General features: G+C 35.9%; 111 protein-coding genes, 1 tRNA gene, 3 pseudogenes, 2 riboswitches and 1 other annotated feature (2 of these 118 only partly in view). Of the genes and pseudogenes, 57 read left to right on the forward strand and 58 right to left on the reverse strand.

Annotated elements, in window-relative coordinates; all coding sequences use genetic code 11:
* Nucleotides 1–1,166: the 5' portion of an ABC-F family ATP-binding cassette domain-containing protein gene (locus MHI47_RS08895; RefSeq protein ID WP_093534328.1), read on the reverse strand. The gene continues 436 nt to the left of window position 1, outside the view; the window shows 1,166 of its 1,602 coding nt (coding positions 1–1,166); the start codon lies at nt 1,164–1,166; its stop codon lies beyond the left edge, outside the window.
* A gap of 472 nt (nt 1,167–1,638) precedes the next feature.
* Nucleotides 1,639–3,252 carry an MFS transporter gene (locus MHI47_RS08900; RefSeq protein ID WP_340830516.1) on the reverse strand — a complete coding sequence of 538 codons (1,614 nt, stop codon included), beginning with the start codon at nt 3,250–3,252 and terminating at the stop codon, nt 1,639–1,641.
* A gap of 394 nt (nt 3,253–3,646) precedes the next feature.
* Between MHI47_RS08900 and MHI47_RS08905 the strand changes: the two are divergent.
* The 3 genes and pseudogenes from MHI47_RS08905 to MHI47_RS08915 form a co-directional block, all read left to right on the forward strand.
* A pseudogene (locus MHI47_RS08905) lies at nt 3,647–3,958 on the forward strand (recombinase family protein); the annotation flags it as partial.
* Nucleotides 3,959–4,019: 61 nt separating this feature from the next.
* Complete coding sequence (locus tag MHI47_RS08910) at nt 4,020–4,178, forward strand: hypothetical protein (RefSeq protein WP_340830518.1); 159 nt, start codon at nt 4,020–4,022, stop codon at nt 4,176–4,178.
* A 569-nt stretch (nt 4,179–4,747) separates the two neighbouring features.
* Nucleotides 4,748–5,755 (forward strand): DUF2268 domain-containing protein, encoded by a 1,008-nt coding sequence (locus MHI47_RS08915; RefSeq protein WP_340830520.1) that lies wholly within the window; start codon nt 4,748–4,750, stop codon nt 5,753–5,755.
* A gap of 206 nt (nt 5,756–5,961) precedes the next feature.
* On the opposite strand, the gene secDF is transcribed toward MHI47_RS08915, so the two are convergent.
* The 3 genes from secDF to MHI47_RS08930 form a co-directional block, all read right to left on the reverse strand.
* Complete coding sequence (gene secDF, locus MHI47_RS08920; RefSeq protein WP_340830522.1) at nt 5,962–8,232, reverse strand: protein translocase subunit SecDF; 2,271 nt, start codon at nt 8,230–8,232, stop codon at nt 5,962–5,964.
* A gap of 432 nt (nt 8,233–8,664) precedes the next feature.
* Nucleotides 8,665–9,369 carry a response regulator transcription factor gene (locus tag MHI47_RS08925; RefSeq protein ID WP_340830524.1) on the reverse strand — a complete coding sequence of 235 codons (705 nt, stop codon included), beginning with the start codon at nt 9,367–9,369 and terminating at the stop codon, nt 8,665–8,667.
* The gene (locus tag MHI47_RS08930; RefSeq protein ID WP_340830527.1) at nt 9,362–12,067 is read right to left on the reverse strand and encodes a sensor histidine kinase KdpD; all 2,706 of its coding nucleotides are present in this window, start codon (nt 12,065–12,067) and stop codon (nt 9,362–9,364) included. Before MHI47_RS08930 ends, MHI47_RS08925 begins: the two co-directional genes overlap by 8 nt.
* A 282-nt stretch (nt 12,068–12,349) precedes the next feature.
* On the opposite strand from MHI47_RS08930, the gene MHI47_RS20200 reads away from it, so the two are divergent.
* From MHI47_RS20200 to kdpC, 4 genes are read left to right on the forward strand one after another with little or no spacing between them, the layout of a single operon-like run.
* On the forward strand, nt 12,350–12,418 hold the full coding sequence (locus MHI47_RS20200; RefSeq protein WP_445678309.1) for a potassium-transporting ATPase subunit F: 69 nt from the start codon (nt 12,350–12,352) through the stop codon (nt 12,416–12,418).
* A gap of 23 nt (nt 12,419–12,441) precedes the next feature.
* A complete protein-coding gene (kdpA, locus tag MHI47_RS08935) occupies nt 12,442–14,136 on the forward strand; it encodes a potassium-transporting ATPase subunit KdpA (protein ID WP_340830528.1) in 1,695 nt (564 codons plus the stop codon).
* 17 nt (nt 14,137–14,153) lie between these two features.
* Entirely contained in the window at nt 14,154–16,220 is a 2,067-nt protein-coding gene (gene kdpB, locus MHI47_RS08940; RefSeq protein ID WP_340830531.1) for a potassium-transporting ATPase subunit KdpB, read from the forward strand.
* 14 nt (nt 16,221–16,234) lie between these two features.
* Entirely contained in the window at nt 16,235–16,891 is a 657-nt protein-coding gene (gene kdpC / locus MHI47_RS08945) for a potassium-transporting ATPase subunit KdpC (RefSeq protein ID WP_340769136.1), read from the forward strand.
* A gap of 408 nt (nt 16,892–17,299) precedes the next feature.
* Here kdpC and msrA read toward each other — a convergent pair whose 3' ends face one another.
* Nucleotides 17,300–17,818: a peptide-methionine (S)-S-oxide reductase MsrA gene (msrA, locus tag MHI47_RS08950; protein ID WP_340769138.1), complete on the reverse strand. Its 519-nt coding sequence runs from the start codon at nt 17,816–17,818 to the stop codon at nt 17,300–17,302.
* 142 nt (nt 17,819–17,960) lie between these two features.
* Between msrA and MHI47_RS08955 the strand changes: the two genes are divergently transcribed.
* From MHI47_RS08955 to metA, 8 genes are all read left to right on the forward strand, one after another.
* Nucleotides 17,961–18,902 (forward strand): LCP family protein, encoded by a 942-nt coding sequence (locus MHI47_RS08955; RefSeq protein WP_340830533.1) that lies wholly within the window; start codon nt 17,961–17,963, stop codon nt 18,900–18,902.
* 71 nt (nt 18,903–18,973) lie between these two features.
* Nucleotides 18,974–20,167 (forward strand): AI-2E family transporter, encoded by a 1,194-nt coding sequence (locus MHI47_RS08960; protein WP_340769140.1) that lies wholly within the window; start codon nt 18,974–18,976, stop codon nt 20,165–20,167.
* A 5-nt stretch (nt 20,168–20,172) separates the two neighbouring features.
* Nucleotides 20,173–20,565: a sporulation protein gene (locus MHI47_RS08965; protein WP_245762606.1), complete on the forward strand. Its 393-nt coding sequence runs from the start codon at nt 20,173–20,175 to the stop codon at nt 20,563–20,565.
* 245 nt (nt 20,566–20,810) lie between these two features.
* Nucleotides 20,811–21,050 (forward strand): hypothetical protein, encoded by a 240-nt coding sequence (locus MHI47_RS08970; RefSeq protein ID WP_340769142.1) that lies wholly within the window; start codon nt 20,811–20,813, stop codon nt 21,048–21,050.
* Nucleotides 21,051–21,122: 72 nt separating this feature from the next.
* Nucleotides 21,123–21,245: an RAxF-45 family protein gene (locus MHI47_RS08975; RefSeq protein WP_281249738.1), complete on the forward strand. Its 123-nt coding sequence runs from the start codon at nt 21,123–21,125 to the stop codon at nt 21,243–21,245.
* Between the two features lie 122 nt (nt 21,246–21,367).
* Entirely contained in the window at nt 21,368–23,251 is a 1,884-nt protein-coding gene (gene abc-f / locus MHI47_RS08980; protein ID WP_340769143.1) for a ribosomal protection-like ABC-F family protein, read from the forward strand.
* Between the two features lie 146 nt (nt 23,252–23,397).
* A complete protein-coding gene (locus MHI47_RS08985) occupies nt 23,398–25,404 on the forward strand; it encodes a methyl-accepting chemotaxis protein (protein WP_340769146.1) in 2,007 nt (668 codons plus the stop codon).
* Between the two features lie 65 nt (nt 25,405–25,469).
* Nucleotides 25,470–25,575, forward strand: a riboswitch (SAM riboswitch).
* 75 nt (nt 25,576–25,650) lie between these two features.
* A complete protein-coding gene (gene metA / locus MHI47_RS08990) occupies nt 25,651–26,559 on the forward strand; it encodes a homoserine O-acetyltransferase MetA (RefSeq protein WP_093534290.1) in 909 nt (302 codons plus the stop codon).
* A 70-nt stretch (nt 26,560–26,629) separates the two neighbouring features.
* Here metA and MHI47_RS08995 read toward each other — a convergent pair whose 3' ends face one another.
* Complete coding sequence (locus MHI47_RS08995; protein ID WP_340830536.1) at nt 26,630–27,568, reverse strand: aldo/keto reductase; 939 nt, start codon at nt 27,566–27,568, stop codon at nt 26,630–26,632.
* 79 nt (nt 27,569–27,647) lie between these two features.
* Here MHI47_RS08995 and MHI47_RS09000 point away from each other — a divergent pair, with 79 nt between their 5' ends.
* The 4 genes and pseudogenes from MHI47_RS09000 (at nt 27,648) to MHI47_RS09015 (ending at nt 29,813) form a co-directional block, all read left to right on the forward strand.
* Nucleotides 27,648–28,160 (forward strand): DUF1572 family protein, encoded by a 513-nt coding sequence (locus MHI47_RS09000; protein WP_340830539.1) that lies wholly within the window; start codon nt 27,648–27,650, stop codon nt 28,158–28,160.
* Between the two features lie 16 nt (nt 28,161–28,176).
* Nucleotides 28,177–28,719 (forward strand): GrpB family protein, encoded by a 543-nt coding sequence (locus tag MHI47_RS09005; RefSeq protein WP_340830541.1) that lies wholly within the window; start codon nt 28,177–28,179, stop codon nt 28,717–28,719.
* A 2-nt stretch (nt 28,720–28,721) separates the two neighbouring features.
* A pseudogene (locus MHI47_RS09010) lies at nt 28,722–29,273 on the forward strand (histidine phosphatase family protein); the annotation flags it as partial.
* Between the two features lie 444 nt (nt 29,274–29,717).
* Complete coding sequence (locus MHI47_RS09015; protein ID WP_245762605.1) at nt 29,718–29,813, forward strand: putative holin-like toxin; 96 nt, start codon at nt 29,718–29,720, stop codon at nt 29,811–29,813.
* Between the two features lie 213 nt (nt 29,814–30,026).
* On the opposite strand, the gene MHI47_RS09020 is transcribed toward MHI47_RS09015, so the two are convergent.
* The gene (locus tag MHI47_RS09020) at nt 30,027–30,257 is read right to left on the reverse strand and encodes a PepSY domain-containing protein (RefSeq protein ID WP_340769152.1); all 231 of its coding nucleotides are present in this window, start codon (nt 30,255–30,257) and stop codon (nt 30,027–30,029) included.
* Nucleotides 30,258–30,446: 189 nt separating this feature from the next.
* Nucleotides 30,447–30,662, forward strand: a binding site (T-box leader).
* Nucleotides 30,663–30,743: 81 nt separating this feature from the next.
* Between MHI47_RS09020 and trpD the strand changes: the two genes are divergently transcribed.
* The 5 genes from trpD to trpA are packed head-to-tail and all read left to right on the forward strand — an operon-like array spanning nt 30,744 to nt 35,166.
* Nucleotides 30,744–31,775, forward strand: coding sequence for an anthranilate phosphoribosyltransferase (gene trpD, locus MHI47_RS09025; protein ID WP_340769154.1), 1,032 nt, complete (start codon nt 30,744–30,746; stop codon nt 31,773–31,775).
* Nucleotides 31,772–32,563 (forward strand): indole-3-glycerol phosphate synthase TrpC, encoded by a 792-nt coding sequence (gene trpC, locus MHI47_RS09030; RefSeq protein WP_340769155.1) that lies wholly within the window; start codon nt 31,772–31,774, stop codon nt 32,561–32,563. Before trpD ends, trpC begins: the two co-directional genes overlap by 4 nt.
* Nucleotides 32,560–33,180, forward strand: coding sequence for a phosphoribosylanthranilate isomerase (locus tag MHI47_RS09035; RefSeq protein ID WP_340769157.1), 621 nt, complete (start codon nt 32,560–32,562; stop codon nt 33,178–33,180). Before trpC ends, MHI47_RS09035 begins: the two co-directional genes overlap by 4 nt.
* Nucleotides 33,180–34,385 carry a tryptophan synthase subunit beta gene (gene trpB, locus MHI47_RS09040; protein ID WP_340769159.1) on the forward strand — a complete coding sequence of 402 codons (1,206 nt, stop codon included), beginning with the start codon at nt 33,180–33,182 and terminating at the stop codon, nt 34,383–34,385. The genes MHI47_RS09035 and trpB overlap by 1 nt, the downstream gene beginning before the upstream one ends.
* Nucleotides 34,378–35,166 (forward strand): tryptophan synthase subunit alpha, encoded by a 789-nt coding sequence (gene trpA / locus MHI47_RS09045; RefSeq protein WP_340769161.1) that lies wholly within the window; start codon nt 34,378–34,380, stop codon nt 35,164–35,166. Before trpB ends, trpA begins: the two co-directional genes overlap by 8 nt.
* Before the next feature lie 115 nt (nt 35,167–35,281).
* On the opposite strand, the gene MHI47_RS09050 is transcribed toward trpA, so the two are convergent.
* Nucleotides 35,282–36,703 (reverse strand): DHA2 family efflux MFS transporter permease subunit, encoded by a 1,422-nt coding sequence (locus tag MHI47_RS09050; RefSeq protein WP_340762265.1) that lies wholly within the window; start codon nt 36,701–36,703, stop codon nt 35,282–35,284.
* A gap of 58 nt (nt 36,704–36,761) precedes the next feature.
* A complete protein-coding gene (locus MHI47_RS09055; RefSeq protein WP_340762266.1) occupies nt 36,762–37,331 on the reverse strand; it encodes a TetR/AcrR family transcriptional regulator in 570 nt (189 codons plus the stop codon).
* Between the two features lie 180 nt (nt 37,332–37,511).
* Here MHI47_RS09055 and MHI47_RS09060 point away from each other — a divergent pair, with 180 nt between their 5' ends.
* On the forward strand, nt 37,512–38,381 hold the full coding sequence (locus MHI47_RS09060; RefSeq protein ID WP_340762267.1) for a GNAT family N-acetyltransferase: 870 nt from the start codon (nt 37,512–37,514) through the stop codon (nt 38,379–38,381).
* Nucleotides 38,382–38,388: 7 nt separating this feature from the next.
* Here the strand turns inward: MHI47_RS09060 and MHI47_RS09065 are convergent, their stop codons facing one another.
* On the reverse strand, nt 38,389–38,607 hold the full coding sequence (locus MHI47_RS09065) for a hypothetical protein (RefSeq protein ID WP_340762268.1): 219 nt from the start codon (nt 38,605–38,607) through the stop codon (nt 38,389–38,391).
* 353 nt (nt 38,608–38,960) lie between these two features.
* On the opposite strand from MHI47_RS09065, the gene MHI47_RS09070 reads away from it, so the two are divergent.
* The 8 genes from MHI47_RS09070 (at nt 38,961) to abc-f (MHI47_RS09105) (ending at nt 48,153) form a co-directional block, all read left to right on the forward strand.
* Nucleotides 38,961–39,755, forward strand: coding sequence for a DUF4097 family beta strand repeat-containing protein (locus MHI47_RS09070; protein WP_340830543.1), 795 nt, complete (start codon nt 38,961–38,963; stop codon nt 39,753–39,755).
* Between the two features lie 142 nt (nt 39,756–39,897).
* Entirely contained in the window at nt 39,898–40,713 is an 816-nt protein-coding gene (locus tag MHI47_RS09075) for a YitT family protein (RefSeq protein ID WP_322788049.1), read from the forward strand.
* Between the two features lie 212 nt (nt 40,714–40,925).
* On the forward strand, nt 40,926–42,542 hold the full coding sequence (locus MHI47_RS09080; protein WP_340762270.1) for a spore germination protein: 1,617 nt from the start codon (nt 40,926–40,928) through the stop codon (nt 42,540–42,542).
* The gene (locus tag MHI47_RS09085) at nt 42,535–43,728 is read left to right on the forward strand and encodes a Ger(x)C family spore germination protein (RefSeq protein WP_340830545.1); all 1,194 of its coding nucleotides are present in this window, start codon (nt 42,535–42,537) and stop codon (nt 43,726–43,728) included. The genes MHI47_RS09080 and MHI47_RS09085 overlap by 8 nt, the downstream gene beginning before the upstream one ends.
* A 10-nt stretch (nt 43,729–43,738) precedes the next feature.
* Nucleotides 43,739–43,960, forward strand: coding sequence for a hypothetical protein (locus MHI47_RS09090; RefSeq protein ID WP_340762273.1), 222 nt, complete (start codon nt 43,739–43,741; stop codon nt 43,958–43,960).
* A 28-nt stretch (nt 43,961–43,988) separates the two neighbouring features.
* On the forward strand, nt 43,989–45,110 hold the full coding sequence (locus MHI47_RS09095; RefSeq protein WP_340762274.1) for a GerAB/ArcD/ProY family transporter: 1,122 nt from the start codon (nt 43,989–43,991) through the stop codon (nt 45,108–45,110).
* Between the two features lie 199 nt (nt 45,111–45,309).
* A complete protein-coding gene (locus tag MHI47_RS09100; protein ID WP_340769175.1) occupies nt 45,310–46,266 on the forward strand; it encodes a tyrosine-type recombinase/integrase in 957 nt (318 codons plus the stop codon).
* A 426-nt stretch (nt 46,267–46,692) separates the two neighbouring features.
* A complete protein-coding gene (gene abc-f, locus MHI47_RS09105) occupies nt 46,693–48,153 on the forward strand; it encodes a ribosomal protection-like ABC-F family protein (protein ID WP_340830547.1) in 1,461 nt (486 codons plus the stop codon).
* Nucleotides 48,154–48,336: 183 nt separating this feature from the next.
* Here abc-f (MHI47_RS09105) and MHI47_RS09110 read toward each other — a convergent pair whose 3' ends face one another.
* Both MHI47_RS09110 and MHI47_RS09115 read right to left on the reverse strand, forming a co-directional pair.
* Nucleotides 48,337–48,780: a GNAT family N-acetyltransferase gene (locus MHI47_RS09110; protein WP_340830550.1), complete on the reverse strand. Its 444-nt coding sequence runs from the start codon at nt 48,778–48,780 to the stop codon at nt 48,337–48,339.
* Nucleotides 48,781–48,936: 156 nt separating this feature from the next.
* On the reverse strand, nt 48,937–50,682 hold the full coding sequence (locus MHI47_RS09115) for a glycoside hydrolase family 13 protein (protein ID WP_340830551.1): 1,746 nt from the start codon (nt 50,680–50,682) through the stop codon (nt 48,937–48,939).
* Between the two features lie 346 nt (nt 50,683–51,028).
* Between MHI47_RS09115 and MHI47_RS09120 the strand changes: the two genes are divergently transcribed.
* The 7 genes from MHI47_RS09120 to MHI47_RS09150 all read left to right on the forward strand — a co-directional run bounded on the left by MHI47_RS09120 (nt 51,029) and on the right by MHI47_RS09150 (nt 59,397).
* The gene (locus MHI47_RS09120) at nt 51,029–52,327 is read left to right on the forward strand and encodes an extracellular solute-binding protein (RefSeq protein ID WP_340830552.1); all 1,299 of its coding nucleotides are present in this window, start codon (nt 51,029–51,031) and stop codon (nt 52,325–52,327) included.
* 203 nt (nt 52,328–52,530) lie between these two features.
* Nucleotides 52,531–53,811, forward strand: coding sequence for a carbohydrate ABC transporter permease (locus MHI47_RS09125; protein WP_093534248.1), 1,281 nt, complete (start codon nt 52,531–52,533; stop codon nt 53,809–53,811).
* Nucleotides 53,811–54,653, forward strand: coding sequence for a sugar ABC transporter permease (locus MHI47_RS09130; protein WP_093534246.1), 843 nt, complete (start codon nt 53,811–53,813; stop codon nt 54,651–54,653). Before MHI47_RS09125 ends, MHI47_RS09130 begins: the two co-directional genes overlap by 1 nt.
* A 34-nt stretch (nt 54,654–54,687) precedes the next feature.
* Nucleotides 54,688–56,217 (forward strand): alpha-amylase family glycosyl hydrolase, encoded by a 1,530-nt coding sequence (locus MHI47_RS09135; RefSeq protein WP_340832021.1) that lies wholly within the window; start codon nt 54,688–54,690, stop codon nt 56,215–56,217.
* A 74-nt stretch (nt 56,218–56,291) separates the two neighbouring features.
* Nucleotides 56,292–57,956 carry a glycoside hydrolase family 13 protein gene (locus MHI47_RS09140; RefSeq protein WP_340830553.1) on the forward strand — a complete coding sequence of 555 codons (1,665 nt, stop codon included), beginning with the start codon at nt 56,292–56,294 and terminating at the stop codon, nt 57,954–57,956.
* 45 nt (nt 57,957–58,001) lie between these two features.
* A complete protein-coding gene (locus tag MHI47_RS09145) occupies nt 58,002–59,033 on the forward strand; it encodes a LacI family DNA-binding transcriptional regulator (RefSeq protein WP_340830554.1) in 1,032 nt (343 codons plus the stop codon).
* Nucleotides 59,034–59,211: 178 nt separating this feature from the next.
* Entirely contained in the window at nt 59,212–59,397 is a 186-nt protein-coding gene (locus MHI47_RS09150; RefSeq protein ID WP_093534240.1) for a hypothetical protein, read from the forward strand.
* Between the two features lie 244 nt (nt 59,398–59,641).
* On the opposite strand, the gene MHI47_RS09155 is transcribed toward MHI47_RS09150, so the two are convergent.
* Complete coding sequence (locus MHI47_RS09155; RefSeq protein WP_340830555.1) at nt 59,642–60,394, reverse strand: hypothetical protein; 753 nt, start codon at nt 60,392–60,394, stop codon at nt 59,642–59,644.
* 436 nt (nt 60,395–60,830) lie between these two features.
* Between MHI47_RS09155 and MHI47_RS09160 the strand changes: the two genes are divergently transcribed.
* Complete coding sequence (locus MHI47_RS09160; protein WP_340830557.1) at nt 60,831–61,373, forward strand: GNAT family N-acetyltransferase; 543 nt, start codon at nt 60,831–60,833, stop codon at nt 61,371–61,373.
* Nucleotides 61,374–61,419: 46 nt separating this feature from the next.
* On the opposite strand, the gene MHI47_RS09165 is transcribed toward MHI47_RS09160, so the two are convergent.
* From MHI47_RS09165 to MHI47_RS09190, 6 genes are all read right to left on the reverse strand, one after another.
* A complete protein-coding gene (locus MHI47_RS09165) occupies nt 61,420–62,238 on the reverse strand; it encodes a GNAT family N-acetyltransferase (RefSeq protein WP_093535652.1) in 819 nt (272 codons plus the stop codon).
* Between the two features lie 117 nt (nt 62,239–62,355).
* Nucleotides 62,356–62,607, reverse strand: coding sequence for a (4Fe-4S)-binding protein (locus MHI47_RS09170; RefSeq protein WP_093534234.1), 252 nt, complete (start codon nt 62,605–62,607; stop codon nt 62,356–62,358).
* Nucleotides 62,608–62,626: 19 nt separating this feature from the next.
* Complete coding sequence (locus MHI47_RS09175; RefSeq protein WP_340830559.1) at nt 62,627–64,297, reverse strand: ribonuclease J; 1,671 nt, start codon at nt 64,295–64,297, stop codon at nt 62,627–62,629.
* A 177-nt stretch (nt 64,298–64,474) separates the two neighbouring features.
* A tRNA-Asn gene (locus tag MHI47_RS09180) sits at nt 64,475–64,546 on the reverse strand.
* 87 nt (nt 64,547–64,633) lie between these two features.
* Nucleotides 64,634–65,053, reverse strand: a complete 420-nt coding sequence (locus MHI47_RS09185) for a universal stress protein (RefSeq protein WP_340762284.1) — start codon at nt 65,051–65,053, stop codon at nt 64,634–64,636.
* A gap of 12 nt (nt 65,054–65,065) precedes the next feature.
* Nucleotides 65,066–66,493, reverse strand: coding sequence for a SulP family inorganic anion transporter (locus MHI47_RS09190; protein WP_340830560.1), 1,428 nt, complete (start codon nt 66,491–66,493; stop codon nt 65,066–65,068).
* A 124-nt stretch (nt 66,494–66,617) separates the two neighbouring features.
* On the opposite strand from MHI47_RS09190, the gene MHI47_RS09195 reads away from it, so the two are divergent.
* Nucleotides 66,618–67,157, forward strand: coding sequence for a helix-turn-helix domain-containing protein (locus MHI47_RS09195; RefSeq protein WP_340830561.1), 540 nt, complete (start codon nt 66,618–66,620; stop codon nt 67,155–67,157).
* 104 nt (nt 67,158–67,261) lie between these two features.
* Nucleotides 67,262–67,639 carry an rRNA methyltransferase gene (locus MHI47_RS09200; protein ID WP_340830563.1) on the forward strand — a complete coding sequence of 126 codons (378 nt, stop codon included), beginning with the start codon at nt 67,262–67,264 and terminating at the stop codon, nt 67,637–67,639.
* Nucleotides 67,640–68,061: 422 nt separating this feature from the next.
* Here the strand turns inward: MHI47_RS09200 and MHI47_RS09205 are convergent, their stop codons facing one another.
* The 5 genes from MHI47_RS09205 to MHI47_RS09225 form a co-directional block, all read right to left on the reverse strand.
* A complete protein-coding gene (locus tag MHI47_RS09205; RefSeq protein ID WP_340830564.1) occupies nt 68,062–71,232 on the reverse strand; it encodes an ATP-binding cassette domain-containing protein in 3,171 nt (1,056 codons plus the stop codon).
* A gap of 225 nt (nt 71,233–71,457) precedes the next feature.
* A complete protein-coding gene (locus tag MHI47_RS09210; RefSeq protein WP_340830565.1) occupies nt 71,458–71,955 on the reverse strand; it encodes a hypothetical protein in 498 nt (165 codons plus the stop codon).
* Between the two features lie 54 nt (nt 71,956–72,009).
* A complete protein-coding gene (locus MHI47_RS09215) occupies nt 72,010–72,216 on the reverse strand; it encodes a helix-turn-helix transcriptional regulator (RefSeq protein WP_093534220.1) in 207 nt (68 codons plus the stop codon).
* Between the two features lie 224 nt (nt 72,217–72,440).
* Nucleotides 72,441–72,665: a helix-turn-helix domain-containing protein gene (locus MHI47_RS09220; RefSeq protein WP_340830566.1), complete on the reverse strand. Its 225-nt coding sequence runs from the start codon at nt 72,663–72,665 to the stop codon at nt 72,441–72,443.
* A 16-nt stretch (nt 72,666–72,681) separates the two neighbouring features.
* Nucleotides 72,682–73,173 (reverse strand): DUF2975 domain-containing protein, encoded by a 492-nt coding sequence (locus MHI47_RS09225; protein ID WP_340830567.1) that lies wholly within the window; start codon nt 73,171–73,173, stop codon nt 72,682–72,684.
* Nucleotides 73,174–73,402: 229 nt separating this feature from the next.
* Here MHI47_RS09225 and MHI47_RS09230 point away from each other — a divergent pair, with 229 nt between their 5' ends.
* From MHI47_RS09230 to MHI47_RS09240, 3 genes are read left to right on the forward strand one after another with little or no spacing between them, the layout of a single operon-like run.
* Complete coding sequence (locus tag MHI47_RS09230) at nt 73,403–74,938, forward strand: spore germination protein (RefSeq protein ID WP_340830568.1); 1,536 nt, start codon at nt 73,403–73,405, stop codon at nt 74,936–74,938.
* 16 nt (nt 74,939–74,954) lie between these two features.
* Nucleotides 74,955–76,061, forward strand: coding sequence for a GerAB/ArcD/ProY family transporter (locus tag MHI47_RS09235; protein ID WP_340830569.1), 1,107 nt, complete (start codon nt 74,955–74,957; stop codon nt 76,059–76,061).
* A 1-nt stretch (nt 76,062) separates the two neighbouring features.
* Nucleotides 76,063–77,187, forward strand: coding sequence for a Ger(x)C family spore germination protein (locus MHI47_RS09240; protein WP_340830570.1), 1,125 nt, complete (start codon nt 76,063–76,065; stop codon nt 77,185–77,187).
* A 31-nt stretch (nt 77,188–77,218) separates the two neighbouring features.
* Here MHI47_RS09240 and MHI47_RS09245 read toward each other — a convergent pair whose 3' ends face one another.
* The 4 genes from MHI47_RS09245 to MHI47_RS09260 form a co-directional block, all read right to left on the reverse strand.
* A complete protein-coding gene (locus tag MHI47_RS09245; RefSeq protein ID WP_340832022.1) occupies nt 77,219–78,181 on the reverse strand; it encodes a nucleoside hydrolase in 963 nt (320 codons plus the stop codon).
* 259 nt (nt 78,182–78,440) lie between these two features.
* A complete protein-coding gene (locus MHI47_RS09250; RefSeq protein ID WP_340830572.1) occupies nt 78,441–78,950 on the reverse strand; it encodes a GNAT family N-acetyltransferase in 510 nt (169 codons plus the stop codon).
* An 81-nt stretch (nt 78,951–79,031) separates the two neighbouring features.
* Nucleotides 79,032–80,138, reverse strand: coding sequence for a copper resistance D family protein (locus tag MHI47_RS09255; RefSeq protein WP_093534206.1), 1,107 nt, complete (start codon nt 80,136–80,138; stop codon nt 79,032–79,034).
* Complete coding sequence (locus MHI47_RS09260; protein WP_340830575.1) at nt 80,135–80,686, reverse strand: copper resistance CopC family protein; 552 nt, start codon at nt 80,684–80,686, stop codon at nt 80,135–80,137. Before MHI47_RS09260 ends, MHI47_RS09255 begins: the two co-directional genes overlap by 4 nt.
* Nucleotides 80,687–80,828: 142 nt before the next feature.
* Here MHI47_RS09260 and MHI47_RS09265 point away from each other — a divergent pair, with 142 nt between their 5' ends.
* Nucleotides 80,829–81,044 carry a hypothetical protein gene (locus MHI47_RS09265; protein ID WP_340830576.1) on the forward strand — a complete coding sequence of 72 codons (216 nt, stop codon included), beginning with the start codon at nt 80,829–80,831 and terminating at the stop codon, nt 81,042–81,044.
* Nucleotides 81,045–81,067: 23 nt separating this feature from the next.
* Here MHI47_RS09265 and parC read toward each other — a convergent pair whose 3' ends face one another.
* Entirely contained in the window at nt 81,068–83,494 is a 2,427-nt protein-coding gene (gene parC, locus MHI47_RS09270) for a DNA topoisomerase IV subunit A (protein ID WP_340830577.1), read from the reverse strand.
* Nucleotides 83,491–85,461, reverse strand: coding sequence for a DNA topoisomerase IV subunit B (gene parE, locus MHI47_RS09275; protein ID WP_340830578.1), 1,971 nt, complete (start codon nt 85,459–85,461; stop codon nt 83,491–83,493). Before parE ends, parC begins: the two co-directional genes overlap by 4 nt.
* A gap of 450 nt (nt 85,462–85,911) precedes the next feature.
* On the opposite strand from parE, the gene plsY reads away from it, so the two are divergent.
* The 3 genes from plsY (at nt 85,912) to MHI47_RS09290 (ending at nt 87,261) form a co-directional block, all read left to right on the forward strand.
* Nucleotides 85,912–86,517, forward strand: a complete 606-nt coding sequence (gene plsY / locus MHI47_RS09280; RefSeq protein WP_340830579.1) for a glycerol-3-phosphate 1-O-acyltransferase PlsY — start codon at nt 85,912–85,914, stop codon at nt 86,515–86,517.
* Nucleotides 86,518–86,541: 24 nt separating this feature from the next.
* Nucleotides 86,542–86,835 carry a HesB/YadR/YfhF family protein gene (locus tag MHI47_RS09285; RefSeq protein ID WP_340830580.1) on the forward strand — a complete coding sequence of 98 codons (294 nt, stop codon included), beginning with the start codon at nt 86,542–86,544 and terminating at the stop codon, nt 86,833–86,835.
* A 114-nt stretch (nt 86,836–86,949) separates the two neighbouring features.
* Nucleotides 86,950–87,261 carry a hypothetical protein gene (locus MHI47_RS09290; RefSeq protein WP_340830581.1) on the forward strand — a complete coding sequence of 104 codons (312 nt, stop codon included), beginning with the start codon at nt 86,950–86,952 and terminating at the stop codon, nt 87,259–87,261.
* 5 nt (nt 87,262–87,266) lie between these two features.
* On the opposite strand, the gene MHI47_RS09295 is transcribed toward MHI47_RS09290, so the two are convergent.
* From MHI47_RS09295 to MHI47_RS09320, 6 genes are all read right to left on the reverse strand, one after another.
* A complete protein-coding gene (locus MHI47_RS09295) occupies nt 87,267–87,713 on the reverse strand; it encodes a hypothetical protein (protein WP_093534190.1) in 447 nt (148 codons plus the stop codon).
* 95 nt (nt 87,714–87,808) lie between these two features.
* Nucleotides 87,809–88,114 (reverse strand): hypothetical protein, encoded by a 306-nt coding sequence (locus MHI47_RS09300; protein WP_093534188.1) that lies wholly within the window; start codon nt 88,112–88,114, stop codon nt 87,809–87,811.
* Nucleotides 88,114–88,539, reverse strand: coding sequence for an acyl-CoA thioesterase (locus tag MHI47_RS09305; RefSeq protein ID WP_093534186.1), 426 nt, complete (start codon nt 88,537–88,539; stop codon nt 88,114–88,116). The genes MHI47_RS09300 and MHI47_RS09305 overlap by 1 nt, the downstream gene beginning before the upstream one ends.
* A gap of 77 nt (nt 88,540–88,616) precedes the next feature.
* On the reverse strand, nt 88,617–89,225 hold the full coding sequence (locus tag MHI47_RS09310) for a hypothetical protein (protein WP_093534184.1): 609 nt from the start codon (nt 89,223–89,225) through the stop codon (nt 88,617–88,619).
* Between the two features lie 170 nt (nt 89,226–89,395).
* Nucleotides 89,396–92,104: an aconitate hydratase AcnA gene (gene acnA / locus MHI47_RS09315; protein WP_093534182.1), complete on the reverse strand. Its 2,709-nt coding sequence runs from the start codon at nt 92,102–92,104 to the stop codon at nt 89,396–89,398.
* 121 nt (nt 92,105–92,225) lie between these two features.
* Nucleotides 92,226–92,723 carry a DinB family protein gene (locus MHI47_RS09320; RefSeq protein WP_340769229.1) on the reverse strand — a complete coding sequence of 166 codons (498 nt, stop codon included), beginning with the start codon at nt 92,721–92,723 and terminating at the stop codon, nt 92,226–92,228.
* A 129-nt stretch (nt 92,724–92,852) separates the two neighbouring features.
* On the opposite strand from MHI47_RS09320, the gene yfkAB reads away from it, so the two are divergent.
* Together yfkAB and MHI47_RS09330 are read left to right on the forward strand one after the other, a co-directional pair.
* Nucleotides 92,853–93,971, forward strand: a complete 1,119-nt coding sequence (gene yfkAB / locus MHI47_RS09325; protein ID WP_419958444.1) for a radical SAM/CxCxxxxC motif protein YfkAB — start codon at nt 92,853–92,855, stop codon at nt 93,969–93,971.
* A 497-nt stretch (nt 93,972–94,468) separates the two neighbouring features.
* Nucleotides 94,469–94,720 (forward strand): GlsB/YeaQ/YmgE family stress response membrane protein, encoded by a 252-nt coding sequence (locus MHI47_RS09330; protein ID WP_093534178.1) that lies wholly within the window; start codon nt 94,469–94,471, stop codon nt 94,718–94,720.
* 40 nt (nt 94,721–94,760) lie between these two features.
* Here the strand turns inward: MHI47_RS09330 and MHI47_RS09335 are convergent, their stop codons facing one another.
* A complete protein-coding gene (locus tag MHI47_RS09335; protein WP_340762309.1) occupies nt 94,761–95,429 on the reverse strand; it encodes a lytic transglycosylase domain-containing protein in 669 nt (222 codons plus the stop codon).
* A gap of 228 nt (nt 95,430–95,657) precedes the next feature.
* Here MHI47_RS09335 and mscL point away from each other — a divergent pair, with 228 nt between their 5' ends.
* On the forward strand, nt 95,658–96,035 hold the full coding sequence (gene mscL / locus MHI47_RS09340; protein WP_093534174.1) for a large conductance mechanosensitive channel protein MscL: 378 nt from the start codon (nt 95,658–95,660) through the stop codon (nt 96,033–96,035).
* Nucleotides 96,036–96,071: 36 nt separating this feature from the next.
* Here mscL and MHI47_RS09345 read toward each other — a convergent pair whose 3' ends face one another.
* The 4 genes from MHI47_RS09345 to MHI47_RS09360 all read right to left on the reverse strand — a co-directional run bounded on the left by MHI47_RS09345 (nt 96,072) and on the right by MHI47_RS09360 (nt 97,407).
* Entirely contained in the window at nt 96,072–96,662 is a 591-nt protein-coding gene (locus MHI47_RS09345; RefSeq protein ID WP_340769230.1) for an SCO family protein, read from the reverse strand.
* A 104-nt stretch (nt 96,663–96,766) separates the two neighbouring features.
* A complete protein-coding gene (locus tag MHI47_RS09350) occupies nt 96,767–96,889 on the reverse strand; it encodes a YvrJ family protein (RefSeq protein WP_093535645.1) in 123 nt (40 codons plus the stop codon).
* Between the two features lie 65 nt (nt 96,890–96,954).
* The gene (locus MHI47_RS09355) at nt 96,955–97,167 is read right to left on the reverse strand and encodes a DUF2922 domain-containing protein (RefSeq protein WP_093534170.1); all 213 of its coding nucleotides are present in this window, start codon (nt 97,165–97,167) and stop codon (nt 96,955–96,957) included.
* 24 nt (nt 97,168–97,191) lie between these two features.
* Nucleotides 97,192–97,407 carry a DUF1659 domain-containing protein gene (locus MHI47_RS09360; RefSeq protein WP_093534168.1) on the reverse strand — a complete coding sequence of 72 codons (216 nt, stop codon included), beginning with the start codon at nt 97,405–97,407 and terminating at the stop codon, nt 97,192–97,194.
* Nucleotides 97,408–97,522: 115 nt separating this feature from the next.
* On the opposite strand from MHI47_RS09360, the gene MHI47_RS09365 reads away from it, so the two are divergent.
* Together MHI47_RS09365 and MHI47_RS09370 are read left to right on the forward strand one after the other, a co-directional pair.
* On the forward strand, nt 97,523–97,987 hold the full coding sequence (locus MHI47_RS09365) for a DUF2621 family protein (RefSeq protein WP_340769232.1): 465 nt from the start codon (nt 97,523–97,525) through the stop codon (nt 97,985–97,987).
* Nucleotides 97,988–98,193: 206 nt separating this feature from the next.
* Nucleotides 98,194–98,449 (forward strand): annotated as a pseudogene (locus MHI47_RS09370) (cupin domain-containing protein); the annotation flags it as partial.
* A gap of 86 nt (nt 98,450–98,535) precedes the next feature.
* On the opposite strand, the gene MHI47_RS09375 reads toward MHI47_RS09370, so the two are convergent.
* From MHI47_RS09375 to MHI47_RS09420, 10 genes are all read right to left on the reverse strand, one after another.
* Nucleotides 98,536–99,036, reverse strand: a complete 501-nt coding sequence (locus tag MHI47_RS09375) for a CcdC family protein (RefSeq protein ID WP_340769233.1) — start codon at nt 99,034–99,036, stop codon at nt 98,536–98,538.
* A 175-nt stretch (nt 99,037–99,211) separates the two neighbouring features.
* Nucleotides 99,212–99,577 (reverse strand): response regulator, encoded by a 366-nt coding sequence (locus MHI47_RS09380; protein ID WP_093534162.1) that lies wholly within the window; start codon nt 99,575–99,577, stop codon nt 99,212–99,214.
* Nucleotides 99,578–99,593: 16 nt separating this feature from the next.
* Nucleotides 99,594–100,304 (reverse strand): cytochrome c biogenesis CcdA family protein, encoded by a 711-nt coding sequence (locus tag MHI47_RS09385; RefSeq protein ID WP_340769235.1) that lies wholly within the window; start codon nt 100,302–100,304, stop codon nt 99,594–99,596.
* 331 nt (nt 100,305–100,635) lie between these two features.
* Complete coding sequence (locus MHI47_RS09390; RefSeq protein ID WP_340769237.1) at nt 100,636–101,484, reverse strand: MBL fold metallo-hydrolase; 849 nt, start codon at nt 101,482–101,484, stop codon at nt 100,636–100,638.
* Nucleotides 101,485–101,770: 286 nt separating this feature from the next.
* Nucleotides 101,771–102,268 carry an energy coupling factor transporter S component ThiW gene (thiW, locus tag MHI47_RS09395; RefSeq protein WP_340830582.1) on the reverse strand — a complete coding sequence of 166 codons (498 nt, stop codon included), beginning with the start codon at nt 102,266–102,268 and terminating at the stop codon, nt 101,771–101,773.
* On the reverse strand, nt 102,265–102,921 hold the full coding sequence (gene thiE / locus MHI47_RS09400) for a thiamine phosphate synthase (RefSeq protein WP_340830583.1): 657 nt from the start codon (nt 102,919–102,921) through the stop codon (nt 102,265–102,267). Before thiE ends, thiW begins: the two co-directional genes overlap by 4 nt.
* Complete coding sequence (thiD, locus tag MHI47_RS09405) at nt 102,878–103,744, reverse strand: bifunctional hydroxymethylpyrimidine kinase/phosphomethylpyrimidine kinase (RefSeq protein WP_340830585.1); 867 nt, start codon at nt 103,742–103,744, stop codon at nt 102,878–102,880. The genes thiE and thiD overlap by 44 nt, the downstream gene beginning before the upstream one ends.
* Nucleotides 103,737–104,492, reverse strand: a complete 756-nt coding sequence (gene thiM / locus MHI47_RS09410) for a hydroxyethylthiazole kinase (protein ID WP_340830586.1) — start codon at nt 104,490–104,492, stop codon at nt 103,737–103,739. The genes thiD and thiM overlap by 8 nt, the downstream gene beginning before the upstream one ends.
* An 85-nt stretch (nt 104,493–104,577) precedes the next feature.
* Entirely contained in the window at nt 104,578–105,897 is a 1,320-nt protein-coding gene (locus MHI47_RS09415; RefSeq protein WP_340830588.1) for an LLM class flavin-dependent oxidoreductase, read from the reverse strand.
* Nucleotides 105,898–105,976: 79 nt separating this feature from the next.
* Nucleotides 105,977–106,729, reverse strand: coding sequence for a 3-oxoacyl-ACP reductase (locus MHI47_RS09420; RefSeq protein WP_340830590.1), 753 nt, complete (start codon nt 106,727–106,729; stop codon nt 105,977–105,979).
* Between the two features lie 146 nt (nt 106,730–106,875).
* Nucleotides 106,876–106,976, reverse strand: a riboswitch (TPP riboswitch).
* 520 nt (nt 106,977–107,496) lie between these two features.
* Between MHI47_RS09420 and MHI47_RS09425 the strand changes: the two genes are divergently transcribed.
* Nucleotides 107,497–107,757 (forward strand): hypothetical protein, encoded by a 261-nt coding sequence (locus MHI47_RS09425; RefSeq protein WP_340830592.1) that lies wholly within the window; start codon nt 107,497–107,499, stop codon nt 107,755–107,757.
* 100 nt (nt 107,758–107,857) lie between these two features.
* Here the strand turns inward: MHI47_RS09425 and MHI47_RS09430 are convergent, their stop codons facing one another.
* The 3 genes from MHI47_RS09430 to MHI47_RS09440 all read right to left on the reverse strand — a co-directional run bounded on the left by MHI47_RS09430 (nt 107,858) and on the right by MHI47_RS09440 (nt 110,789).
* Nucleotides 107,858–108,337 carry a YjdJ family protein gene (locus tag MHI47_RS09430; protein ID WP_340830593.1) on the reverse strand — a complete coding sequence of 160 codons (480 nt, stop codon included), beginning with the start codon at nt 108,335–108,337 and terminating at the stop codon, nt 107,858–107,860.
* A gap of 208 nt (nt 108,338–108,545) precedes the next feature.
* Complete coding sequence (locus tag MHI47_RS09435) at nt 108,546–110,012, reverse strand: amidase family protein (RefSeq protein WP_340830594.1); 1,467 nt, start codon at nt 110,010–110,012, stop codon at nt 108,546–108,548.
* A gap of 339 nt (nt 110,013–110,351) precedes the next feature.
* Nucleotides 110,352–110,789, reverse strand: a complete 438-nt coding sequence (locus MHI47_RS09440; RefSeq protein WP_419958457.1) for a cysteine hydrolase family protein — start codon at nt 110,787–110,789, stop codon at nt 110,352–110,354.
* Between the two features lie 108 nt (nt 110,790–110,897).
* Here MHI47_RS09440 and MHI47_RS09445 point away from each other — a divergent pair, with 108 nt between their 5' ends.
* The gene (locus tag MHI47_RS09445) at nt 110,898–111,143 is read left to right on the forward strand and encodes a hypothetical protein (RefSeq protein ID WP_340830595.1); all 246 of its coding nucleotides are present in this window, start codon (nt 110,898–110,900) and stop codon (nt 111,141–111,143) included.
* Here the strand turns inward: MHI47_RS09445 and MHI47_RS09450 are convergent.
* From MHI47_RS09450 to MHI47_RS09460, 3 genes are all read right to left on the reverse strand, one after another.
* Nucleotides 111,140–111,787 (reverse strand): SDR family oxidoreductase, encoded by a 648-nt coding sequence (locus MHI47_RS09450; RefSeq protein ID WP_340830596.1) that lies wholly within the window; start codon nt 111,785–111,787, stop codon nt 111,140–111,142. The genes MHI47_RS09445 and MHI47_RS09450 overlap by 4 nt on opposite strands.
* Before the next feature lie 138 nt (nt 111,788–111,925).
* Nucleotides 111,926–113,710 (reverse strand): ABC transporter ATP-binding protein, encoded by a 1,785-nt coding sequence (locus MHI47_RS09455; protein WP_340762315.1) that lies wholly within the window; start codon nt 113,708–113,710, stop codon nt 111,926–111,928.
* A protein-coding gene (locus MHI47_RS09460; RefSeq protein ID WP_340830597.1) for an ABC transporter ATP-binding protein crosses the window boundary here: on the reverse strand, nt 113,710–115,343 show its 3' portion. 121 nt of this gene lie beyond the right edge of the window; only the last 1,634 of its 1,755 coding nucleotides appear in the window; its start codon lies off the right edge, out of view; it ends in the stop codon at nt 113,710–113,712. The genes MHI47_RS09455 and MHI47_RS09460 overlap by 1 nt, the downstream gene beginning before the upstream one ends.

The raw sequence follows: 115,343 nt of genomic DNA on the forward strand, positions 1-115,343 counted from the left end.
TCAAGCGGGAAGTAGGCACGCGTTGTAGTAACACCCCAACGTACGGAACCTTCTTTTGGTTCTTCTTCCTCCGCAAGTATACGTAACAATGCAGATTTCGCTAATTCATCTCCAAGAAGAATAATCTTGTCTTCTTTGTTCAACGTAAAGCTGAAGTTAGAGAAGAGGTTTTTGTCTTCAGTAGAATGACCTAAATTTTGAACTTGTAATACATCATTCCCGATTTCACGTTTCATCGAGAAGTTTACATATGGATATTTACGCGATGATGGTCTGATATCATCTAGTTCTATTTTGTCTAGCATTTTCTTACGAGAAGTTGCTTGTTTCGATTTAGAGGCATTGGCACTAAATCGAGCAATAAATGCTTGTAGTTCTTTAATTTTTTCTTCTTTTTTACTATTTTGATCTGAAGCTAATTTGCCAGCAAGTTGACTTGACTCATACCAGAAATCATAGTTTCCTACATAAACTTGAATTTTACTGAAATCTAAATCCGCAATATGCGTACATACTTTGTTTAAGAAATGACGGTCATGGGATACAACGATAACAGTATTATCGAAGTTAATAAGGAAATCTTCCAACCACTGAATAGCTTTAATATCTAAATGGTTAGTAGGCTCATCCAGTAATAGTACATCGGGTTTACCAAAAAGAGCTTGAGATAAAAGAACTTTTACTTTTTCAGATCCAGTTAAGTCAGCCATTTTCTTTTGGTGCATTTCATCTGGAATACCAAGACCTTGTAAAAGTATTGCTGCTTCAGATTCAGCTTCCCAACCATTTAAGTCAGCAAATTCACCTTCTAGTTCGGCTGCACGCATACCATCTTCATCTGAAAAGTCTTCTTTCATGTAGATAGCATTTTTCTCATTCATTACTTCATATAAACGTTTGTGTCCCATCATAACAGTTTCTAAAACATTGTATTCTTCGTATTCGAAGTGATTTTGTTTTAAAATTGCTAAACGTTCATCTGGGTTCATAATGACATTGCCTTCTTGGGCCTCAATTTCACCAGACAAAATTTTGATAAATGTTGACTTACCTGCTCCATTTGCACCAATCAATCCATAACAGTTTCCTGGTGTAAACTTTATATTTACGTCTTCGAATAACTTACGGTCACCAAAACGAAGACTTATGTTACTTACTGCAATCATGCTAGTACCTCCTAAAATTCACAATGAACTTATTATAGCATGAAATAGGAACGAATTCTACAAATCCTTGATTTTATAGGGTTTCAACGTATTTCAGTTAATGCCAACCCCAAAATCAGCCCCATATGCGTTTAAGCTCTGACTGAACAAGCAAACAGATTCTAGTTCTATCTTTCAGGAGTTACTTTTAACTTTGGGTAGGGGGGAACTAGAAAGGATAAATGGTCAACCTTATATCCTTAGAATTAAAGCACCAGGGGGATGGGACAGGCAAGGTATTGGACGTAGACTATACTTTTTTCCAGGACACTTCGTTAACAGAGCCGGATTCTGAAGTTTTAGTGACTAAAATAATTCAAGAATCTTTAAGGTCATTAATTTTAGTTCCAGATCAGTATTCTGCTTTTAAAAAAACTTGATTTTATTACACACAAAAGAAAAACTGTATGACCAAAATTGGCCATACAGTTTTTTAACCTTGTAATGATTTTTTTCGAAGTGGGGCTAAAAATAATGTGACGATCAAAATACAAGTTGCGATGACTACAGCACTAGTGAATAAGCCACCGTAACCGTTTTGTGCCGCTAATGTGGTCAATTGTTGCACACTAGTAGATAACACTTCTTTTAAGGTTGGATCTTGAACTTGATTTAGTAGTTGTGTCATGTCTGTATTAGCAGAAGCACCAGATGACATTTGCGCTGTTAGTTGTTGCAACTCAGCCGCACCTTCTTGACTTAAATTTGTTTTTGCAAGATTATCTTGTAAAATTTCAGGGAAGTCCGTTTTGAATAATGCCGGCATTTCATTGTAGCCACGTGCAATAAAGCCTGCGTAAATTGTGGGTGCCAGCGTCATTCCAAGCGTTCTTGTTAATGATAATGTTGCAAGAGCAGTACCTTTATTTGCTTGTAATTTTTCAGTTGCTAACATATTTAATGGCGCACCCAAAATAATCCCCATACCAAAGCCAGCGATGATTGAAGAGATGATAAATTGCCATTTTACTTCAATCCATAATGGGAATAATAAAAATCCTATTGCTGATATAACACTCGATAAGATGACCGCAAAAATGGGTCCGCGTTTATCTGTAAATACGCCACCTAAACCAGCACCCAAACCAGCTGCAAGAGCTAGTGGTGTCATCCAATAGCCGGCATTTTCAGATGCAATCCCAAGTACTTGCTCTGAAAATGCAGGGATGAAAATCATTCCGGCTAGTAATGCACCTGAAAATGCACCAATCACTAAAGTTAGTAAGTATGGCGGTTGACGTAGCAAGTGGAATGGTAGAATCGGGTCTCCACCACGCTTTTCAAGACGATTTTCATGTACTAGTAAGCCAATTAAAAGAACAATACCAGCAATGATATAGCCATAAACATTTGGTTGCAATAAGCTTTTTAAAAGGTGAACACCTTCTAAATTTGTCAGTCCATACATAATGCCTAAAATCGCTAAAGATAATAAAATAGTTCCAAATAAATCGAGTTTTCCAGGCTGTACATCTTTCGTTTCATCTAGTTTAATAAAGCCTAAAATAACAAGCACAATGGCAATAGGTACATTCACTAAAAATAGTACATGCCAGCTACCTGTAACGTCTAATAAAATACTGCCGATATTGGGTCCAAGTACGGCCGCAATACCGTTCATCCCACCAAGCATCCCAAGTGCCTTACCTTGTTTTTCGACAGGTAATGTACTTAATATGTGTGAGCTACCAATAATGAAAATACCGCCGCCACCCATTGCTTGAATAAAGCGAGCGATTAAATAAAAAGAAAAGTTTGGACTCAAAGCCACGAGTAATGAGCCAATACCAAAAATGGCGATTTCTATAATAAATAATTTTTTGCGTCCATATCGATCAGAAAGTTTTCCGATAATCGGCACACTAATTGCCAAACCAAGTGTGTAAAGCGTGACACCCCATGCTCCCCAGTTTGCATCGACATCGAATGATCGATTAATCGTTGTTAAAGCAGCACTAATAATACCGTTATCAAGTGCGGCCATAAATACACCGATGGAAAAGAGGGAAATAGCCCAGGTTTGTGATGCGTTTTGCTTTTCTGTCATATAATTCCTCCTTCGATTTAATATATTTTAACAAAACACCGCTCATATCGTAATATTGAATCAAATTTAAAATTATTCCTACGTTCGTATATCCCTAACTTTTGTAAAAAGGCATAGCACTGTCTGTCAAGCAGGTTGAATCCGAATACAAGAATAGCTGTTAAACCCTGGAAAATATTGGTCATTATAACAATGTGATTTTTAAGTGTCTTGTATATAAGTTTATCTATAATTATAAGGTATAAAAGTTAACCTAGTTTATAGTAGGAGATATTGCGAGGTGTGAATTGGATACGCGAGAGTATCGATTGTAGGACATAAGTTAGAAGCACAAGAGGTAGCGGTACGTGAGGCAGGGTGCGAGCGTCTATATGTATAGAAGGTAACAGGTACATCAACCGCGTCACGTACACAACTGACGGCTATGCTCGACCAGGGAAGGGAAGGTGATATGGTAGTAGTGACAAAAATAAACCGCCTAGCACGTAGCATAATCCACCTTAACAAGATAGTAATGGAGTTAACCGACAAGGGCCTGAGTGTCCAGTTTATACGTAATAATAAAACGTTCGATGCGGGCAAGGGGGCAAGTAGTATCAATACGTTATTGTTCAATATGCTCGGATCATTCGCACAGTTTGAGCGTGACATAATCGTGGAACGTACTACGGAAGGACTCGAGAGAGCGAAGGCACATAAATCATAGTTATACTGCAATGGCTCAATTGTTTTTAATTAAACAAATGATAAGAACTGACAAGTGGCGGGTGACTAGCGATGACGACATGACACTAAAATCTGCTTATAAAAAGATGTTTTCAGAGGAAATTCATGAAGGGAAATTACACTACTTTGTAAATACATTTGATAAGAGCTTATCAAGAGAAGATGCATATAAAGAATTTATTGAAACAGGCGATATTTAAGTGAATGAGCAGAATATAATGGGTTTAATGGCTCGTCTGAACACGAAACAGCTGTTGAATTCTTGAAAGAAAGTTTATCTACACCCAAATTTTATGAATCGAGGATTTCTCCACTTACAATGTTCATAAATCCAATAAAATTGAACACCCAATTGCAATGTCTGACAGAGGCAGCCGTTATAGTGAGGTAATTACAGATACTTCGAAACTTTCGGACGAGCATTTAGCTACATCTAGAGGGGACGGAAAATCCTATATATACAGTAATTTCAATCCTAAATATGCACAAATGGCTATCACCATATTGAGAACATACTACAACTTCTGTGAACCTTTCAATTCTAATTCGGTTAAACAAACCCCTGCCCAAAGAATTGGTGTTGCTGATAGGGTATATAACTGGAAAGATATTATTTATAAAAAGTAGTTAAAAAATCTATGTTAAAATAAGGGAAAGAACATTGTGAACAAATGTACTTAAACTAACGCGTTTAGCGAAAGAGAGTTTCATGGATATAATAAAAAATCCCTCTTCTACATCTTAGAAAAGGAGGATATGGAGGGACAGAATGAGACGTTCGATAAACTTTTCAATTTTACTGCTATTTGTTATTTTTATATCTGGTTGTACGGATGTTAAAGAACAAAACAAAGAAATAGAAGAAGAGGAACATGGGATAGTGGATGATGACAATACTCCTACTAAAAATACTTCCCATTTTTCATATAAAGGGCAGGAATTTAAAATAATAACATTTTTCGATGAAGTGTTGGAATACACAAGAGTAATTAGTGAGAATCCTGAACTTGATAAAAAAGCTATCTATACAGAGTATGTTTTAGAACCGTTTATAGATAAATCCTCCCTGAAAGATATAACATTAGGCGACCCTCTTTCACCATCTTCGGAAATAGAACAGTTAGAAAAAAAGACGAATGAGCTACTTGAAAATCAAGAACAGATTAATAAGTGGATAGAGGAAGCCTTATTAAAATCCGCAGAACTGTTACCAGGTGAGGATACAAATGTTTATATTTTTCCAGTTAATCCTGAAGAATGGCATGTCATTAATACTGGTGGAGGATTGAGTGGGCTTACTTATTCAGAAAATGATATTTTACTTAAGTTTGACCCATCCGTTTCAGAAGAAATGGTTAAATATGCGGCGGCACACGAATATCATCACACAGTTAATTTTTTGCATGATAGCATACCAATCGAGTATAACATTTTAGATTTAACTGTGACGGAAGGCAAAGCAGATTACTTTACTAGTATTGTATACCCTGAAATAAAAGTAGGAGTCTTTCGGACAGAGCCTTTATCAAATGAAGCCGAGGCTAAGGTGTTAGAAGAATTAAGCGTAAATGGCAAATCTATGGATTTTATTATTTACAATAATTTGATTTACGGTAATTCACGTAAAGATATTCCAAGATGGTCGAATTATAAAATAGGTTATCTAATCACTGAAAGTTTCATTGAAAACAATCCCAATATTTCAATATTGGAATGGACAAAAATTGGTGCAAGGGGAATTATTAAGGATAGTAAATACAGTGATTTGCTCCCATAGAGTTTTATTTAAAAAATTGTAGAAAATAATACAAGGCATAGCTTAGTTCAATGAACTGAGCTATTTATTTTTTTATACAAAAAGCACCGCAATTGCGGTGCAATTAAATTTACATTTTTATTTGCATTTTGTTGTGTAAATTCTAGCTTTGCGATAGGTAACGGAACCCGTTAATAATATACCCGTTCTTTTTTATGTTTAAACTGTTATACAATCGGTTCGTCTGTTCCCCATTGTTTTTTCTTTTGCTCAACGTCTAATTCTCCACCTTTTTTCTTCATACTTCGTTTCATTATGACAAACCAAAGCTGTGCTGAGATATAGATGGATGAATACGTCCCTGCCAATAAACCTAAAAACAATGCAAATGAGAAGTTTCGAATTGCCTCTGCACCAAATAGAAGCAGGGCAACAACAACAAATGCAATATTCAGTACAATATTTACTGACCGAGCTAGCGTTTGACGTAGTGATTTATTTACAATTTCAGCTAACTCCTTTTCATTATCAATTTTCTTTACTCGATTTAAGTTCTCACGTATACGGTCAAACGTTACAATTTTATCGTTTATCGAGTACCCGACAATCGTAAGAACGGCAGCAATAAAGGTTAAGTCGACTTCAAAACGAGTAAAACTGAAAATAGCTACCATGAGAATAATATCGTGTAGAACACCAAGGATTGAAGCAACCCCCATTCTCCATTCAAAACGAATTGCTACATAGATAATAATTCCAATTGCTGCGTAAATTAATGCATAAATTGCATTTCTTACAAGCTCTTTACCGATTGTATTTGAAACTGCACTAATATTTGGTTCAATTCCAAACTCAGCCTTCATTTCTTGTTTCAATTTCAAAATTTCATCTTGAGTAAACTCATCTACATAACGAACTGCTGCGATATTGTTCGTATCTCCAGAAAGGACAATATCGTCAGATGGATAGCCTAAATCTTCCATATAACTTACGACTCGTTCTTCAGTTAGTTTCTCGTTTGTCACAACTTCAACTCGTGTACCACTGGCAAAGTCAATGCCTAAGTTTAATTTAAAAATACTTAGTACAATTACTCCAATTAGGATAAACACAATAGAGAAGATGAAATATCGTTTGCGTGAATGAACGAAGTCAAATCGATCAAAATTTGTTGTCAGATCAAGTGAACTGACATTTTCTTCAATCGAATGAACTTTTGATTTTCTAACACCAAACCAACTAATTTTGTTATCTAAATATCCACTTCGAACAAGTAATCCAAGTAAAACTCGAGATCCCCAAACTGCAGTTATGAAGCTGACTAAAATACTGATAATCAAAATCGTTGCAAAACCTTTTACAGAACTTGTCCCGAAGTAGAACAATACAACTGCGGCAATTAGTGAAGTTACGTTCGCATCAAGAATGGCAGACCATGACGATTTTGTCCCTTCTGCGAATGCTTGTTTGACCGTTTTACCAATCCGAATTTCCTCTCGAATTCTTTCAGCAGTTAAAATATTCGCATCAACTGCCATTGCAATCCCTAAGACAAGACCAGCAATTCCAGGCAAGGTAAGAACCCCGTTAATCCAATCAAATACTAATAAATTTATATACACATAAACAACTAACGTAAGATTTGCTACAATTCCTGGTAAACGATAGTAGACTATTAAGAATAGGAAAATAAGCACTGCTCCAATAATCCCTGCATAGACCGTCGAGGATAATGCATCTTCACCGAATTGTGCCCCTACGGATGTGGAATAAACTTCAGTAAGTTTAACAGGTAAAGCACCAGCATTTAAAATACCCGCTAAGTTCTTTGTTTCTTCAACGTTGAAGGAACCTGAAATTTGAACCTCTGAAGTATTCAAAACGCTACTTACTTGAGGTGCAGATACAAATTTAGGTTTTTCTTTCGATTGTTCTTCTTTGAAAGAATCAACACCTTCTTCAAAGTCCAACCAAATTACTAGGGCGTTATTTGGAGTTTTAGCGAGAATATCTTGTGTTACTTGTGCAAATTTATTTGCATCCTTTAATTGTAATGATACAATTGGAGCTCCATTTTGATCGAAATTATCATTCGCACCGCCCTCTTTCAAGTCGTTCCCATCAAGCATTAAGTTATCATCAGCATCACGGAATGTTAAATTTGCTTCTGTTGATAATAATTCACGTGCAGAGGCCTGATCTTCAACACCGGCTAATTGAACTCGAATTCGATTTCCTTCTTCTACTTCAATAACCGGCTCATTAACACCTAAGACATCAATACGATTTAAAAGTGCATTTGCGGTGTCCGTTACATCTTGTTCGGTTATTTTGGGGCCATCTTTCAGCGGGTCAACTTGATATAAAACTTCAAAACCACCTTGTAAGTCTAAACCTAATTTAATATCTTTTAAGATTCCTTTTGTAGTCGTACTCATCGAAGCAGCTAATACTACAATAACAAGAAAAAATGCAACTATACGCCATCTTGTCTTCATATGTAATTCTTCCTCCTCGCTTTAAGAAAAGCATTGATATAAAACATTTTAAGCACAGCTTAAGTTCGTTGCATTTATTTTCTAACCTCTATTTACATTTAGGTACAAAACTATTGGTATTACAAATGATACAAACACAAGAAATAATTTCTTATGTTTGTATATGTTAATGTAAAAATACAACATTTTTATTATGAATCACATTGGTGATACAGAAAGAGAATTTATATGTGTTCGAAAATCTAATAATAGATTTGATGCATTAATGAGAAATAAAAAACGTACAGAAAATATTTTGGTGATAAGCTCATAAGCTCATTTTAGAAAAGCCAACACCTGAAGATATTATAATGTATATAAAGAAGGAAAAGAAAAACATGTTAAATCTCACTCGTAAAGACATTGTTTTACAGACAAAAACATAGATATTTTCTATTCGTCACCGTTGTAACGTAGCATTCGATACCCAACCCGTATGTGTGTCTGGATATATTTTGGTTTAGATGGATTCTCTTCAATCTTCTTACGGAGCGTCGCCATAAAAACACGCAGGCTAGGGACATCTGACTGAAGTACAGTTTGCCAAACTTCCTTCAATAGAAAATTATGCGTAAGTACTTTACCAACATGCTTTGAGAGCACAACTAACAACTTATACTCAATAGGCGTCAAATGTACTTCTTCTCCACACACAAATACTGTGTTTGCCAAATAATCAATTTGTAGGTTCCCATTCACGAATACCGGCTGAATATGGTCTAAATTGTGCTCGTTAGTATTCCTCCTTAATGCTACTCGGATACGAGCAAGTAACTCTTCTATGCTAAATGGCTTCGTCACGTAGTCATCTGCACCCGCATCGAGTGCGCTTATTTTATCGTGTTCTTCTCCTCGAGCACTTACAACTATAATAGGGATTTGAGCCCAAACACGGATTTTATGAATAAGATCGACGCCGTCCATATCGGGAAGTCCTAAATCAAGAATAATTACATCCGGCTTCATCGAAAGCACTTTTTGCATTGCGCTTTGGCCATCCTTTACAATGTCGTATTCATAGTGCTGGGTAATTAATGTCATTTTGATCAAGTGACCGATTGCTATGTCATCTTCTATGACAAGGATGCGTTTATTCAACGATATTCACAACTCCTTTTTCAAGTGAAAAATTAAAAATGGTTCCGTTGGGTTCATTATCTGCCACTGTAAGTTCACTTCCATGCAATTTTAAGATGGTTTGGCACAAGGCTAAACCAAGTCCGAGTCCACGCCTGCTGTCACTTCGTTGAACTTTTCCTGTTGTAAAAGGATCAAACAGTCTTGCTTTTAACGATTCTTCAATGCCCGGTCCATTATCCATAATGCTAAAGTGTACGGAGTTCCCAATCTCCTTTGCAATCAAAATTATCTCACTGCCTGTAGGCGTATAAGTTAACGCATTATCGATAATATTGATAATCACTTGAATGATAAGGCGTGCATCCATTAACGCTAATAATAATTCAGGTTCGACATGAAATGAGATTTTGTGAGTATTGTTTATCCGAACGACGTGTAAGAGAGCTTCCTGCATAATATCATCGACAAGTTCTGGTTGCATTTCAATCGCAAGTTTGCCATCATCTAGTCTTGAAACGGCAAGTAAGTTTTCAACCATTTGAACGAGCCATTTAGAGTTACTATAAATATCGCGGTATAGTTGAAGTTTTTCGGTATCATTAATTTGTTCTCCACTTGTTAATAATATATCAGCATTTCCTGAAATACTTGTAAGTGGTGTCCTTAAATCATGGGATATTGCCCTTAAGAGGTTTGCCCTCATTTGTTCAAGCTCTGCCTCTCGGGCTACTTCCTCATTTACTTTTTGTAAATACCATTTATCAAGAGCGAACGAAAAATCATTCATGATGGCGTGTAAAATATGACGCTCAAATGCTGGTAAGGGTGATTCTTTTGATAGAGCAATTCCAATAACACCTTTTACATTATCACCGGATACCAATGGTAAATAATAAGCATTTGCTTCAGGAAAGACATCGGTGGACACTCCTGCTATGTGATTATTATTTGCCACCCATGTTACTACACCACGCTCATTTACATTGTCAAACAGTGTTGCTATTTTATTATTTTCTATAGTAGACATGCTTTCTGTTCGGAAAAAAATAGATTTCACTATCAGTCTATTATTTATTTCAAAAAATTCTACTGGCTTATCTACTAGTTTAACAATCTGAGACATTCCTTCTGTAATAATCTCTTCTACCGTTTTTGCGTATTGTAATTTACGATTAGTTTCGAGTAACACTTCCATTCGGTAAGATTTACGAACTGCAACAATAGCCTGTTCTTTTACTTTCTTCGTTAGACTACTTGTGATGAAGCCGGAAAGGAACATAATTAAAAATGTTATAAAGTAGTCACGGTGGTATGCTTCGAATGAAAAACGTGGTTCTATAAATAGAAAGTTGAAAATGAGCACCGATACCAGTGAACTTATGATACTAACCATCCACCCAGTTGTCCAAGTTGCTAGTACTAATACTCCTAAGATATAGATAGTGATTATATTCGATTCACTAACCCCTATGGAAAAGAAGGACAGACCGATGAATGACGCCAAACTAAAAACGGTTAGCATTTTCAGCATGTCCATCCACTCAAACTTGAGTTGAGTTCTAACTTCTGGAAATCGTAATGGTTCGTTTTCTTGATCAGGTACAATATGTATTGCTAAGTTGGGTACAAAGTCATTTAGCTGGTCGCTTATTTTGGAATTAGAACGCCACCATTTCTTTTTCATAGAAGTTCTTCCTAATACAAGCTTTGTTACCCCGCTTATTTGTGAATAGTTCGCAAGTGCAGCTGCAATATCGTCTTCCTGCACAATCACGACGTGACCGCCGAGTTGCTCCGTCAGTTTGATGTGCTGCTGCAAACGCTCGGAACTTGCTTCGTTTCTTTCATTCCTGTCCATTTTTTGTACATAAAGTGCAGTAAATTTGCCATGGAAGGCCTGAGCAAGTCTAGCTGCTGACCGAATAACTTTAGCATTGGTTGGTGAACTACTGATACCTACTAGTACATGTTCTTCCACATGTATTTTTGTTTCAAAAGAATCGTTCTTGCGTGTCTTTTGATGAAAAATTGTGTCTGCAGTTCGTCTCAATGCGATTTCACGAAGTGCCACCAGATTCTGTTTTTGAAAAAAATAGTCGATTGCTTTTTCTACTTGTTTTAAAGGATAAATTTTTCCTTCTTTTAATCGTTGAATTAAATCATCTGGTTCAATATCCACAAGCTTTATTTGTGCTGCGTGATCAATTAAATAATCTGGGATTCGCTCACGTACTTTCACTCCAGTAATTTCTTTTACCAAATCATGTAAGCTTTCAATGTGTTGGATATTTACGGTCGTGTAAATATGGATACCTTTTGCAAGTAATTCTTCTACATCACCAAAACGTTTTACATGGCGCATAGTTGGTACATTGGTATGAGCCAATTCATCAATTAATACAATTTCTGGCTTGCGTTCAAGCACCGCATCGATGTCCAGTTCTTCGAAAGTTTTTCCTTTATAGTTTATTTTTCTAGTTGGTATTAGTTCAAGACCCTCCAGTAAGGCGGCCGTTTCTGGTCGGGGATGGGGCTCAATATATCCTACCACGACATCTAAACCAAGTTTCTTTGCTTCTTGAGCAGCATCAAGCATTGCGTACGTTTTACCTACTCCTGCAGCATAACCAAGAAATATCTTTAATCTGCCTGCTTTAGTTTCTTCTTGCTTTATCCTTGCTAAAAACTCCTCTGGACTTGGTCGTATGTCTTCCATCACCCATCACCTCCCTTACATTATAGCTCCAACATTCATTAAGAAGGCATAAAGATTTTAACCTTTATGCCTTCTTAATATAAAATGCATTTTCCTAACACTACATTAATTTGAAATCCATTATGATGAAATTATTCTAGAAGAGAGAGGACGATTCGGATGATGGACGTTTATATGATTACTTTACTAATCATTAGTTTTGCTAGTCTTTATGCTTTGACCACATGGTGCTATAAGCAAGTGAATAAGTAGGGAGGAATAGTTATGTTTGCGTGGTTAGTAATGAAAATTATCATTGTAAGTCTATTTGGTTATCTAGGGCATGCATTACTTTATCCAGAAAACTATTAATATGCCATTAGGAGGTAAGGGGTATGTGGCAAATTGCCATTGTTTTAATAATTTATTTACCGCTTGTTATTTTAGCGGGTCACTATCTGTATCGCGTCACGATGCAGCAAAAGACCTGGTTCGATCCAGTGTTGAATCGTGTGGATCATTTCATCTACAAACTTAGCGGTATCAAGCAAGTCGATATGACGGGGAAACAATATATGCTGGCATTGATTTTATCAAATGCTTTAATGGTATTCATCGGATATTTTCTTTTACGCATTCAATCTGCATTATTTTTAAACCCAAACGACATTGATAATATGGAAGCAACGCTTTCATTTAATACTATAATTTCATTTATGACAAATACCAATCTTCAGCATTATAGTGGCGAATCTGGGTTAAGTTATTTGGCTCAGATGCTTGTAATCACATTCATGATGTTTACGTCAGCGGCAACTGGTTATGCGGCATGCATGGCTTTCTGTCGTCGCCTAGTGGCAAAAACAGATACACTCGGCAATTTCTTTGTTGACTTTGTCCGGGTGATTACACGCATTTTAATGCCTATTTCTATCGTTGTTGCAATAATTTTAGTTTCTGAAGGTTCGCCACAAACCTTCAGCGCTAACGAAACCGTAGAGACTATAGAAGGAAAGGTGCAAGATATCGCACTTGGACCTATAGCTTCACTTGAATCCATTAAACATATTGGAACAAATGGGGGAGGCTTTAACGGGGCCAATTCAACGACTCCGTTTGAAAATCCAACCGTTATTTCAAATGTCGTGGAAATGCTGTCGATGATGTTACTGCCTGGTGCTTGTGTTGTGGCATTCGGATTAATGGTTGCTAATCGAAACAAGAAAACAATATTTGGTAAACAAGGTCTAGCCATTTTTGCTGCTATGAGTATTCTATTACTTATTGGAGTAGTTACCTGTTATGTGGCAGAACGTTCTGGCAATCCTATCATTAATGAACTAGGTATCACTCAGGAACTAGGTAGTATGGAAGGAAAGGAAATGCGCTTTGGTGTTGCCCAATCTGCATTATTCACTGTAGTGACAACTGCTTTTACTACTGGATCTGTCAATAACATGCATGATACATTAACGCCAATAGGTGGTCTCGTGGCAATGTTTAACATGATGATAAACGTTGTATTCGGAGGCAAAGGAGTGGGTCTCATGAACATGATGATGTATGTGCTACTCACGATCTTCATTGCTTGTTTAATGATTGGTCGAACTCCCCAGTTTTTAGGTAAGAAAATAGAGGAAAAAGAAATGAAATTAATAGCAATTTGTATTTTAATCCACCCAGCAATCATACTGCTGTTTTCAGCACTTGCTGTAGCGACAATAGCTGGAGTAGCAGGAATCACTAATCCGGGAGCACATGGTTTATCACAGGTTTTGTATGAATTTGCTTCATCCTCAGCGAACAACGGATCTGGCTTTGAAGGGTTAGCCGATAACTCGACGTTCTGGAACGTGTCGACTGGTCTTGCGATGTTCTTTGGTCGCTATCTAACAATCATTATTCAATTAGCCATTGCATCACTACTTGCTAAAAAAATGTGGCATAGCGATTCGGTGGGATCATTGAAAACGGACAATGCAATGTTTACTTTCTTGCTTGTCACAATTGTACTGATGATTGGTGCTTTAACATTTCTACCGGTACTAGCACTCGGCCCAATTACAGAACATTTACAAATAAGTTCTTGACGAGGAGAGAGTCAATAATGGAAACTGCATCAAAAAATTTTTTTATTACACATGATATTATGAAGAGTGCTATTTTAGGGGCATTTAAGAAGTTTAACCCGGTTTATATGATAAAAAATCCCGTCATGTTCGTTGTAGAGATAGGTTTCATATTTGTTTTATTGTTAACAGTTTTTCCTACAATGTTTGATAGCGAGGCAGGGGGAGAGGAACGCCTTTATAATGCCATGGTAGCCTTTGTTCTTTTCATTACAATCTTATTTGCCAACTTTGCAGAATCGATTGCAGAAGGGCGTGGGAAAGCTCAAGTACAAACACTAAAGAAAACTAAAACCGTGACGCAGGCGTGTGTTCTTCTTCCTGATGGCTCCGAGGTAATGAAGCAGGCAGAAGAGCTGACAAAAGGAGATATTGTCTTAGTTCAGGCAGGAGAAGTCATTCCAAACGACGGCGAAGTAATAGAAGGGATTGCTACAGTGGACGAATCAGCCATCACGGGTGAATCAGCTCCTGTAGTGAAAGAACGTAGTGGTGACTTTTCATCTGTAACAGGTGGTACAACTGTTACTAGTGACTGGTTAAAAATTGAGATTACTTCATTGCCAGGCGAATCGTTTTTAGATAAAATGATTACCCTTATTGAAGGGGCGAGTCGTAAAAAGACTCCGAATGAAATTGCACTTAACACACTACTTGTTAGTCTAACTATTATCTTTTTACTAGTGGTTGTTACTCTTTACCCAATGACTACCTATTTAAATCTGCATATTTCAATAGCGACGCTTATTGCGCTGACCGTCTGTTTAATCCCTACTACGATCGGAGGTTTGTTATCAGCAATAGGTATTGCTGGAATGGATCGTGTAACACAGTTCAATGTGATTGTAATGTCTGGAAGAGCAGTCGAGGCATGTGGTGATGTAGATACATTAATATTGGATAAAACCGGTACCATTACATATGGAAACCGTATGGCATCAGAATTTACTCCTGTGAAAGGAGTAAATCAGAAAGAATTAATTCGATCTGCATGGCTTAGTTCCCTAACAGACGATACTCCTGAAGGGAAATCAATCTTATCACTTGCGTGCGAATTAGAAGTAGACTCTACAGATGAAGTAATGATTATTAATAACAGTAATCATATTTCCTTCACGGCACAGACTCGGATGAGTGGGCTAGATATGCAAGACGGCACAAGAATTCGTAAAGGTGCTTATGACACGATAAAAAAAGAGAGTATTGCTGAAGGTCATGTTATCCCAACAGACTTGGAACAACTAGTCCACCGAGTATCCTCGGTAGGGGGGACACCTCTAGTTATATCTAAGAATTATAAGATTTTGGGCGTTGTCTATTTAAAAGATATCGTGAAACCTGGTTTAAAGGAACGTTTTGAGAAGCTTCGCGCAATGGGTATAAAAACGATTATGTGCACAGGAGATAACCCGCTCACTGCTGCCTCAATCGCAAAAGAAGCAGGGGTGGATAGTTTTATCGCAGAAAGTAAACCTGAAGATAAGATAAAAGTCATTAAAGATGAGCAAGCACTAGGAAAAATTGTGGCAATGACTGGTGATGGCACAAATGATGCACCCGCTCTGGCACAGGCAAATGTAGGGCTCGCAATGAATTCTGGGACGAATGCTGCAAAAGAAGCAGCAAACATGGTGGACTTGGACTCAAATCCAACAAAGATTATTGAAATTGTGGAAATCGGAAAACAATTACTAATGACACGTGGAGCGCTCACGACATTTAGTATTGCGAACGATATTGCTAAATACTTTGCCATTATTCCTGCAATGCTGATGGTCGCAATACCAGAAATGAAATCGCTAAATATCATGATGCTGAACTCCCCAACGAGCGCCATTATTTCTGCCTTGATTTTTAATGCCATTATTATACCGATGTTAATCCCGATTGCTATGAGAGGGGTCAAATATAAGCCGATGAGCGCATCACAATTGTTAAATAGGAATTTGCTCATTTATGGATTAGGTGGTATTGTCGCTCCTTTTCTTGGTATTAAGGTAATTGATTTAATTATTGGACCAATTCTTCACATAATGGGTCTATAAGGAGGAGATGTTATATGAAAGAAATTTTTGGGAATTTTAAACAGGCACTGTTGGTATCGTTAATAATGTTTGTTTTATGTGGTTTGATCTACCCATTTGCTGTTACTGGAATTGCCCAGGTATTATTTAACCATGAGGCTAACGGTAGTTTGATCAAAGTGGATGGTAATACTGTCGGTTCAGAACATTTAGGTCAAGCATTTACAGCACCGGAGTATTTCTGGGGGCGCGTATCTGCTATCAATTACAACGTCTATACACAAAAAGATACTATCCCAGATGAAAATGGTGAAACAATTTATAGTGGTGTCAGTTCTGGAACGTTTAATTATGCTCCTTCTAACCCTGAACTACAAAAACGAATAGAAATAGATATCGAGACATTTCTAAAAGCGAATCCGAAGGTGAATCGAGAAGAGATACCAGCTGACTTAATGACCGCTTCTGGATCTGGCCTAGATCCCCATATTAGTGTGGATGCAGCGCTAATACAGGTAGAACGTGTTGCACAAGCAAGCGGGATTCCTGTTGAGGAAGTTAAAGCTATTGTAAAAAAACACACAGAGAGACGTGTGTTAGGTGTAATGGGAGAAGATAAAGTCAACTTCTTAGCAGCAAATTTAGATATATTTAGTAAAATGAAGGGAGACGGGAATGAAAAAGACCTATAATAATAGCCTGGATGTTGAAAATGTGCCTCGGTCACTATTCCCTTTCGATAAAGTAAGTGTTAAATACACCTCACCTTCTAACCTATATAGCTAGGTGATAAATAATCTAGATTCTAATGCATTTAAACCTTTTATTACTTTTGGACTTGAGTGATGGGAGGCATGATGTAATAACAAGGAGAAAGGTTTTATATTAATATAATCCATAGTACTTAATAAAAGCACCTCGAATAGAGATGCTTTTTGTTTTGCTCTAATTCACTTATACATTGCAGTACATACGCCGCCACTAATAATTTTATTAACCCCAATGTTTGCCTCAAACTAGCCCCAGTAACCTATTCTTCTGTATAAAAAAGCCCCCAAAAACAATTTTAAAATTGTCTCGGGGGTCAACTTAGTTAAATTTTACTTCCAATTTTTCTCGATAAATTCATCTCGACCTGATTGTGCTCGATCCTCTTTGTAATGGTTAGGGCTTTTTTTATAGAAGTCTTGATGATATTCTTCTGCTTCATAAAATGTTTTAGCTTCTCGTATTTCGGTAACAATAGGTTTAGAGAATTTCCCGCTTGCCCCAAGCTGTTCTTTCGATTTCTCCGCGAGCTGTCGTTGTTCATCCGAATGAATAAATATGGCAGTGCGATAACTTTCACCGCGATCTTGAAACTGGCCTCCATCATCGGTAGGGTCAATTTGTTGCCAAAATATTTCTAATAATTGATTGTAAGAGAAGATGCTTGAGTCAAATTGTATTTCTACCACTTCTAAGTGACCGGTATCCCCTTTTTTAACGTCTTCATATGTAGGATTATCAAGATGACCACCCATGTATCCAGAAGTTACCTTATGTATGCCATCCCATGTGTCGAATGGTTTTACCATGCACCAAAAACATCCGCCTGCAAATGTTGCTTTTTCTATCATATTTATTCCTCCGATTCATCTCACCAATTGAAATTTTGCTTGTGTAAAACAAATTTTAACACTTGTTAACTAGTTGTACAAAAATCTGAAACTATCTTAGCTGAAATACGTTATTATTACTGTATAAAGGGGAGATTTTAAGATGGAAGAAGAATTACAACAAACTAGAAGACGTCGCAGAAAAAGACGTCCCAGAGTAGGACGCATACTTTTTGTTATTTTTTTGTTTTTGGCTGTAGGAATTGGTATTTATACATTTACTCAATATTCAAGTGGTTACAAATTAGCAGATACAGAACAAAAAGAACCAATGGAATTTAATGGTGATGAGCTTAAGAAAGGTGACCGTGAAAATATTCTGGTTCTTGGTGTAGATTCCAGAGGGGAGGATCAAGCTCGAACAGATACAATGATGATCTTTTCCTGGGATAAAGAAAACAACGATGTGAAAGTGATATCATTCATGCGTGATATATATGCAGATATTCCTGAACATGAATCATATAAATTAAATACAGCTTTTTATCTTGGTAAAGTACAATTATTGAAAGATACTATGCAAGGGATGTTCGATTTACCTATTCACCATTATGCGTTAATCGATTTTAGTAGCTTTGAGTCTCTAGTCGATATAATTGCACCAGACGGCGTGCCAGTAAATGTTGAAAAGGATATGTCTGAGAAAATTGGTGTCACATTAACGAAAGGACAACAGAATCTAAATGGTAAAGAACTACTTGGTTATGCTCGTTTCCGTTCCGATGCAGAAGGAGACTTTGGGCGAGTAGGTAGACAACAGTTGGTGATGGAGATCTTAAAAGACGAGCTATTGTCTATTGAAAACGTACCGAATTTACCTAAATTCATTGGAGCTACTGAGGGATATATCCAAACAGATTATTCGCGTTCAGACAAAACAAAAAGAGTATTAGATGCAGTTGTAAGTGGTAAGTTAGAAATGGAAAAATTGACAATTCCAGTAGAAGGTACATATTCATTTAAGAATTATAGCCATGCTGGATCAGTCATCGTACTCGACAAAGAGATGAATAAAACGGCCATTACAGAGTTTTTAGAGAAATAAGTTGCTTTAATATTGCCATATTATTTTTTACTCCGTAAAATAAATATAAATAGAAAGGAAGTTTGATAGAAGTGGAGCCAGAAAAACCTTCTTTTTTCTCTACTAGATACATAAAATTTTTAGGTGGACGTAATACAATCTTTTCATTAGTTCTATTGCTAATGATTGGCCTTGTTATTATGATCTACGATGAAATTTCCTTTATTTTTGTGCCTTTGACAGTGTTTCTCGGCAATGTAATTTTACCAATAATTTTAGCTGTCATTGTATACTATTTATTACGCCCAATATTGCGGTTACTAGAAAAAATTAAAATTAAACGGGTCTGGGGAATTCTGATCATTTTCTTAGTTTTAGTCGGTTTAATAACTTTACTGGTATTCCTAGTGTTTCCTTTTTTAAAGGGACAAATATTTAAACTAGTAGAGGAACTGCCTACTTACTTTATCCAACTTTTTAATGATCTTGATGCTTTTTTAAGAACATCTATTTTTAAGGATTATTATTTACAAATAGAAAATGACGTTGCATCAGTATTAAATGGGCTTCCTGACGAAATTGGGGAATTCGTTCAAAATACTGTAACTGGAATAGCAACTGGGATTTCCTCCATTGTAGGGGTTTTAACTAGTTTTGTACTGGCGATTGTAACGGTTCCATTTATCGTTTTCTACTTATTAAAAGATGGAGAAAAGTTACCTAATTTTGTTATGAAGCTATTTCCTCCAAGGATGCGAGATGATTTACAGGAAGTATTTTCAGGTATAGATAGACAAATTAGCTCATATATTCAAGGACAAATACTAGTATCTATGTGTATCGGGTTTATGATTTATATAGGGTTTACTATTATTCAAATGCCATATGCTCTATTATTGGGAGTTATCGCTATGGTTACTAGTGTTGTACCATATTTGGGTCCAGTTATTGCTATTACTCCAGCAGCGATAATCGCGTTAGTAACATCCCCATTATTACTAGTTGGATTAGCAATTGTTTGGACAGTAGTACAATTAATAGAAGGTAAGTTTATATCACCACAAATAATGGGTAAATCACTACATGTGCACCCAATTACTATTATTTTTGTTCTTATAACAGCAGGATCATTATTTGGGGTTCCGGGAGTGATTTTAGGGATACCAGGATATGCCATATTAAAAGTTATCATTTCACACTTTTATACATTGTTTAAAAAGCGTTATAATAAGTTTGAACCAGTTATTGAAAATCATTATGAGTATACAAATCACAAGGTGGACTGAGAATAATGGCGAAGAAGTTTGAATCTTCCATAGAAGTAAAATCTATTAAGATAGATACGGTTGTGGATCATCCTATTATTGAACATGGGATAAACTTATCAGGTACAATTTATATTGATGGAGTACATGATGAATCGGTTGAAAATATCAAATTAGAGGTATTTAAACTAACGAATGGTGAATCATCTAAAATAGTTTCGAAACACTCTATAGAGTTAGTCGGTGCAGCTGCTTCAAAGGATATGCAAATGATTCCTTTCGAGATTATGCCCGATGAAAGATGGATACCAGATAATAATGAGGAAGTTACGAAACTTATTTTAAGAACAACCGTGTTATTTGAAAATGGATCTGAGTATAACGATGAAGACGAGATACATTTTGATATTGAAGAATAATATATAAGACTCCAGCCATGCGCTGGAGTTTTTTTTCTATCCTGAGTATTAAATCATTTACTTACAGAACTAAAGAGATAACTGGCATTCTATGTAGATTATTTGTTCCTTAGAAATATGTTACTCACCCTAAAGTGAATTTTATCTGGAAGATATTACGTTTTTTTGTTTGCGCCAATTTTAGAAATCTTATAGTATAAATCTTCTTTACTAGTGCATTCTAATATTAAATTGGGAGGCAACTAATGATGACTAAACGAATATTTTCACTATTGATTATTTCAAGTCTTTTACTGACTGCCTGTGGATTTCAAAGGGACTCCAATCAGCCAGCTAAACCAGAAACACAATTAAACAACCAAGATAAAGAAGTTCCTAACACAGGGAATGAAGAAGTAAATGAAGAAAATGATGTAGGAATTCCAAAGGTAGATGAGGGGCTAAATGATCCTTCGTTTGAAAAACCAAATGAAAATAACGATTGAATTGTTTGAATAATTGTGTTATTGTATTATTAAACTAACTCGAACGGAGGTGAAGAAAGGATGAAAAACACTATGAACGCACAATTTTTTATGTTGGAATTCTTATCAACTTCTTGTGCAATTACTCATGAAAATGCTACTAACGGGATAGGTCTGTCTATTTTTAGCCATTTTCATAGTAATACTCATAGCTGAGAAGTCATTCTTTCGGATCCAATTAGGTAGCGAAAAGACTGTGCTTTTTAGACAGTCTTTTTTTGTTGCGAAAAAAAGAATTGCTCCTCAGCTCATATAAGAATTGAAGGGAAGCGTTCATTATGATATGTACAGTTCAAAATATAACTAAAATGCTCGGAGGAAATATAATCTTTGAAAAGTTGTCTCTAGCTATTAAAACTGGGGATAGGTTAGCGATTGTTGGTCGTAACGGTAGCGGTAAAACGACTTTATTCAAATTATTGGCGGGAATTGAGAAACCTGATGAAGGATCTATTCACTTTAAGAAAGGTACTTCTGTAGGTTATTTGGCTCAAATTCCTTCCTATTCGGAAGATGTCACTGGTCTAGATGTTCTTCATTATGCTTTTGAAAAAATAACAGCCTTAGAACAGAAAATGATACAAATGGAACAACAAATGACAACTATTGGTGCAGCGGAGATGGAACGACTGCTACAACAGTATGGAGAAGTTCAAGAACAATTTACACTTTTGGGCGGTTATACAATGGAGTCTGAAATTGAAAAAGTAGTGCAGGGACTCCAGCTTACTCGGTTCATAAACCAACCATTTGCTAGTTTAAGTGGTGGAGAACAGACGAAAATAATGTTAGGGAAGATTTTACTGTCGGATCCAGATGTATTATTGTTGGATGAACCAACCAATCATTTAGATTTGTTTGCTGTTGAATGGTTGGAACAATATTTGATTGGCTATTCAGGAACAGTTGTAATTATTTCGCATGATCGATATTTCTTAGATCAAGTTGTGACTAAAATTGCAGATTTAGAGGAAGGAGAGCTTTCTCTTTATCATGGGGATTATTCTGCCTTTATATTAGAAAAAGAAGCCAAATTAATGCGTGAATTTCAGCATTATGAGGAGCAACAGAAAAAGATAAAAAAAATGAAGGATGCAATAAGACGTCTTCGACAATGGGCCAATGAAGCGGTGCCACCAAATCCGAAGTTATTCCGCCAAGCACGCAATATGGAAAGAGCACTAGAACGTATGATAAAAGTGAGAAAACCACTCATCGACCCCAAAAAGATGGAGCTATCATTTGAATTTGCTTCTAGAAGTGGGAAAGAAGTAGTCATGATGAAAAATGTATACAAATCATTTGGTGAGAATGTTTTGTTAGAAGATGCTCAGCTTAATCTATACTGGAAGGAACGGGTTGCGATAGTTGGGCGAAATGGTTCAGGTAAATCCACTATTTTACATCTGTTGTTAGGTAATCTTCCGATTGATAATGGAGAGGCTCGGTTAGGTAGTAATGTGCGTGTAGGTTATTTATCGCAGCATTTCGAAATCCAGAATCCGAAGGCAAGGCTGATTGATGTATTTCGAAGTGAGTTAAATTTAGTAGAGGGGGATGCTCGTCATATTCTTGCGAAGTTTATGTTCTTTGGTCCCGATGTTTTCAAGCGAATAGGTGATTTAAGTGGTGGAGAACGTATGAGACTTCGCTTAGCGCAACTTATGCATCAGGATATTAACCTCCTAATTCTTGATGAGCCGACGAACCATTTAGATATCGAATCGAGAGAGGTCCTGGAAGATGCTTTGGGTGATTTTGATGGTACTATTTTAGCTGTTTCACATGACCGATACTTTTTGAACAAATTATTCCCGAAAACGGTCTGGTTAGAACAAGGTCAGCTAACAACTTTTGAAGGGTCATATGATTGGGCGCGTATAAAGTGGGAAGAGCAAGTACCAATTGAAATTCCTTTTAAAAATGAAAAACAAGAAAAACCAACATATAAAAGAAGTGCAGGAGGAAGTGTAGAACGAAAGATTGAGGAAGAGATTCAAGCAGTGGAAAAAGAAATTTCCAACCTAAAAGAGAAAATTGAAATAGAAGAGGATTGGGAGACATACGAAAAACTATTGAAAGCTATTGAATCAAATGAAATGAAGATAGAGAAATTGACTCTGGAATGGATAGAGCAAGAAGATGATTCAAATTGTATATAATTTTGATAATAGAAAAGAAATTTATCAAATAGTTAGAAAAGAGCATTAACATTCATACATTTGTACTATATAATAAATTAAATACTATCCCAAATGGATTAGTAATATTGGCATGTATTTAATTTTATATAGAGAGTAGATGGAAAATGAGAAAATCAATAAAGTGGAAAATTATTGTTTCAGTAATGGCATTAATATTCGTAAGCATGATACCGTTAATAAGTATTAGTACAAATACAATAAGTGAAAAGACCGAAAAAGATTTACTTGACCAGAGCCAAGTAATAGTTAAAGAAATGACCTCATCCATACAAAATTATCTAGCTGTATACGAAAAAGGGCTTTTACAACTATCTACTTCTAATGCAATTTTAGATTTTGAAAATAATGAAAAAGCTACGAATGTAGTATTGACTACTCAATTAGAAAAAAACTTAGATACTAGATTCAATGAATTTGTTTCTTTGTATGATGCTGTAGCATCTGTGTATATCGCTTTTCCAGATAAATCGATTGAAATAATACCAGAAGCGGACCTTGGAGCAGACTTTGATCCAACCTCAAGAGAATGGTATTCCAATGCTGTTTCAAACAAAGAGAGTTTTAGCTGGTCTAAACCATTTGTGGATGCAGCAACTGGAGAATATGCTATTTCTGGTGCTAAAGCTGTTATTAAAAATGGCCAAGTGGTCGGTGTTCTTGCTATTGATATTTTACTGTCGAAGTTAACAGAAACGTTAGCTGACAGCGAGTTGGGGTACGAAGGTTATCCTATAATTGTAGATGCTGATGGTAATGCCATTGTTCATCCAACGTTATTTGGTGAAAATTTATCCAAGGATTCTTCTGTAAAGAAAATGCTTTCTAGTACCTCAGAAACAGGACATGTGACCGGTTTGATGGATGGTACTAACACAACTACTGTATACACTACGTTACCAGGATTAGATTGGAAGGTAGGCGCTGTTTATGAAGAAAGTAAAACCCATCAAACAGCAGACAGTATTCGTTCACAAATAATTATTATTGTTATATGTATAGAAGCGTTAATCTTTTTAGTATTATTTTTCCTAATAAGTCGTATATTGAAACCGATTGAACAACTTAAAAGATTGATGGATTCAATGGCAGAAGGAGATTTAACTGTTCAGGCTAATATTAAATCCAAGGATGAAATCGGACAACTAGCGAATAACTTCAACAAGATGGCTGTAAATATGAATGAAATTATTCAGGTCGTGAAAGAGTCAGCGAGTAATGTTCAATCGAATTCGGAAAGTTTAAGTGCTGTGGCAGAAGAAACAAACGCTTCCGCAGAGCAAGTTTCGTCAGCTGTGAGTGAGATTGCGGTAGGTGCTTCTAAATCTGCAGAAGATGCTGTAGACGTAACAGAAAGTTCGTTGCACTTAAGTGATCAAATCAATCTCATCAATGAAAAATCAGTAATGATGACTGATATAGCTATAAAAGCAAACACTATGAATTCGAATGGTCAAAACCAAATGAGTGAACTTAAATCATCTTTCCAAAACTGGGAGTCAAATCTAATCTCTATGTCCACATTGTTTAGTACATTGGAAGTTAGAGTAAATGCGATTGGTAGTGTGATGGAAACTATTATGCAAATTTCTGCACAGACGAACCTACTCGCATTGAATGCAAGTATTGAAGCTGCACGGGCAGGGGAGCATGGAAAAGGATTTGCAGTAGTAGCGGATGAAGTACGGAAACTAGCGGAGCAATCTGCAAAAGCGACAGAAGAAGTAAAGCATACTATTACGGAACTTCAAAGTGAATCGCATACTGTAGGGCAACAAATGGAAGATACTATCAAAACTTTCCGTGAGCAGGGATCTGTTGTAACAAATACTGAAGTAACTTTTGGTGAAATATCGTTACTGATGAATAATTTGCAAACGTCAATCGATGCTGTTTCAGCAGAAATTGAACAGGTTTCTACCTTTAAAGATCAAGTTGTAGATACGATTCAAATGATGGCTTCAACTTCAGAGCAAACTGCAGCAGCATGTGAAGAAGTAAGTGCATCATCAGATGAACAACTGAGAGCGATCCAATCGGTAGCGAAAGCTTCGGAGACTCTTACAGAGCTTAGTGACAAATTAGCGAATGCAGTAAATCGCTTTAAAGTTTAAAAGAAGTTGAATTGCTTGAAAACAAATGTTAATATTCACTCAGGAAGAACAATATAATTTAATAACTCTTATCAAGAGAAGCCGAGGGAAATGGCCCGTTGAAGCTTCAGCAACCTCTGACTAGTCAGAAAGGTGCTAACTCCTACAAGATAATTTCTTGAAAGATAAGAATTGAGAGCAAAACGTTCACCCTCTTTTCTTGTTTATAGGAAAGAGGGTTTTTTGAATTTAAAGGAGGACAACAAATTGCCTATAAATATACCAAAACAGTTACCTGCAGCTGAACATCTTAAAAACGAGAAAATATTTATCATGGATACCGATCGAGCGATAGCTCAAGACATACGTCCGTTAAATATAGTTATCTTGAACCTTATGCCTGAAAAAGAAAAAACAGAGCTTCAATTGCTCCGTTTACTAGGAAATACGTCGCTACAAGTAAATGTAACCTTTTTACATATGGCAACCCATGATTCCAAAAATGTAAGTAAAACACATCTAGATACCTTTTATACGACATTCGAGGATATTAAGCACCGAAAATACGATGGGATGATTATTACCGGTGCACCTATTGAGCATTTAGAATTTGAAGACGTTAATTATTGGAATGAGATTATGGAAATAATGGATTGGTCTAAAACTCAGGTGACCTCAGTTTTACACATTTGTTGGGGGGCTCAAGCCGCTCTCTACCATCACTATGGTATCGGGAAATATGACTTGTCGAAGAAATGCTTTGGGGTATTCAGTCATCGTTTATCAGACCCAACTGTACATTTAGTTCGAGGGTTTAATGATGAATTTCACGCACCTGTGTCTCGATACACAGCTGTATCTTTCGATGAAATAAAAAAAGACCCTCGTTTAATACTGCTTTCCGACTCAAAGGATGCGGGTGTTTTTCTAGTAATATCAAAAGATAAAAAGCATATTATGATTACGGGTCATCTAGAGTATGATGCAACTACACTTGCAGACGAATATAACCGAGATATTAAAAAAGGTGTGGATATTGATGTCCCAAAAAATTATTTTCCAAACGATGATCCAACACAAATACCGATGAACTCCTGGCGTTCCCATACACATTTACTTTTTTCCAATTGGTTGAATTATTATGTGTACCAAGAAACTCCTTATGATTGGGAGTAACTAAAAGGCTGGCCGTGAGTGAATTCACGATCAGCCTATATATGTTGATGAAAATGAGCAATATAATTTTTTATTCTGTCTTAAAAATTCGGTTAATTTCCTGCATTTCTTCTATCGTCAGTTCCACTTCAAGTGCTTTCAGATTTCGTAACACTTGTTCTGGTTTTTTAGCTCCAGGAATTACTGTATCTATGGTATTTTGTGCTAGATACCATGCAAGAACAATGGAAGAAACCTCCGCTTGTTTATCATTTGCTATACTACGAAGAGACTCAATCTTTTCCAAGTTACGAATATAAACCTCCCCTTGAAATAACGGATTTTTTGATCGGCCGTCTTTAAATAAAGAATCTTTATTGAATTTTCCTGTCAAAAGACCAGAAGCAAGAGGGAAATACGGGATAAATGAAATTTGGTGTTTGGCGCAAAAAGGGATTAAGTCATTTTCTGCCTCTCTTTTGAATAGATTATAGCCTGATTGGATTACTTCTAAATTCCCGTCTTTATTAGCTTCGGTTAATTGATCCATTGTGAAATTGGATACGCCAATTGCTCTAATTTTACCCTCTTCTTTAAGTCGTGAGAGTGTTCCAATTGCTTCATCCTTAGGAGTTCCTTCATCTGGAAAATGGATATAGAATAGATCAATGTAGTCGGTTTGCAGTCTGCGCAAACTATTTTCAACGGTCTCTCTTAAAAATTTAGGAGAGTTATCTACAATAACCTTTCCATCCTCTATCTTGTGTGCCCCTTTTGTTGCAATAATCATATCTTGCCTGGTGTTAAATTCCTTTAATACTTCTCCTATGAGTTCTTCTGATCTTCCCATCCCATATATAAAGGCACTATCTATAAAATTGATTCCATTTTGAATAGCAGCTCGTACAATTTCCTTGCCTGTTTCATCGTTTAAATTAGGGAATAGATTGTGTCCACCGACCGCGTTACTTCCTAAACCAATAGGATTTACCAATAGACTAGTGCGACCAATTTCTACTGCATTTTTCATAATAATAGAAACAACTCCTTTTCTCTGAATATTTCTATTATAATATAGAAAAACCAAAATACAAAAAGGTGGAGATGATTTGACCGTACTAACGGATGTGCACACTGATTTTATTGGAGTAGTTCATCAAAAGTTTTCTGATTTAATGAGAGATGTAGAAAAAGCAATCATGCAGATGGAGGAAGATAAGTTATTTTGGACTCCAAATAATCATTCCAATAGTGTAGCTATCATCATTAAACATATGAGTGGGAATCTGATTTCAAGATGGACGGGCTTTTTGACGACAGACGGTGAAAAGCCTGACAGAAATCGGGACGAGGAATTTGAAAGTACAGTGGAAACTCGTGAGGAGTTGTTAGAAATTTGGTCGAGGGGATGTCAAGTATTCTTAGAAGCATTAGATACAATAAAATCAGTCCATTTGCTCCAAACTATTTACATTAGGAACGAGCCTCATACTGTTATGGAAGCTGTTATTAGAAGTCTTTCTCATACATCTTCTCATGTTGGACAGGTGATTTATATTGCGAAGCAAGTGACTACTGAAGAGAAGTGGACAACATTGTCTATTCCTAAAAAGAAAAAGTAGAAGTGGAGGCATTATTTTGAAGCTTGGACTATTAAAAAACGAGGTAAAGTTATCTCCATACACGACCGAATGGGGGAAAGAGTTCAACCGGATGAAACTAGAAGTTTTAGAAGCAACAGGACTTCTAGAAGATCGAATACAGCATATTGGAAGCACCGCAATAAAAAACATGCCTGCTAAACCAATTATAGATATATTAATAGGAATAGACGATATTTCAAATGTAGATAAAGCTATATTTAAACAATTACAAAGTATCGGATTTCTAAGATTGAGAGTGGAAAGACCAGGTGAAATAGTTCTGGCCAAATTTACGGATGAAACTTATGAAGTGAAAACTCATTTCATCCATATGGTAGATTTTGAAGAAGAACTATGGTGTAATCAACTATTTTTTAGAAATCACTTAAATTCCAATGAAAAAGCAAAAGAAGCTTACATGAATATAAAAATTCAGAGTGCAAAGCAAAAGAATATTAATATTAGTGCATATACAGATTTGAAGGAATCATTTGTTAAAAGTATATACTCAAAGCGAACTAGTAAGGAAGTGAATTAGGAATGCTCACTAATCTTTATTTCGTCAGACATGCGCATTCCATCTATTCCACGGACGAATTGGGAAGACCGTTGTCTGAAAAGGGTATGGTCGATGCAAAGAAAATAACAGATCTGTTACTACAGGAGAATATAGAAGTAATAGTATCAAGTCCCTATAAGAGAGCTATTCAAACTGTGGAAGGAATTGCGAATCATTTAAAAAAAGATATAGAAATTATGGATGCATTCAAGGAACGACTTTTATCCGATCAACCAGTTGCTGATTTTAACGAAGCAATGTTAAAAGTATGGTCGGATTATGGCTTTTCACTTCCAGGAGGAGAATCTAATCATGTTGCGCAAGCTAAAGGTATCCATGTAACGAAAGAAATCTTGAAGAAATTTGATGGCAAGAATATCGCAATAGGTACACATGGTAATATAATGGTTCTGATCATGAATTACTTTGACTCTATCTATGATTATCGTTTTTGGAAGCAACTTGAAATGCCTGATATTTATAAACTCACTTTTTACGAACAGCATTTGGTAGCTGTTAATCGAATAGACAATGAATCCAGAACGAAGAGTTCGGGCTATACTATTTACAAACGATCTGACATACAACATAACTTTCAACAAGTGGATTTGAATCATCAAAGAATGATTGGTACGGTAACCTTTCATGACCAGGTACTAATAACCGTTGAGGTAGATTTATTGAATGATTGTCTTCAGGTAGATGGGGATATCGAGCATTTGAAACAGTTAATGAGCGAAAGAGATTTAGACATGGATTATATGGTTTTCTTTAAGGAAATGACTAAGTTTTTTGTTGAAAATAAAATTAAAGATCCTCAAAAGTACGCTGAAAAATTAATAAAATAATGGGAGGAAATTACCGGAATAGAACGTATGTGTGGTATAATTGATAGTATAGATTGATCTTCTCATGGGTGGACGGCACAATTTTTTTTACTTTCTGTTTAACGACCGGTACAGAAGGGGGTGCTGCTTTTGACGATATTTGAATCGCTCGTAATTATGATTAGTTTTTCTTCTCTAATCATTGCATTGATTACGCTGACCTTTTCAATGACACGAAAAAAGTAATCCACCTATGAGTTAGCGCTCGGATGGATTACTTAATCTCTTTGCCGACACCCTTGAAGGGAATCAGTCTATTTTACCGACCGGATGCTACTAACATCCGGTCGGTATTTTATTGTATACCTGTAATTCCTTTATTATACCAACTATCCTGAAGGGAATCAACGGAGTAGTTTTTTAACTATACACTTCTATGTTCAATCGGCAGTTTGTCGATCAATCAAAATCAAAGTCTTCTTCTCGTTCGATTTTCAGGATATTCCCAGTTCTTGCATGGACTTCCACTTCAAAAATCTGATTGCTTGATGTCATGATGAATACTTCGTATACGAGAAGACCATCCTCCATATCCAAATCCACGTGTACAATTTCTCCAGGAATTCTCTGCAAAGCAATCCTCATCGCTTGCTCCGAACTAATTCTCTGTCCATTCATTGGATTTACCACTAATTAAAACCCTCCTTGTCTTATTGATACCATTTTATGCAGACTGAATATAAAAGGATAAAAACTGTTTGACAATTGAAAGTATTCCTACTATCATAATAATTAACTTTTATGTTCGGAAAAAAGGCAGAAGATGCTAAAAGTAGTGTCGCCTAAGAACAGACGAGCTGAGACGAGTTAGTATAGCTGAGAAATTGTTTGAGTAAGAATAGTAGCTTTTGCGGACAATCAAGAGAGTCAGTGGATGGTGAGAACTGATTTGTTGCTAGAGCGAATGGGCTTATGAGAGCTTCCTCGATAACATTCATTGTTGAAGAGGTAGACGTGTTTCCTACGTTACAGGAGCTTAAGTGGGAGTATTACACTCCAACTAGAGGTGGCAACGCGGTAAATACCGTCCTCTTCCAAGGGATTTTTCTGAAATCCCTTGGAAGAGGACTTTTTTTGTTTCAAAAATAGCTGAGCAGAGCAGAGGAGAGATTTAAGATGAGAGGATTTATAGATAAAGTGGAGAAGAGTGAGCATTTGACTTATGAGGAAATGGTGGCTGCTTCCAAGCTATTGTTTGCAGAAAATACGGAAGTACACTATATTGTTGACTTTTTAAAAGCACTCTCCAAAAAGGGAGAGACTTCTATTGAGGTTGCAGCACTTGCAACAGTTATGAAGTCATTTGCCATTAACTTAAACGAACCGCATGGTGATTATATGGATAATTGCGGTACAGGTGGAGATGGTTTGAATAGCTTTAATATTAGTACCACCTCTGCATTCGTGTTAGCCGGTGCAGGAGCAACAATAGCGAAGCATGGTAACCGGAAAATCTCTAGTAGCGCTGGAAGTTCGGATGTACTAGAAGCATTAGGAATTCATGCATCTATTAGCTCTGAGGCAACTATCGACCTACTTAAGCAAGAGGGATTAACTTTCCTCTACGCACCAAATGTACATCCGAAGTTAAAAAGGATTGGAATCGCTAGACAAATGATCGGAAAGCCGACTATTTTCAACCTGGTCGGTCCGTTAACTAATCCAATTAAATTAGAAACACAATATACCGGAATTAATCGTTCGGATTTCACGATGGAATATGCAGAAGTCTTAAGAATTTTAGGAAGAAAAAGAGCCATTGTTGTTTGCGGTGCTGGAGGGATGGATGAGGCTTCTCTTGCCGGTGTTAATCAGTTAGTCCTAATAGATAACGGAGATTTAATACCCTTTAAGCTGACGGCAAATGATGTAGGTTTAACTTCTGCTCCTATTTCTGCAATACGTGGTGGAGATGGTCACACAAATGCCAAAATACTGCGTAACGTTCTCCAAGGTGAAGCAAGTCCTTATTTAGATACGGTGCTTTTTAACACTGGAATAGGATTATTTGCATCTGGAATCGTTAGCTCAATTCAAGAAGGAGTAAAGCTAGCAGCAGAAACGATCCGCTCAGGAAAAGCATTAGAAAAGTTGGAAGCAGTTATAACTTTCAGTCAACAATCTGTTAGACAGGAGGTGGCATTATGACAACAATCTTAGATAAGATATTAGCTGCCAAAAAAGGGCAAGTAGAACAGATGCTTCTGGGATCGATACCTGACCAGTTAGAAATTATTACACGACCATCGTTATTTGAAGCACTTTATCAATCTGAAAAACTACAAGTAATTTCTGAGATTAAACGAGCTTCCCCTTCTAAGGGATTAATCGCAGAAGGTATTATTCCAGCTGACCAAGCATCTCAATATGCTAATGCGGGAGCAGCTTGTATTTCTGTATTAACCGATACTCCGTTTTTTCAAGGAACATTTGATGATTTAGCTGAAGTTGCTAGCACTGTTTCTATTCCAATTCTTTGTAAAGACTTTATCATTCATCCAATCCAAATAGATCATGCGAAGCATGCTGGAGCTTCTGTTATATTACTTATCGTAGCAGCACTAAAACAAGAAAAACTTTTATCTTTATACGAATATGCAGTTAGCAAGGGTTTGGAAGTGTTAGTAGAAGTTCATGACTCAGTGGAGCTAGACCGTGCTTTGCAGCTGGATGCAAAACTAATCGGCGTTAATAACCGAGATCTTCGAACGTTTCAAGTAGATTTATCACGTACGGCTGAAATTGCAGCAAGCTTTCCATTTGAGGAAAAACGTGTGCTCATAAGTGAAAGTGGTATTTGGAATGCTACGGATGCTTCAAAAGTAGCTAACTATGGTGCCAGTGCTGTACTTGTTGGGGAATCGTTAATGCGAAGTGGAGATGTTCAGAATGCTCTTCAAAGCTTGCAAGTACAAAGAGAGGTAATTACTTCATGACGAAAGTGAAAATTTGTGGCCTCATGGAGAAAGAACATGTTGAAGTGGCAGTTCAGGCGGGAGCAGATGCGATTGGTTTTGTTTTTGCACCTAGCAAAAGAAAAATAACGATTGATAAAGCACGAGAGTTAGCAAAAGGCATTCCACCTGAAGTTTGGAAGATTGGAGTATTTGTCAACGCAACAAAAGAGGAACTATTAACTGCTTTTCAAGAGGTGCCGCTCGATTTTATACAATATCATGGCCAGGAAACACCTGAATTTGTTCGAACAAATAATGTACCTTCTATTAAGGCGTTATCTGTTCATAATGAAGCTGATGTTTTACAGGCAAAACAATATGACACTGATTTTTATTTATTTGATGCACCGGGTACGCATTATCAGGGGGGTAGTGGTGAAGTATTTGATTGGAAGCTGATGGAGGGTAATGATATTCCAACAGAAAAAATCATTCTAGCGGGTGGGTTGAATCCAAACAATGTAAAAGTGGCTATTGAGCAGATAAAGCCCTTTATGGTTGATGTTTCTAGTGGAGTAGAGCGAAATGGAACCAAAGATATAAAGCTTATTCAAGCATTTATAAGAGCCGTAAAAGATGATGGGAGTGTGGAATAATGGTAAAAATAGCAGATGACCAAAGAGCGGGAAGATATGGTAGATTCGGTGGTCAATATGTTCCAGAAACATTGATGACAGCTTTAATAGAGCTTGAAAAAGCTTACGAGGAAGCAATTGCTGATCAAACATTTGTAGATGAAGTAAATTACTATTTAAAAGACTATGTTGGTCGCGAAACCCCATTATATTTTGCAGAAAGACTGACAAGAGAACTTGGTGGTGCACAAATTTATTTGAAAAGAGAAGATTTAAATCATACAGGTGCCCACAAGATAAATAATACAATTGGTCAGGCGTTGCTCGCAAAGCGAATGGGTAAAAAGAAAATCGTAGCGGAAACAGGTGCTGGGCAGCACGGCGTTGCAACTGCCACTGTTTGTGCATTATTTGACCTTGAGTGTGTTGTATTCATGGGCAAAGAAGATGTGCGTAGACAGGAACTAAATGTATTTCGAATGGAATTGCTCGGTGCACAAGTAGTGTCAGTGGATAAAGGGTCTGGCACGCTGAAAGATGCAGTGAATGAGGCTTTAAGGTATTGGGTTTCTAATGTCGAAGATACCCATTATATATTAGGCTCTGCGCTTGGTCCCCATCCATTCCCTAGAATTGTTCGTGATTTCCAACGAGTAATTGGAGTAGAAACAAAGCGTCAAATAGTTGAAAAGGTAGGGAAATTACCAGATGCGGTTGTCGCATGTGTTGGTGGCGGTAGTAATGCAATAGGCATGTTCCATCCTTTTGTAGATGATCAGGATGTTGCATTGTATGGCGTAGAAGCAGGAGGAAGTGGTATTTCGACAGGACTCCATGCAGCGGCTGTCACTGGGGGTAAAGAAGGGGTGCTACATGGTTCTTATATGTATATTTTGCAGGATGATAATGGATTTATCCAAGAAGCACATTCCATCTCCGCTGGTTTAGATTATCCTGGAGTAGGTCCAGAGCATTCCTATTTACATGATATTGGTCGTGTACAATATACGTCCGTAACAGATGCTGAAGCGTTAGAAGGTTTACAATTACTATCGAAAAAAGAAGGAATTATACCAGCTCTTGAAAGTGCCCACGCCATCCATTTTGCGACGGAACTTGCAAAAGAAATGTCTCCAGAAGAAATATTAGTAATTTGTTTATCTGGCCGTGGGGATAAGGACGTTCAAACAGTGCGTGATGCGTTAGGGGTGAATAACAATGGCTAAAACAAAATTATTAAACGCTATTCAATCAGTAAATACTCAAGGAGATAAAGCATTTGTCGCATATATAATGGCAGGAGACGGAGGACTAGAGACATTAAAGTCTAAAATTTTCTTTTTACAACAAGCAGGTGTAACTGCTATTGAATTAGGTATTCCTTTTTCGGATCCTGTTGCAGATGGGCCAACGATACAGGAAGCAGGGGAACGCGCGCTTGCAAACGGTGCAACACTTCGGTCTATCCTGCAGGAACTAGAAACTTTTTATGAGGAAGTTAGAGTACCGCTTGTACTAATGACTTATTATAATCCGTTACTTAGTTATGGGTTAGAACAGTTTGCACAACAATGTGAAAAATTAGGAATAGCTGGACTAATCGTCCCAGATGTACCACTGGAAGAAACAATAGAACTTCATGGAGTACTTGAAAATACAGATATCGCTTTAGTTCCTCTTGTTTCTTTAACAAGTCCACCAGAGCGCCTTAGGAAAATTGCAGTGTCCGGTGAAGGATTCATCTACGCTGTAACGGTAAACGGAATCACGGGGATCAGAGATGGGTTTAGTGACCAGTTGGAGCAACATTTCACAAGTCTGTCTGAGCAGAGCGCTATACCTGTACTAGCAGGATTTGGTATATCTACCCCGGAACAAGTAAAAAGTATGGGAACATTAGCTGATGGCGTAATTGTAGGGAGTGCTATTGTGGAAGCGTTCCATCAAAATGACTTGGATCATATAACAGCACTAGTTCAAGCTTCTAAAGCAAAAGTATTTAACTAACACTTAATGGATTGAGATTGTATGGAGGATTCTTCAATTAAAAAGCATAAGTAAGGTAAAATAAACCCCATTCTGAGCAACTAGCTCATAGAATGGGGTTTATCATTTATTTTATCTAAGCCTTTTTGATAAATAAAGACATGATTAATCCTACGATTGCTAGGATTAAACCAAATATAAATGCATCTTGTACACCAGCAGTTAATGAAGCACTCAATGTTTCTGGATCCATTATATCAGTCGCATTCTTTAAATAAGCAGTTTGAGAAGTCGACATAATTGTAATCGCAACGGCTGTACCGATTGCACCAGATACTTGTTGTAATGTATTCATCAATGCTGTTCCATCAGGATACAGATTTCTCGGAAGCTGATTAAGACCATTTGTCTGTGCTGGCATCATAACCATTGATATTCCAACAAACAGAACTGAGTGCATCACAACAACCATAAATATAGAAGTGTCCATTGTAATATTGGATAGCATCCATAACATGATTATCATGATGACAAAACCTGGAGTAACAAGGCCTCTAGGACCATATTTGTCAAATAGACGACCAGTTAAAGGAGACATAAGTCCGTTCAAGACACCCCCTGGTAGTAGTACGAGTCCAGCTGTAAATGCAGCTAAAGCAAGTCCTGTTTGTAAGTATAATGGCAACAGAATCATGGAAGACATAATTACCATAAAGGTTATAAATACACTTAATAACCCTAACGTAAACATTGGGAATTTTAGGACACGTAAGTTAATCATTGGTACTTCCATTTTGAACTGTCTTAGACTGAACAAAACTAGTGAAACAAGGCCGACAACGATTGTCAAAATAACTATTGCACTGCCCCAACCCTTTTCTCCTGCACTACTAAAGCCGTACACAATTCCGCCAAAACCAATAGTTGATAAAATAATAGAAAGAATATCTATTTTCGGTTTCGTAACAGTTGTTACATTTTCTACGAATTTTATACCGAACAACAAAGCAATGAAAAGAAACGGTAAACAGATCCAGAAAATCCAATGCCAAGTAAGTTTCTCAAGAACCAAACCTGAAATAGTTGGGCCAATGGCTGGTGCAAACATGATAACCAATCCCATGAGACCCATTGTTGCCCCTCTTTTGTGAACAGGGAAGATGAGTAAAATAGTATTGAACATTAATGGTAATAATAATCCAGTCCCTATTGCTTGTACAACCCGTGATAGCAATAACACAGTGAAACTAGGTGCAACCGCTGCAATGAATGTTCCTACTATAGAAAATAGTAAAGAAGCGATAAATAATTGTCGCGTGGTGAACCATTGCATGATAAATCCAGAAACAGGAACTAATATTCCCAGTGTTAATAGATAACCAGTTGTTAACCACTGAACGGAGGATGGACTAATATCGAATATTGCTATTAGATCTCCTAGTGCCATATTCAATGCTGTCTCACTAAATAATCCGACAAACCCTGCTATTAAAAATGAAATTAAAATAGGGGTTGTTTTAAATACTTGTTTTTCTTGCTGTGGTGCGTTTTCAATCATGAACAAATTCCTCCAATTAATAACTATATAGACCTTCATACATTTGGATGAATTTAAACTAATCCTTACTTAATAATATTGTTATGTGCTTTTTAGCTACTTCAAGCGGTTTATTACTTTTACTCGTTAAAGATAAAAGAATAGCACCTTCTATCATTAAATTCACAGTAATCCCCAAGTCCGTTGCTTGTTCTTTGTCATATCCAGACTGAAGCAATTTTTTCTGATAAATTGCTTGCCATTCTGCAAAGGCTAATTGACAAGCTATACGAATCGGCTCACTCGTAGAATGGGTTTCGCCAGCTATTGTGCCAATAGGGAAACCTATGTTTTTACTATTTACAATGATTTCTGATAAATGATCTAAATGTATTTGAAATGCATTGATAGGATCTTCAATTTCATCAAATAATTCTTGAATTTCATTTATAACAATTTCTTTTGTATATTCAATTGCTGCAATGGCAAGCTGTTCCTTTCCATCCGGAAAATAATGATAAAGTGATCCTTTGGGAATTCCACTTTCCGCAAGAATGTCTTTAAGCCCTACTCCGTAGTAGCCTCTTAATCGAAAAAGGCGAGAGGCAGTTTCAATAAGAACATCTTTTGAATTATTTTTCTCAGACACTTTTAAATCACCTCACAAATTATACAAACTGGTCTATTAGTAAATATATAGAAATGCACAAGCGTTGTCAAAAATTTTTGATGAGATTAGCAGTGGCAGGTTACCATTTGTGTATATCATTCCCATTATATAAATGATAAAATATTTTGATAATGGTATTGAGCAAAAGGAGAAATGTAGATGATTTATGTACGACCTCCAAATAATTTACACCAATTAGCGGCTTTCTTAGAAACAATGAATAGTATTGATGCTTCACATATTGGTTATTGTGGAGAAGAAGAGGAAGAGATTTTTGATACACTTTCCCATGATTTTTCGGATATAGACATAGAGAAATCATTTGTGGTTGCATACGAAGAAGATCATCTAGTTGGTGCATTAGGATTTGATATAGATGCAGAAAAAAGAAGTGCGGAAGTATGGGGACCATTTGTCGGAAATGGGAAAGATAAGCTTCAAATTGCCGATGACTTATGGAAAGCCTTAGAGAATACAATTCCTTTTAAATTAGATGAATACCAATTCTTTATAAACGATAAAAACACTTTTGTGAAACAATTTGTTGGACGAATGGATGGAATAGAAAACGGCCACCATCTCATATTAACGACTGCAAGAGAAAATATAGCTGATAGAAATGATCTACATGTCGTAACATATGACTCTTCTTTTATGAAATCATTTAGCGAGCTTCATCAACTGGCTTTTCCAAATACATATTATAGTAGTGAGCAGATTCTATCCCGAATAAGTAGAGACAATCTCTTGCTTATCATCCAACACGATATGGAGTTAAAGGGGTACGTGTATGTGGAAGCTTCTCCACTTCACGGAGAAGGAGCAATTGAATATATTGCCGTTTCTCCAGATTACAGAGGGCAAGGGTTAGCAAAGAAACTAATGAAAGCTGCACTACATCATTTATTTTCATATGATTCAATAGAAGAAATCACCTTAAGTGTGGAGTCTAGCAATAAAGCAGCAATAGCCCTTTATATGGACGCTGGATTTGGAGTAAAACATAAGCTCGTTGCCTATAAAAAATAGATAAGCGTTATTTGGATCGAGAAGTACGTTCTTCATAATTCTTTTCATGCTTCGTATCTCTTAACATTTGATTATTATGCTTTTCCTCCGGATCGATTCCAGACATTGCATCATCGAAAGGTTGATAATTCATAGGAGGAAAACGATTCTTTTTGATCATTTTGTAAGTAATGCGTGCAATTAAGACAACAAAGAAAAATCCAAATAGAGTACTAACTATATCCATCTAATAACACTCCTTTCCATATAGTATTCGACTTCATAGAAGAAATACCTTTTTCAAAGAAGGTCCTTCATCGTAATCACTTCCTACTACGCATAGAGTATAGAGTCTTAAAAAGTCTATCATACGAAGGGAGAAGAAAATGGGAGCAAGGTTGATCCAAATTTCGGTTGGGGTTAGCTTAGGAAGGTAAAGGCACTGCCAAATAGAAAGTGCCTTTAAATTACATAGAACTTAAACAGGTTAATACAAATACATCTTAAGGCTGAGGGAACTTCCCATCTGAAGACCATAGGAAATGGTATCCATATCTATATAATGAACTGTATAAGGTAAATAAATAGGAGGTTGCGGAAATGAGTATAAAAAAGATTGGTGTCATCGCAATTATTGTCATAATTTTAGGAGCAGCTATTAATATCGGGATGAATATTGCAGGGGGATTTAACAAAAAATCAGAAGAAATTGAGATAGCCGAAAAGTTTACGAAAATAGAAATTATAGGCGACAATACAGCCATTGAAGTAGTTCAATCATCGGATTCTAAAGGGAAAGTTGAATTTAAAAATAAAAAGGGCACATCTAGTAAAATAAAGGCATATGTTAAAGGCAATACTTTACATGTAGAAAAGAAAAAGAAATTTTTTGGCGGCATTAATATTGGATTAAATACTTCTCACAATAAAATTATTGTATCTGTTCCAGATGAAAAGTATGAAGAGTTAACAACGGATACAGACAATGGGCAAATTACCGTAAATAATCTTCAAATTGCCAATGTCGATATCAAAACTGATAATGGAAAAATAGTGCTAGAGGACCTGGAAAGTAAAAAGGTCTATGTAAAAACTGATAATGGAAAAATAGACTTTCACCATGTATCAGGAGATATAGAAGCCAAAACAGATAACGGGCAAATTACCATGGTGACGGATAATTTAGACCGGGACATCTCTTTCAAAACCGATAATGGCCTTATAAATATTCATACGACGACGGAACCAAAAAATGCAACAATTCAGGCGGATATAGACAATGGAAGAATTAATATTTTTGGTTCTGCCAATGAAAAAACTGTTTTTGGTAAAGGCAAGAATATAATCGATTTAAGAACAGATAATGGAGTTATTTCTATAATAAAGGGAGATTAACAAAGAAAGAAAACCAATATATTGACGTACACCCTAATCTTTGTTAAATTGTTTCTTATATCATTTGTGAAGAGAAGATTCTAGTAGAAGAAAAACTCGTCCTTAGTGGGCGAGTTTTTTTATGGAAGAAAGGAGCAGTCTATTGTTAAAAAATCTAATTGTAGTAGTAGGCTCCTTTATAATTGCTTTTGCGTTTAATGCATTTTTAGTGCCGCATGAAATTTTAAGTAGTGGAATTAGTGGGATCGCTATTTTAGTAGGATTGATAACCCCGTTTGATACAGGTATACTCAATTTTGTCATGAATGTACCTCTTTTGATATTAGGGTATTACAAGCTTGGGAAACAAATTACGCTTAACACCCTCGTGTGTGTGTTATCGTTATCTGTATTTCTTTATGTAATTCCAGCAGAGTCAATTACAGATAATATATTGCTATCAGCTATATTTGGCGGAGCTATAGGCGGTGTGGGAATAGGACTTATTATGAAATACTCGGGTACTTCTGGTGGTATGGATATAATAGCTATTATTATTTCTCGCTCAAGTAATTTTAGTGTTGGACTATTACTCACAGGAATGAATAGTGTGATTGTGCTAATTTCAGGAATGATATTCAACTGGGAAATAGCACTCTACACCTTATTATCTATATATTTAACTGGTAAAGCGATTGATACAATCTATACTAATCATGAAAAAATAACTATGCAAATTATAACAACAGTCGCTGAACCAATTCGTCAGGAATTGTTAGCAAGCATTTATCGTGGCGTCACAGTGACAGAAGGTTATGGTGGCTATACGCTAGAGAAAAAGTATATTTTAATGATGGTCGTTACTCGTTATGAAACGGCACAAATCAAACAAATTGTTAGAAAACATGATGAGCAGGCATTCATTAATATTACACAAACGATTGAAGTAGATGGTAATTTTGCACGGAATATTCATTAGATATCAAGATGCACTTGTTACTTATCCAAATAACAACATATAAAAGTATAAGAATAAATCAAAAGCCGAGAGTTAACACAACTCTCGGTATTTTTGTATTTAAAAGTAATTTCTCGTTTTTTTCATGATGAAAGATAAGTGTTGAATAAAAATTTCTGCACTGGGAACACTTTCCGGTAAGAACCATAATTTAATGGAAAATGAGGAAGAATATGAGTTTATTTAAAAAGAAACGCAAAATCGTTATTCAACCTTCACCTCCAAGTAAAAGTGAGCCTAAAAGTGTTGAAGAAAGTAGTTCATTAAAAAAAAGTTTAAAAGAGAATATACAATATATAAAAAAAACACTTGGCGAGAGTGCTGATATTATTGTTCGTGAAGTTAAAATGGGTACTGAAGGAAATATTAAGGTTGGAATCATTTATACAGATGGTTTAAGTAATTCAGAAAATTTACAAAATTTTATCATGGAAACTTTAATGATGGATATAAAAAAGACAGATATTGAAAATAATTTAACTGCGGATTCCCCTGTTTTAACTTTGTTCAAGGACTTTGCGCTAACCGTAGGAGAATTAAAGGATGTAAGTGAATTTGATCAATTATTCACTTCTCTATTATCTGGGGATGTAATTCTTTTAATAGATGGCTTTTCAAGTGGATTCATTATTGGTAACAAATACTGGGAAAGTCGAGGAGTCACAGAACCAACAGCACAAACGGTTATCAGAGGTCCTAGGGAGGGGTTTTCTGAAAGCTTACGCGTGAATACTGCACTAGTTCGTCGAATTATTAAAGATGAAAATCTATGGATGATTAGTAAGGAAGTCGGTAGGCGTAGTAAAACAAATATTTCCATAATGTACATAAATGGTGTAGCTGAACAAAATGTAGTGGATGAAGTTTGTAATAGGATGAATCGTATTGATATTGATGGCATTATGGAAAGTGCAAATATTGAGGAGTTTATACAAGATTCGCAATTAACTGTATTTCCAACAGTATTTAATACAGAGCGACCAGATACTGTGGCAGCAGGTTTACTAGAAGGTAGAATTGCTATTTTAGTGGATGGGACGCCTTTCGTATTAATGGTACCTGCACTATTTACAGAGTTCTTTCAGTCTTCAGAAGACTATTATCAACGTACAGTGATGGCTAGTTTAATTCGAATACTTAGATTTGTTGCATTTGGTGTTTCCGTACTTGTCCCAGCGCTATATTTATCGATAATCACATTTCACCATGAAATTATACCGCCAGCACTATTAATCAGTTTGGCCGCCCAGCGAGAAGGAGTCCCATTTCCTGCATTCGTAGAGGCAATTATTATGGAAATTACTTTTGAAATTTTGCGAGAGGCCGGATTAAGGATGCCTAGAGCTATTGGATCCGCTATGTCCATAGTTGGTGCATTTGTAATTGGTACCGCTGCAGTAGAGGCTGGATTTATCTCTGCTGCAATGGTAATTGTTGTTTCTATTACCGCCATTTCTAGTTTTGTTTCTCCATCTTATGACATTGCTATTGCTGGCCGGATTTTACGATTTATATTTATGGCTTTAGCAGCATCATTTGGCTTATATGGTATCCTTATCGGTTTTATCGCATTAGTTCTTCATGTATGTAGCCTTAGTTCCTTTGGTGTTCCATATATGACACCGTTAGCTCCGTTAAATCTAACTGGACTTAAGGATAGTATAGTTCGATTTCCTATATGGGATTTACTTACACGCCCGCCTTATATTTCAAAGAATAGAGTAAGGCAGCGCCGTACAAAAGTAAATTTCCAAAAAAGCTCTCACTCGAAGAGGTCTCAAAATGGTTAGAAGGATTGTACAACTTATAGGTATCATTTTCATCAGTTTATTGCTCACGGGTTGTTGGGATAAGCGAGAAATTAATGATTTAGCCATTGCAACTGCAATATCCATTGATAAAAAAGACGATGAATATCATGTTTCGGCTCAAGTTGTTTTACCAACTGAATTATCGATGAAGGGCGGGATGGGAAGTTCTCCAGTTACACTCTATGAAGCATCGGGAAAATCAGTCAATGAAGCCATTCGAAAACTCACTCAAGTGTCCCCACGGATTATCTACTTGGGACATCTAAGAGTAGTGGTAATTAGTGAAGAATTGGCAAAGGAGGGAATTGCAACTACTGTCGATTTTTTATCACGCGGATGGGAACTGAGATCTGACTTTTATATGATTGTTTCTAAAGGAAGGGATGCAAAGGAAATATTAAATGTACAAACCTCCTTGGAACAAATTCCGTCAAATGAACTCTATAATATTCTACACACATCAGAAGCTAACTACTCTAGTACAGTTGCTGTAAACTTTTTTGAACTAAAAACAAATTTAGAACGTGATGGAAAAGAAGGCGTACTAACTGGCGTTGAGATACTAGGAGATCCCAAGAAAGGCTCAAGCAAACAAAATGTCGAAATGATAATTCCCGATGCTAAAATAAAATTTAAAGAGTTTGCTGTTTTTAAAAAAGATAAACTAGTTGGGTGGTTAGACGAGCAGGAAAGTAGAGGTTTTAACGAGGCAACAAATCAAGTAAAAAGTACTATTGGATTAGTTACATGCCCTGACGGGGGGGAAGTCTCTATTCATACTAAAAAATATAACTCAAAGATAAAAAGTAAAACAATGAGTAATAATCCTGAAATAGAAATCAAAGTGAACATCGTTGCAAATTTAGGTGAGGTTAGTTGTGACATTGATTTAACGAAGGAAAAAACTATTGAAATGCTGCAAAAGGAATATGAGAAAGTGGTAAAAAAAGAGATTCAAGAAACAATTAAAGTAGTTCAACAAAAATATCAATCAGACATTTTTGGTTTTGGGGCTGCTATATACAAATCAAACCCACAGCAATGGAAAAAAGTTAAAGCTAATTGGGATGAAATATTTGCTGAATTGCCAGTAAGTGTAGAAGTTAAGGTACAAATTAGTCACTTTGGTTCGGTTTTAAATCCAATTGACAAGAAAGAAAAGTGAGTAAAACAGTATGGTAAAAGTAATTGGAATATTATTGGTAATTATTGTCGTTGTCTTGATTGATGTGCCAACTATGTGGAAGAACAAACAAAAAAAAGAATTGATTGTCTACTCAGTACTGCTATCTATAGGAGTAACTTTATTAATCTTATTAGCAGTTGGTATTAAAATACCTAGCCCTGTTGATCTGTTTACAATAATGGAGAAATCATTCGAAAGTCTTGTCAAATAAATGAGTAAAGCATGAGGGGGGTAGAGGGATGCAGACAGATAAAATAACGCCATTTCAATTTTTAGTATTAGTTATTTTTTTTACGATAGGTTCAAGTATCCTCTATATTCCTTCTACACTTACAACTGCAGTAAAACAAGATGCTTGGCTTGCAGCAATAATCGGTAATCTCTTAGGACTATTAGTTGTCTGGTTTTTTACGACAATTAGTTTATGGTTTCCTAAACTAACCTATACCGAAGTAAATGAAAAAATATTCGGAAAATTGGTAGGGAAGTTAATTTCTATCTTATTCGTGTTAATGGCTTTCCTTTATGCTTCGGCGCTTATTGCACAGTCAAGTATTTTTTTAATTACACAAATGTATCCCGAGACACCTTTAACATTTATAAATCTTTTAATGGTTCTTATTGTTATTCTGGCGGTTCGTCTAGGTATTCAAACTATCGCGCGTTCTGCTGAAATCTTTTTATTCTTTTTCTTCTTATTGTTTATGATCCTAGTTGTGAGTATATCACCTCAAATCCAATTGGATAATTTAGAACCCTTTTTTCAGGCTCATATTACTTCAATTTTAAATTCTTCTTTCAAGGTTACGGCAGTTTCTAGTATTAACGCCATTGTCTTATTCATGATTTTTCCCGCATTTGTTAGCGATATTAAAAAGTGTAGAAAAAATTTCTATATTGGTACTTTAATTGGTGGTGCTGTAATTATCACAATTACCATGCTTTGTATTTTCGTACTTGGTTCAAATACTACCGAGCATCAAGTATATCCAAGTTATACATTAGCGAAAGTCATAAATGTAGGAGACTTTATAACACGTATAGAAGGTCTAATGGCTCTTTTGTGGACTCTTGCGCTATTTTTTAAAGTTACACTTTATTTTTACACAGGTGTGCTGGCCTTAAGTAAACTATTGAATATAAAGGAATACCGAGTATTAACTTTCCCGGCCGGAGCAATAATCCTAGTCTTTTCTATTATCATTTTCCCGAACATTTTATATCAATATAAATTTGACGAAGAGATTGCAATTGCCATAACTTTTGTCATTGGCTTAATTTTCCCGCTATTAGCAACCATTGTTTTTCAATTAAGAAAGAAAAAGCTTAAAAAAGACCCCGATTATGCAAAGTCGAATTAGAGATGAGTTATGACCAATGATACGCAAAGAAAAAGTTAAAACGCTCTCAGAGCTAATGTGAAGCATCCTAATATTTGTAATTGTCACGGTAAAAAACTGTATTTTCGACGAAAAATTATAGTGAATTTTAATAAGGTTCCCAAATACATATTTGGGAACCTTATTTTGTGGTAATATAAGTAGTAGAGGAAGTGGTTTGATGCAAAAGGAATTACCTAAAATTATGAAAGATTTTTTAGTGTATTTAACGACTATTAAAGGCAAATCAATACGAACGAGAAAAGAATATGAATATGATTTAACTTTGTTTTTCCGATTTTTATTAGCAGTTGAAAATGATGTGCCAATAACCGAGATACAAAGCATTAGTATTAAGGAAGTGGATCCTGAATTTATCCAAAAGATAACGCTCGAAGATATCTACCTTTTCCAGGAGTATTGTGAAGTACAGCGCCAAAATAGTGCCGCATCAAGAGCTCGCAAAGCAGCAACTATTAAATCATTTTTTAAATACCTAAAAGGGAAAAGAAGATTATTAGATTATAATCCTGCAGAAGAGCTAGAATCACCTAAGATAGCAAAAAAAACACCCATCTATTTGGATCAGCATGAGGCAATACAGTTCATCACTGGTATAAAGAAAACGAGCCATTATTATCGTAACTATAGTATTATTATGTTTTTCTTAAACTTAGGAATTCGTGTTTCCGAATTATGTAGCTTAAATATAAACTCCATACAAGGAAATGTATTACATGTTGTGGGGAAGGGAAATAAAGAAAGAACGGTATTCTTGAACTCCACTTGTCTCCAATCCATCCAACAATATAAAGAAAAGGAAAGACAATACATAAAAGGCGCGAGTACAAATAACTCCTTGTTTCTTTCTCAAAAAGGCACACGACTCACTCGACAAACGGTAGCTAAAATAGTGAAACAAATCAACGTGGCATCAGGGTTAAACAAAGGAAGTATAACGCCTCATAAGTTAAGGCATACTTCCGCAACAATCATGTACAAAAATGGAGCAGATATTAGAAGTCTTCAGCAAATACTAGGTCATACGAGCGTTTCCACTACACAGATTTATACGCATGTAGAAGACAAAGAAATACAAAATGTAATGGAGAATAACCCATTCAACCATTTAGTTTAGTTTAATATAATTATATTATGTAAACTAACAATAAATTCATCTAAAAGAGGTTTCTTTCGATGAAAATTCTCCCATATTGCGAATCATTTATTATAATGGTGGGAATACAACAAATGATTGAATACTCTAATAATAAAAGTTATAATGATAGTAATATAGATGAAGGGATGATGAATGGTAGATGATTAAATAATTCTATTTTATACGTAAAATGTATACGCATTTTCACTTAAAATAGGATTAGTCTGTCCATTATTATACCTTTGTAATGCCTTGTTCTAGGCTTATTTTCGTATGAATACTAATCCTTCTGAAGCTTTTTCAGGAGGATTTTTATTTGTTTATGCGTATGCATTCAAACCTTAAAGGGATGATGCAACTTCTAAGATCATCTCCAGTTTACAACACTATTGGAGGTAATATAATATGCCGATTGAAATTAAAAACTTAAATTACGGGTTCGATTCATTAGATCATCCACTGTTCGAAAATGTTAATATAACGATTGATTCTTCTTGGTGTTTAGGTTTAATCGGAAGAAATGGACGTGGGAAAACAACCTTACTCAACTTAATGATGAAACAATTTCCTTTTTATGGTGAAATTATTTCCGACTTGGATTTTATTTATTTTCCACAGAACATTAATAATAAGAAACAATTAACGTACTATGCAATTGATGAAGTGATTCCAGTAGAATTGTGGAAACTTGAGCGAGAATGCGAACAGTTATCGCTAGATAAGGAACTATTATGGCAGCCTTTTGAACAGTTATCTGGTGGCGAGCAAACAAAAGTATTATTAGCTGCTCTATTTTGCGAGGAATCACGTTACCCTCTTCTAGATGAACCAACAAACCATCTAGACATTGAGGGGAGGAAAATTATTGCTGAGTACTTAAAAAGAAAAAAAGGCTATATTGTTGTCAGTCATGACCGTAATTTTGTTGATAAAGTAGTCGATCATATTTTGGTCATTGAAAAAAATCAATTAGTTATTTATAATGGTGATTTCTCCACTTATGAACAACAAAAACAATTACAAGATCAGTTTGAACTTGATCAAAATAAATCGTTAAAATCGGAAATTGAGCGTTTAAATAGAACTGCTAGAGAAAAGTCTGTGTGGGCTAAAAGAAAGGAAAAGCCATCAGGTAATGACCCATTCGGTAATGCTATGGCCAAGCGGATGATGAAGAGATCAAAAGCTATTGAAAAGCGGACGGATGCAAAGATAGAAGAAAAGACAAAGCTACTAAAAAATATCGAATCAACAAGTAATTTAACAATTAATTGTATATTTAGCCATCGAAATCCAATAATGCGTGTCCAAAATTTCACCTTAAGTTACGGTGGAAAACAACTGTTTCATCCGATAACATTTGATGTTTATCAGGGTGAGCGAGTAGCATTGGTTGGACCAAATGGCAGTGGCAAAACATCAATAATAAATTATTTAAATCATCAATATTTTGATGGGAAAATTAGCGGAGAGGTAATCATACCTCAAGGACTATCTAAAAGTATTATTCATCAAAATCATGACGATAATAATGGCTCGTTACACAATTTTTCTGTAGACCATCATATTGACTACACATTATTCCTAAATAATCTTCAGGTTTTAGGTATGGATCGAGATGTTTTTAATATTCCAATTGAATGGATGAGTAATGGTCAACAGAAAAAAGTAGAGTTTGCCAAATCTTTAGGCATGCCGGCAGAGTTTTACATTTGGGATGAACCATTGAATTATTTAGATATCTTTAATCAAAATCAAATTGAAACAATGATATTGACATATAAACCAACGCTTTTATTTGTAGAGCATGACCAAACTTTTCTAAAGAATATTGCCTCAAAAACTATAGAAATTATTCCATTCTGATACAATTTCATTTAAATATAACTTCTATTTCTTATTTAAAGAAAAAACGCAACTTCCATAAAACCGGAAGTTGCTTATTATCTTATTGAACTAACGCCCTATTAGTATAAGTACATTCTTTCATAATTAGAGTTAATTTTATATCAATAATTGGTTTATTTAATTCTAACACCTGACTTTTCACTATAGTTTGATGTTCTTATGCAAGAAAATGATTCTTTCTATTTCTTCAAAACCATTTTTCTTATAAAATTCTTCGGCAGGTATACCTCTATCTGTGAGAAGTGTAATGTTACTTATATTACTGCTATGAAGCTCTTTTATTAAATGATTTAACATAGCTCTTCCAATACCTTTATTTTGACATTTTGTTTTAACACACATTTCATGAATGAAAAATTCATCTCCGCTCCACCATACTCTATTTACACCAAAAATAAAGCCGAGAATTTCGTCGTTTTCTACCGCTAAAACGCCTGAAAATCCAGGTGTTTGGTAAAAACTCAGTAAATATTTATTAGCCTTTGTAAATGTCCATTGATCATTCCAAGGCACATCATTGAATACTTCAATAAATGTTTCAGTACATTTAATTAAATCATTTTTTGCTAGTAGTTTAAATTCCAAGGCAAGTTCTCCTTATTGCTAAATATACAATCTCTAGACCCCAAGCTTCTTGCCCCTTCATTCACTTCAGAAAAGCAAACTTAGGAAAAATATGTCTTTATTGCTATTTTTCCAATGCTCGCCGGGAAAGACATAGGCACTTATGCTTTTGTTTTTTTAAAGGTTATATTCGATAATTCCAAATCCTTCTGTAGAAATACGGACATTAGAACCTTCTATCACTAACCCAGAACTATACAGTATGTTATATTTTTGGTCCCGATCCAGTGCATATTGTTGCTCATCGGAACTAGGATTAAGTAAGACGATAATCGTTTTGGTAGCGTTGTGCTTTTTATACCCAAATATACCATTTGCCTCCGTAGGATGTACGAATGTTATGGAGCCTTCATTGGCAAGTAGTTTTTCTTTAGTTCGTAGTAAAATTAGCGTCTGGATATGATTTTTTAACTCTAGCTGGTGATTATTTTCATCCCAGTCCATACACTCACGACAGCCAGGATCTTGGCCACCTGTAAGGCCTATTTCATCGCCATAATAGATGCATGGAGTTCCCATAAAGGTTAAAAGAATAGTAAATACTTGTTTCGTTATATTAATATTATCATTACATTCTGTAAGAATTCTAGCAGTATCATGGCTACCAACAAGATTAAAAGTGTAATCAAACACAGTTTTCGGGTAACTGTAGTATACCTTACTCATATTCTCTGCAAATTGTTTTGAATTAATGCTGTTTTTTGCCAGAAGATTTAATACATTTGTTTTAAAGGGGTAATTCATCACCGCATCAAATTGATCTCCTCTAAGCCATGGCATTGAATCATGCCATATTTCTCCAAGAATATAAACATCCGGTTTTGCTTCTTTAACAGTTTTTCTAAACTCGCGCCAGAAAGGTTGGTCTACTTCGTTTGCAACATCAAGTCTCCAACCGTCAATATCAAATTCATTGATCCAATAGGTACCTACTTCCAGTAAGTATTTTTTAACTTCTGGATTAGCAGTATTCAGCTTGGGCATAGAATCTACAAAACCAAAAGCCTCATAGTTTGGCTTTTCTCCTCCTAGAACGGGGAAGCTGTGGATGTGGAACCAATCTTTATAAGGTGAGCTTTCTCCGTTCTTTAGGACATCCTGGAAGGGAGGGAAGTAATAACCGCTATGATTAAATACGGCATCTAGCATTACCTTAATGCCGCGGCTATGGCATTGTGTTATTAGTTCTTTTAATGCATCTGCATCCCCAAACTGAGGATCTATCTCCATATAGTCAATCGTATCGTATTTATGATTGGAGGAGGCTTCGAATACTGGAGTAAAATAAATACCATTTACCCCTATATCCGTGAGGTGGTCTAAATGTGCTGTTACGCCGGCGAAGTCACCACCAAAGAAGTTATTAACTGCAGGGGGTTCACTGCCCCAAGCTGTTGTGTTTTTGGGATTAATAGAAGGATTTCCGTTGCCAAAACGTTCTGGGAATATTTGATACCAAACAGTGTCTTTTACCCACTGGGGCGCTTGGAACAGTTCATTCTCATGTAAATACGGAAAACAAAAATAATAATCACTGTCAGTTGGTATACTGTCAAAAAAACCTTTTTCTGTATATATTGTTTCCTCCGTTAAAGAAGTTAACTGAAAGCCGTAGCGTAATCGTTTGGTTGCTGCAAATGCTTCAGTTTCCCAATAATCATGTAAACCATCGTTTCCAACTAAGTTCATAGGCATTTTAGAAAATTGCCATTCGCCATTTCTCCAAATATAAGGATCACCAAATATTAACGAAACAGAAGTAACATCATTTTTTTTTGTCTTAAGTCGTAATTGTAGTGTTCGATCATCTAGTAAATAAGCGAAGTTATCGGTGGGACGGTGAAAAATAGCAGTTTTCTCCATTATACATCTCCTTTAAAACGAGTTATTTTACTTCCAAGTAATTTAAATATGGACGCTCAATGTAGTGAGCATAGAAGGAGAAGAAGTGTTATATTTTTAATATTTTTAATATTTATAAAAAATAGATTGTTTCCTTCTCAAATAAATGTATAATAAAACTATGAGTTGTGCAATCGTTTTCATAGATTCATTACTAATATATTATTCTTTCAATCTTATATATAGACTTATAAGTAATTGAAAGAAATTATTTTTAGCAACTTATGATAGCGCTTTCTTTTGCTGAAATGTGCAAGCGTTTGTCCAACTTAGCGTAGGTTTAAACCAAAAAATAGGAGGGGTACAAATGAAAAAGTCATTAACTTTGTTGTTCATGCTCATTATTACATTGGCATTATTAGTTGCATGTGGACCGAAAAGGGAGGAAACAACTCCTGCGAAAACAGATGAAAAAGAAACAGAAACTGGGGCTGAATCTTCAGAAGAACCAGCAAAACCTGAAACACTTATAGTTTGGGAGGATACAGATAAATCTATCGCTCTAAAACCTGCTATCGAATCTTTCGAAAAGGAATATGGTATTAAGGTTGAATTTAAAGAATTAGGTATGGCGGATAAAATGCGTGATCAGCTACGTTTAGATGGTCCTTCGGGAACTGGTGCAGACGTAGTTACTTTACCTCATGATCAAATTGGTCAAGTTGTGACAGAAGGGTTACTTCAGGAAATTGAAGTAAGTGATGAAATCCTTTCTACTTTCAGTGAATCAGCTGTGACTGCACAGAAATATGATGGAAAATTATACGGGTTACCAAAAGCTACAGAGACACCAGTATTTATTTACAATAAGGCTTTAATGGAAGAAGCTCCAGAAACAATGGATGAAGTTTATGCTTTTGCAAATGAATTTACAGATGGTAAAAAGTTTGGATTCTTAGCAAAATGGGATGACTTCTACTTTGCGCACGGAGTCTTTGGAGGTATGGGGGGATATGTATTCAAAGAGAATGATGGAGCCCTTGACCGAGATGATGTTGGTTTAAACAATGAAGGCGGTATAGCTGGTGCAGAATATATTCAAAAATGGTATGCAGAAGGTTTATTCCCTAAAGGAATTATAGGGGATAGCGGTGGCTCAGCGAAAGATGGTCTATTCAATGAAGGGAAAGTCGCATCTGTAATGGACGGTCCTTGGGCATTCCAAGGGATGAAAGACGCTGGGATTGATATTGGAGTAGCTGCAATGCCAACCTTACCAAATGGTGAGCATATGAAGACATTTATGGGAGTTAAAGGATGGCATGTATCCGCATTTACAGAACATCCATATTGGTCAACTAAATTAATAGAATGGTTAACAAATGAAGAGAATGCAAAAATTCGTTTTGAATTAACACAAGAGATTCCACCAGTTACAACATTGATTGAAGATCCGATTATTGCGGACAATGAAGGGGCAAAAGCAGTAGCACTTCAATCCCAATACGCAATACCTATGCCTAATATTCCAGAAATGGCGGAAGTATGGGGTCCTGCAGCATCAGCACTACAAACCCTTGCAACTGGTAAGGCAGAACCAAAAGCTGCAATGGACGATGCAGTTAAAACGATCAAAACAAATATAGAAACTAACCATCCACAATAACTTAGAACAGCATAAGCGCTCGAGCTAGTTCAGCGAGTATTAGCGCAAACTTACTAATTCTCAAACAAGGCAAAGGCATGTTTCCTTTAAGGGGTCATATGCCTTTGCTTCTCTATTATGTATGAGTGTCAATGTTGTAAGGAAATCCATGTGAAAATAGGAGAGTATTCTCTTTCATAGGAAAGAAGGAGGCGACAACTACAATGAACAGTAATGTCACAACCAAACATAGAAAAAATGCTGGGTTATTATCCATCATCCCAGGTTTTGGACAATTTTATAATAAACAGTTTGTCAAAGGAATTATCTTTTTAGTATTAACAGTCGCATTCTTTAGTAGTTTCTCTCAAACGCTAAACTGGGGATTCTGGGGTCTTATTACGCTTGGAGAAATTCCAAAGCTTGATCATTCGATATTCTTATTAATCGATGGAATTATCGCCTTGTTGGTAGCAATCATAGGTCTTGGAATTTATGCTTTCAATATATATGATGCTTACCACAATGGAAAAAAACGAGATGAGGGTTTCCTATTAAATAGCGTGAGGGAGCAGTATCACAATCTTTTGGATAACGGTTTTCCTTATCTAATGATTTCCCCAGGATTTTTATTATTAATCTTCGTAGTTATTTTCCCAATAATCTTTGTAATTCTTCTCTCATTTACAAACTATGATTTATACCATTCACCACCAGCAAAACTGGTAGATTGGGTAGGAATTCAAAACTATATTGATATATTCAAATTAGACCTTTGGAGGTCTACCTTCTTTGGTGTACTCGGTTGGACAATTGTTTGGACATTTGGAGCAACCACTTTGCAGGTTGTGATCGGGGTCTTTTTAGCCGTTGTCATCAATCAAAAGGATTTAAAAGGGAAAGCTTTTTTCCGCACAATATTAATCTTGCCGTGGGCAGTACCAGCATTTGTATCGATCCTAATTTTTTCAGGGATGTTCAACGAATCGTTCGGCGTTATTAATACGCAAATACTGAGTATGTTAGGAATTGATGCAATTCCATGGATGACCGAAGAATTATGGACTCGATTTGCACTGATTTTAATACAATCATGGCTTGGTTTCCCATTCATCTTCGCAATGACAACTGGGGTGCTGCAATCTATTCCAAATGAGTTATATGAGGCCGCAAATGTAGATGGAGCTTCTATCTTCCAGAAATTCAGAGGTATTACTTTACCAATGGTACTGTATGCAACCGCGCCAATTCTGATCACGCAATATACATTTAACTTTAATAATTTCAATGTTATCTTCCTATTTAACGGTGGTGGTCCGGCTTTACCAGGTCAAAATGCCGGTGGATCAGATATCTTAATCTCTTGGATTTATCAATTGACGATGACTTCTGGACAATATGGGAAAGCAGCTGCAATAACGATGCTACTATCACTTATTGTTATTACGGTAGCGTTATGGCAATTCAAACGAACTAATTCATTCAAAGAGGAGGATATGATGTAATGACTAATAAAACTGAGAAAATAATCAGATTGTCAGTTTCTTATCTTATTCTTCTAGTTGCTGTAGTCATTGTTGTTTACCCTTTATTATGGGTACTGGGATCTTCCTTTAACCCGGGACAAAGTCTATCAGGTTCAACAATGTTTCCAGAAAATCCTACACTTAAGCACTATAAGAGCTTATTTGACATAGAAAACTCTAATTACGTTTTATGGTATTTAAATTCGATGAAGATAAGTTTAATAACGATGGTATTTGCGGTATTAAGTGTCGCTTTTACTGGATATGCTTTCTCACGCTACAGATTTATCGGAAGAAAAAATGGACTTCTTACCTTTTTAGTCCTACAGATGATTCCAAACTTTGCGGCACTTATTGCCATCTTTGTACTTGCTCAACGAACTGGACTGCTAGATACGCATGTTGGTTTAATACTTATTTATGTTGGTGGTCAAATACCAATGAATACTTGGTTAATGAAAGGCTATTTGGATACGATTCCAAAAGAACTGGATGAATCTGCACGTATGGATGGAGCAGGTCATTTACGCATTTTTTGGCAAATTATCATGCCTTTATCTAAACCAATTTTAGCAGTAGTAGCATTATTTTCATTCATCGCTCCGTTTGGTGATTTCATACTTGCTCGTATTATGTTACGTAGTGAAGAGAAGTTCACAATGGGTGTAGGTCTATACGAACTAGTTTCCAAACAGTTTGGGAATGAGTTTACTACATTTGCAGCGGGGTCTGTTTTAATCGCAATCCCAATTACAATACTTTTCCTATCATTCCAAAAGTATTTTATCTCTGGTTTAACTGCTGGTGGTACGAAGGGTTAATGACTTCAAAGGAAAGAAGTTGCTTAAGATGACCATGACTAAAGGTAGAGTGCTATTCATTTTATTATTTCTTGTAATTGCCGTATCAAATCCGCAGCAATCTCTAGCAAGTGAGGAGAAACGGATGCAGGATGAGGTTATATACATGATTATGGTGGACCGATTTAACAATGGAAATACGAGTAATGACAAAGACGCTAACATTAACGATCCACTTGCTTATCATGGTGGGGATTTTCAAGGAATTACCGACAAGCTAGATTATATAAAAGAAATGGGTTATACAGCAATTTGGTTAACTCCCATATTTGAAAATATGAATAACGGTTATCATGGATACTGGATTAAGGATTTCTATCAAACGAATCCCTATTTTGGTTCCATGGAAGAGTTTAAAACACTTGTAACCGAAGCGCACAAACGCGATATAAAAGTCATTTTAGATTTTGTCGTTAACCATGTTGGACCAAATCATGAGTGGCTTAATGATTCTACTAAAAATGATTGGTTTCATGAAAAAAAGTCTATTTCTAATTGGAATGATCAAGAAGAAGTTGAAAACGGTTGGTTATATGATTTACCCGATTTAGATCAAGAAAATCCAGAGGTAAGTAAGTACCTAATAGATGCAGCAAAATGGTGGATTCAAGAAACAGATATCGATGGTTACAGACTCGACACAGTTAAACATGTTCCAAAGGAGTTTTGGAAGGACTTCTCTGCTGAACTTAAAACGGTGAAAGAATCATTCTTTCTTATAGGAGAGGTTTGGCATGATAACCCTAATATAGTAGCTGGATATGAGGAAACTGGGATTGATGGTTTCATGGATTTTTCGCAAAATGAAAGTCTCCGTGCAGCTTTTGAAAAACCAAATCAGTCTCTAGGATGGTTATTTTCAAATAATGAGCGAAATAACAAATTGTTTGATCGACCAGAATTGCTAGGACAATTTATAGATAATCATGATATGCAAAGGTTCGCTAATTTAGCAATCCAAAATAACCAAGACCCGGTTATTCAGTTAAAGCTAGCGCTAACTTATATGTATACTGCTCCTGGCATTCCTATCTTCTACTATGGGACAGAAATAGCATTAGACGGAGGAAACGATCCAGACAATCGTCGAATGATGAATTTTAGAGCAGATGAAGAATTGACAACGTTTGTAAAAAAACTCGGTGCTGTTAGACAGCAGCAGTTATCTCTTACAAGGGGAGAAATGAAACTTTTAGTGGATGATGCAGGACTTACTCTTTATAAGAGAACTTACGGGGATGAAACCGTAATAGTAGCCATCAATAATACGTCAGAAGCTAAAAAGATTGCTTTAGATGAGGGTATAGAAAAAGGGAAACAGCTAAAAGGGGTATTAGCTGGTGAATTAGTTAACTCAGGTAATAATGAGGATGGGTACACGTTCAAGTTGGAAAGTGGACAGTCCGAAATATATGAGTTCGTCAATGAAAAGTCAGATAATCGTTTAGTTTTGAGCATTGTGATAGGAATAATAGTAATATTATTAGTTTTTTTGGTCCTTCGCTTCAAACGGACAAAACAATAATTTGTTATTAAATTTATTCCAAAGGTAGTCATAACTTACGAAAGAATGTGCAGCACGAAAGGAGTACTATAGACATGAAAGAAAAATGGTGGAAAGAGGCAGTAAGTTATCAGGTGTATCCTAGAAGTTTCATGGATAGCAATGGTGACGGAATAGGTGATTTACGTGGAATCATTACCAAATTAGATTACTTGAAGGACTTAGGAGTAGACGTTATTTGGGTCAGTCCCTTCTATAAGTCACCTAATGCAGATAATGGATATGATATTAGCGATTATCAGGGTATTTCAAAGCAGTATGGCAATATGGATGATTTCGATGAGTTATTAGAAGAAATTCATGCAAGAGGGATGAAACTAATTCTTGATCTAGTAATCAATCATACAAGTGATGAACATCCTTGGTTTATTGAATCTCGTTCTTCTAAAGATAACCCTAAAAGGGATTGGTATATTTGGAAGGATGGTAGGGGTGATCAAGAACCGAATAACTGGGAAAGTATTTTCTCTGGAAGCGCATGGCAGCATGATGAACTTACGAACCAATATTATCTCCATCTGTTTGCCACGAAACAGCCTGACTTAAATTGGGAAAATACAGAGATGCGTCATGAGCTATTTAATATGGTGAATTGGTGGCTCGACAAAGGTATCGATGGTTACCGTGTAGATGCGATCAGTCATATTAAGAAACGTGATGAGTTACCAGATATGCCAAATCCCAATGCTGAAAAATATGTTTCCTCTTTTGATATGCATACGAATCAACCAGGTATTCAAGAGTATTTAAAAGAGTTAAAAGAAGAAACTTTTGCTAAATACGATATTATGACTGTTGGTGAAGCAAATGGAGTAGGAATCGATGAGGCAGACGAGTGGGTTGGAGAAGTAAATGGAAAGTTTAATATGATCTTTCAATTTGAACATCTCGGACTATGGAATAAGGACCTAAATAACTCAGTAGATGTTATTGCTTTAAAGCAAGTTCTAACTAAATGGCAAAAAGGATTACACTCAAAAGGATGGAATGCTCTATTCCTTGAAAATCACGATCAGACACGTAGTGTTTCGAGCTGGGGAAATGACAAAGAGTACTGGAATGAAAGTGCCAAAATGCTAGCTGCCTGCTACTTCTTGATGCAAGGAACTCCATTTATCTATCAAGGCCAGGAAATTGGCATGACAAACGTTCAGTTTCCATCTATTCATGACTATGATGATATTGGCATGAAGAATTTTTATGATTTAGAAATAGCGAACGGTAAGTCGCATGAAGAGGTAATGGAGGTTATTTGGCGAAATGGCCGTGATAACTCAAGAACTCCGATGCAGTGGGATAGTACTTTAAATAGCGGATTTTCAGTAGGTGAGCCGTGGATGAAAGTCAATCCGAATTATTTAACGATTAATGTTGCAAATCAATTAGGAGATGAGAATTCTATTTATCATTTCTATAAGAAAATGATTCAAGTAAGGAAAGAAAATCCTCTATTTGTGTATGGAGAATATGAGGTGATACAAGAAGAGCATCCCGATGTATACGTCTACTCACGAACAATAGGAGATCAGTTTGCGTTTGTGTTATGTAATTTTAGACAACAAATTACGGAACTTAAGTTAAAACATTTACCGAAACGTAACACAGATCTTATACTATATAATTATGAGAATGCACCGGAGCAGCTATCCGAGACTATAACTCTTAATCCATTTGAAGTAAGGGTATACTTATACAAGTAATATAACCGATGTAAGGTTAGCGAAAGAGAGAGAGAGGAATTTCTAATGGCGATTACAATTAAAGATGTGGCGAAGCTGGCTAAAGTTGCTCCTTCGACTGTTTCCCGGGTGATTGCTAATAGTCCCCGGATAAGCGAAGACACGAAGACACGAGTAAGGGACGCGATGGATGAACTTAAATATCATCCGAATTTTATTGCCCGTAGCCTAGCCAGTCAGTCGACTAAAGTGATAGGTCTTGTTTTACCTCACTCATCTGGCGTGTTTTTTCAAAATCCATTCTTTTCAGAGGTTATACAGGGATTAAGCGAAGGTGTACATGATAATCACTATGCATTGCAAATGACCAGTGGTAAAACAGAATTCGATTCTTATGAAGGGGTCGTACAAATGGTTCAAGGTGGCAGAGTAGATGGAATAATCCTTCTGTATTCGATGATTGACGATAAAATTATGGAGTATTTAACTAAAAGGAAATTTCCGTTTGTCGTCATTGGAAAACCTTACGACCTCGTTGATAAGATTACTCATGTGGATAACGACAATTATATGGCTGCAAAAGAGGCTACCGATTATATAATAGGGCTCGGTCATCATAAAATTGGCTTTATAGGTGGAAGTCCGAGTTTAACAGTTACATTAGATCGTCTAAATGGCTATAAAGAGGCACTTAGGGCATCTGACATAGATATAAATGAGGATTATATTATTCATGGGGACTTTCTTCGTGAAGGTGGGCAGGAAGCTGTAAAAGCACTGCTTAGAAGATCTATTCCACCAACAGCTTTACTTGTAACAGACGATTTAATGGCAGTAGGGGTAGTGAATACACTTACTGAAATGCAAATAGAAATCCCTACTGAAGTTTCTATTGTTAGCTTTAATAATGCGTTGTTTGCGGAGATGTCTAGGCCACCACTTACTTCTATTGATATTAATATAAAAGAACTTGGTTACCAGGCAGCAAGTAATTTAATCCAACTTTTAAAAAATGAAAATGACCCTGTAAAGCGAATTATAATTCCGCATACACTTGTTATCAGGCAGTCATGTGATGTTGCCCCGGATGTAGAATAATCCATTTATATACAGTACATATTCAAAAGACACTTTATAATAATATTATGTAAACTAATTATGACTAAAGGCAATATATGAAGGCTCTTCACATTTATTTGAATAACTTTTTGAAAGCCCCGAATATACTACACTATAAACATACGGACTTAGTGGTATAAAAGGGGGTATATACACCATGAAGATATCAGAAATTTATAAAAGGTATTTAAAGGGAGAAAAATTTAAGAGCATTAGTGAGTTAAATCTAAGAAGCTTGCCGATAAAACAAGCAGCGGATTTAGTAGGATCTTCGCCAATTATGCAAGAAATAGCAAAAAAACACTCGAAAAGTTTAAAACATAAAAAAAATTACCCGCTTTAAATAAAGTGGGTAATCATTAATTATTTCTTTGATAACATGTCATTCGTTTAACCAATGGCTCTGATTTACTAATGTGTATTGGTTTTACTATATCACCGGTTATAGCTTTAATATTTTTATTTTTTTGTCTTGCGCTAAATCGGTTTAAATTTCTTGTTGCACGTTTTTTAACTTCTTCGGTATTGATCGGAGTATTTACACTTACGATATTTATCAGTCCTTTCTCGATGATACATAATTTTGATCAAGAGTTTTCTACGCTCGTATCCTCAACATTATTTGTTAAGGCGACCATATACTCAATATTTTCTAGGTTTTTACTAATAGTTTTATGGAGCAGTTCAAATAAATATTTGTCTAAAATATCAAATGAATAGGAATAACTTTCTATTACAGTAATGTACTCAGTATGATTATAAGGGAAATACAAAACAAGATAGCTTTTCTTCCATAAATTATCCTCATCGATTTTGTTGTAAACCGCAGCTTCCCCAGATTCTTTCGATTCTTCTACTAACACATGCAATTTTTCAGGTGCTGTACCATTGTATATTTTATACGTAAAGACACCATTAATCGGATGATTTTTGTATCCTAGTTGAGTTTCAGCTAGGAAATATTCTAGTACTTCCTTAAAATCTATAGTAGATTGAGATAAAAAATCTAGGGTCCGTCCTGATGCATCATCTCCAGTGAAGTACGCCATAAGTCTAGCTTTAGTACCGCTGATTTCAACTGTTTCTATAGCAGCCTGTTCAATATTATCTACCTCAAATTCAAGATTTAAGAACTTAAATCTTTTTAAACGCTTAAAAGCAACGGGTATAGTGAGAAATAAAAGCAACCAAATGAAAAGAAGAAAGATTCCCCGAAAAATGATTTGATTAAAATTGGATTCCACAAAGGGCTGGACAATAATCGAAAACGCCGTTCCACTTGCATTTGTTGGGCTAGTATTTTCATTTTGAAGAAAAAAAGCTTTTGGATTTTCATTCAATATATTAAAACCAATCAGTATGGATGCAGTAACCATCCACGATATTATAAGCGTAATTCCCGCTGTATAAAAGTATGGAATCAAAAAGTTAAGCCATTGAAAAAATGTCCTCTTTTCCTTGTTTGTATTTAGATGATTTATTTTTCTCACCTCATTGTCTCTATTAATATTAAATTATATGCAATTACATACAAAATAATAATTATATTTCAATAATAATTTAATATGAGACAATTCAGCAAAACGAAAACAGAGATGTAGTTCAATAGGAAATCTTGTTTGAAAAAATCCTGTGGTTTTGTTTGAAGAGAATATGTTATATTACAAACTAGATCTATATTTAGACAGAATATTTAGGGACTTACAAAAAAAACACATGTAAATGTTTACATAATAATATTATGTAAACTAAAAGATGTGAAAAAGGAGGAAATTCATGTTTTCATACAAAATTAATGACCAAACTTGCTTAAAAATGCTCGATTTACGGGACACTGAACATTTGTTCGCATTAACTGTTCAATCGAAGGATACGTTAAGAGAATGGTTACCATTTATTGATTTTACTCGTACTTCTGAAGACACGAAGATGTTCATTCAATCGACTATGAAGCAGTTTAGTGAGAATAACGGCTTTCAAGCGGGTATTTGGTATGACGGCAATCTTGCTGGAGTAATTGGTTTCCATAAAATTGATTGGAATAACAAATCAACGAGTATTGGGTATTGGTTAGGAAATGATTATGTGGGATTAGGGTTAATGACAAAATCAGTAGAGGCTTTTGTGGATTATGCATTAGTAGAATTACAATTAAATCGTGTAGAAATTCGCGCAGCTGTAGAAAACAAAAAAAGTAGGGCTATTCCAGACAGATTAGGTTTTCAGGAAGAAGGCTGTGTAAGGCAGGCAGAGTGGCTATATGACCATTATGTGGATCATGTGGTTTATGGAATGCTCGCAAACGATTGGAAAAAGTAAAATATAACCCTGATGTAACTAAGTTAACGTTATATCAGGGTTTGTATTATTTGTATATGTAATAATCTTGTGCGTGGACTATTTGAAATCCAATAGATTCATATAAACTTAACGCATGCATATTTTCCGTTTCGACTTCTAAGTGGAGAGAATTACCTTGAGATGCATATTTCTTAACGATAGATTGTAATACTTTTCGTCCAATTCCTTTGCCACGGAAGTGGGGAAGTATACTAAAACCGTATATCCAAGCTTCCTCGTCTTCAACCTTAACTCTTATTTTACCTACAGATTGTTCATGTGTATCGATGATATACACGCTGTTATCCATTTCTAAGTCAACTCGGTTTTCTATTTCTAAGGAACTTTCGTCATCTAATCCAAATGATTCAATATTTAACTGAACACGTAAGGGAAGGTCCTTTTGCTCAGCTTTCCGTAAGGTGAATCCAGATACTTCTTCCAGTTCTCTTGGTTCCCATTTCATTTGATGTTCTGAAAAGGAATACACTGCTTTATAGTGTTTCAAAAATGCTTTTGCCTCGTCAGAACCAGCAGGAGCGTTCAACAATATTTTATGAAAGCCCTGTATTTTTGCAACAGCCATAGCTTCTTCAAATAAATTGGAGAAATGATGTTTTCTGCGGTCCGTCGGTTTAACCATTCCGCAAACCTCAACTGTCGTACCAAAAGGATATAAACCTAGAAAAGCTATCAGTACATCGTTGTCATATAGGAAGAAGTCATAATGATTATCCGTACGTGTTTTCAGCATATCCCAATTTAACTTCAGCTGAAGTTTATCATGTAGTTCACATTCTTTTTGCAGTGCCTCGATATCTTCTAATTGTTTAGTAGTTAGCATAAGTGCTCCTTTCTGTATCCATAGTGTGAAATTAACTCACTTTATTAATATATAACGAATCAGCTTAAAATAATATGTTTTTTCTGAAAAATAAGAACTGTTCATTAGAAAATTATTCTAATGAACGGTTCTTTTATCGATAAATCGTAGCGCATCACTGGGGCAATTTTGAACGACTCTTTTGCCATCTTCTCTAAGTGCTCCGTTTGGATAAATCCATGGCTTATTGTTTACATCAAAAACAGAAGGGAGGTATTTAATGCAGTTTGCAGCATGTGTACATTTTATGGGATGAAAGTATATATCTAATTCATCTCCGTAATATTTTTTATAACCTAGTTTGATTAAATCTTCTTCTGTATCTGCCATCGGGTTACCTCCATTTTGTTTACAATTCGATAATTATAGGAAGTATCATAGGTTTTCTTTTAGTTCGACTATATAATAGCTTTTCTAGAGATTTTTTAATGTTTTGTTTTAGAACACGTTGGTTTTTGTTTGTATCCCTTGTTTTCGAAATAGTAGATCGTACATTTTGGTTAACTTCTTTTATAAGCTCTTCAGACTCAGGACCATAGACAAATCCACGAGAAATTGTATCCGGTCCTGAAATAATCTTGTTATTTGCTTTGCTTAGAGTGGTAACAATAACTAACATCCCATCCTCTGAAAGCAATTTTCGATCTCGTAATATAATTTCCCCGACGTCTCCAATACCAAACCCATCGACAAATACATTTCCAGCTTCTATATTTCTCGTTTGAACAGCTTTTTCATCTACAATGTCCACGACATCCCCGTTTTGAACGATAAATATATTATTTCGTTCCACACCAACAGATTCTGCTAACAGCTGATGGTGATGGAGCATACGATATTCGCCATGAATAGGAATAAAGTATTTTGGTTTCATCAAAGTAAGCATCAGTTTGAGCTCTTCTTGGCAAGCATGACCTGATACATGCATGCCAGTAACATTACCGGAGCCGTATATAACATGAGCACCTAAAGTATATAAGTTGTCTATAATTCTTGTAATACTCTTTTCATTGCCAGGAATAGGTCCAGCTGCGAAAATAATCGTATCCTCCGGAAGCACCTCTACATTACGGTAGCTTGAACTTGCTAAGCGAGACAAGGCAGCCATCGGTTCTCCTTGGCTCCCTGTGCACAAGATCACAACATTCTCAGGATTCATCGTATTAATTTCGTTTTGATCGATTAGCATGTCTTCGGGAATAGTTAAATACCCTCGTTCCATCGCAACAGCTACTACATTAACCATACTTCTCCCTAATAATGCAATCTTCCTATTGGTCTTAATAGCAGCATTTACTATTGTCTGTACCCTATGCACATTGGAGGCAAAGGTAGAGATGAAAATCTTCCGTGGTGCATTTCGAAACGCTTCTTCGACTTGTGCAGCAATTTTTTGTTCGGAAGCAGTAAATCCTGGTCTTTCGGCATTCGTACTTTCTGATAGGAGCAGTAACACGCCTTTGTTGCCAAGCTCGGCCATCTTATGAATATCCGGATATTGTTCATCTACAGGTGTTAAATCAAATTTAAAATCTCCTGTATGTACAATTGTTCCTTGTGAAGTATGAAATGCTACACCTAGGCAATCAGGTATACTGTGACTAACTCGAAAGAAAGATGTCTTAATGGTTCCTAGTCTCAGTTTGGAGTCGGAGTCTATTAAAAATAGTTGTGTATTTCTTAATAACCCATGCTCCTTCAATTTAATTTCGATTAGGCCTACCGTTAAATTGGTTGCATAAATCGGTACATTAAGTTGTTTCAGAAAGTAGGGGATACCACCAATATGATCTTCATGACCATGTGTAATGATTAACCCTCTTACTTTATCCTCATTCTCCAATAAGTAGGAAATATCCTGAATGATTAAATCTATACCTAGCAGGGTTTCATCGGGAAACTTGGAACCACAGTCGATGACCACTATATCGTCATCTGATTGAATGACATACATATTTTTCCCTATTTCATTTACTCCACCTAATGCAAAAATAGATACTTTACTGTTAGTAGTATTCATCCTTATCCTCCTTCAAAAATGCTCTTCTAAGTATTGCCTCTTATCCCACTTTTATAAGGGGTTTTTAAATTTCCTTAAGGCAAAGGGAAGAAGAAGTACATAAATGGAACTGATAAACAAAAAGAATGGTTGGTCGTGAACTAAAGTCACGATCAACCATTCTTTTTTAGCTCTGAACTCCGGAGGTAGGACTCGAACCTACGACCAATCGGTTAACAGCCGATTGCTCTACCACTGAGCTACTACGGAATTATAATTATCTTACAAAACTTATTATGAACAAACTTTGTTTATTATATACAACTAATTTTTCAAAAAAATATAGTTAAATAATTATTATTTAACTATTAATGCAGGGCAGTGAACTCGCTTCATCACTTTATGGCTGACACTTCCTAACACCATTTCTTGTAAAGTGTTTAAACCTCGACTGCCAACAACTACAAGATCAACTTTTTGTTCCTTTGCATATCGAACAATTTCTGGACCAGGGGATCCTTTTAAAAAAGTAACTTTATAATTCACTTGTTCATCCTTTAGTAACTGTTCTACATTGGAAATTTTACGTTTGCGTTCTATCAGCAATGATTCGGCTGATTGGGCATGTAGAATGTCTTGCTTTGATTTGTCAAAATCTGTGACCATCACTACTTCGACTTTAGAATTGGATGAACACTTTGCCAGTTTAATCGCTTCTTTTGCGGCACGAACGGAGTTTTCAGAGCCATCTGTTGCTAAAAGAATGTGTGGATACATAACTAATCATCCTTAGTGTGAAGTTGTAATTCCTAATAGTTTTTGATATAGCAGTTCACTAGCTGGATTCATCCCAATTACTGATACCGATTTTCCTTGTTCTTCTAATTTTGAAACAACGTTAACAATTGCTCCAACGGATGATTCATCCCACAAATGGCTACTCGATAAATCTATTGTAATAGTGTTTGCTGTTGTTTTTTCAATTGTTTGAACAAAATGTTGAGTAGAAGCAAAGAAAAGGGGACCTTCAATAATATATATGCCATCATGTTCCGTTATTTTCACCCTAGAGATCGAAGCAACAAAGAATAAGGCACTTAATATAACACCTACTACCACACCGATAGCTAAGTTATCCGTGTAGACAACGATTGCAACAGTCGCAATCATCACAACTGCATCTGCACGTGGTGCTTTCACGATATATTTAAATGAAGACCAATCAAATGTACCAATACATACCATAATCATTATTCCAACTAACACGGGCATTGGAATATCAATTACTAAATCTCCTAAAACTATGATTAAAAAGATTAAGAAAACCCCAGCAACCAATGTAGATAGACGACCACGTCCGCCAGACTTCACATTAATCATCGATTGACCAATCATCGCACAACCAGCCATACCACCGAAAAATCCTGTGATAAAGTTAGCGATTCCTTGTCCACGTGCTTCCCGGTTTTTATCTGATTTTGTATCCGTCATATCATCAACTATTTGTGAAGTTAACAACGATTCAAGTAAACCAACAATAGCTAGTGCTAAAGAGTAAGGCAGTATTATTTGAAGAGTTTCTAAAGAGAATGGTACGTCCGGTAAGAAAAAGCTTGGTAGATTTTGCGTTATTGTACCTAAATCTCCAATCGTTTTTAATTCAATACCAAATATAAATGTTATTGCAGTTAAAATAACGATCGCAATTAGTGGGGCAGGGACCCCTTTTATAAAGCGTGGTACTGTATAAACAATTATTAATGTAACAGCGACAAATACATACGTTAATATGCCTTCCCCTAAAATATGAGGGACCTGTGCCATAAAGATTAAAATAGCCAATGCATTAACAAAGCCAATCATCACTGAATTAGGGATAAAACGCATTAGTTTTGCTATTTTGAAGACCCCTAAGAAAATTTGAATGACTCCAGTCAAAATAGTAGCAGCCAATAAATAATTCAACCCATGATCAGCAACCAAATTAACCATAACAAGTGCCATGGCACCAGTAGCAGCAGAAATCATACCCGGTCTGCCACCGACAAAAGCGATTATGACAGCTATACTAAAGGAAGCGTAAAGACCAACCATAGGGTCCACACCAGCGATAATTGAAAAAGCAATGGCTTCTGGAATAAGTGCAAGTGCGACGACAATCCCTGATAATATGTCGCCTCGAATATTTCCAAACCACTGTTGTTGAATAGTTTGCATATAGGTTCTCCTTCGGATATAGTCAATTTATAATGTCCCAAAAACCTGTGTTTTAGGACAATCTGTCATATCATAACATGTCTTTTCCTAAATAGGAATGCTTTTGGGAAATTGGAGGAGAAAAATGGAATTCGGATACAAAAGACCATTAATAAATGATGAAGATGTTAAGTTACAGCTAGTGGATAAAAAACATGCAGAAGTCTATATAGAGCAACATCCCTATATGAAAAAAAGACATGAACTAGAAGACTTAGTCATGCAGCTCTCAAAGGGGGATCAATTGTATGTACAAAATTTCGTAGTGCTTGCGGATTCTCTTACACAATTCCAAGATTTATTGAGAGTATTTGAAAGAGACGAAGTGACTGTCACATTTATCGATGAAAATCTAAGTAATACAGATATTTTATCAATGAGGCTCCTAGAGTTATTAGAGTTATTGACGAATTTACAAACGAAAATTAAACGTCACCAATCCATTTTTGGGGTCCGTGAAGCCCAAAAGCAAGGGAAAATCATTGGCCGACCGAAAAAGTCAGATGATAATTTAAATAGAGCTTTTGCTATGTATGACAGCAAAGCATATACACTGCAGCAAATAAAAGAGGAAACTGGCATAAGTAAATCTACTTTATATCGCTATTTAGATCAGTTTAAATAGAAGGATAGGGATAAACCTATTATTTAGTCTTAAAATAGTTTAAAAGGCCTTTATGAAAGAAATAGAGCATAATACGATACAAACTTTGAAGAGGTGTGAAAGATATGTGGAAAATAGTAAATGGAAAGTTAATACAAACTGTCGATGAAACGAGAACTGAATATAAAACGCGTATAAGTGCCAGTTTAATAAAAAAGCTCAAAGTGAAGGCAAAAGAGTCAAATTCGCATATTGGTTATTTATTAGAAAACGGTTTTGAAAATATATTAAACGAAAGTGCATTAATGTACGACAAGAAAAACAGACCGAAAGATCGCATAGAATTTCGTACAACCTGTGATAAGGAAACACTGGAGAGTTTGCGATTGTTTGCTAAGAGTAATAAGTTAAATTTAAATGATGTAATCGAGGCAAGCGAAAGCTACATAAATATAGAGGATGTAAAAAATGCAAATTGGCGATATAGAATAGAAAAAGAGTAAAGAAGAGACATAAATGAAATTATAAAATAGGGATGTGGTCATAATATATATTATACTAAGTTATGTTTCATTATTGAAGTATACTAGTAATAGTGAGATATAAGAGAAATTTTTACTAATTTTACAGACTAAAATTCTTTTTTGATATTTGATTACATTCGTATTTAAAATAAATGAATGTAAAATACCATGTTCCATGATTAATTAAAGATTAAAAGTATAATCTTTCTCCACATTTTAAAGAATTCTACATAGTAATATCATTGCCATCTTCAATAACTAAAATTTTATTTGCTTTTCCACTTCATCTCTCCCTTTGATATTTATTTACCTAAAATGCTTTTCTTCAGAATAGCATAAAAACTCATTCGCAATTATTATTGCAAATGAGTTTTTATATAGCTTTCATTTATATTGACAACTTAGTTCTTTTGTTCCAGATATTCATAAACTGCCATCATTTCTTCTTTGTTCAACTCCCGAATACGTTTGAACAGCAGAAGATCTGCTACAATTCCAAGAGTTAAACTATCATCCATAACATCTCTAACTTCCCCAGTAAGCCATATATCTGTTGATTTACCTTCGACTTTCACCTGAAGTCCCTCATTATTAATACCAGTGGCATGACAACTCACACAAGGTATCGTTAATTTGTGCACGCCATCATGAAGATTCTCTTCCGTTATTACTTTCTTTCCTTTACAGAATGGACATGGGTGACTTTTTCTTATTTTGTTAACCTGAGTAACAAGTTTTTTGTAACCAAATGCTTCATAAACATACGTTAGTTTTTTATATTTTCCATTCGTGAAATACTTATCAATGATGGTTTCTCTTGTTTCAATGATATTGTCAAAATCACAAATAGTTACCTTATTATTGTTGCTAATGGATTCAATATTGTTTTCGATACTATCCCAAAATGGCAATACATTTTGCAGTACCATTTCATAACCAGCAAAGCTTGCTAGTTCTAATTCGAGCATTTTAAGTGCAGCTTGAGTTTCTCTAGGTAATAATGATACATCTTCGGCCAAAGACATATCACCGCCTACAATAGCTTTCAATTTAAGAAGTTCAGGTAACTCCCCTACCGTTTTTAACACTTGTTCAAGTGGCTGTTGTATAATTTCTCGGATATCTGTCTCACCAAATTTAAGTTGTTTATGATGGTTTAACACAGATCCTTTGCACACCGGACATGAAATCATTTGTTTAGATTCTTTCATTTGCTCTTTAATAATCGATTTCGAAATGAACATATACATCCCAATTAGGTAATTAAAGCCTTGCCATGTTCTTTGTGTTTTGCCTGCTTTGTCATAAAAGGACTTATCCCAATACCCATATAAAAAAGTATGCTTTTCTTGTTCAGTCATGTCATTATAGCTTTTGCTAATATCATGACCTAGTTCATTTTTAATCTCTTCAAATAAAAATTCCAATTTTGGATATTGATAATATTTTAATACTTCCATGACATCTGGGTGCAGTAGACCATCCCAGAATGGTACGGTCTTGTCTTGAATAACCACATCCATATCAAATACTTCAATTACCCCACGTCCAGAACAACTCGGACAGTGATTGCCTTGATAATAAAAATCAAAGCTCCTCGTATCTTTATTGGTTGGTTGTGCAGCTACAATATGGTTAATTAGACCGCCTATTTCATAGAGAAAACTATATTGACTATACAAATGACGTTCCAAGTCTATTGCAATGACAGGAGCAATTTTGTCAGACTCGTATTCCCCGTATATCAATCGGGCCATAGATGATAAGCTTTTTAAAATTCCGCCCTTATAGATGTTTTCTGCATTTTTAAAATAATTAATCTGGTTTTCTTTCAAGTAATTAATGCCAGTTTGTTGACTGATAGTAGAAGAAATTCGCAATGGAGCAATCCTATTCGTAGTGTTTTGCCCACGATAATAATCATCATGGCTAATAACATCAAGATGCTCCACAGGCGCAAGTTGTCTTTTCCCAAAATCCACGATAAAATCAGAGTTCTCTAGCATATAAGCGTTATGCTCAATCATAATGATGGAAATTGATTCATCTTGCAGAATAATTCTAATACTATCAATGAATTGATTTAATATATTTTGTGACAAACCTTTAGATGGCTCATCAAAAATAAAAAGAGTATGTGGATTTCTAGAATTAGCAAACAGCTCAGAAACTAAATGAACACATTGAAACTCACCATTCGATAATGATTGTGTTTTTCTTTCCAACGTTAAATAACCAAGTCCCAGTTTGATCAGTAAACTCAAGCGTTTATGAGCGATATCCCCCTCTGGCAATTCATCGATAATATCCTCAATCGATCGCAGAAAAATACCATCAATATCGTCACTATATTTCGTGAGTTTCCTTTTAATATCAAGAAAAGTTGCCACTGTTGAACGGCTAGTAATTGATTGGTTGCGATTTTGCCCAACCATTACTAGTTTGTCTTTTGGATAGCGCTTTAGAAAATCTTTTGCTATACACTCATTTACTAGCGTAGATTTACCACATCCTGACTCTCCTGTAAAAGTGACTACTCTATTTTGAGGAATTTGAATTTCAGTCATTTGAATATTTCGACTGTAAAGTTCATGGAAGTGATAGTTTTCTGTTGGTGTTTCCTCATTTCGTTCACAACTGATTGGGTTTGGGCGTGGGGATTCCTCTACAATTTTACCGCCATATTTTCCACTTCCAGGTCCAAAGAACAATTGCTCTTCCGTTGTGTCTAGCACGGTGTCCGAGTGATCAATGAGCCAAATCTGATTTTTGTAACCCAATTTTTTAATTTGTTCTAGAATTTGCATTAATGTTTGATGATCAAGACCAACGGAGATTTCATCAATAATAATAATGGTATTTTCACTTGCTGCCATGAATTCAGCCAAGTAAAGTCTTGTTAATTCGCCACCTGATAATGTACCCATGATACGATTTATAGTTAAGTAACCTATGTTCATATTGATAATATTCTTAAGGATATGTTGTTTCGCTTCACTAATATGTAAAACTTCTGCCAATGAGTGAATCGATTCGATACTTAAGTTGTTAATATCGGAAATACTATGTGGCTGATCGAACAATTCCATTCGTTTTTGTAGGACTTCCGTTTTATAACGCTTCCCCCTGCATTTTTTACATTCGATATTTTTCGTTGTACCACGACCTTTACATGCAGGACACCATCCTAACTCATTATTAAATGAAAAAACTTCAGGTGAAAGACTAAATTTACTAGCAAGAGTATCGCGAATCTCTTTAAACACCCCAGTATGTGTGCCAATAGTTGAACGCGGATTGGAAGAAATGGCCGACTTTCCGAGAAAAAGTACTAAAGGCATCTCCTCCATTTTGATGGCACTGAAATTGGTCTCCATAATATTAGGGAATAAATACTGATATTCTGCCTTTGGCAAAAGTGAAACTAGACGTTTCTTCGATTCTTCGCCAATTGTTTGGCAAAATGTTGTTTTACCAGAACCGGAAAGACCGGCAATTCCAAACGATTTGTCTACAGGTATTTCTGTTTCTAAATTGTTAATATTATTTGCAATTAATTGATTTATTTTCATTTTGTAATATCCATTCCATTCTTTCTATTTAATATTGTCATGTTTGTAGAGCTTGAAACAAAACTGGCCTTTATCTGCATATGTGCCTATTTAATGTTTAAATGTGTCGTCAGGATTCGAATACCAAAGACCGTCAATACTAGATTCCTTAAATCTACCAGCCCCCCTGTTCCTTTTTCCAAGTGTCATCAAAGTCATGCTATATATACAAACCACTCCACATTTTCATCGTAAATACAATACTCTATATGTGATGTAGTATGTGAGAAGTCCAATTATCGGTAGTGCAGCAATAGTAAAAACAGAATATGGCAAAGGGTTATCCAAATATGGAATGACTAACGCAAAAAATGCTAGCACTATGAATGTGGCTATAATGATTACGGAGAATGCTGCTTTGGCCGATTTGGCTGTAATTTCAGCTTCTCTTTCATCGTCATTTAGGTTCATTTCGGGAATAACTATTTCCCTCATAAGAATTCGCCCATTATTCCGTTTCTTCGAAAGATAGTTAGTGTACCAGGAATTTATCAAGGCTAAAATGCCAAAAATTAAACCATACACACTAGTATTAATCTCATTTTCCTTATAATATTCGAAACTAATCTCATCATTTAAAAACATATCAGAAAGCTGAGTGTCTTTTACCTGCATAAAAGTGACCAGAGCGAATGAAATAATAAGTAATATACGTAAAACAATGGATATCGACAAGTTTCTCATTATATAACCCCTTTCTTTTTACAAGCATTAAAATACATAAATATACTAAAACAATTAGGACTTGTTCTCCTCTTTGTAGAAAATTTGTTCGATTGGTTCCTTAAATACCTCTGCAATATTCATAGCAAGCAGTAACGAAGGGGTATAACTTCCTTTTTCTAAAGAAACAATGGTTTGTCTAGTTACGCCAGTCTTTTCCGCCAGGTCTCCTTGCGTCAAATTAAATCTCGCCCTTAACTCTTTTACTCGATTTTTTAACAAATGGCTCCCTCTCCTAACATTCTAAAATTATTGTATAGTTGAATTGTCATTTTGTATAGTTTATTTTACTTTATGTTTAATTAACTTTACTTTTTTATTATTCAATACGTATGGTATAGTTGCACATCGCTATATGATTACCTCTAGCAAACAAATAAAAAAAGACACCAAGATTTTTCTCGATGCCTTTCGTTGGTACTATATTCTACCTGTTTAATGAACTATTATATTTGCGGATCTTCGTCAATGCTTCTGTATTCCAATAAATCTCCTGGCTGACATTCTAACGCTTTGCAAATAGCTTCTAATGTGGATAATCGCACTGCTTTTGCTTTCCCATTTTTCAATATTGAAAGGTTGGCCATTGTGATTCCAACTCTTTCTGAAAGTTCCGTTACACTCATTTTTCTTTTTGCGAGCATCACATCAATATTGATAATTATTGCCATATTATTCACCTCAGATTTAGACTATTAAATCATTTTCTTCTTTTATATCTATCGCTTCTTTCAAAAGTCTTTGAAGGACAGCAGCAAAAACGGCAATTACTAAGGATGCAAAAACAGGTACCATCCCGACTATTACTAAACCTGGTGCATCATCCACCTCTGCCATGATAAAAACAAATGGTAAAGCTACAACATATAAGCCACTTATAATAATCGCATAGGTTTTAATTTTCTTTAGGGCTCTAACAGAAAAGTCCGAAAAAGCTAAGTTTTTATCAATGTAATTTAATAGTTTAAAAGATTGGTACAAAGCGAAGTAAAAAGGGATTGCGGAAATATACATTACTGTTAAAAGTCCGTACACGACATACGCTAATTCCGATCCTTTTTCTATTGCCTCCTTGGCTTCCGCAGCTATTTGGGGCAATAAAAAAATACACATTGCGAGAACGGGGATTCCCATAAGAATAACAGCTAACTTTAGAAAAATTGTTGATCCTCGTTTCATAAAAGTACCTCCTACATTTAATATACTTTCATAATAGCATTAGATTTATCGTTTATCAATATATAATTATTAAAATACATTACAAAATTATTGTAAAATAGATTTTTAGTAATTAAATTCCACTAAGCTACTGGTTGTTTATTAAAAGTAATTGTAAAAAGTATAGTTTTGCCTGTTAAAGCCCATTCTATAAAGTAAGTTTAGAAATGGAAGGAGCCTTTGTTTCAACATGAAATTTACCCTACCTTTCAGTAAAAGCAAGCACAACAAAGAGAAAACACCCGTAGAAACAGCTGCTCCGAGAAAAGATATAGGCATGATGACACCGCTGAAGATGGATTTTGTTCAATTAATCAAAGATGCAACTCAGGATCCATCTGATTTAATCGTGAAAGACATTCCACCTAATATTACTCTTATATATATAGACAATTTAGTAAATGATCAAGTGTTAAACGATCATATTATCTCCAATCTCCAAAAAAAATCAGTTGATACGCCAGATACTATAAAGGCTGCACTTTCCATACCAGAGATAAATGCATCCACTCGTTTGGACGTGATCGTAAAATCAATTGTTACTGGTTCGGTGCTTATCCATATGGAAGGTCACTCTGAAGTAATAATGGCTAATATTCCGAAAAGGGAATCTCGTAGTTTGTCCGCACCTGAAAACGAATCACAAGTAATTGGGGCTCAGGTCGGATTCAATGAAAGTATTTCTACTAATATTTCCTTGATACGTCGCTATATTGTAAGTCCTGATCTTTGTAATGAAAAGTTCACAATAGGAAAAAGGACAAATATTTCCATTGCTCTTCTGTATATCAATGGAATTGCTAATGAACAGATGGTTAACACGTTACGCCAAAGGATTACTGATCTCGATATTGATGCAATACTCGATAGTGCGGTTTTAGCAGAAATGATTGACGATAATTCTATGTCCGCTTTCCCACAAATCCTTCTGACGGAAAGACCAGACCGATTTTGTGACGGACTACTAAACGGCAAAATAGGGATTGTGGTAGACGGTAGTTCTATGGCAATTATTAGCCCACAGTCATTTATAGAATTTTTTCAGAGTCGAGAAGATCAAAATCTTAGATGGCAGATTGCTACATTTTCACGACTTTTAAGATTTACGGCTATTCTTTTATCGGTATTTTTGACGCCTATCTATGTAGGGGCACTGACGTTTCATTATGAAGTAATTCCTCAGGCTTTTTTGGTTCCTCTTAGTGAATCGAGAGCATTGGTTCCTTTTCCACCTGTATTCGAGGCATTGTTACTTGAATTTATTATTGAATTGCTTAGAGAGGCTGGAGCGAGATTACCAACGAAAATTGGACAAACTATTGGTATTGTTGGTGGTATTGTAATTGGAACAGCAGCTGTCCAAGCAGGAATTACAAGTAATATTTTACTCATATTTGTTGCTTTAAGCGCTTTGGCTTCTTTTACTACTCCAAGTTATATGATGGGTAATGTTATTAGGCTAATCCGATTTCCTATTATTATACTTGCTGGCTTTTGGGGTTTTTATGGAATTATGCTAGCATTTTGTTTTATCCTCATACATCTTTTGCGCCAAACTAGTCTTGGTGCTCCTTATTTATCGCCATTTTATCCGCCTAGGCTGAAAGGAATGGCAGATAGTATTATCAGATTACCTTTCCCCTTAACGTCTAAGAGACCTGAGGTAGCAAGACCAGTTGATAAAGAAAAATATAAACCTGAACCTATTAAACCCGAAAACAGCTGAACTGAAGGTGAAAAGAATGGATAATACAATTCAACTTAGCCCAAAAGATATGTTTAATGCTTATTTGCTGTTTTTTGTCATTCATAGCGCTCAAATTGGGGTTGGTATACATGGTTTTCAACGGATTGTGTATTACGATGCCAAACATGATGCCTGGATTTCGGTTCTAATTGCAGGGCTTGCCACACATATAGTCGCTTTTTGTATGATTAAGACTTTAGAAGTGTATAGCTCTAATGACCTTTTTGGAATCCAACAAGATATTTATGGAAAATGGATTGGGAATTTTTTGAATTCCATTTATATCTTATATTGTTTTGTAGCTTTTTTTTCTGTCTTAAGAAATTATATTGAAGTAATTCAAGCATGGATATTTCCGGGAATTAGTACATGGTTTCTTTCGATTACCCTACTATTAATAATTATTTATGCATTTACCGGTGGACTTCGTGTAATAGTCGGTATTTCTTTTTTTAGTGTCGTGCTCGCTGTCTGGATTATTCCAATGTTAGTATTTCCCCTAAAATTCTCAACTGTAGAAAGTTTATTTCCTATTTTAGAAGCAAATATAAGCTCCTTACTTAAAGGAGCATATTCTATGACCTTTACGATTATAGGGTTCGAGATATTAAACGTAGTTTATCCTTTTATTAAAGATAAGGAAAAAACGAGCAAATATGCACACCTTGCTTTGTTGTCTACCACATTTATTTATCTTTCCGTCATGTTGGTATCAATTACGTACTACACTGAAGCAAAACTCCTTAAAACTGTTTGGGCAACATTAACATTGTTTAGTTTTATCAGTTTTCCTTTTATGGAGCGATTTGAGTTTGTGGCGGTTTGTTTCTGGATGTTAATCATATTGCCGAATCTTTGTTTATATCTCTGGACTGCATATCGCGGGATGATTCGAATAGTAAAAGTAAGTCACACTAAGTTCGCTTTTATCTTTTCTATGCTTGTTTTCCTTGGTACATTGATTGTCCAAACTCGACCACAGATAAATATGATGAACAATTACCTGAGTAAAGCCGCTTTTTATATCACTTTTGTTTATCCAATTGTGTTATACCTGATCACTATGTTAAAAAAGAAATTTACATCACAGAAGGAGGAATAAAATGAAGAACTATAGACTTTATTTCATTCTCCTTTTTCTTCCCATTCTCCTTATTGGGTGTGTGGAGACAAATATATTAGATAGAGTGGGGTTGGTAATCTTAGTTGGCTATGATGTCGGAAAAGAAGAAAGGATGGCCACTACCTCTGCTGTTCGTGAAGTGAATCCAGAATTTCATAGTAACGTAGAAGTGGTCACAACGGAGAATTCAACTAGCAAGGGCAATCGAGTAAAAACCAACCGAAAATTATCTAAAAAAGTAGTAGTAGGTCAAATGAGAGTTGTCTTATTTGGAGAAGAGTTAGCAAAGGATGGTATTCATCGCTATGTTGATGCACACCTGGAAAATCCAACTGTCAGTAATGGTCTTTATATGGCTGTAACGGAGGGTGAAGTGGCACCTTTGTTGGAATATGAATATCAAAACATTGAAGATATAGGACAACATATTTTTAGGCTATTGGAACAAAACATTGAACAAGAAAATATGATTTCCTCTACTCTCCATGAAGTGGGCCGAGATCTTTATTCGGAAGGAGTAGATTTATTTATGCCTATCATAAAAAAAGAGGAAGAATTAGTGGAATTATCGGGAATTGCTATTTTTAAGAACGACAAAATGGTAAGTTCAATACGGCCAGAAGATACTTTTTATGTGAAACTAATTGGAGGTAATTATAAATCTGGAACATTTGAAACAATTTTGACAAAAGAGGAAATTCCAGATGATTTGATGAAAAACAAACCTGATGAAATTCCTATAGCATTCGATGCTCTTACTTCTGAGAAAGAGCTGAAATTAATTAACAAAAATACGCCAGAATTTGATTTGAATATCACAATAAAAACGAGACTAACAGAAATTTATCCTGATGTAAATATTGGAGATCCCAAAACTGTCAAGAAACTCGAAGATGCGATTAGTAAAAACCTATCAAGTGAGATATCTAGGGTTATTGCATACTGTCAAAGTGTGGAATCAGACATTTTTGCTTTCGGAGATAAGTATCGAAGCTCGGTAAGAAACTCTAACCTGACAAAGGAAAAATGGCATGAATTATACAAAAATATGAAAGTAAATGTTAAAGTAGACCTTACAATACTGAGAAGTGGCGTTTTTGAATGAGTGAGGATTTAAAACCTCATCTTAGTAAAACTTATGAATTAGTATTCCGATTTGTTTGCTGACCTGTCATAACAGACAAGAAATGATAAAAGAATTTTTCGTAATCTATATCAATTGCTATACGATGAGTCTTTTCCCCATTATTGTTTGAATACGGCCGAGTATCAGCAATACTTTGACCTCTTGAAGGTCCACCCAGGTCATCTACAATAATAACCGGGTAAGATCCAAACATGAAAATCTCTGGATAGATCGTTGCTAATAGGGTGAGAGCATCATGGACGGGGCTCCCTTGTAGGGACGGGTCCCTTTCTTGATAGAAGCGTGTATAGTATTCCATTAATGGTTTGAAAATTTTAGTTTGCCCGAATTGTTCTATATAATCTACCATCTCAGGTGTGACAATTGCCTGTTGTGTGGCGTTTAATGGAATAATCGTTACATTATTTGCGTACGTTAGCACAATATTCACAGCCACAGGGTCTCCGTGAAAATTTGCTTCTGCAACAGTTGTGACATTTCCTGGAATCCAAAAAGCCCCACCCATAATATAAAATTCTTTCACATTTGTCATAAGGTCTCTGTAGAGTATGAACATCGTGGCAAGTGAAGTAAGTCGACCAATATTAACAATTATTAATTCATCCTTATAATTCTCTATTATTTGGACTATTTCAAGGAAGTTTTCGATAATTACAGTTTGTTTATCATCCGGAATGATTGGACCGAGTCCATGTTCTCCATGTATTTCTGGATAGAAAGTGGGCTCCTCCCCTGTTAAAGGTACCTCCGCCCCGCGGATAACTGGAATTCCTCCAGGAAAGTCAAATAATTTCATTAAATAATATATATTCGATACAGCATCTTCTCTAGACACATTGCCGTAATCTGCTACGATGCCTACAATTTCTATATCTTTGTTTAAACTTGCATAGATTAATGCAACCGTATCGTCGATGCCAATATCACCGAATAGAAGTACTTTTTTACTCAGGTATGGCCCTCCTTTATTTTTCTTATTTAAGTACCTTATGTTATGTCTAATGGTACTAATGAGTCCCTATTATTTACCAATATTTATGGAAGCTAAGCAAAGGGCTAACCTGTTCTTTTCAAATGAGTAACAAATGAAATGGGATACTAAAATTTGTAAACAATAAAAAAACCACTTAGATGCAATCACTTCTAAGTGGAAGAATAGACCAGTTCCTTTCAAGGGGGATGGCCCTTTTTTCGTATGCAATTCTAAGCTGCTATTTAACACCGACACCGACCATATTACTTCTACGCTCAAGTAATACGACATCGCGCCAGATTCCATTTAATCTTCCAATTTGTTTTCTCGTACCTACTTCTTCAAAACCAAACTTTTTATGTAAATTAAGGCTAGCAATATTTTCAGGGAAGATCATGGCTTGGATTGTCCAAATTTGCTGTTGCTCACTAGAGTCAATTATATGTTGAAGCAATTTACTACCAACCCCCATTCCAGCTGCAGTTGAAGCAATATATATACTTACTTCTACAACTCCTGAAAATGCACGCATCGTAGAAATAGAGGTAAATGCTACCCACCCCACTACTGCACCATTCTGTTTGGCAACAAATCGGCAATTCGTTAGGTGATCATCATTCCATTCGTCCCATGATGGTGCTTCTGTTCTAAAGGTGGCATTCGCAGTTCTAATCCCTTCTATAAATATCTCTCTGACCGAATTCCAATCAGCGAAGGACATTTCAGTTATCACTATATCTTGGTTCATCTGTATTCCCCATTCTCCTATAAATAAAAGCACTTCCAAGATGGATTATACACCGTTGGAAATGCTTTTAAAAGAACCCGATTATACAATTTGAATACTTAGTAATAAGCCCAAATAAGCCGCTATGACGACGAATAGACTCATGATAAAGGAAAATATGGCCGGCATCTTTTTAACGAATGAGAATAGGCTCATTACAAGAAAAAGGACCGCTATACATAGTAGGAGTACTCCGTCTATACTAAATACCAATTGAACAGCTATGTCCGAAAATACAACTTCATCATGAAAGAGTATAAATAACGAAGAAAAACCTTCATTACTTATTGTTTCGTACATATTATGTGGTGGTGATTGTTGACTCATAGCCCCCGTTGCTGCAAAAATTAGGAGAAGTATGAAGAATTCTACTCTTGCCCAAGGACGAGGATCGAAATTCTCCTTTTTTAGTAATCGTTTTTTCATGAGAATTCCATTTATACAAGCATACGCAATTAGTGGAATAATAAATAGATGCTTAATCAGTAGGCTTTGACCATAGGAAACCATCCAAGTATCAGGATATGCCTCTAATGGTGTAGAGAAGCTCATCAACGATAAACCAGTTATTATTATAATACCAAAACAGTACAACGCCATGATATGAAACCACTTTAAAAAGGAAAGCCAGTTCTTCGTATTTTTGGAGAACCAAGCTACTATAAGCAATATCCCTACCCAAATGACAACAGAGGCAAAGTGAAGGAAATGCGTGATGAATCCTTTTAAGCTTTCAATAGAGTTTGCATGACTTGACCAGCTTACACCCAAGATAAGTAGAAAAACGAGTATAATCCCTATAATTGAATAATATGGTGCTTTCTTTTCGTGAAAGAATTGGATATACACTCCTAAAAACACCGTTATAACGAACATGAATAACCAAGATTTCCCTACCTCGAAGGTCAATAAAATGGACTGTAAAGATTGAAATAATCCATAGTCTTCGGATAAGTAGATGACTAAGCTAATAAGCGGGACAAAAGAAAAGATCGCTATACCTAGTACAGCAAATAGTTTTACTTTTCTAGAAACAACAATAGTAGGTATTAAATCATCTGGGAATAAAGCAAGAATATAGCTCCCCATTAATATAGCGAAGCACACATATAGAAGTGCCTCGCTTATAGTGGTTAAAACAAACATCATTTTTTATTTCTCCGAGTCATCCACCAAGCAGCTAGTGCAACGATAATGATTAAGACGATAATAATTCCTACTGTTGAAATAGAGCTTTTCTCTTCTTGTTCTGTTTCCACTGTCGTATCTATTTCTTCCGTATTAGATTCTACTGGTTCTACTTCATCAAGGGGTTCAGTTGTTGGTTCAACTGCTTCAACCTCTTCAGGAGCATCTAAAACAAAATCAATAACCCCCTCTATCGGGTGACCATCTGCTCCAATTATTTTCCAATTGATTTGGTAAGTTCCGTTTGCCAAGCTTTCCGTAACATTCCCAGTTAGTAAATGGTCATTTACAGTAATGTCTTCTACTTCTATTTCTTCATCAGAGGAATTCGTTAGTGTAAAGGAGCTAGTTTCTTCAATTTTTGTTAAAAATGAAAGTGTAATGTCATTTAACTTTTCTGTAACAGTACTTCCTTGTGCCGGAGTGGAGCTTTCTAAGCCAGTGTGTGCTAGCGCGTTATTACTAAACAAAAGTACACAAGCAATTGTCATCCATAATATTTTTTTCATAATAAGCCTCCAAAATTTTGTGCATAAATATTAATGCCACTATACTTATACCATAAAGCCATGAAGAATGTGTGAAGTTTGTATTTTTCGTAATTTTGAGATATTCTATATGTGTCAAATATAATATATAGGAGAGATTTTAATGGCAAAATCCACTGCAAGACGTAAAAGAGACCACCTAATACGTAATATAGGCAAAGATGTATCATTAGCTAGAAATGAGGTTAACTTTAGTACCCATGTGCGAATGACTAAATCAAAAGAAGAAAAATTACAGCAACAATATACAAAATATAAAAAGCATTTCACAGAAGGTATAACACCTAATGGAAATGCTTTTTATTATAACTATTTTTAGTTTGAAAATTTAACGCTTAAGTTTTAGTTCTCTTCTTTTGGTTGCTTCCAAACGCGAACTAAATCGCCATCTTTTTCTGTATCAATTACAAACGAACCATTCGAATATCTATCGGATGGACGGTATGCATTTACTAGTATCGTTTCCTGACCTTTTTCTGTTTCTATAATCAGTTGGTCATTTTTTTCCACTAATAGTACGTCGAATACACGATGAGGATTCGTTTTTAACTCTCTTAATGTAAGTATTCCTCGCTTAGCTCTTACGCCAGCTTCGATTTCATTTAAAGCCATCTTTTTAATGGCACCTCTAGTGGTGATTAACAAGATATCTTCTTTGTTTTGTGTAGAAATCGGGTTGACACTAACAACATAATCTTCGTCTTTTAGATTAATCGCTTTAACTCCACCAGTTTTCACACCAGTGATGGGCACTTCGTCTAGAGAGAAGCGAACAGAATAACTAGCATACGTCGTGATTAACACATCGTCAGAAGGAGCAACTAGTTCTGCCATGATTAGTTCATCGTTTTTCTTTAAGTTGATCGTCTTGATCGGTCTTGCGTATCGTTGTACAACATAATCGGAAAGTAATGAACGTTTAATTTGTCCATCTTTCGTCGCTGTTAAAACGCTCAAATCCAGGTCGAATGAATCGATTCCCATTACTTTGATAATTCTTTCCTGTGAATCCAGTGGTACAATACTCGAAATATGCTGGCCTAGATCTTTCCAACGTATATCCGGTAATTCATGTACTGGTTGGTAAATATAATTCCCTTTAGAAGTAAATATTAGTAGATGATTTTGCATATTGATAGGCGCTTTATACAGTAAATAATCCGAATCCTTAATCGCAAAATCCTGCCCATTGGAGGCTGTGTAGGAACGTGTACTTGTCCGTTTAATATAGCCGTCCTTCGTTACAGTTACATATACTTCCTCGCTAGGAATAAGAACATCTAACGTTACCTTAATCTCTTCAATCTCATCTTCTAATACTGATTTGCGGGGCTCTGCAAATTGTTTTCTCACTGCTAAAAGTTCTTTTTTAATCACTTTTAATAGTGCAGTTTCCTTTGCCAAAATATTCTCTAACTCTTTTACTAATTTATTGAGTGTTTCTTCTTCATTTTGAAGCTCCGTAATATCTGTATTAGTTAAACGATATAGTTGCAACGAAACAATTGCTTCTGCTTGTGCTTCGGAAAATTCAAACAAAGAAATTAAATTGTTTTTCGCATCCCTTTTATCTTTTGAAGCTCTGATTGCTTTGATCACTTCATCAAGAATAGAGAGAGCTTTCATAAGGCCAGCTACTATATGTAATCGATCTTGTGCTTTTTTCAAATCAAAAATCGTTCTTCGAGTGACAACTTCCTTCTGATGGCCAATGTATGAATCTAAAAGTAATGGAAGAGTCATCATCGTCGGTCTACGATTATGAATAGCAATCATATTGAAATTATAAGCCACTTGTAGATCCGTGTTTTTTAATAAATATTGTAGAATACCATGTGCATCTACTTCTTTTTTCATTTCAATGACAATACGTAGACCTGTACGGTCAGATTCGTCTCGAACTTCTGCAATTCCTTCAAGACGTCGATCATGTCTTTGTTCATCAATTTTCTTGACTAGATTTGCTTTGTTCACTTCAAAAGGAATCTCGGTAATGACAATTTGTTGCTTTCCACCTTTTATCGTTTCAATTTCCGTCTTGGAACGAATGATAATTTTTCCTTTTCCGGTTTCATACGCTTTTTTTATACCCTCTACACCTTGAATAATCCCACCAGTCGGGAAATCAGGACCTTTGATAACGGTCATTAACTCGTCCACAGTGGCAGCTGGATTTTCCATTCTCATCAGTACGGCATCTAGTGCTTCATGGAGTGCATGAGGTGGGATATCAGTGGCATAGCCTGCTGAAATACCTGTAGATCCATTGACGATTAAATTTGGAAATCTAGCTGGTAATACTACTGGCTCTGAATCTGAATCATCAAAGTTTGGAATATAGTCTACTGTGTTTTTATTGATATCGCGTAGAAGTTCATGGGAAATAGCAGAAAGTCGAGCTTCTGTATAACGCATTGCAGCTGGCGGATCTCCGTCCACCGAACCGTTGTTACCATGCATTTCAACGGTCATATGGCGCAGCTTCCAATCTTGACTCATACGCACCATTGCCTCATAAACGGAACTATCACCATGCGGATGATAGTTACCAATTACATTACCAACAGTTTTAGCTGATTTTCGGAATGGTTTATCGTTTGTATTGCCTTCTTGGAACATGGCAAATAGGATACGGCGTTGAACTGGTTTAAGACCATCTCTAGCATCAGGTAGTGCACGATCTTGGATGATGTATTTGCTATAACGACCAAACCGATCACCGATCACCTCTTCTAATGGCAAATTTTGATAACGTTCGGTTTGTGTCATGCTAAGTCATCCTCCGTGTGTAATCTGTCGTTTTCTAATATATTTGAGTCCTCTTCTAAGCCGAAGTTTACGTTAGCTTCTATCCATTTACGACGTGGTTCTACTTTGTCTCCCATAAGTGTGGTCACATGTCTTTCTGCACGTGCACCATCTTCTATAGTCACTCTAATAAGTGTTCTAGTTTCGGGATTCATAGTAGTATCCCATAATTGGTCAGCATTCATTTCCCCAAGACCTTTATAGCGTTGGAGTATGTACCCTTTTCCAATTCGTCCGGAAGCAGCTTCTAATTCCTTTTCTGTCCATGCATATTCAGAAACTTCTTTTTTTCCTACACCTTTATAAATTTTATAAAGCGGAGGTAAAGCGATATATATATTACCATTTTCAATTAAAGGTTTCATATAGCGATAGAAGAATGTTAATAATAGTACTTGAATATGTGCACCGTCCGTATCAGCATCCGTCATGATAACGATTTTGTCGTATGCAATATCCGCTATTTGGAATTCTGCTCCTACCCCACCACCAATAGCATGAATAATCGTTGCAATTTCAACATTTTTCATAATATCCGCGAGGTTTGCTTTTTCTGTATTAATAACTTTACCACGTAGTGGAAGGATTGCTTGGAACGTGCGATCTCTACCTTGTTTAGCAGATCCTCCTGCTGAATCTCCTTCGACTAAATAGAGTTCATTTCTCGCAGCATTTCTCGATTGAGCTGGAGTTAACTTCCCAGATAACAATTCAGATGGTTTACGTTTTTTCCCGTTACGAGCATCTTCACGAGCTTTTCTCGCGGCTTCACGAGCTTGCTGCGCACGAAGTGCTTTTCTTATTAGAGAAGAAGCTAACTCTGAGTTTTCTTCTAAAGTATATTGCAATTTCTCAGAAATAACCGAATCTACAGCGCTTCTAGCCTCGCTTGTACCCAGTTTTCCTTTCGTTTGTCCTTCGAATTGTAATATATTCTCTGGAATTCGAATAGAAATAATGGCAGATATACCTTCTCTAATATCGGATCCTTCTAAGTTTTTGGCTTTTTCTTTTAAAAGATTGGTTTTACGAGCATATTCGTTAAAGACACGTGTTAAAGCGGCTTTAGCTCCGGTTTCATGCGTACCACCATCACGTGTACGAACGTTATTTACGAAAGACAGAATCGTTTCCGAATATCCGTCGTTAAACTGAAAAGCAAATTCAACTTCAATTTCATCTTGTATGCCTTCCATGTAAAACACAGGGTGCAAGACGTCTTTTTCCTCATTAAGATAAGAAACGAATGCTTCTATACCTGTTTCATAGAAGAATATGTCGTGTGCTTCTGTCCGCTCATCTTTTAATTCAATTTTTAATCCTTTCAACAGAAAGGCAGATTCTCTCAATCTCTCACATAAAGTTTCGTAATTGTATTTAACTACGGAGAAGATAGATTCATCCGGTAAAAAACGAACAGAAGTCCCGGTTTCTTTTGTTGTTCCAATTAGTTTTAACGATTGAACAACTTTTCCGCCATCTTCAAATCTCTGGTGGAATTTTTTACCGTCGCGATGAATTTCCACATCCACATAGCTAGATAGCGCATTTACAACAGATGCACCTACACCATGAAGACCACCACTTGTTTTATAACCACCTTGTCCAAATTTACCACCAGCATGTAAAACAGTAAAAATAACTTCGGCAGTTGGTATTCCTGTTTTATGTGTACCAGTAGGCATCCCCCGACCAAAATCACGGACAGTAATACTTTGATCCGCATGAATAGTCACAAGGATATGATTACCAAAACCGGCAAGGCTTTCATCTACTGCATTATCTACGATTTCATATACTAAATGATGCAAACCTCTTGCATCTGTTGAACCAATATACATACCCGGTCTTTTACGAACGGCTTCTAAGCCTTCTAAGACCTGAATATCATCATCACTATAACTATTTACTGCTCCAACTTTACTCAAATACTTTCCCTCCAAAACAAAACATCTGTTCTTTACTCTTCCTTTAGCCTACAAATGGATACTCATTATGTCAATTTTTTCAGTAGTTAATGCCAGAATTTAATTGTAAGGAAAGATGTATTAGATTGCAAACTCCCTTTTAAAGCATTCTAGATATTGTTACTGTATTCCTTCTTGACTTAAAGAAATGGAGAATAAAAAACTGGAGTTAGCACATCGGCTACTCCATTTGCTCCTCTTTTGACAAAGTGAAACTTCCATTGATTATAACCTAATAATACTAGTAAAACGGATTTTATGTAAGTTTAGTTCTTTTATCTTCTCAATTGTATCACGACTAAATAAAATATTTGAAAAACCTTTCTCTCAAGAGCATTGAATACTTATAAATATACATGGTACACTTAAAAAGATAAATATAATTATAGATTTATAACAAAGGAGTATACTATGATCATAATTCTTTTACTCTTACTCGCTTATCTAATAGGTTCACTTCCCTCTGGACTATGGGTTGGAAAACTATTCTATAATATCGATATACGAGAGCATGGTAGTGGAAATTTAGGCGGTACAAACACATTTAGAACACTGGGAAAAAAAGCGGGCTTAGTTGTTACGATTTTGGATATTCTAAAAGGGACTGCAGCAACTCTGCTAGGTTCTTTGGCTATATTCGAAACGGTAAATGTTCATCCGTTAATCCTAGGGGTTATAGCAGTAGTAGGTCATATGTTCCCGATCTTTGCAGGATTTAAAGGTGGAAAAGCAGTAGCAACTTCTGGTGGACTATTGCTAGGGTATAATTGGCCAATCTTTGTCATATTAGTAATAGGATTTTTTATCATTTTAAAAATGACAAAAATGGTATCTCTCACTTCCATGATTTTAGCGATAATTGCTGTATTGTACAGTGTCATTTATTACTTTACGGTAGATAAGGACTGGCCACTTGTAGTAATTGTCCTATTGTTGGCAACATTCATATTTTATCGTCACCGTACAAATATTAAACGCATTAAAGCTGGTACCGAACCAAAAGTGTCTTGGATCTAATCTGATGAAAGTATGGTGGTACGTATGAAAATACTTATTTCTTCCGATGCAATGCATTGGTTTCACAAGGAAATGGAAGCTGTAAAAGGCGATAACATTCGCTTTTTTGCACGTTACGGAGGATCAAGTCCTATTCATGAAGGCTTTTCTTTAGGGGTCACGAAGGACACACCATTCGAGCCTGCTGTAACCTATAAAAAAGAGGATATCTTGTTTTTTATAGAAGAAACGGATGAATGGTATTTTGATGGACATGATTTGCACGTAGAGCTAGATTCTACTAGGGATGAATTATCCTATGTATACAAAAAAGCGTAATCCACTTAGGATGCGCTTTTTTTATTTGGAGAATTATTTAGTATTTTGTATAATCTGCATTCTATCGGGGATGATAAGGTTGATATTTAAAGACTACTTAGGGAGTTGATATAAATGACAGACCAAAATAAAAGCGCTAAGTCAGACAAAAAAGATCCTTCTACCTTCACTGCTTATGGGGACCCTATCAATGATACGCATCCTTCTCTAAATGATCAGCATACTAAAGCCACTTCTCCTATTGCAAAGAGTACTCAAAATGTGAGCAGCGGAAGGATTAATCCGGACACCAAAAAAGATGATACTTCTGCATATGGTGATCCTATAATAGATAACTCCACTTCCCCTTTGGATGAGGAGAATCTAGCCAATTCCACAATTGCTAAATCGACTCAAACTAAAAACGGATTTACTTATTTAGAGTAATCCAATTATCTATATTTTTCTCTTCTTTCTAGCAACAAATAGTCCTTTGACTTGGTAATAGAGATATTGTTGTTAATAGCAAACTTTTCTAATTGGGCTGTTACATTATTGGGGGTAAACTGTACAATCCTTATATTAAATCCTTTATGCAGTTTAAGTGTTGCTCCTTTAGTCGCCCACCCATAGCGTTTAAAGACAACTTTATTTATATCGGTTGGAGACAAATTCCTTTGAAAAACTGTAAAACGAAAAATCATGGTCTGATAATTCAGGTTATCTTGGTTAATAATGAATTCAGTCTTTATAAAGAAGCTAATAACACCAAAAAGCAGGAGAAAAATAGACCAGAATATAGATACTCCAGATTCACCAATACTTAAGAAAAAAAAGAACATTCCATAGGCTAAAACCAGGAATATTGGGCTTTTTGCTGTTACTAACTTGTAAACCATTTATTACTCCTCCCCCTAATATCCAGACTTTTCATTTAATTATAACTGAATTACAAATAAAAACAGCTAGAGATTTCAATAATCTCTAGCTGTTTTTACGAATTCCTATTAAATCTCTCTAACTGCTCCAACAATCCCTCTTTTACCATGATATCCATCTCGTGTTTACCAAATAAATCAAAGTGAGGAAAAGCTTCTTTATAGTCGATCCATTCGGCCTTTAAGCCGTATTTCTTACCCCATTCAATTAGCCTGGGCACATCACTGCAGCCGACTTTGGTGACCGTGTTACAACCAGGAAATCGTTCATCAATCCAATAATGCGTTAAGAAAGCTATATTCCCCTCCAGGACATCTCGTTTCCATTCATTTAACTCATGACGTTTAATACCAAATGCCATTAAGCATTCTCCTTGGCTATTTCTACATATTTTGCATCCCATGCCGCATGAACTCGTTTCAGAGATACGGGTCGGAAGTTGTCTTTCTTCACTATTACATGCTCAGATGTTGCGTTTGAAGCAACTGTACCGTCTTCATGTATAATTTCATAACCATAGGTTGTTCGTAGCTTACTATGTTTTTCAATCCAGGTTCTAATCACTACAGTCTCCCCGTACTTCACAGGAGTTTTATAGTTTACATTCACATTTGTTACCGGCGAAAGGTATCCATCTTGCTCTAGTCCCGCATAGGAGAATCCTAAGTCTTTGATTAGTTGGGTTCTTCCTATTTCTAACCAAATAACATAATTCGCATGATATACTACACCCATTTGATCGGTTTCAGCATATCGTACTTCAATTTCTTTTTCACTTAAAAACATTTAAAGTCACCTCAGTGGTAATTATACTAAATAGCTGATAAAAATACTGTTACGCACTACTTTGTAGATAAAAATCATTACTTTCCTAATTTAATTGTATCTAATATTTTTGCTAAATCATTAATTGGCAAGAGGTTATCTGCTATATAAAACTTATTAAATTCGATTTCTGTAATTTCTGTACCAAGCACATATTCCCCTATGACTAACTCAAGCAAATCAAAAGTTACTTGGTAATAATCATCATTTTCTTCCTCAAACCCTTTAATATATAACTTTAAATAGAACGCTGTATATTCCTGATCATATGTATAGTTGAAAAAGACATCATCACGAGTGAGCATAATATCATTTACTGTTGTTCCATCTTCCCCATCATTTCGTTGCTCAAATGCGATGATTGTAAACTTTTCCATTGTGGGAGCAGCATCTACTAGCCGAATTACATCAGGAAAGTTTTTTCCAATAGATGAAGCTTTAATAGTAAATTCTCTTTTCCCATTGATCAATGCGACAGGGGTAGAAAAAGTTAGTTGATTGTTTACTTTATTTATTAATCTATATAAATCTCCGTATATTTTCTCTATGTCGTCCTCCCTTAAATTATAAAGTTTTTTCTCATGATCGATAAAGTACTGCCAAAACTTCTCAATTGGATCTTTCTTTTTAAACAAATTACCAAACATTCATAACCCCTCCTTCAGTTCTTTAAGTATAAACTAAATTTCTTACCTTGTTTAATGTGTAAAAGCACAATCGGTTGTAAGGTATTGCGTTAGATGTGAGATGAAGAATTCCCTATAAAAAGAAAAAGAGACTATATCCTAAGAAGGAATAGTCTCTTTTAAGGTAATTCTTATGCTTCTAACATTTTGTTACGTAATACCATTTGTAGGATACCACCATGACGGTAGTAGTCTACTTCTACTTCTGAATCGAAACGAGCAAGTACGTTGAATACTTTTTCAGTTCCGTCTTCAGCTTTAGCTGTAACTTGTAAAATATCACGAGGTTTAACACCTTCTGCAATATTAATACTGATTTCTTCTTTACCAGTTAAGCCTAATGACTCAACGTTTTCTCCTGGTAAGAAGTTAAGTGGTAATACACCCATCATAACTAGGTTAGAACGGTGAATACGCTCAAAGCTTTCTGTAATAACAGCTTTAATGCCTAATAGGTTTGTTCCTTTAGCAGCCCAGTCACGAGAAGATCCCATACCGTAATCTTTTCCACCAAGAACTACTAAACCAGTATTCGTTTCTTGATACTTCATAGCTGCATCATAGATAGGCATAATTTCGCCTGTTGGCCAGTAAGTTGTATATCCACCTTCTGTACCTGGAGCTACTTGGTTACGAATACGTATGTTTGCAAATGTACCACGCATCATTACTTCATGGTTACCACGACGTGAACCGTATGAGTTAAAGTCGCGTATTTCAACCCCATTTTCGCGCAAGTATTTACCTGCTGGAGTATCTTTACCAATTGCACCAGCTGGTGAAATATGGTCTGTTGTAATCGAATCCCCAAATTTAGCTACTACGCGCATTTTATCTAGTGATTGGATAGCACCAGGCTCTTTAGATAATCCTTGGAAGAATGGTGGGTTTTGAATGTATGTTGACTTGTCATTAAATGAATATAAAGATTCAGTTGACGTTTCAATAGCATTCCAAGCTTCGTTCTCATCAAATACACGTGCATATTCTTTTTGGAATAATTCACGAGTAACAACCGTTGAAAGTACTTCATTTACTTCTTCTGTTGACGGCCAGATATCAGCAAAGAATACTTCGTTGCCATCTTTGTCCGTACCGAATGAATCTTTTTCAAGGTCGATATCTACAGTTCCAGCAAGTGCATAAGCTACTACCAATGGTGGTGAAGCTAAATAGTTTGCTTTCACAAGTGGATGTACACGACCTTCAAAGTTACGGTTACCAGAAAGAACAGACGTTACGAAAAGATCTTCGTCAATAATTGCTTTTTCAATTTCAGGTAATAATGGTCCTGAGTTACCGATACAAGTTGTACAACCGTATCCAACTGTATTGAATCCGATTTTGTCAAGGAACACGTTTAGACCAGAATCCTCTAAATAACCAGTAACTACTTTAGATCCTGGAGCTAGAGAAGTTTTAACGTAAGCTGGAACTGTAAGTCCTTTTTCTACTGCTTTTTTAGCAACTAAACCAGCAGCTAACATTACATATGGGTTAGATGTATTTGTACAAGAAGTGATTGCAGCAATTGCTACAGCCCCTGTTGGAATTTCTACATCACCTTCTGCAAATTTAGCAGTAGCTGTTTTGTCAAATTCTTTTTCAGATAGACCGAAACCTTGTGTGCCTTGTGGAGCAACAACTGACTCACGGTAACGAACTTTCATATCTGTAAGTGGAATTAAATCTTGTGGACGTTTTGGTCCAGAAAGGTTTGCTACGATATCTCCAAGATCGATCTCTACAACGTCTGTATAAACAGGTTCTAGAGTTGGATCAAAGAACATATCATTTGCTTTTAAGTAAGCTTCTACTACAGCAATATGCTCTTCATCACGTCCCGTTAGACGTAAATAGTTGATAGATTCTTCATCAATTGCAAAGTAACCACATGTAGCACCATATTCAGGAGCCATGTTCGCAATTGTTGCACGGTCAGCTAAAGGTAATTTAGATACACCTGGTCCGAAGAACTCAACAAATTTACCTACAACACCTTTTTGACGTAATACTTGCGTCACTTTAAGTGCTAAATCAGTTGCAGTAGTTCCGTTTGGAAGGTCTCCAACTAATTTAACGCCGATTACTTCGGGAATTGGGAAGTATGAAGGTTGACCAAGCATTCCTGCTTCCGCTTCAATACCACCTACACCCCATCCAAGTACGCCAAGACCATTGATCATTGTTGTATGGGAGTCAGTACCTACTACTGAATCTGGGAAGGTTTCCAAAGTGCCATCAGTACCTTCGTTAACATGTACGATTGGTGCTAGGTACTCTAAGTTAACTTGGTGAACGATACCAGTTGCTGGAGGTACAGCACGGAAATTATCATATGAAGTTTGAGCCCATTTCAAGAAGTTGTAACGCTCTGCATTACGCTCAAATTCAAGATCCATATTAGCTTGTAAAGCTGATGCAGTACCGTATTTATCTACTTGTACCGAGTGATCGATTACAAGATCTACTGGAATAGCAGGGTTGATTTTGTCTGGATTTCCACCCATTTCATTCATCGCTGAACGAAGTGATGCTAAATCTACAACTACTGGTACTCCTGTGAAATCTTGAAGTACAACGCGTGAAGGTTTAAAAGGTACTTCTGCTTCTGTATTAGCATCTTTACCCCATTTTGCTAATTGGTTTACATGATCTTCTTTAATAACATAGCCATCATATTGACGTAAAACAGATTCTAATAATACTTTGATTGAATAAGGAAGGCGTGAAACTTTTGCGATGCCAGCTTCTTCTAGTGCTGCTAAACGATAGTAGTTATACTCTTTACCATTTAGAGAAAACGAAGTACGGCTATTGTGTAAATTACTTTTTGCCATTTGTATTCCTCCTAAGATCTATTGAAAAGTGTTTGTTAAGTGACTTTTCTCCACTACTAATCATACAAGAATATACTTGATAAGTAAATTAGATTAAAATTATTATAAGTCATAACTATTATTAATGACCTTTTATTTTTTCAATAGTCTTTTCTAATTGCTTTGCATGTCTTTTTTCATGTAAACCCGTAAATTCAAACCACTGTATGAGTGGAACTTGTCCAAAAATAGGGTGTTTTAATGATTTTTCTTCTAATACAGTAGAATTGTTCGATTTATAGAGAGCTAGTAGTTCCATTCTCACTTGATGTAGCTGCGATTTCATTTCTTCTGTCCTTTTATAGTCACTGGACGGAACTGTATAAGATGGAGCCTTCACTTTTACTATTCTTAATGTAGATAGCTTTATTGGTTTTTTCTTTGCTTTAGGGCTTGTCGGGTTTGCAAGCTCTTGTTGTATGCCTGTAATGATGGTTTGTTCCATTTTCACTAAATGATCGACGATTTCTTTAGGAGACCATGAGTCTTTATCCGGTTTTTCGTTAAATTGCTCGTTTGTTAGTGAATCGATTTGTTTGAATAAGTTCTTTCTAATTTCATTAATTTTTTCTATAAACATATAATTCCTCCACTCCCTGCGTTGTACTTTCTTTATACCCATTATAAGTGACAAACAAGCAACAATCGTCCGTTATTTTCTTTTTCCTTAAAATATGCGACAATACACTATTGAAAGGAAGTTTAAATAATGATTGAAATGAAAACCAAGAAAACAATGAATCCAATGAATGATCCATGGGAAGCATATCGAGACATGGAGCAGTTTGGAAAGCTAACTTTAAGTAATATTGAATTTACGACAACTACTTTATGTAATATGCGCTGTGCCCATTGCGCAGTAGGATATACATTACAAACGAAAGATCCCGAAGCAATTCCAATAGAACTAATCCTCCAACGTTTAGAAGAAATCCCCCACTTAAAAACGATAAGCATCACTGGTGGAGAACCTATGCTGTCTAAAAAGTCCATTAATAATTATGTCCTTCCTCTATTAAAGTATGCTCATAGTAGAGGTGTTCGTACGCAGATGAATTCAAATCTTACGCTGGAGCCTGAACGTTACTTAATGATTGCGCCTTTCTTAGATGTATTACATATTTCTCATAACTGGGGAACCGTAGATGAATTTGTCGAAACTGGATTTGCCATGATGGAGAGAAAACCTTCCTATGAACAGCGAGCTAAACTTTTTCAACGAATGATTGACAATAGTCGTATGCTTTCAGAAGCGGGAGTGATGGTTTCAGCAGAAACGATGTTGAACAAAAAAACTCTTCCCTATCTAGAGCATATACATAAACAAGTAGTAGAAGAGATGAAATGTGCACGGCACGAAATACATCCTATGTACCCATCCGACTTCGCCAGTGCGTTAACTACCTTAACTTTAGAAGAAACGCATGAAGCAATTGAACAGATTTTAGATTTCCGTGATGACAATGTGTGGATGTTATTTGGAACCTTACCATTTTATCCATGTAGCCAAAATGATAAAAGTATTCAGCTTTTAGAGAGACTGCGTCATTCAAAAAATGTTTCCACTAGAAATGATCCTGATGGTCGTTCCCGTTTGAATGTAAGCATATTTACTGGCGAGGTGATTGTCACTGATTTTGGAGACGCACCAGCTTTAGGGAATATTCAAACGGATACGCTTCCTGATATTTTTGAGAAATGGCTTGCTTCGCCTCTTTCTAAATCACTCAATTGCCATTGTCCAGCTGTAAAATGCTTAGGGCCAAATATTTTAGTGAAGAATATGTATTATAAAGATGAACAGTTTATGAGTGGATCTGTTAAATAAGAAAATGCCTTGCATGTTTTTCAACATGCAAGGCATTTTTTGATAAATTTAGTTCATACTACTATAGAGTACATTGTAAAGGGCAGCTGCAAACTGCCCTTTACATAAGTTTAATGGATGAAGAAAAAGTCAATGGTTAAGTTTAAAATTATGATTGTATGGAGAATTGCAATGACTACTCCTTGCTTGTTTAATCTTTTGTTTAATCGAATATCCATGATCTCCACTCCTTTTTTACATTATAATGCAAAATCCTTTAGAACGCAAAACATTTTGAAAATTTGAATTACTTTTTTTAAGGACTTAATTTGTAAAAATGTTGAATTTGTAAAAGCGTTACATGCATCTGGATATCTTGATATCACTGACTTTTAAGGCACTTCTAACATCCATATGCAGTATTATAAATAAAAATAATAAACTTAGGTTTATTAGTTGTGTAGGATGGATATATAAAGAGTGTGAAGCAATAATACATTCATAAGGAGATGGAAAAGATGGGATTCATTTTATACTTAATAATCGGTGGTATAATCGGTTGGTTAGCAGGACTTATTTTAGGTAAAGATATACCAGGAGGAATTATTGGTAACATCATCGCAGGTATCATTGGTGCATGGATCGGTGGATTAATATTCCCTGACATGGGTCCAGTTATCTGGGATATGGCAATTATTCCAGCATTAATCGGTGCAATTATTTTAGTACTGATCTTAAGCTTTATTTTAAAAGCTATGCGTAAAGCGTAATAATTAAAAAAAGGAAGTACTCAATTGAGTACTTCCTTTTTTACTGCGAAGAATATGCTGCTGCTTGTAGATCTTTTACTTGACTCTCGTACAAATGATAGAAGTGAAGTACGTCTTCCACATATTTCTCGCTGTGATTATAGTTGAAAACGGCTTTTTCTATCTCCCCATCCGCCGCCCCACTTGCTGCGAGATAATTGGCAGCACTAAATATAGCATCCTCTAGATCATATGGATCTGCTTTCCCATCGTTATTAGCATCTACCCCGTACCCACCGTATTGTTCGATAATCGCTGGACTAATTTTATCTTTTTCCGGGATATCCCCCTTGCCTAGTCCCCCACAGCTTGGATGTGACCAACCAACAAACGTACATGGCATAAATTGCAAATGCCCTTCAGCGCCGGCTGGAGAAAGTAACGGATCCATTGTAGAAAATCTAGTTTCAATCCGATGATGAGCGGCTAATAAAGTCCATGGCACCCCATAATTGTCTTCTGCTTTTTTATACAATTCAATATATTCGGTAGGCACATCCAATTTTGCAGTGCTACTATTAATAATTTCCGCCCATTCTTGTACCACAGGTATTTTCACCAATTGTTGCCAACCTATAATTGCTAGTATATAGATAGTTATCGTAATAGGAAGAAGTAATACGATCATCCAACCCTTTGTTTTATAAGATATTCCCTTTTGTTTCTTCATCTATTTATTCACCTATTCTACTTATATTGCTGTAAAAGACTACTCTAACCATTTTAAAATTAACATTACTATAAAGAGCACATTCATCCAGTATTCCCAACTAACTGATTATTATATAGATTATAACAATAGCACAATATCCCTACAAACAATAGTAAAAATGCGAAGTTTGTCGATATATACAAATAAGAGATTCTTTTGTAGTATGACAATACGGAGGTGAAAAATATGTGGAAAGACTTCAAAGAGTTTGCTTTTAAAGGAAATGTACTAGATTTAGCAATTGCTGTTGTTATTGGAGCAGCATTTGGTAAGATCGTAACATCATTAGTAGAACATATAATTATGCCTACTATTGGTTTATTACTTCCTAGTGGTAAGTTTTCTTCTTTACATTATAAAGAAATTTTATACGGGAATTTCATACAATCCGTTTTTGATTTTATCGTTATTGCTTTTGCTATTTTCATGTTTATTCGATTAATATCTAAATTTAAACGTAAAGAAGATGCTGTAGCTATTACAGAAGAAGCTCCTCCCGTTGACTCGAAAGAGGTATTGTTGGAAGAGATTAGAGATTTGTTAAAAAAGCAAAATAATGCCTAAATAAAAATCAGCCTCTCCATTTGGAAAGGCTGATTTTTATTTTCCATCTTCAATTAATGTTTCCACATCAATGACAATTTCTTCTTTTGGCACTTCTGTATTGCCACTATAATTTTTTACGACTATCCCGTTTTGGTCGACTAAATAGAAAGAAGTTCCATGAATAACTTGGTTTGTATTCGGATCATCTCGAACTAAGGTCTTAAAAGAATCTGCTGCAAAGCCACTAATATGCTCTTGCGTATAGCCAGTTAAAAGTTCCCATTTACTTTCATCTATTACATCATAATTTGCGATATATTCTTGGAGCTTTTCGGGTGTATCCACTTCTGGGTCCACACTAAATGCTACAATTTTGTAATCCTCAATACCCTTTTCACTCAACATCGCTTGAATATCGCTCATATTGTATGTCATTGGAGGACATACAGTTTCACAATCTGTGAAAATAAATGTGGATAACCAGACTGTGCCTTTTAAATCCTCTAAAGAAACAGTTTCCCCACGCTGATTATCATAATCGAACTCGGAAACTTCCCAGTTAGTCTGTGCTTCAAAATTGCCGCTGCTACCGCAGCCAACAAGAACAATTGCCGAAATACATAATAATATAAATAACTTCTTCATTCCTGAGACCTCGCTTTTCTCTTCATACCCTCATCTTAACGAAACAATTTTATACCTTCAACTACATTGTCTTATTTATTCCAACATTTCTGTGAATAAATGCACTAATTTAATGATAACAGGACGTTTTTAATCTCCTCTAGTTTTGTTTCTACTCTATGCATCAAATAAAATGATACAAAGATGGGAAAGCCAACATCTTGAATTACACTTAGCCACTGCTCCATATTATTCACACCCATCCATTTTATTCTTTTAAAAAGACTCTCCATTTCTGGAGAGTCTTCAAAAGTTAAATAATTTCGGTTACTGTTCGGTCCACAATCTTGGCACTTTTAATAACCGCCAAAGGAGAACCATCCGATTGAAAAGCATTACTTGAAATAATTGTTTCCATACCTGTTTGCATTTCTGCTTCTGTTAGATTACTTCTCGGTTCATCTACTGTTAATGTAACATTTTTTCCGCGCGCTGTTTCGAACTGTAGTTGTAGTGTTTTACTCATTTTCTCCAGTCTCCTCTCTCATTATTAGATTACCTGCATAGTTTCTACTTTCTCAGCTCCGATGTATGGTCTTTCGGAAAAGGAACTAAGTGTTAATGCAACAGTATCCAGTTGGTCTGCTGTTACATTTGCTCGAACATTACGATAGGTTTTTGACTTTAAAATCATCTTACCTTCTTCAGTTATTCCTCCTTCAAAAATGAGTCTTAATACTGCATGTTTATACTCTAGGTTTGCCATGTCTATCCCCTCCTTTCAATTAGTAGATAGAACTTTTTTAACAGAAAGGATACATGGAGGATGAAATATTTTACGGAACAACTTATACTGAGTATTAGAGAATGAGGTGAATAGTTTGCTAGAAGGTTGGTTTTTATGGTTTATTCTTTTTTGGGTTGTCCTATTAGTGGTACTTATGGGAATTGGCGGCTTCTTTATGTTCCGCAAGTTTGGTAAGTCACTGCCTAAGCAAGATGGGAAATCAGATTTGGATTGGGAAGAATATTATGTAGATCAAACAATCCATCTTTGGAATGATGAGCAAAAGCATCTGCTCAACGAATTAGTTACACCAGTTCCAGATCTATTCAGACCTGTTGCGAAACAAAAAATAGCAGGGAAAATAGGACAGTTGGCTTTAGAAGAAAAAGCTAAATCCATTACGCAAGAGTTATTAATACGCGGATATATCATTGCAACTCCAAAGAGAGATCATAAATTTCTACGTAAAAAGCTTGCCGAGATGGATATTGATGTAACTCCTTATAACAAGTACTTTGAATTGTCTAAAGACAAGCCTACGCAATCAATCCAGAGATAACAAACCTGTAAGTGTTCTTATTGTATAGATATTACTCATATCATTAAATTAGTAGAGAAGAATACGCTCTCAATTAAGGTAGTAATAACCTAGTAAAGTTAGAGCACAAGAAAAGAAACTATTTTGAACAGTATTGTTCAAGATAGTTTCTTTTTATTAACAATAGGTTAAGGACCATTTCTTTGAGCGCTATTTCCCCACCTCCTCCTGGAGGTTCAGTACGTGTTGTAGATTCAAGGAATTTTCCTGTGTCTGAATTGATTTCAGCAGCACTTGTAGAAATTTTGCCAGGAGCTATAAGGGAAATGCATTGGTACCCAAACTCTGACACAGTGGATGGCATTAACTCCTAAAAACATCGTGGAAAGTAATTTAAACATAGGGGAAGAGGTTATGAACTCTCTTCGAAAACAAAAGTGGGAAGTAGTAAGGTTTTCAGGCTATGAGTATAAAGATGATTAAGTAGTTCTTAACATCGAATCCTTCTTTGATATAGAGGGGACTCTAGCTTTATATTCTATATACTCAAAAAAGCGAGCATTCCTAAATTACAGGGTGCTCACTTTTTCGGTTTGATTTTGTATTTTTTTAAATTGCAGGTACATGGCAAGTCTCCATGGAACAATCATACCAAAAGCTAATATCCAAAACATACCACTAAGAGCGCCAATTTCAATAGTTGAGCTTAATAATACTTTACTAATGATGCGTACGATCAACAAGCCAAACAAAATGAATATAAATGCTTTGGATTGTTTTAAATATATTTCTCCGTCTCTACTTTCAAATTTCGATGTCCAAATTAGAAAAATGGAGAAAAGTAATCCTGCCGCAATTGCTTCCAAAAACTCCATTAAGTTAACACGGAAATAAGGAAACACGAACATCAATGCACCAGTGGACATGAACATTGGCGGTAATAATATCTTTTTCACGCTTGCTGGTTGTTTAGCAGATTTTGCACGAACAGTTGTAACAAGAATTCCCATGCCAATGGCTACTACGGTGGAAGCAATAAGCATCATATTTGGAGATATTTTATCTAACATTTGTAATTCCCCATATCTTTTAGTTGTTTAAAGTGATTCATCCATCAGGGGTACTTCGCTTAACAAGGACGGATGTGTAGACCATAAGGGTTTACACAGGCAGTTCTCCCCTGACTCTCGATATGTGTTCTCTTTTTGTCGGGGTATTACAGCCTGATAAACCGGCATGATGTTACTATATATCCGAAGTAACATTATGTAACACATTCACAATTCGATCTGGATCGAAAGGTTTCGTAATGAAGTCTTTTGCTCCAAGTTCCAAAGCATCAACGATTAGTTTTTGTTGCCCTAACGCGGTTACCATTACTATTTTGGCTGCAGGAAATTCCGCAATAATTTCTTTTACAGCTTCTATACCATTCATACCAGGCATTGTGACATCCATCGTTACGACATCTGGCAGAAGCTGCTTATACAGATTTACAGCTTCCTCTCCATTAGCTGCTTCGCCAACAACCTCAAACTGATGATTTTCTAGCATTCTCTTAATCGTTGTGCGCATAAATACCGCATCATCTACTACTAATACTGTTGGCATTGCATAATTCCTCCTGTTAAAATCCAGTGAAGTCTCCAAAAATTGGACTTAATATACGAATAATATACGTTAATCCATCAAAAAATAAAATCAATCCAAGTGCAATCATAATATAACCGCCAACTTTAACGATTAAATTACTATTTTTACGTATCCAGTTAAGTCGCGTTACAAAGAATGACAATACGAAAAATGGAATTGCGAACCCAAATACATAAGCAAGCATATACCACATACCAGCATCAGGATTGGATCCTGCCATTACGATAACGGCAGCTAATATGGGTCCAGTACATGGTGTCCATCCTGCAGCAAATGCCATTCCGATTAAAATAGTACCTATATAACCAGCCGGACGATTTTTAAATTGAACTTTTTTTTCTTTCATTAAAAACTCTGGCTTAAATACGCCTACAATGATTAATCCGAAGATAACAATGAATATTGCTCCAATTTGACGAAGTAAATCATCATATTGGATGAAAAATGTACCTACCAGAGATGTTGCAAACCCTATCGCAACAAAGATGATAGAAAAACCTAGTAAGAAGAATAACGTATGAAGCATTCCTCTTTTTTGCATTAATTTTTTATCTGTTTTTATTTCTTCTAATGACATTCCTGTAATGTATGATAAAAATGCAGGATACAATGGTAGCGTACAAGGAGAAATGAAGCTTAAAAACCCTGCACCAAATGCCAATAGAAGGTTTACGTCTGTACTCACGGCAGTCAACCTTTCCGATTTACTGTACCTATCGTATCAAATTTCCTCCTATTTGACCTCATAATTGCTTGTGACAGCTTTTTGACTCTTTTAAACAGAGAAGCTACAGTTCCTTCATAGTGATGAAAATCCATATATAAAATATGCTTTTAAAGATTAGATTATAAGACTTTTTAAGTTTAGCAAATATTCCACCTTTTCGAAAGGCAGGAAAAGTAAATAATTCATAATAAGGAAAAATGAGAAAAAAACTCAGTCATTAAAAGCCACCTCATTTCAATTTTTAAATGAGGTGGCTAATTTTTATATTTAAATGATGTATTCTATAGAGTTATTGTAATTGAATAATATGGTCATTAACAAATGCTTTTATGAAAAATAATTCATTATTATTAGGGTCCCTTTTATTTTCTGCCTTAAAACACTCTAAAGCATCTTCTAGTGAGGACGATTTTACAACTTGACTTGATCTTGTTAACTCTCTCCAATATATATCCATTTCAGTAGAATCACAGATCGATTCATGACCAAGTAAAAACATTTCAGCATTATATTTTTGAATATCTTTAATCATTGGTAATAACAATGATTGCTTGAAATGAAATAAAGAATTTGTCGTTGTACCATATGCACAATCACCTAAAAAAACAACTTTTTCATCAGGGATGTAAATGACCGTAGAGTCCTCCGAATGAGTACTTTTAATTTTTTCAAGTATGCAAACTTTATTACCCAAATCAATAGTTAATGTTCTTTCAAAGATTACATCTGGAGATTTTAGCTTAAAACTATTCCTGTTTGGCATATCAGTTTGTATAATATTCATACACATAGCACTCATTTGATTAGTATTCACATAGCTCTTGAGAGAACGATCGTCATAGGAAAAACTTTGCCATTCTTTTATGATTTCGTTTGTTTGACTATTAACAATAACAGTTGCATCAAATTCATTCATTCCTAGAAAGTGATCCCAATGTGCATGGGTAATAGCAACATATTTAACTGGTGGTACATTTAGCTTCTCGATTTCTAGTAAAAAGTCTTTAGCATGCTGAGGTGAATTACCTGAATCGATGATTAAACTATAACTATCACCACATACCAATCCTAATGTTGGTCTTTCGTTATTATCTTGATTAGATAAATAATAAATAGTATTACTTAATTTATTTAACATGTTATGTCTCCTCTATTCTAGATATTAATTCCATGAAAGAGAAAATCTACACGTTTATACTAAGGTTAATAAAACATTTTAAGATTTTCTCATTTTATTTTTTTACCATTGGACCTGTACCTCCTTTTACACTACGGAAAATTATAACACAATAAAAACTGTTCTTTATGAAAATTCTGAAATTATTAGTGTGAATTGTTTTTTAGTTCTATGTTCGACGGTAATTTACAATAAAATTGAAAATGTATTACCTGGAAAGATTGTGGAATCAAAAGTGCAAACACTTTTATTTTAATGAGTGGTCAACTAACCGTATCGAGCTTCTTTCAATTCTCTTAGCAATAATCCAAGCAATCAAAGCCCCACTTAGACTAGAGGCAAAAAATGCTGGAACAAAAAACAATGCGCCGAATTCTGTTCCCATAAAAACTTTTGCGTAGGGAACTGCAACTAAAGATGCTAACAATCCTGTGCCAATAATTTCACCAACTACCGCCATTCCTACTCTACCTGTGATTTTATACAGAACACCTGCAAGCAGGGCTCCAATGATTCCACCAGGAATAGCTAGAAGTGAACCTGTACCTGTGAAAATCCGTATGACTGCAGTCATCAGTGCAACACCAACGGCTCCTATAGGTCCAAAAAAAACCGCAGACAACACATTTATTGCGTGTTGAATAGGATACGCTTTTGCTATGCCAGCAGGAAACCAAATAAATGCAGACCCTAATACTCCTATGGACACAAACATCGCCATTAGTACCAACTTTTGTGATTTCATCGTGCCCGCCTCTCTATTTTAAGCGGAGGTGAAAGTTTTGATATCACTTCTCTTCGATCACTCGTTTTACAAATACAAGAAATAACCGCTACGCCTGTCGCACCTGCTTCCCAGACAACATGAACATTTGACGGTTCAATTCCGCCTATACCTATAACTGGAATGTTCGGAAAGTACTCATGGAGTTCCCGAATAAGGGAAGTGGAAGCACCCACCTCATGTTCAGCATCTGGCTTTGTAAGAGTAGGGAACACCGAGCCTACTCCTAAATAATCTGCACCTGAGCGAACAGCATCTTCCGCTTCGTGCATGGTTTGTACTGAGCGACCAAGAACCATCCCTTTGCTTGTGATGACTTTTTTCACCCCTTCCTTCCAATCTCCTTGCCCGAGGTGGATTCCGTCAGCTTGGACGGATAGTGCAAGTTCAACATCATCATTCACAATAAATGGTACACCATAGATTTTACATAGTCTTTTACATGCTTGAGCAAATGCAACTAATTCGCTACCAACTAGTGCACCTTTCCCTTTTTCGCGTAATTGGAAGTGCGTGATTCCTGCCTGTAATGCGTCCTCTAGAACCGTCAACGGTTCCTCATCCTTCACATTAGCTGTCCCCATTATGAAATAAATCGATGGTTTCTTGAACACTAATAATCCTCTCCTTTATGCCTTTTTTTCTATAGGCTCCGTGGTTAGTAGGACCATGCCCTTGTCCGAGTGAGATAACGTTTTCGATTGCAGATTGAATGTATCTTTTGGAGGTCATCAATGCTTCATCAATATTATTTCTCTTACCCAATTCAGCTGTGAGGACTGCACTGAAGGTACAGCCTGTTCCGTGCGTATTTTTTGTATCGATTCGCTTTGAACTGAAACGGATACATACGCCTTTTTCGTCAACATATACGTCTTCTGCATATTCGTCCTTTTTATGACCACCCTTGATAAGCACCGATTTGACACCCATCGATAAAATTCTTTCTGCAGCCTTTAAAATATCTATATCTTTTTCAATTTTTAATCCTGTTAGATGCTCAGCTTCTGGTATGTTTGGTGTGACGATACGTGCTAAAGGAAAGAGTTTTGTTTTCAAGGTATCAATCGCTTCCTCCTCTAACAAGATATGTCCACTTGTTGAAACCATCACGGGATCGACGACGATATTTTTCCACCTGTACTCTGATATTGCATTCGCAACAAGAGCGATTGTATCTGTGTTAAAGAGCATCCCGGTTTTAACTGCTGAAATGAAGAAATCCTCTCCAATAGATTGGAGCTGTTGTTGGACAGCTTTTGCTTCTACGGGATAGACACCTTGCACCCCACAAGTGTTTTGAGCAGTGATTGCTGTAATAACACTCGTTCCAAATACATCTCGTTCTTGAAAAGATTTTATATCTGCTTGTATCCCGGCTCCTCCACCTGAGTCAGAACCTGCAATCGTTAAAACACATGGCTTTGAATCAGACATCGTATTTCCATCCTCTTGCACTTAATCGATCAAGAAAAGCTTGTTGAAATGCCCCGGAAAATTCTGTTTTCTCTGCAGCCTCTTCTCCTGATGCTCCATATTCGTACAAAGCACTACTCAAAAGTTCTACATGGTTTTTAGATGTCAAGGCAAGGTGAGCTCCTAAGATACTACTCAGTAAGCAGCCTGTTCCAGTTACTGTTGTCATTCGAACGTGCCCTGCTCTTACTGTCTTCAAACAACTTCCATCCGTCACAATGTCTTCTTCTCCTGTCACAACGACTATGCACTCTTTTTGTCTAGCTAAAGCCATAGCCTCTTCTTTTCGATCAAGTTGTCCGTTCCCTGAATCTACTCCCTTGGAAGCCCATTCTTTTTTCATAAGTGACGCCAGTTCACCAGTATTACATCGTATTAAATTTATTTTGACTTCATCTAGAAGTCTATCCACCGCTTGAAGACGATATCGAGTAGCTCCCACTCCGACGGGGTCAAGCACTACAGGGATTCCTATTTGATTTGCAACTCTTCCAGCCACTAGCATACTGCTGTACGTTCGTTCATTTAAAGTGCCAATATTCAATGAGAGAACATTGGAGAGTGTGACTAGTTCTTCCACTTCTCTTTCTTCATCTCCCATAACCGGTGATGCTCCAATAGCAAGCAATCCATTGGCTTGAAAATTCGCCACGACTTTGTTTGTCATACAATGTACGATTGGTGATTTTTCACGTATAGATACATTCATCAACAACTTCCCCTTCCACATCCCAAGATTGTCTTTCTCAATCTTGATGCCGTAAATAGTGATTCCTGGGGGATCATGGACCAACTTATCTAATTCCTAATGGTAACCCCAAATGCTCACGGAGGGTATGCCCCTCATATTGCTTTCTGAAAATATCCCTTTTTTGCATTTCAGGAACAATGAGTTCAACAAAGTCCTCTAAACTACCTGGCAATGTAGGAGGCATAAGATTAAATCCGTCCGCTACACCCGCCTCAATCCAAACCTCCATCTGATCCACAATTTTCTCAGGAGTACCAATCAGCGTGAAATGTCCGCCACCTGCATTAAGGTATCCTAAGAGTTCCTTTACTGTAGGTTGAGTATCTTTAATAATTTCTAATATTGTTTCGTATCGTCCAACCGGACCCATAAATTCTTCTGCCGGAGGTAATGGAGGTACTTTTAGTTCAATGTCCCATTTAGAACAATCTTGCTGGAGAAAGAAGCTCAACTGTTTTAAAGCCGTTTCTATAGGTAATTTCTCATCTAACGCTGATTTTTTGGCAAGAGCTTCTTCATGAGTACGCCCTACATAAGTGACTAAGCCTGGGAATACTTTAATATGTCGATTACAGTCTTCGTATTGCTTAACCTGTTCATCCAACTTCTTGCGGTACTTTTTCGCTTGGTTTAAGTTCCATGACACTGAATAGACGGCATCTGCATATTTTGCAGCTAATGCAATCCCTTGTTTAGATGCCCCTGCTTGCATGGCTACTGGTTTGCCTTGAGGGCTTTTTGGCGTCGTGGATGGGCCCTTCACTTTAAAATAGGTCCCATTGTGGTCAACAGGTTGTATATTAACAGGATTGATTAACTGTTTTTCTGCTCGATTATATAGAATCTCCTTGCTGTCCCATGATAGAAATAGTTTATTCATTAAAGAAGCAAATTCTTCGGCCTTTTCATACCGTTTATCATGAGAAGGCAGTTCCGACATACTATGATTTAATGCTTCCTCGTCCCTCATTGAGGTAACGAGATTCCACCCGACACGTCCGTTTGTAATGTGATCTAGGCTTAACAGTTGTCGCGAAGCAGTGTAAGGATTCGAAAAGGTACTTGAGATTGTTGAAACTAATCCCACATAATTTGTCACTTGAGAAATAGCAGTTAAATTGACCACTGGATCTAACCAAAATGCTGGCATTTCATTTGGGGCGTTGGCAGGGAATGATTGATTGTCGGCAAAGAACACCGCATCAAAGCAACCCGTTTCAGCTAACTGTGCTAAGGATTGGTAATAAGAAATGTTCCCGATGCATTCAATGCTTGAATCAGGCATTAACCAAGCAGCCTGATGATGTCCACATCCATACAGCAATACGCCTAAGTGGATTTGTTTTCTTTGATTTCCTTTCATTAGCTACTCCTCTACCTATGTCATGAGTGACTGCTTAAATCGTCTATTTTTGTAAGACTATCTATTATAAATTAAGTTACTAGTTCATTGTCAAACCGCCATCTACTGTTAAATTCTGACCTGTAATACCATCAGCATTTTCTGAAGATAAATAAGCGACCATATTGGCTACATCTTCAGGGCTAGTTACTTTCTTCAAAGGCGTTGATTGAGCAATTAAATCGAATACTTCAGGAGTTGTAAAAGCACTGGCGTCAGTCGTTTTTAATAATCCACCTGAAACTACATTTGCTCTTATGCCGAATTGTCCCAGTTCAGCGGCGATATTTCGCGTAAAACCAATTAGTCCAGCCTTTGCTGTTGTATATTCATGATAAGGAACAACAGGGTTTTGATACAAATTGGTACCAATGCTTATAATACTTCCATTTAGTCGTTCAATAAATTGAGGTATAACACTTTGGACTACATTAAATGCGGCTTTTAAAGTGCCGTCTAGTTGTTTTTGATAATCCTCCCAAGTAAGTTCTGTAAAGGATTTCTGTTTGTTTGGATCAAATTTGAAACCTACCAATGCATTGTTGACTACAACATCTATTTGACCAAAATATTCGGTTGCTTTCTTTACCAAGGCATCGACTTCTGCCCGATTTGTGACATCTGCACAAATTGCAATTGCATTCTCTTTACCTAGTATAGAAACAAGCTCTTCAGCGGCATCTTTACTTTTATAGTAGTTAATAACCACTTTAAATCCTTGATGTGCCAATTCTTTTACAATAGCCGATCCCAAACCTCTACTACTGCCCGTTACCAATACTGTTCTTTTCATCATAACCACTCCCATACTGTTAGTTTTGCTGAAACTTAAATGATAAAGTGATAGATATAATAAAAAAACGCAACCTTCCTTTAGGAAAGTTGCGCAAATACAAATAATTGCATAGTAAAAATTAGGCATCATCAGCCTGCTATTATGTATTAGAATCTACACTTTCCTCCGCTAGTATTAACTAGTTCAGGTTCAAAGGGTTTGAGTAAATACTCATCTCAGTTAAATAACACCCCTAGTGATTATATTTAAGTTACTTTCAATGTATAGTTTTTAGAATTTTATGTCAAGTCTTGTTTGTTAGGTGTTAAGGCATCACTAAAATAATCAAGCCATTTTTCTCACAATAACTGGGCTTGAATCTGTATAGCATATATAAAATTACTTATGAAGCTTTCGCTATTTTATATATTTAAGTACAATCTCTTCTTCTCGACTAGTCAAAAAGAAAAAATAAATTATTAAATGTAAATTTTGTTGAAATTGGAACTCATTTTATTTTCAAACGTATTTAAGTAAATAGGCATTTTGTAAAAGAAGTGTTAAAGATGGCAATACAAAGTAGGTGAATATTTGATTACAATAAAGAATTTACAGCAGGTAATTACTTATATTCAGTATAAATTTAAATGAACGGAGGTGGGGAAAATGGTGAAGAAGATTGCGATGGGATTCTTGTTCATGCTACTCGCTGGTTGTGCTGTAATTGGTGTTAGCACGTTGCACTTTGAAGGAGAAAGTGACCATTGGTTAGTAAAATATAAGCAGTGGATGATGGGAAGTCACAAACAGCCAGCTACATTATTGACTTTATCGGTGAAGGGGATCCTCCGGAAACATTTGATTACATAGTTTCCACTAGTATAGCTAAGAGCGAGCAAAAAGTTACGGATGCGAGTTTTAAAGGAAAGGGCAGGCTCGAAGAAGGGAACATTCAACATGAAGTAAGGGTAGCGGAAGATGAAGTTATTGTGGCGGAATTTTCTTGGGATGGTAAAACGGAAAAAGTCGTATTAGAACTTAAATAAACGGATTACTCAATAAACGGTTGCTTTACTTCAACAAGGAGTAAAGCTTTTTTCTTATTGAGCTAAAGCAGCCGTTAGTTTAAGGAAACTCTTCACATTGTTATAATTCAACGGTCTCTTTGTTCTTGAAATTTCTTAAGCCCACGAACATTGCAACAGCTATACTAATTAGTCCACTTACTAAAGCAATCCAGAATAAAATCCTTCCGCCAATGGTTGGTGAATTAAAAATAAAACCACTAAGTAATAACATAATACAACTTAATAATCCCCAAAATCCTGTAGTCCATTTAGACTTACTTTTTATAAGAAGATAACCAACTACACTCAAAATATAGAATGCACTAACTATCATAATAGCGGGAAATAGTGGGTGAAATTTAGCTGCATAAACAAAATAATCAAGTTGACTAATATCACGACCATTCGTAATCTCAATGTTAAATAATTTAGTAAATGGTGTTGAATACCCCCATTCCAAAGAATTATTGGTTATTGTACTTCCTTCATACCAAGCTATAAATGTTGATACCACTAAAGTAAAGATTCCAACGATAAATTGCAACACATACTTAAACATTTTTCGTCCTCCTAGTAACCTCCATTTATTACCAAGATGCCTTACATTACTTTCTGCATTAGTTGCATAACAAATCAGACTGTTTCTCGTTAGTTTTATTTTGCTAAAGCACCTCGTTAGTTGAAGAAGGATTTTTAGATATAATTGAATCAATTGTTTTTCTAGGTTGATTTAACTGTTCATGAGGAATGAAGTACATCTTTCTTTTTCATATTAATTTGGGTCTTTTCCGATGTTTTGTGGCTTGTTCAAAGGCATAAGCAAGTTTGATTAATATACCTTCACTAAAAGCAGTACCAGCAAAAGTTATACCAAAAGGTCTTCCACTTTCCTTGTATCCAGCAGGTAGAGCAATAGATGGATATCCAGCTTTAGCAAAGATTGTCGACCCTATATATGAAGGGAAAAGAATTGCATCAAGGTCATACTTTTTCAAAGCAAAATCAATCCCAGACTGAGAAAAATATAAATCATCAAGTTTTGCATTCAAATATTCAGAATTTCTTAACGTATTAGGTAATCCCACAATTTCCTCCAACTTATTCTGTCCGTATTTCAATGCCCTATCTGCATTACTCTTGTTAAACTGAATCAGATCGGTTATAGAATGTACCGGTAAATACGAAGGGAGTTTGGAAAGATAATTTTCTAGGCTATGTTTCAACTCTGATACTAGTACCACCCTTTTCCACTCTCTATGAAAAGAAGGAATCTCGATATCTTCAGTGACCATAGCACCTTCTTGATTTAAGGTCTGTATGGCATCCTCAAATAATCCCGCATCATATTCTTCAGATCCATAAAACGCTTTAGAAGCACCTTTGAATACACCAATTTTCGCTCCCCTTAAGCCCATAGAATCCAAAAAAGTTGAATAATCCCGTTGAAGCCTTCCTATGTTTTTATGGGTAGCGGCATCAAGATTATCAACACCAACTAAAGCTCCCAATAAAATAGAAGCGTCCGTAACGGTTCTTGCCATTGGACCAGCCGTATCTTGAGAATATGTGAAAGGAATTATACCTGTTCGGCTTATCAAGCCAACCGTAGGTTTTATACCTACCACAGCGTTTGTAACCGCTGGACTTAGAATAGAAGCATCTGTTTCAGTGCCAACAGCCAATACTGTAAAATTTGCAGCAACTGCCACAGCTGAACCTGAACTGGATCCACCAACAAAAAGGTTAGCATCGCCATATGGATTTAATACTTGCCCACCTCTGGAACTATAGCCTGCCCACATTGTATTTGACATCCCATTAGCTAGTTCTGTCATATTAGCCTTTCCTAAGAGTACTGCACCTGAGTTACGGAGCTTTTCAACAATGAATGCATCATGACTACTAATATGATTCTCTAATGCAAGTGTTCCAGCACTGGTATGCATTGAATCATTTGTTTCAATACTGTCTTTCAGAACAACGGGAATACCGTGTAAAGGACCTCTAACACCAGTTGTTTTTCTTTCATAATCTAATGCTTCCGCAATGAAGATTGCGTCAGGATTTATTTCAAGAATAGAATTTATTTTAGGTCCATCTTGGTCATACTTTGCAATTCTGTAAAGATAATACATAACTAACTCTTTTGAAGTTATCTCTTCATTTTCCATAGCTACTTGAATTTCATTAACTGTTAATTCTTCTCTAAAAAAGTTATTAAACCTTATTTCCAATTTAATGCCCCTTTATTGCTCCATTTTTTATTCATAAGTAATTATTCTATATTAATTCAAATATCCCTTTTTTAACTAAACATCCTCTTCTGGTGATATAGAAAAAAGAGCTGCCTAGGCAGCTCAATGATCTTCAACTAAAGCACCCGTTAATGCAATAAGGAAATTGCTACTAGTAGCTGATGTAGTGAAATTTTATTTATATTTGTCTAATTTAATCTTCAAGTAAACAAATATTTAAACGCTGCTTGATTTATATGCTTCAACATATTCCTCTAAATCCAATACTTCAATAACCTTAGACCAATGTAAAGCTGTCCCTACGAAATCCCTTATATCCTATCCTTTCATTTCATATGTAGCTTCGTCATTAACAGTACCTGTAGCATCTTCAATAAAAGTGACCTGATAGCCCCTGTCATAGGCTGCTATTGCAGTAAACTGGCAACAAAACTCAGTGTTAAATCCTGTTATAAAAAGATGTTCTACACCCAGTTGCTCTAACTTTTCACTAAGTTCTGTATGAAAGAAAGCACTAGGTGTCTTCTTTTCAATTACAATGTCTGCATATTCCTTTAGAGAATGATGAAGTTCTGAGCTTGGTAATTTTTTATTGAAAGGGCTTTTTTCATCATCATCTAAATTTCTTATAAATATTACAGGTTCTTCATTTACTTTAAAGTCTTGAATAATACTTTCAATACTGTTCAGTTCTTGCTGAAAATCTTTAAATTCCACAATTACATTTTGTACATCAATTACTAATAGTGCTTTCATACTGCGGCGTTAGTTCTATAAGAAAGACTTATCAAAATAGAAATTGAACATAAAAGTCTCCTTCACTCAAACATACACTTCACTGTTTTAAGTGACGATGATTGGATATTGAGTTTTAACAATGTCTCTTTCTTTCAATTTCAGCATTTCAATTATGAAAATGATAAACCTATTTACAATCGTGAAATAGATGACTGGTTGTATGAAGAGTTTCTATCAATTAACGAATCAACATTATCATTTGAAGTCGTTTTGTCCTCAGGAGGAAATATACTTTTACACTTTCCAGAGAAGTCGGTATCGATGAAAAAGTTAAAAAAAGCCTCTCAAATATCAAGAGGCTATCTATTTTAGTTAAGATTATTCAATGCTGTTACAATTGAATGTTCCCCGTTTACTACATTAAAGGAACGATGATATGTTTGTTTATTCTCTAAGGCTGCAATAAGTGTATGTGCTACGTCTTCCCGAGTAATGGTGCTCGGCTTGGCTTCCGCCCCTACCGTAATTTTGCAAATTGCAGGTTCATGCACAAGTCCACCTGGTCGAACTATCGTGTAATTTAAACCGCTCGCTTCGAGCATTCGGTCAGCATAGTGTTTCGCTACATAATAAGGACGCATTCCTTCGTTCCAATTTTGACGTTTATCAGCATCATATGCACTTACCATAATATAACGCTCCACTCCTGCTTGTTTAGCAGCCTCCATCGTTTTTACTGCACCATCTAAATCGATTAATAATGTTTTATCTGGTCCTGTATGTCCACCCGAACCTGCAGTAAAGATGATGGCATCTGCTCCAGTAATTACTTTTTCAAGATCTTCCACAGAGCCTTCTAAGTCCGCTACTATTGCTTGGATATTGCGATCCATAAGCTTTTCCGCTTGCTCTTTTTTTCGGACCACTGCGGTCACCGTATGAGTGTTACTTTGATGCAATTCATTTACTACATGTTGCCCAATTTGTCCGTTTGCTCCAATAACTATTACGTTCATTAGAAACGTCTCCCTTCAAAATTGTTCTCCCTCTATCCTTTCACAAGTTAAAAGTCATTACAATTAATCAGCTTTTTCCCAAACAAGAAATAAACCAGCCAAGAGTTATTACTCTAGCTGGTTTATGTTGGGTAAGAATCAGGCGATATCCTCCACTACATTATTTTGTAGTAGATACATCTTATGATACAAACCTTTTTGGTTTAGGAGCTCCTGATGAGTCCCTCGTTCAACTATTTCCCCATGATGCAGTACAAGAATTAGTTCTGCATCCTGTATAGTACTTAAACGATGGGCAATCGCAATAGTCGTCCGTCCTTTTCTCATTTTTTCTAAACTACTTTGAATTGCAACTTCCGTTTCTGTATCAATGTTCGCAGTTGCTTCATCTAGCACTAAAATCTTAGGATTAGTAGCTATCGTACGAGCAAATGCTACGAGTTGTCTTTGTCCGCTTGAAAAAGTAGAGCCTCGTTCCGTTACTTTTTGTTTATAAGCATTCGGTAGTTTCTCTATAAAATTATTTGCCTGTACAAACTCCGCCGCTTCTTGTACTGCCGAATCCGTCATATCGGATGCATGAAGGCGAATATTACTTTCGATATCCCCATAAAACAGGAACGGATCCTGCAGAACGAGCCCAACCTTATCACGCATCTCTGCTGATTTGAAGTCTTTCACAGAATGTCCATCTATTTTAATATCACCTTGCTCGAATTCATAAAAACGCATCAGCAAGTTAATAATCGAACTTTTCCCACTACCGGTATGTCCGACTAAAGCAACTGTTTGACCAGGTTCAGCCGTAAACGAAATATCCTTTAGCACATCTGTTTTTCCATCATAGGAAAAAGTAATATTTTGGAATTCAATTTTCCCTTGTTCGATTTTCGCCGTTTCTACGTTTTGTTGTTTAGGTGCTAAGTCTGTCTCATCCAATAACTTGAAAACCCTGGATGCTGCGACAATTGCCTGTTGAAAAATAGAAAGCCGCTGCATTACTTGATTGATTGGCTCGAAGAACCGATCGATATAGGTAACAAAAGCATATATAACACCGACTTCTACGATATTACTCATAGAGGTAATCCCGAAGTAGCTAAGTACCATAATAATCGCTAAGGCATAGACCAAATCAATGGCTGGACGAAGTAATAAGCTATCCAGTTTAATATTTCGTCTACCAGCTTTCCAGTGTGAATCATTGATTTCGTTAAATTCATCCTGTAGACGATCTTCCTGTCTAAATGCTTGAATCATCGTCATTCCTTGTAAGGACTCAGCTAGCTTGGCATTTAACTGGCTTAATCGTTCTCTAAGATCTTGATAAACTACCGAACTATATTTTCGATAAGTTAGGATAATTATAGCTAATATTGGCAATAGAATCGTCGTAACTAGTGCTAGTTTCACATTTAATATAAACATGGCGATATATACACCAATTACTAAAAAACCACTTTGTACAAATCCAACCAACACACTAACGAACATATCCTTAATAGCTTCAGTATCATTAGTAACGCGGGATACAATACTACCCGCTGGTGTTTTGTCAAAATAGCGCATTCCTAATTTGTGAACTTTTGAAAATACATCAATTCGCATCTGCTGAATAATTTTCAGCGCTAGCTTTTGGAAAGTTAGTAGCTGAAAATAGCTGACAATTACGTTCCCAACTTGTATAAAAATATATCCAAGTGCAAGGCCTACGAGGGGTCCAGTTGGGAAATATCTAGGGGTCAAAAAGTCATCCATATACGTCTTGATCAAATAAGGCCCAAGAATATCACCTGTCACGGTTAGTATTAGTAATAGTAATGCGATGGCTATTACTTTTTTATGTGGTTTCAAGTAGCCCAGCAAACGTTTGAAAACTACCCACTGGTCTTTACCTGTTAGCTGTGGTTGTTTGTCATTCATTATGCTTCACCCCCCTGTTCCACTAATGACTCTAACTGCTGTAGTTGGTACATTTCATAATAGATTCCTTGCAGTTCCATTAACTCTTCATGCGATCCTTTTTCTACAATTGTCCCATCATTCATCACAATGATCTGATGTGCGTGTTGAATTGCACTCAGTCGATGAGAAGTAATAATAGTAGTTTCATCGCTGCGTTTAGCTTTTAATGCTTCTAGAATCGCTTCCTCGGTTTTAGCATCGACTGCCGATAAAGAGTCATCTAAAATGAGTAACTCAGGTTCCATCATCAGTGCGCGCGCAATAGATATACGTTGTTTTTGCCCGCCAGATAATGATACTCCGCGTTCACCAACAATTGTATTATAGCCATTTGTAAAATGTAAAATATCCTCATGAATATAAGCTAATCTTGCAGCTTCCTGCACTTCTTCTAACGTGGCATTTGCATTGGCAAAAGCTATATTACCAGCAACTGTAGTAGAGAATAAGAAATGATCCTGTGGTACATAACCAATCGCTTCACGTAAACTGCGTTTTTTGTATGTATCAATTGAAAAGTCACCATACAAAATATTCCCTGTATATCCTTCAAATTCTCGCATTAATAGCTTTAATATAGCTGTTTTCCCCGATCCCGTTTTACCGACAATACCGAGTGTCTCGCCTCGTTTAAGTGTAAAGTCTACATTATGTAATGCGCTGCGATTGTCACCTGGAAATTTGAAGTCCTCAATATGGAAATGTATATCTCCTTCGGGCTTTACATTCACTGCATCTGGAATATCATCTATTTCAATCTTTTCGTCCATTAGATTTTTAATACGGTCATAAGATGCGCGTCCTCGCTCCACAATATTGAACAGCCAACCGAACGCAAGCATTGGCCAAACGAGCAAACCAAGATAAGAAGTAAAAGCAAATAAATCCCCAATCGACATTTCATCGGCAAGTATGTATCTAGTACCAAATACTATAGATAAGAAGAAACACATCCCTACGACTAAAGAAATCGTCGGATCAAATAATGCGTCTACTTTTGCGACCCGTATATTTTTTTCTACTACTTCTTCTGATAATCGAACAAAATCCTTCGTATCTTCTTTCTCCTGCCCAAATGTTTTAATAACTTTTACACCAGAAATACTTTCCTGTGATTTGTCATTTAAGTTGGAAAAAGCTTCTTGTGCGTATCGAAACCGTTGATGTAATAGTTTACCATAATAGCTTGTTAGAATAGCCATTAGAGGTAGTGGTAACAATGCTATCAATGTTAGCTTCCAGTTTATCGTAATCGCCATTGCTGCTATTACGAACCCCCCTGTTGCTAGTGAATCTACAAGTGTCAGCACGCCTGCTCCAGCTGTCTGTTGAACTGCTGATAAGTCATTTGTAGCATGGGCCATTAAATCTCCAACACGCTTTTTCTGATAAAAGGATGGAGACATTTTCGTAAAATGACGAAACAAATTTTCTCTTAGCTGTCTTGCTAAATGTATGGACGAACCGAAAATCATAATTCGCCAATAATATCGCAAAACATACATCCCAATCGACGCGAGTGCTAAAACAACTAACCATTTCACCAAAAACTCCGTAGTTAGTGTTTTTTGACTGATTTCATCTACTACAT

Origin of the sequence: Psychrobacillus sp. FSL H8-0487 (genome assembly GCF_038008385.1) — a bacterium.
In the GTDB taxonomy this organism is placed as follows: Bacteria; Bacillota; Bacilli; order Bacillales_A; family Planococcaceae; genus Psychrobacillus; species Psychrobacillus psychrotolerans.

Coding starts and splice junctions, on each gene's coding strand:
- MHI47_RS09130 (WP_093534246.1), top strand. CDS start 53,811: ATGACTAATAAAACTGAGAAAATAATCAGATTGTCAGTTTCTTATCTT.
- plsY (WP_340830579.1), top strand. CDS start 85,912: ATGATCATAATTCTTTTACTCTTACTCGCTTATCTAATAGGTTCACTT.
- MHI47_RS08955 (WP_340830533.1), top strand. CDS start 17,961: ATGGAAGAAGAATTACAACAAACTAGAAGACGTCGCAGAAAAAGACGT.
- mscL (WP_093534174.1), top strand. CDS start 95,658: ATGTGGAAAGACTTCAAAGAGTTTGCTTTTAAAGGAAATGTACTAGAT.
- MHI47_RS09160 (WP_340830557.1), top strand. CDS start 60,831: ATGTTTTCATACAAAATTAATGACCAAACTTGCTTAAAAATGCTCGAT.
- trpA (WP_340769161.1), top strand. CDS start 34,378: ATGGCTAAAACAAAATTATTAAACGCTATTCAATCAGTAAATACTCAA.
- thiM (WP_340830586.1), bottom strand. CDS start 104,492: ATGAATGTATCTATACGTGAAAAATCACCAATCGTACATTGTATGACA.
- trpB (WP_340769159.1), top strand. CDS start 33,180: ATGGTAAAAATAGCAGATGACCAAAGAGCGGGAAGATATGGTAGATTC.
- secDF (WP_340830522.1), bottom strand. CDS start 8,232: ATGAAGACAAGATGGCGTATAGTTGCATTTTTTCTTGTTATTGTAGTA.
- MHI47_RS09250 (WP_340830572.1), bottom strand. CDS start 78,950: ATGAACCAAGATATAGTGATAACTGAAATGTCCTTCGCTGATTGGAAT.
- MHI47_RS09125 (WP_093534248.1), top strand. CDS start 52,531: ATGAACAGTAATGTCACAACCAAACATAGAAAAAATGCTGGGTTATTA.
- MHI47_RS09135 (WP_340832021.1), top strand. CDS start 54,688: ATGACTAAAGGTAGAGTGCTATTCATTTTATTATTTCTTGTAATTGCC.
- MHI47_RS09345 (WP_340769230.1), bottom strand. CDS start 96,662: ATGAAGAAGTTATTTATATTATTATGTATTTCGGCAATTGTTCTTGTT.
- MHI47_RS09080 (WP_340762270.1), top strand. CDS start 40,926: ATGAGTTTATTTAAAAAGAAACGCAAAATCGTTATTCAACCTTCACCT.
- kdpB (WP_340830531.1), top strand. CDS start 14,154: ATGGAAACTGCATCAAAAAATTTTTTTATTACACATGATATTATGAAG.
- MHI47_RS09295 (WP_093534190.1), bottom strand. CDS start 87,713: ATGGTTTACAAGTTAGTAACAGCAAAAAGCCCAATATTCCTGGTTTTA.
- MHI47_RS09255 (WP_093534206.1), bottom strand. CDS start 80,138: ATGATGTTTGTTTTAACCACTATAAGCGAGGCACTTCTATATGTGTGC.
- MHI47_RS09090 (WP_340762273.1), top strand. CDS start 43,739: ATGGTAAAAGTAATTGGAATATTATTGGTAATTATTGTCGTTGTCTTG.
- parC (WP_340830577.1), bottom strand. CDS start 83,494: ATGACACAAACCGAACGTTATCAAAATTTGCCATTAGAAGAGGTGATC.
- abc-f (WP_340830547.1), top strand. CDS start 46,693: ATGCCGATTGAAATTAAAAACTTAAATTACGGGTTCGATTCATTAGAT.
- kdpA (WP_340830528.1), top strand. CDS start 12,442: ATGTGGCAAATTGCCATTGTTTTAATAATTTATTTACCGCTTGTTATT.
- thiW (WP_340830582.1), bottom strand. CDS start 102,268: ATGAAATCACAAAAGTTGGTACTAATGGCGATGTTTGTGTCCATAGGA.
- MHI47_RS09300 (WP_093534188.1), bottom strand. CDS start 88,114: ATGGCATTTGGTATTAAACGTCATGAGTTAAATGAATGGAAACGAGAT.
- MHI47_RS09140 (WP_340830553.1), top strand. CDS start 56,292: ATGAAAGAAAAATGGTGGAAAGAGGCAGTAAGTTATCAGGTGTATCCT.
- MHI47_RS09210 (WP_340830565.1), bottom strand. CDS start 71,955: ATGAGAAACTTGTCGATATCCATTGTTTTACGTATATTACTTATTATT.
- MHI47_RS09240 (WP_340830570.1), top strand. CDS start 76,063: ATGAAGAACTATAGACTTTATTTCATTCTCCTTTTTCTTCCCATTCTC.
- MHI47_RS09220 (WP_340830566.1), bottom strand. CDS start 72,665: ATGGCAATAATTATCAATATTGATGTGATGCTCGCAAAAAGAAAAATG.
- msrA (WP_340769138.1), bottom strand. CDS start 17,818: ATGATAGAAAAAGCAACATTTGCAGGCGGATGTTTTTGGTGCATGGTA.
- MHI47_RS09115 (WP_340830551.1), bottom strand. CDS start 50,682: ATGGAGAAAACTGCTATTTTTCACCGTCCCACCGATAACTTCGCTTAT.
- MHI47_RS09230 (WP_340830568.1), top strand. CDS start 73,403: ATGAAATTTACCCTACCTTTCAGTAAAAGCAAGCACAACAAAGAGAAA.
- MHI47_RS09350 (WP_093535645.1), bottom strand. CDS start 96,889: ATGGAGCAGTGGCTAAGTGTAATTCAAGATGTTGGCTTTCCCATCTTT.
- MHI47_RS08900 (WP_340830516.1), bottom strand. CDS start 3,252: ATGACAGAAAAGCAAAACGCATCACAAACCTGGGCTATTTCCCTCTTT.
- MHI47_RS09150 (WP_093534240.1), top strand. CDS start 59,212: ATGAAGATATCAGAAATTTATAAAAGGTATTTAAAGGGAGAAAAATTT.
- MHI47_RS08975 (WP_281249738.1), top strand. CDS start 21,123: ATGAACGCACAATTTTTTATGTTGGAATTCTTATCAACTTCTTGTGCA.
- MHI47_RS09360 (WP_093534168.1), bottom strand. CDS start 97,407: ATGGCAAACCTAGAGTATAAACATGCAGTATTAAGACTCATTTTTGAA.
- MHI47_RS09205 (WP_340830564.1), bottom strand. CDS start 71,232: ATGAAAATAAATCAATTAATTGCAAATAATATTAACAATTTAGAAACA.
- MHI47_RS09320 (WP_340769229.1), bottom strand. CDS start 92,723: ATGTTTATAGAAAAAATTAATGAAATTAGAAAGAACTTATTCAAACAA.
- trpD (WP_340769154.1), top strand. CDS start 30,744: ATGAGAGGATTTATAGATAAAGTGGAGAAGAGTGAGCATTTGACTTAT.
- MHI47_RS09170 (WP_093534234.1), bottom strand. CDS start 62,607: ATGGCAGATACAGAAGAAGATTTAATCAAACTAGGTTATAAAAAATAT.
- MHI47_RS09165 (WP_093535652.1), bottom strand. CDS start 62,238: ATGCTAACTACTAAACAATTAGAAGATATCGAGGCACTGCAAAAAGAA.
- MHI47_RS09095 (WP_340762274.1), top strand. CDS start 43,989: ATGCAGACAGATAAAATAACGCCATTTCAATTTTTAGTATTAGTTATT.
- MHI47_RS09310 (WP_093534184.1), bottom strand. CDS start 89,225: ATGTTTGGTAATTTGTTTAAAAAGAAAGATCCAATTGAGAAGTTTTGG.
- MHI47_RS09450 (WP_340830596.1), bottom strand. CDS start 111,787: ATGAACGTAATAGTTATTGGAGCAAACGGACAAATTGGGCAACATGTA.
- MHI47_RS09420 (WP_340830590.1), bottom strand. CDS start 106,729: ATGAAAAGAACAGTATTGGTAACGGGCAGTAGTAGAGGTTTGGGATCG.
- MHI47_RS09195 (WP_340830561.1), top strand. CDS start 66,618: ATGGAATTCGGATACAAAAGACCATTAATAAATGATGAAGATGTTAAG.
- MHI47_RS09305 (WP_093534186.1), bottom strand. CDS start 88,539: ATGTTTTTAAGTGAAAAAGAAATTGAAGTACGATATGCTGAAACCGAT.
- MHI47_RS09260 (WP_340830575.1), bottom strand. CDS start 80,686: ATGAAAAAAATATTATGGATGACAATTGCTTGTGTACTTTTGTTTAGT.
- MHI47_RS08965 (WP_245762606.1), top strand. CDS start 20,173: ATGGCGAAGAAGTTTGAATCTTCCATAGAAGTAAAATCTATTAAGATA.
- MHI47_RS09330 (WP_093534178.1), top strand. CDS start 94,469: ATGGGATTCATTTTATACTTAATAATCGGTGGTATAATCGGTTGGTTA.
- MHI47_RS08970 (WP_340769142.1), top strand. CDS start 20,811: ATGATGACTAAACGAATATTTTCACTATTGATTATTTCAAGTCTTTTA.
- acnA (WP_093534182.1), bottom strand. CDS start 92,104: ATGGCAAAAAGTAATTTACACAATAGCCGTACTTCGTTTTCTCTAAAT.
- MHI47_RS09100 (WP_340769175.1), top strand. CDS start 45,310: ATGCAAAAGGAATTACCTAAAATTATGAAAGATTTTTTAGTGTATTTA.
- MHI47_RS09200 (WP_340830563.1), top strand. CDS start 67,262: ATGTGGAAAATAGTAAATGGAAAGTTAATACAAACTGTCGATGAAACG.
- MHI47_RS09390 (WP_340769237.1), bottom strand. CDS start 101,484: ATGTTAAATAAATTAAGTAATACTATTTATTATTTATCTAATCAAGAT.
- MHI47_RS08930 (WP_340830527.1), bottom strand. CDS start 12,067: ATGGAAGACATACGACCAAGTCCAGAGGAGTTTTTAGCAAGGATAAAG.
- MHI47_RS09335 (WP_340762309.1), bottom strand. CDS start 95,429: ATGAAGAAACAAAAGGGAATATCTTATAAAACAAAGGGTTGGATGATC.
- MHI47_RS09290 (WP_340830581.1), top strand. CDS start 86,950: ATGACAGACCAAAATAAAAGCGCTAAGTCAGACAAAAAAGATCCTTCT.
- thiD (WP_340830585.1), bottom strand. CDS start 103,744: ATGTCTGATTCAAAGCCATGTGTTTTAACGATTGCAGGTTCTGACTCA.
- MHI47_RS09190 (WP_340830560.1), bottom strand. CDS start 66,493: ATGCAAACTATTCAACAACAGTGGTTTGGAAATATTCGAGGCGACATA.
- MHI47_RS09070 (WP_340830543.1), top strand. CDS start 38,961: ATGAGTATAAAAAAGATTGGTGTCATCGCAATTATTGTCATAATTTTA.
- MHI47_RS09285 (WP_340830580.1), top strand. CDS start 86,542: ATGAAAATACTTATTTCTTCCGATGCAATGCATTGGTTTCACAAGGAA.
- MHI47_RS09455 (WP_340762315.1), bottom strand. CDS start 113,710: ATGAATGACAAACAACCACAGCTAACAGGTAAAGACCAGTGGGTAGTT.
- kdpC (WP_340769136.1), top strand. CDS start 16,235: ATGAAAGAAATTTTTGGGAATTTTAAACAGGCACTGTTGGTATCGTTA.
- MHI47_RS08985 (WP_340769146.1), top strand. CDS start 23,398: ATGAGAAAATCAATAAAGTGGAAAATTATTGTTTCAGTAATGGCATTA.
- yfkAB (WP_419958444.1), top strand. CDS start 92,853: ATGATTGAAATGAAAACCAAGAAAACAATGAATCCAATGAATGATCCA.
- MHI47_RS09355 (WP_093534170.1), bottom strand. CDS start 97,167: ATGAGTAAAACACTACAACTACAGTTCGAAACAGCGCGCGGAAAAAAT.
- MHI47_RS08995 (WP_340830536.1), bottom strand. CDS start 27,568: ATGAAAAATGCAGTAGAAATTGGTCGCACTAGTCTATTGGTAAATCCT.
- MHI47_RS09380 (WP_093534162.1), bottom strand. CDS start 99,577: ATGCCAACAGTATTAGTAGTAGATGATGCGGTATTTATGCGCACAACG.
- MHI47_RS09185 (WP_340762284.1), bottom strand. CDS start 65,053: ATGTATCCACACATTCTTTTAGCAACAGATGGCTCTGAAAACTCCGTT.
- MHI47_RS09415 (WP_340830588.1), bottom strand. CDS start 105,897: ATGAAAGGAAATCAAAGAAAACAAATCCACTTAGGCGTATTGCTGTAT.
- MHI47_RS09430 (WP_340830593.1), bottom strand. CDS start 108,337: ATGTTTAAGTATGTGTTGCAATTTATCGTTGGAATCTTTACTTTAGTG.
- MHI47_RS08915 (WP_340830520.1), top strand. CDS start 4,748: ATGAGACGTTCGATAAACTTTTCAATTTTACTGCTATTTGTTATTTTT.
- MHI47_RS09065 (WP_340762268.1), bottom strand. CDS start 38,607: ATGGATATAGTTAGTACTCTATTTGGATTTTTCTTTGTTGTCTTAATT.
- MHI47_RS09085 (WP_340830545.1), top strand. CDS start 42,535: ATGGTTAGAAGGATTGTACAACTTATAGGTATCATTTTCATCAGTTTA.
- MHI47_RS09060 (WP_340762267.1), top strand. CDS start 37,512: ATGATTTATGTACGACCTCCAAATAATTTACACCAATTAGCGGCTTTC.
- abc-f (WP_340769143.1), top strand. CDS start 21,368: ATGATATGTACAGTTCAAAATATAACTAAAATGCTCGGAGGAAATATA.
- MHI47_RS09050 (WP_340762265.1), bottom strand. CDS start 36,703: ATGATTGAAAACGCACCACAGCAAGAAAAACAAGTATTTAAAACAACC.
- MHI47_RS09225 (WP_340830567.1), bottom strand. CDS start 73,173: ATGAAACGAGGATCAACAATTTTTCTAAAGTTAGCTGTTATTCTTATG.
- MHI47_RS09265 (WP_340830576.1), top strand. CDS start 80,829: ATGGCAAAATCCACTGCAAGACGTAAAAGAGACCACCTAATACGTAAT.
- MHI47_RS09145 (WP_340830554.1), top strand. CDS start 58,002: ATGGCGATTACAATTAAAGATGTGGCGAAGCTGGCTAAAGTTGCTCCT.
- MHI47_RS09235 (WP_340830569.1), top strand. CDS start 74,955: ATGGATAATACAATTCAACTTAGCCCAAAAGATATGTTTAATGCTTAT.
- trpC (WP_340769155.1), top strand. CDS start 31,772: ATGACAACAATCTTAGATAAGATATTAGCTGCCAAAAAAGGGCAAGTA.
- MHI47_RS09375 (WP_340769233.1), bottom strand. CDS start 99,036: ATGTTAGATAAAATATCTCCAAATATGATGCTTATTGCTTCCACCGTA.
- MHI47_RS09120 (WP_340830552.1), top strand. CDS start 51,029: ATGAAAAAGTCATTAACTTTGTTGTTCATGCTCATTATTACATTGGCA.
- MHI47_RS09440 (WP_419958457.1), bottom strand. CDS start 110,789: ATGAAAGCACTATTAGTAATTGATGTACAAAATGTAATTGTGGAATTT.
- MHI47_RS09035 (WP_340769157.1), top strand. CDS start 32,560: ATGACGAAAGTGAAAATTTGTGGCCTCATGGAGAAAGAACATGTTGAA.
- MHI47_RS09175 (WP_340830559.1), bottom strand. CDS start 64,297: ATGAATACTACTAACAGTAAAGTATCTATTTTTGCATTAGGTGGAGTA.